The organism is Pseudomonas abieticivorans, assembly GCF_023509015.1.
Taxonomy (GTDB): domain Bacteria; phylum Pseudomonadota; class Gammaproteobacteria; order Pseudomonadales; family Pseudomonadaceae; genus Aquipseudomonas; species Aquipseudomonas abieticivorans.
Genome location: NZ_CP094975.1, coordinates 2,150,099 through 2,265,441, shown reverse-complemented (window position 1 = coordinate 2,265,441; position 115,343 = coordinate 2,150,099). Strand labels below are relative to the sequence as shown.

The window sequence follows — 115,343 nt, the reverse complement described above, 5'->3', positions numbered from 1 at the left end:
CTTTCAAACGCGTGCTGCGTGTCGCGATTGCTTCCATCAGCGTGTTTCGCGCCTGGGAGTACCTTCGTGACCGCTTCGACGACCTGTAAGGGTTGAAGAAGAAAGGCTCCGCCTTCGGGTGGGGCCTTTTTTGCGCGCGTGTGCGGCCTGTCAACCGGCTCCGCGCGTACTGGCCATGCAAACTGATCCGCTTTTTTCTCTAGTTTCTGAGTCTGTTACGGATCAGCCTGGAAGGCGCACAGTAACCCCATCGCAATACCCGTGTTTACCCAACAGGAGTCAACGCCATGGAAGAGTTCGGGGTAAAAGAGCTGATCAAATTCTCAAGTTACGTACTCGTCGCCTGCGGTGTGTTCTTTGCCATCTCCATGACGGTCTGAGCCGCCTTGGCAACACTTTGTGTGCAATTCTACGGCGGCGCGCTGCTGACATAATGCCAGTACCGTCTATGCTCACCTCCATACGAAACCGATTGGTAGTAATGGCAGGAAGCAGATGAGAATTTTGGTGACCGGGGCCACAGGCTTTCTCGGCAAGGCGGTAGTAGAGGCCCTGGCCCTGCAACCGGAGTATCAAGTGCAGGGCGCCACCCGGGCGGCGAAAGCCGCCAGTACCCTGAGCGTGCCATTGATCGCAGTCGGGGAATTTGCCGCCAGTACCGATTGGTCGCAGGCCCTGCAGGGGGTGGACGTGGTTATCCACACGGCTGCCCGCCTGAATGTCGCTGTGAATAAGGGGCAGGACCCACTTCCCGAGTTCCGCCGGGTCAACACCCAAGGCACGCTCACCTTGGCACGCCAAGCCATCGCGGCGGGCGTAAAACGCTTTATCTTCATTAGCACGGTGGGGGTGAACGGCGGCTACACCACTGGCAGCCCTTTTAGCGAGTTATCCACAGCCGCACCCGATGGTGACTACGCCCGCTCCAAATTCGAAGCTGAACTTGGCCTGCATGAAATCAGCCAAGGCACCGCCATGGACATCGTTGTCATCCGCCCACCGATGATCTACGCCGCCAACGCTCACAAAAGCTTCCCGCGCCTGCTCAAGCTGATCGCTTCCGGCATGCCATTGCCTTTCGCATCCATCGACAACCGCCGCAGCATGGTCGCGGTGGAAAACATGGTCAGCTTCATCCAGCAATGCATCAGCCACCCGGCGGCGGCGAACGAGCTGTTTCTGATATCAGATGGCGAAGATATTTCAACCGGCGAAATGATCCGCCAACTCGCCGCAGCCCTTGGCCGCAAAGCCAACCTGGTACCCTTCCCGGACACCCTGATGCGCATCGGCGCAAGGCTGGTGGGCAAAGAAAACTACTACCTCACCCTATGTGCGTCGTTGGAAGTGGACTCCAGCAAATCCCGCACCCTGCTCAACTGGGCACCCCCACTCACCGTGGCGCAGGCCATGCAAAAAGCCGGCGCAGACTATCGGCGCCTCAGCTGATTGGGTTGCTCACGCCTTCGATCTGCCGCTTCACCTGCATCGGGTCATCAATGCCCTGGAACACCAGGTCGCTGATGCCACGCCCGGTGATCCGCACCGTGCCGTAACCCAACAGGCGGCCCATCACCGTCTGCTCCAGGTCCACGGTCTCGATCGACGACAGCTTCATCTCATCGGTGGTACGGCTGATAATCCCGCGCTTGTGGATAACGCGCTTGTTGGTCACGCCGTTCTCTTGGCAGCGCAACGCCAGCCACTTGTAGATCGCCACCGGCGAGAGGATGCCCACGGTGATGATCGCCAAAAACACCCAGAACCACACGCCAACCCAGGCAAGCCAGTGGAGCTTGAAGATGGCTTCGATCTGCTCGCCGGCAGAGAGGGAGGATTGGATGTAGGTGGGTTTGGACACGGGGGCGGTTTCCTGTGGAATATTAGGCCGCACTTTAGCATTTGATCGCCTTGACGGGAGCGCCCGGAAAAAAGGAGCGGCTCAAGGCTTGGCTTGTATACCTACCATTTGCAGAGAAGACGAGCCATGGCCGATAGGGCATGGCTCAATTGGTTAAGCTTTGCCGTTGAGAGCTCGAATCGCCAAGGTTTTTAGCGATTCGAATTCCTCTACTTCATGGGCATCAGAATCCATGCTTTTGATACAGGCAATGATTTCGTCAGTATTTTCACTATTCAGGCGAGCATTTTTGATAAGCGCCTTTGCGCCATCTTTTTGAGTTTCGCGCGCGTTGCCGAAATCCAGCGAGTCCAAATCCAACATATTTACCTTCCATTTCAATGGCATTTATCCGCGCTGGCATTATGCCATTTATTTGGTGTTTTTTTGTGGTTGGCGGCGCAGGTGCTGAGTAAAAGGTGCGGTTCATCCATCAGGCTGAAGCTCCCGGTGACGTAGGTTCTAGCCTGATGGGTGGCTTCGTCATTGGGTTTGGTTGGCTGATTCCACGGAGCACAGTTGGATTGCGCCGTGCGCTTTGTGGGAGCAGGGCTTGCCTGCGATGAGGGCCGCGTTGGCGCATTGCCGGCGTGCCCTGCGCAATAGCGTTGCCGCCTCAGTTAAGTGCTTGAGCAATGGCTGAACTGGCTAGTGCCAGCCGCTCGGTCAACGGGTCTAGCAGGCATTTCATCTGGTCAGCGTCGAGCTTGTCGGTGTGGGCGGCGTCTAGCAGTTGGGAGACCAGTGTGAAGGCGGCGTTCAGATCGGAGAGTTGCTGGATGGCGGGGGTGATTTCTTGGAGTTCTGTTCCCAGGAAATTGAGGGCTTCGATAGAGGTTTCGATTTCTAATGTGGCGTCGGGGTCGGCGAGGTATTGGGAGAGGTGGGTAACCACTGCGGTTACTCGGGATTCTGCGGTCATTTTTTTGCGGCTCCAATGAGATGGCGATGACGGTGGGTCGTCGGGGTCATTTGCCGTGGAGTGTAAAAGGGCGGGGTGGAACGGATGCTAAGGAGTACTTAGTCTGGAGGGGCGCTTTGCCAATGCCTCACGTTTAAGGCGCAAAGTCAGATCAGAAATCTCTGGTGTATGGCCGTAGAGGATTTGGGAAAGGGCTCTGCGAGCGAAACCGAGTCGACGGGCGAATTATGGGATGTTTGTATTCAGTGCAGGTAGCACGTCTTCAAGCGGAACTTCGCCAGAAAGAAACGGGTAGAAAAGCTCCATGTGAATGCTCTTAAAAGTCCGCTTCAACTAATGTACTAATTGAAGCGAACTAACGACTTATTTACAGCAGTTCGTCAATGCTGTCCCGCAGGAACTCCCATGCATATAACGCACGAGAAGCTGCCCACAGAAAGCTCAGTATGCGCAGAATAATTTTCCACATACCTTGGCCTCCGATCAGGGTGGCCAAGCCTCCAGCGTGCTTACCGGAACACGTACGCCTTCGGACGGCTTGCAGGCACGTTCGGTGAGGTGGCCGGGCGGAGGGCCCGCTACGTTGAATCCGGCACGGATTACTAGCCCGTGTTAGCAGGGCAGAAATCAATGCGTGGACCAGGCCAAATCACCGTTCGATCAGCAAGGGAGCGGGCACATATTAGCGTGATTGCTATTAATGGCCAGATTAAATAGGCGAATAAATCATAACTAAGTATTTCGATGCTGTTTCTTGGGTTTGTATATTTGTGCACATTTGTTCAAGTATGTATTACTCAGTGGGGCAGAGTCTCCGGATATATACCGCAATGGTTGACATGTTTTCCAGTTTTCCCTATCTTGGCATTGCTTGCAGGCGCGTTCGATGTGCCGTGACAGCAGTGACTACTAACCGCTGTTGTCGAAAAATCCGTCTCTTCCCAAGGCGGATTTTTTTTGCTTAGGATTTGGGGATGAAGCAGGGCGTGGCGTTGACGGGGCGGGGCTCTATGCGGTTAAGCGATGCTCCCGTAGGGGCTTGGTAAGGGTCAAGGCGATACCGCTGGGGGCAAACACCCGCGCCCGGGCACGGTTCTCCAGCTATGGTCAGTGGCCATAACCCACTCGAAGCCGACGCTCGCGACCGGTGGGAGGGCCAATGCGCTGTCGGCGATCTTACATGGGAGGATTTTTGGAGTTCACCGCGCCCACAGAGTCGTGCTCGTTGCTCGCCCAACGCAATACTGGCCGAAGTGCCCGGCTTCCATCTTTGTTCGAGTATTTAAAAAGCATACGTGGAGGCGATCACCGGAGCGTTTTATCGAGTAGTCGTAACCAACGCGAAAAAAACCACGATCAGCCCCAATAGATGTATTGAGTGCGATCTCGACCACGCGGCTGTTTAACGGATCGTAGTGGACAATTCCTTCAAGGTCTGGGAGCCATACGCACACAATCTCCGTTGCGTCTGGGGCTGCAAAACTTTCAAAGTATCTGCATCGCAGCGCGTCAACGTCTTCCAAAGTTAGCCCATTCGCCTCAAGACAGGACGAGTCTACTGTTATAAATTTCGCAGGGTGCTCGTCGCGAGCAGATTGAAAACGCTTTCTCAATGCCACATTTTTTATCACGCCACTAAGCCAGGTCCGCCGAATATCCACGGCAAAGTGCCTGACGTTCGAAGAAGGAGGGGTTTCGCCGTTGGGTAGGCCAAGTTCGTAGAGCTCAAATGACAAAGAAATTGCGTAATCCATTGCCGTAGGTACGGGGCGGTCAGACTTGAATGTGTTGATCCTTAGCCGTTCCAAAGCAGGGGACTTAGCTAAAGCAAGGGCTAGCGTAGGCTCTATGTTGGCGCTCATGGCCGCAGCTCGAAAACAGCTATTCCATAGGAATCTCGGAGCGAAATACCCTACCAGGCTTCGCCAGATCGGTCCCAATAGTGCAGTGATTACTGGACTTAGAAGTTTCACCCAAACCATTTGCATGTCGCGTTCTCTGTGGTTTTGTACTGAAGCTAGTGAAAGTGGTGTTATTTAGCAATCCAATTATGATACGTCGATCTTGGCGTCATGGCCCATCTTGCTCTGGTGTTCTGTAAGTCCGTTACGGCGATATACCCCGCGCCGAGTTATCGCGGGAGGCTGCGTTCCAATCCAGGGTTCCATGGCCAGCGTGGACCGTGGACAGCCTCAAACGCATCCGCGACTGCATTTCGGACTACGACCTCGCAGATATGCAGTGGAGGCAGCATGGCGCCACATATTCGCGCGTTCCATGCGTACAGCTGCAGCGCTTCCTCTGCGGCGAACCCGGCAGAGTGGGCGGACTTTTCGTAAGTTGTCATTCGCAGAGGGGATAAGGCGGATCGGAGCCTGTCGACAACCTGCATTGACATCGCTTGCTCACGACCTTAAAGTTTTCCCACTAGCCACGGGAACGCGGGCGAAAGCCTTCCCCCGAGGACACTCGAAACAGCAAAGAAACCTGCCATTTTTGGCGGGTTTTTTTGTTTCTGGCCGTCCGATTGCGTGCTGGAGCCCGGCCCGCATGGCTCGTCTTGGGGCAGCATGATAAATACCCTTGAATGCGGGTCAACGAAGGGAATGTAGGCAAATATTCCTGAGCACGACACTGCGGGTTGCGTCATAAGCGATTTGGGGCCGATTTGGGGCCAGTTCAGCACAGCGGCTTTTTCGCTTGAGATTTTGGGGGAGTTCGGGTTTCGTATTGTGGGCAAGCCCGGCTCCCGCATCGAAGGGGCCTAGTAAAATGTGAGCATGTGCTGTGCTCGGTACGTAGAGTTGCGAGCGACACACGTAAACTCTGAGTTGTGTAAAAACCAACCGTTTGTAGGCTTGCCCAAATGAGGTTTTTACTTCATTGTAAAGACTAATGTCATTACAATGAGGGTCATCCCATGGCGTCAATCAATGTCCGTATCGACGACGACCTCAAGGCGCGTGCTTACCACGAGCTGGAAAAGCTCGGCGTCACCCCTTCTGAGCTGATGCGCCAAGCCTTGCAGTACGTAGCAGAGCGCGGTCAGCTACCCTTCAAGCCCGTCCTGATGACCGAGGACGATGAAGCGTTGGTCGCAACAGTGCGCGAGCGGCTGGCTAATCCCCAGCGGGTTAAGGTTTCACTAGATGACTTATAGCCTCGAATTCGATGCGCGGGCGTTAAAGGAGTGGCACAAATTGGGGGATACCGTGCGCCAGCAACTCAAGAAGAAGCTGGCCACGATTCTGGTCAATCCGCGCATTGAAGCCAACCGTCTGCATGCCTTGCCCGACTGCTACAAGATCAAGCTTCGCAGCAGCGGCTATCGGCTGGTTTATCAAGTGATCGACCAGGAGGTCATGGTGTTCGTGGTGGCCGTCGATAAGCGGGAGCGTGAGCAGGTTTATCGCAAAGCGGCTGAGCGGTTAAGTTAGCGAGTACGCAACGTATAGGGGGAAGCCCGCCGAGTCAGGCTGTGTGGAAATGCGAGCATGATTACGGGAGTGGGGCTCCGTAGCATTCAGTGGAACGCGATTGCGGCACCAGGAATCGAAAAATTTTCTAAGTATTTGATTTATATATTTTTTATTTATATGTTATGAGCAGTCTATCTCTAAAACTATCCCGGTACTCGGGGATGGCTAAGCATTGATAGAGGGGGAAAACCAGAGTGGGAGCGATTGCCCTCAGTGCATGGCTGCCTCTCATGCCTTTCTGAATCTGTGGCTCGTTCTCCAACTACCGTAAGCGACAGCCAACTACGAAAGGCTGCCACTGCTAGAAGGCCGCTATCGGCCGATTGTATTGAAAAAGTCGGTTCTTCCAGGCTGCGCATCTACGCGAAATCTGAGCCCGGGAACCCTCTGATCATCGCAAAGATTTCAAGCTCAGACGCGTACTTTTCTGCCGTGGAAACCATGGCCGACTTTTTCAACACAATCGGCCACAAGCGGTCAGCCAGCGTCCGAGTTCAGGTTGGGTTCGATGCGCGCTATTGAGTGCGTTCGTCATTACATGATGGCATGATTGAAATATGCCGTTTCGTGTTGCTGCAGACGGGGAGCGAGTAGGTTAATGGATGAGTTCAATAGGATAGTTGGATGAAGATCAAGCAGATCAAAATTACCTGTGTCGGTGGTATCGATGAACTTGTTTTAACGTTCGATGATCACATGAATATTATAAGCGGGCCTAACGGAATCGGAAAAACAACCATTCTTGAGAGCGTCGCTCAGGCATTTGCTGGCTATGAAAGCAACCTCTTGAAGCGAATGGTAGGCTCTGAGTGCGGGAGCGTTACCACTTTCGTTGATCCTGGTAATGGCGAAATCGAAGAGCGAACTTATAAAATATCCCAATTCAGTCCAAGAAAAAATGAAAATACACACCCTGTCGAACACTATATAAAACAGCATATTTCTTTGAAAGTTGCTCGAACATTTACGTACGTAGCACTGGACTCCGTTTCTCGGGATGCGGACAGAGACCCTTACACCACATCAAGCAGCAACAAATACGGCGTAAATCTGACCGAAGTTAAAAGCTGGTTTGTTAATCGATATCTTTACTCAGCTCATCCGGGCGCCCTTTCAGATGTGCGAATGCACAATTTCGAAAAGGCGAAGAATTTTTTTTCATTACTGCATAAGGATTATCTATTCAGTAAAGTAGATGCCGGAACTAACGAAATAATGGTAAGCACTCCCGCTGGAGAAATTTACTACGAGTATCTCTCTTCCGGCTTCAAATCGTGCCTATCTATATTGTTCGGGATAGTTAAGGAAATAGAATACCGCTTTGCAGAATCAGGCATAAGACTGGATGAGTTTGAGGGTGTGATTCTGATAGATGAGTTGGAGCTTCATCTTCATCCTGAATGGCAGGCAAAAATCTCTACGATCCTAGTCCAAGCATTTCCAAATGCGCAATTCATAACTACGACTCATAGCCCGCATATTATACAGGCAGCAATGCCAAATCAGGTCGTGGCTTTACATTACACAAATGGGAAGATTGAGAGAAAATCGCTCCCATCGAGTGAGTATGGCTACCAAGGGTGGACGGTGGAGGAGGTTTTAACGGATGTTATGGGGCTTGGTGATACCCGTACAGCGGTATACCAAAACGCTATCCAAAGCTTTCAGCGAGCCGTAGATGAAGATAACTATAAAGCTGGGACTTTAGCGTTCGAGGAACTTGAGAAGCTTCTGCATCCAGAAAACAGTCTTAGAAAGCTTCTGTCGTTTCAGCTTGGCGCTATCAAGGGGTGAAGTAATTGATAAAATTGGAGCGTCAACCTAAGCCTGAATATTTATCTGCATCAACCGTCACAGAGCTTACTGAAAAATTTAAAAGCGATGGCAGTGGCGTATGGAATCACCCACAGATAAAAGCCCCATTACTAGCCTCAAGCCACGAAAAATGCGCATTTTGCGAGTGTTCTATATCAGACGAGAGCAAGTACATGGAAGTTGAGCACTTCAAGTACAAAAATTTATACAAAGATCATGTTGTGGATTGGGATAACTTGCTTCCCTCCTGTAAAAGGTGCAATATTTCCAAAGGAATTCATGATGTGGGCAGCGATCCGATAGTTAACCCTTATGATGTTGATCCAAGGCATCATATTTCCTTTAAACTCTACCAGTTCAAAGGCAAAGACAAAGTGGGGAATACGACTATTGAAGCGCTGGATCTTAATAATTCAGATCGATTGGTATTCAAGCGTTTTGAGGTTGGAGAACAGGTTTTTAGGTCTGTACGGGTTGCCGTTGACAGGCTGGACGCGTACAACCAGTCCAATACAGCGATAAGGAAGAGCAAGCTACTCAACATAGTGGAAACCATCCTTAACGAGTGTCAGCCTAAAGCAATTTACGCAGCCACTACCGCAACAGTAGCTTTAAATGATGAGGATTTCATGGGGGTCATATCTCAACTACAAGCACTTAATTTGTGGGAAGACTATCTTGAGGCCAAACTATCGGCTGCACAAGATATTGCATTTCAACAGCCTTAGTTATTGACTGCATCAATCAACCCGGCCTACACCTCCATACTTATATAAGGCCTCACTTCTGAGGCTTTATATAAGCAAAGCACCGATAAAGTTTATTTTCTCCAGATATCCTGGCTAGCTTCGTAAGATATCTCGCCAGCGCTAACTAATGGTTATGGCTAGACCGCCGCGCTCGGCGGCAGGCAGCTATGGGGTCGAAAGAAACCATTCTGCGGCTGAGGATTAAGTTGACTGACAGCAAGACTAGTGATGGTCTATATTAATTTTTTATGAAGGACTGCTTTCGGCCAAAAGCAGCCATTTAAACTGCCTTCAGAAATGTGGGCCGTTCATACCGCCATTCGAACCGGGCTCGTAAATCACTTGAGAAGCTCATTTCTTTGATTTCTTCTCACTTACGCGCGGTCTAACATCAACAAAAACCTCATAGATAGTTTTTGAGGAGTCAGTCATATTCGGAATAAGTGGCTCTTTGTTTTTGTCCAATCGGGCATCAAACACTAAAAGATAACCAAGATGAGAATCCCTGTTGCCCATGTAATGCTGAATCTGTCCTTCACCCGCGGCTGCATAGTTACTAGGGTAGCCAAAACCACACATCTTCAACTCCACGATAACGGATAGACCGCCATCCACTTTTAGGTAAATATCCAACCGACCAGCACCGGTGTCCAGTTCTTCATAAACTGAAATCCTATGAAGAAAACGAGCTTTCAAAAAAGTGTGAAACAAATCCTGAGCACGCTTTTCAGGGTGGGACACCCATTTATAGTCTTCTTGGGGCTGAGGGCGGGACCAAAAAACCATCCGCTTTTCGCCAGATATAAAATTTGAAAATTCGTGAAACGCATCAATAAGCTCCTCACGAAAAATTGGCCTTGCAACATCGACATTCGACGCAACAACTGAAACAACCCCACCTAGCTCAAGAGCTCTTTCACGAAACTCCAAAATAGTGGTTCGGAGTGGATTACCTACTTCAACTTTCTTCAGCGCCTGCATAAAAATGGATAAAGCTCCACTTGAATCGCCAGCTTCGAGGAGAGACTTTCCATGCGCAAATAATATCCCTGGAAGATTGCCATGCAAAGCAATTTGTTCTTTAGTGAAAATTGCTGCATCGCCCCATGCTTCAGAGTCCCAGAGCACCTGTAAAAGCTGGTCCCGCGCATCTAAATTAAGCGGCTGGCCAGCTAATATCTTTCTAAGCCAAATGCCAGCACGGTCAAGCTTTCCATCTCTTCTCAACACCGTAACTATCGCAGACATAGCAGGATACTTCGCTTCGGGGCTAGCCTTCTCGCGATTTAGGCGAATAACTACCGACTCCAGCCTACGAAGCCTCGTTGTAGAGTCAAGACTCGGATCTGATATCGCAATGGCAACTTCTGATGCTGCAATGAGATTTGAATTTCCGGACTCATTCGCTCTGGCGCGAATATCTTCAGCAGAAGCAGAATCGAATTCACCGAATAATGCGTGAATTTGCCGAACGAGAGCGTATTTTTCTGAGGAGATATCTCCCTCCAAGCTTATAGCTTCAGAATTTAAACGCTGAGAAAGCTCTATATCTGAACACTTTTCCGCCAGAATCGAAGCAAGACTTAATGAGGCAATCAGGTCTCTTTTTGCTCCGACAACCCCCTTTAATAGTGATGCAGCCTGCATCGCGGCCTCCAACGCAGGATTGAAAGAGCGCAAGTTATAAAGTTGAGTAGCTAAGGAATGGTATATTGATGAGCGCAGGGCATCCGCCATCAATCCATTAGCCGCGATAACATCCAGCATCTTATTTAATTGTTCTACTGCCGCAACCGGCCCATCGAACTCGAGAAGTTTGGATAGAAGCAAAATACTAGTAGCAGCCTCGCGTTTGTCTCCTGCCTCAAGAAACGAATCAATAGACATATGCGCAGCTCTGATTGCATCAGCTCCAGGCGTCGGCAATGCATTAGCTAAATTTCGCCAGATCCAAGCTCGATCAGAGGAAGAAAAAGAATCAGCCGATTTTAGTAGCTCTGTCCACATTGCGATAGCAGTTTCGATCTCGCCTCTTTTGAAGCAAGCGAAAGCAATAGTATTCGTGAATTTTACACTTTCCGCCGGGTCTTCAATCCCCCCATCCAAAATTGCCTGAGCATCAACTTCAGCGTCATCAAATTTATTTAAAGAAGCCGCAACAGCCATACGACTAATACGAACTTCTTTCTCAGACTCTGCAGACAAAACAAGAACATCGATACGCTGAAGCGCTTCAAGGAGCTCTAACGGCAATACCCCAAAGAATCCCAGACCGCTTCTTCCTTCAAGGATAGCAGCAGCGCCTAAGTTGTCCCCTAAATCAATAAGTCGATGAATCTCAGTTGCCAAATCGAGAGGCCCCTTTTTAAGGGCCCCATGTATTGAAAGGTTAATTCGCTCCGCGAACTTGGTATCAACTGATGTGAAATCGTGCAACGTCTCTTGTCGCCCAATCAACCGTCCGGTACGCAGATCAAATACAGCAGTGACTTTTACGTCTGCCGAAGGTAATTCTTGAACCAAATAGCCTTCAGCTTCCAATCTTGTACGAATTGAATTCGCCACCAAGACCAAACGCTCTCCTAAAGTGAGATCGATGGGCGTCACCCTTTCGGCGGCCTCAGCTGCAGACTTCGCAATGGCGGGAGTGGATACTGAATCCCCCGTTACCGCGCATTTAACTGAACCATCTAACTGCTCGGTGAGCGTCAGCTTCGCAGGTGGGAGAGGCTCTCCTACCGAGCTAACTGCAAATCGGATAAAAGGGAGCGCTGGTTCGTCCGATACGGTAAGGGTCGACATCGTTGAGGCCCGCAAGAATTTTTCCGACTGTAGCGCTCATACCGAAATTAGTTAAGCAAATTCGTGTCAGTCGTCCTTGATTTTATAGATATACCCCACCATTTGAATCCACAGCCGATTGCCCATTGCCGCCACCGGCAGCTATGAGTCGGTTGCTGCCCCTCAACATGCAGCTTTCGGCCCAGGCTGTGTAAAAACGTAGGCACCGTTTTGAAGTCTGCGTTGCTACGTAAAATCTGCCGGTGCTTGGTTAATCAGCAGACCTTAAATTTGCGTAGGAACGCGATTTCTGTTCTGGTTCTGACCGTCAAACCTGCTCTAGAACGTTTTTACACAGCCTAGACCCAAAGCTGCCGGTGGTGATAGGCAGAAACCGGCCAGGAGCGGACGCTCGTCGCTACGCAGCTTTCAATTCAAATTGGCCAGTCGACGCAGTCAGGAAATCAGGGGCAGTTCGGTAATGGGGCCTTAGCCAGGACCATGAAGAACATTGTCGGCATTGTTGCCACTCCGCCGTCTACGTAAGTCTGGACTGGATGCAGAAAAATACTAATAGCTTCAATTGAAAGAAGGCAGATAGACATCATCGCACCGGGATTGGTAGCCTCTGCCCCCCTTCTCATGATGACTGATGATGGACAATCCACTCATGGACTTGAAAATTTCTGAACAGAGCGCCACCACCAGAGGTAAGCGCCATGCGGAAATATTACTCGGAACCAAAGAAGCACGACCTTTGCTAACGGCGCTGAGGCAAGGGATGCTGTTGGAGATAACCTTCGGTGAAAAGCGCGTAGCGACCAATGAAGAAATCGTTACGTGGGCACTAAAAAAATATCAGGATAACGCCTTATTAGGAGATATTTGCCAGGCGATAATGTATCTGAGAGAAGACTACGTGACTTCCTCCGACCAGTTGCCGACGGGTAAAGCTGCGTTCGAACAGATGTATGCGCTTGAGCACTACCCGATTCCCGAGTTCTTTTTTGTGTCTACCGACTATGAAGATGAATCCGTAGGTTTTCTGTTTCAAAGAGAGGCCCTGAAAGGTGGGGGGCGAGTTTACTCTGTAACTGGGTTTAATTTGCGCGACCTTGGTGAAAAAGTGACGAGATTTGAGTTCAGGGTTAATGCAGTGAATCCGGAACCCTTTGTGTCGCGAATGAGCAGTAACGGCTGGACTCGGGTCGGCAAAGATGTATTTAGTGAGGATAGCTATCTTGACTTGGCGTTTAAATGTCTGACTGCATACTGCAATTACAAATATCCGCGAATTGACACGGATTGTATTATTGACGATCGAGTTTCAAAGCAAAAGGATAATGATTACCTAGTCAACCTGATCTCGGAGGGGTTCAAAGGGTCAGCTCAATGCACACGCATCAGTCTTCCGATCAGTCGTATTCGACCACGTGACATTGATTACACACTCAGCATCCCTGAAATTGAAATAAAGAGCTTTATGCGTAGAGTCGCCGAATGGGGAGCCCCACTCGCTGAAATTCTACTGTATGAGGAGAACGGCCAGCTAATAATGGACGATGACTACGTAGTTTACTGCGCTTATAGGGCCTTGGAAGTCAAGTCTATCAAGGCAGTAGTTATCGGGAATTTCGACGAGTCTGACATAAAGGTCCTTGATAGGGGGTACGGCGAGTTAATTCCACCAATAATAGTGAATAGAAAAACTAAAGATGCACCAAGGCAAATCCTCTCCAAAGAGGATAAGTTAAACCAGAAATTATTGTCGCTGGTTCCGGACGGTAGTTCAAAAAGTGCAATGAAGCGGAAATTTACGGATTTTTGCCGCCTTTTAGGTCGAGATTCCACACTCGAAAAAGACCTTCACAAATTCATTGGGGATAATCCGCAAATATTTGACTGTCACTTCGGGCGAATGCACATGGAGGTGCCCATTGGCGACTTCAGGGCAGATATGGTCTTGGAGTACGAGCAGTCACATAGGCGAATATTATTGGTTGAATTAGAAAGGCATGTGGATCAAATATTCACGAAAGATAACCGTTTGCGTAGCAAGGTCACCCATGCGGGCCAGCAGGTCGAAGATTGGATAGGCGAAATTAGAGCTGGGAAAAATAACGTACCCGACTGGCTTACAAGAGAGTATGTCGTTGAAGGTGCAGTAGTGATCGGTCGTTCAAAAAACCTAACTCTTAAGCAAAAAGAAACGCTCCGAGTAATCAACACCAATCGCACCATTAAAATTATGACTTACGATGACCTTTTAGAACAGATGATGAGATTAATATCGATGCTCTGACAGGGGCGAATACTGCAGAGCGCTCTGCTGGCGTCTAGCCAAGACCCGCTTGCGCCTACAGGTGCCCGCGTCACCGCCTCCTTGCAACCTTTGCGCGCAACTCACCTCCGTTCACGAGGGGCAGCTTTGGGTCGGAAGCTGCCGGTGACAACCGACCGCTATCGGCCGAGGCTGTGTAAAAACGTTTTTGAGCGCGACAGGTACTCAAAACCGGACTGAAAATCGCGCGTCTACGCGAAATCCACATCTGCTGACGTGCCGATAAATTTCAGATTTAACGTAGACGCGCACACTTCAATTTTGGCGAAGCGTTTTTACACACTCTGGACCAAATGCGGAAGTTTAGGGTAGAGAAATAAATCCACACCCTTTACTCTAAAGCTTCAGAAGCTATCGGGCAGGAACTCCCTGAGACCGAGGACCACACTGCAGCTATCGATAGCTTGGTTTCGATTTAGCCAGCCGCTAGGCTGCTTGGAGAAAATTTGGAAAATTATGAGGATATGATCGTTATTTTCCTAGACATTTTAGGATCTAGGGAGATGAGTTCCTTTGAAGAAAAATACAAGATTCACCGGATATTCCATGAGTCAGTGAAGCAGAGCCAGGATCTTCAAGACACCAAAGAAAAAGAGCATGTCGCCTATACTCGAAAGCTATTTAGTTTTTCTGACTGCGCTTACGTATTTTATAAATACAAGCCTGACGTGGAAGATTCAAGGAAGGACTTAAGCAAGCTATTTCAGGTCGCATTATTTAATACTTCATTAATGACGCTACGCCTACTGAATGAAGGGTATCTTGTCAGAGGCGGAGTTACATATGGAAGTGCTTATTTTGATGAGCTAAGTTTCTTCGGACCTGCTGTAGAGGAGGCCTATCTTATTGAGTCAAAAAAAGCAGTGACACCAAGAATTTTAATCGATCAACGTTTTGGCGAAAAAATTTTTCTACATGAGAAGAGGATTTATGGGGAGGTTTTTGGCCCATCTTCTCCGCACTACAATTTTTTACCCAAAAGATCGTATATCCCTACGATAGTTTCCCCAGATCAATCTGAGTATATTCTGAATGTACTTTATATTTTGGAAATGGAAGGCAGCATTCAACTTGGCAATGCGTTAATTGCGCATTGCGAATTGAAGGATAATGTTACGTCCAATCTTTTAATCAAGATAGAAAAGCATAAGGAAGACCCTAACATTACCAGAAAACTTCTATGGAAGAAAAACTACATCGAGTCCTCTATGTTGAGTCTTGAATCTGAAAGAAATAGTTTTACCCGGCTAGTCTAACAAGTCGCCCAGCTGGACGCTTTTGGCACGGATGAAAGCCCAATTTTTACAAAGGGGTAGCAAATTTGTTCTCTCTACTCTAAACGTCCGCTAAGGGTCGAGGCTGTGTGAAAACGCATGAATCGTTTTGCAGTCTGCTCTGCTATGTAAAATCTGCCAGCGCTTGGTTAGTCAGCAGACCTAAGATTTACGTAGGAGCGCGGTTTTCGTTCCGGTTCTGACTGCCGAACGCACTCTAAAACGTTTTCACACAGCCTGGGTCGTTAGCTGTCCTCCACGTAGAGCAGCTATGGTCCGTCATCGTTTACTCGTCCCCTCGTCAGCAGGGCGTAGGCCTGCACATCCAAATGCGTGTCGGCCGGGCTGCGCAGGCACGACTCTGCGCAGCCTTTCATCGATTCACTTGTTGTGCCGAGAAATGTAGATTTTCGGCGTTAGCCCTAGCCCGCTTACAAGTTTTTGCCAAGACTCTACTGCAAGAAGAAACTGGATTGAGTTGAATTCGGTGATCCTCTGAACTTCCTCTTCAAACACGAACCACAAAGCAGCCGTATCAAATTCTTGATCAAAATCGATCTCTCCTCGCTTGATAAGTTCAACCGAGTCCTTTGATTGCTCGATATTATAAATAAGATCAGGCCCCGTCTCAGAAATTTTTACAGATATAATCTCCCTATCCTTGTACAAGTCGGCCACTTCAACCTTGTAGTTTTTTTTGCCAGCCTCAAGTGACCGTATTAGCGTCAACTGACGATCAAGCAGTAGATAGCCATTTTCATCACGCTGCTTCTTATTAAAATAAGACTCACGGTATGTGATATTGTCGTCAACAGGTTCGCCAGCTTCAATTTTACGTTGCTTCTCTTCTTTCCATACGATGTAGTCAGCCTCCTCAAGCGGCTCTTTCACAACAGTAACTATTTTATCCAGGGAGCGTTTTAGATAATTCATGAACGTGTCATTGAATTTATACCAATCACCATTTCTTAAAAAATACTGATACCCTTCAAAGGCTACGGGGAGGTCTATCAGCTCCTTCAGATCTTTTGTAAATAGACCTTGTTCATCACTTTTGAATTGCACACTGAGCGAGCTAACACTCTCGACATCCTCATGTTCCGCTAAAAAATCACTGATGTTCTCAACCGTCAGCGAGTTACCAATGTCTTTTCTGTAGTAGCCAGATCCACCAGGCCTCTTAGCGGACAAACGATAATCGTAATTATAAAAGTTAAAGCAAATCGCAACACCATAAACATGAAACTCTTCTATCGCAACATTGCCTAGGCGATTTTTAAGCGAAATGAATAGAAGTTTATCCAACTCCTCCGAAAGCTCATCATTGACAGCCTCTAACTTTGGTAGTCTAATTACTTCATCGCCCATCAGACCTTCTTTGATTTGATCGAATATCTGAGCTAGATCGATTGGATCGCGATTCATCTCCAACTGGATCGAATCAGCAAAAATTATATTCTTTTCACCCCACAGCTCCTTATCAGAAGCTCTTAACTTCAAATGATCGACGGACTCTCCTGGATCATAGCTGTTCGGCTGAAATTTTTGATACGACGAGACATCTTGCCTTTTGGTTCCGGTGAAGTATCGACTTTTCTTCAGCAGAATCGTATGTTCGTCGGCCATTCGCACTGCTAGGTCGATGCCGAAATCATATTGTATGAATCGCGAAAGGTAGAAATGAGCCTTCCCCAAGCTCACTGCATATATCTGGCTTGGATCATCCAACTGTATACACAGTAGAAGTCCGAAGTGAAAAATATTTTTGGGCTTAGCAACCTCATCGTTAAAAAAATTTTGATAGGTTTCCCACCACCAAATGTCGTTCCCTTTTATTTTCTCCGAAAAATAAAAGGTCATGGAGTAGTTGTCGGTCTGATGAGTTTTCTGTTCGACCAATCCGACCCCGGCAAGCTTCTCTTTAAGCTGGTCTAATTTAGACGGTTTAACTTTATAAATATTATAAGGATTATTCATGGCACATTCCCTTTGAGCGCCAAGCGTTGGCGAATTAAAAAATGCCACATTAGAGAATTGTTAGCAACAGTCGAGCGTATACCCGGCTATCTAAATATCACATAAAAAACCCTGATCAACCCAGAGCCGTTAGCTATTATGCGATGCTCTGAACCGGCAATAGAGCTATTTCGATACTATCTGCCGTACCGCACGAGATCTTGGATTCGACAGAGTGCTGATCGCCGATGCTCATACCTGCACCGACACTCCGCATTGAAGGCTGAAAGTATCGTCGATCATCAAAATGCGGCACTGGCGCGCGCATTCTGTCGCGTCGTTCAGGCTGAGGACTGGCGTTTCTAACCGGAATTGACAGATCGACTCAGAGTCTGGGTCGATCGATCTGCTTCGCGTGACTGCTGCCCTTACGGCAGGCAGCAATCGGCTAATACACTCAGCTTTGGCCGCTTTTGACTGTGGATTCAACCGGTCCTGATATCAGGAACAGGTCCCCTTCAGAGCTTAAAAACCCATGACGTTTCTAAACGTCGAGTTAGCAGTCGGACCGTCAGCACGTAGTAATACTGCGTTGCCTGACTGTGTTCGCTCAAGCGATTCTCAAGAAACCACACCAAATGCTTCTTTTGCCAAGTCCAAGGGTTTTCTCGCTTCCAGCGCTCTGCGATTGCGACCTGAATGATCTTCGCCTGGCGCACATGACGTTGCCGCGTTGCGCGCGACCCGGTCAGCACGCCAGCCAAGAACAGTTCCATATCGAACGACTTACTCATATCCGTCCTCCGATGTAGGCAGCGACCACATCGATCCGACGGTGCCCCAGCTCATAGCTGACTTGCTTCCGCGCCTCACGATCAAGGCGCTGATTCAGCTGGCAACATTCACCACCGTTGATAGGTGCGCGATGTTGGGTGATCTGCTCGTAGCGCTCACACGCGTATGCGGCTCGTAGCTCATGGAAGCCTTTGAGGTTGTGTGCATGAATGGTGTCGCGTGCAGGACGGACGATTTCCTGCAGAATGGTCGCGTAGCTTTCGTTCGGAGCAATCAGGTTGCGGCTACCAGCAGGCGACACTAGCCTCGCAAACTCAAGTGCGCCACGAATATGGTCGTCCACCGTTATCCAGCGATGTGCTGATGCACCGGCGCGACCGCCTTTGGTGCCATCCTGAATGTTGATCTTGGCTAAGTTTTCAGCCTCGCGGCTCAACCGTGGCAGGTCAGCCAAGATGGCCTCACGCAAACGCATACCGGTGGCTCGTGCCAGCTGCACCATCGCCGCGGCCCTTAGATGATGACGGCTGCAAAGCGCTTCGACTATTCGCTGTATGTGTTCGCGATCTTGGCCCTGCACTACCGATTGACGAACCCCGGTGCGCTGCATACCCAACGCCTTGCTCGGACTTGGCACTTTCACATACTGATCACCGCGAAGCGCTGCCATTGTCCTATTAACGCTGGATAGCCGGTTTTGCGCGGTGCTGATAGCTAGGTCGCCGTGCTCAACCAGGCCGCGAAGGTATGCGGCATAGTTCGACAACACCTCGCGATTAATCTGCCGCGCATCGTTGACCCCGGGCCCCGCTTCAGACCGGCACCACTTCACAAATGCCCGCCACCGGTCATTGTGCGCCTTGACCGTGCCGTAGTGGCCACTGCCAAACATGTCTTTCAGCGCCTGTGGCCCCGCGTAGCTCAACTGCCTGCCGTAGCCGAAATTACGACCATCGCGTCTACCCACTAATGCCATGTCGTACACCTCCTACCCGTTTCTCCAATCCTCGCCCCACGTCATCCCGCCAAGAATGTTGAGTGTTATCAGGGATCAAGGCCCCTGCGACCTGTGGGGAGTGTCCTCTACGCCGGACTGGCGACTCCTTACGACCGGGAGCAAGGGCATCTCATGATCTGGCCTCCTGATCACCGATACCGGTGGGCGGGTGGAGGCTGCGATGGCTGACGAAACCATCGCCGCGAGATCCTGAGTCGGGTGAAGGCAGTGATGCGATGACCGGGGCATACCTGACTGTCAGTCAGGTGCAGTCCAATCCATGGTCTGCGGCACCGTCATCTACATCGCTGTTGCTGGTGACTTCGGTGTTTGTCACGCCGATTGTCACGAGGGGGATTGCGGCAAAGCCACGTTTTATATGGGCTGCAGCGGTGGTTTGAGCGCCTGTCTCTTTCCTGGAGAAAGAGACGGGCAAAGGATTGGCGCACACGAAATGGCCAAGCGGGTAGGTTGCTGCTGGGCAGAAGGGTAGGGTGGATGCCGCAGTGGCAACGATGTTGAGTAAGCATCCATCACATGGGTAGTGACCGTACGAGCTACCGGACGCGAATCGTACTTGGGATGAACCGCCTCACGAGGGGCGTGACCTTTCAGGTTTCTGGCCACATTTTGCTGCCTCGGCAGCGCTTGCAATTTCTGGTTTACGCCTGTGGATAAAAGTCGTCAAGCGGCCTGACTTCAGATAATTAGCGCCTGTGGATAAAACTATCCCCCGGTGGACAACGTTGGTTTTCCACAGACGCTAAGCTGTGCCAGCTGTTTTTCTCTAAGGTTCGGTCCTTTTAAATGGGGCGGCTTTGCAGCCCCGTTTAAAAGGACCCGCGCGGAGGAGCTTCATGCAGCGCGGCGTGTAACTTCACAGCGGGTTTGTAGCGGTGGGGCGGCGGGCTACTCGGCCCACCTGGCACTGCGAATGCGCGTAACGTTCTCACCCGCCTGCTTGGCAAATTCATGCGGCGTCACATGATCCTCGCGGTTTGCCTCCAGAAACCGGCTCCACCAAGTCATGATCATCCGGCGCTCCTCAAGGAACTCGGCCTTGTGGATATACGCGGCGCGCACGTTGTTGCGTTCCTTGTGGCTCATCTGCCGCTCTATGGCCGTCTCTGACCACAACCCGGACTCGATCAGTGCGCTACACGCCATGGCGCGAAAACCGTGGCCGCAGATGTCCACTTTGGTGTCGTAGCCCATTGTCCTCAGCGCAGCGTTCACCGTGTTCTCGGACATCGGTTTCCACGGTTTGGCATCTCCGGCAAACACCAGGTCGAATTTGCCGGTGATCTTGTGGATCTGCTCCAGTAAAGTCACCGCTTGCGGGGATAAGGGTACAAGGTGAATGTCTCCGGCCATTTTTGTACCCCGTGTGGAAAAGGGTACGCCGTCCAGCGCTGGGCGGGTGTCGGGGATTTCCCAGATGCCGCGCTTGAGGTCGAACTCGTTCCAGCGTGCGAAGCGCAATTCGCTGGAGCGCACGAAAACGTGCAAGGAGAGCATGACCGTCAGCCGTGTGAGGGCTCTGCCGCGATAGGTATCTATGAGTTCCAGGAGTTCTGGCAGGCGAGCCAGTGGCAGTGCTGGCCTATGTTTTACGCGGGGGGCCTTTATTGACCCTTCGAGATCGTGCGCTGGGTTCTGGCTGATCAGCCGGAGCCGTTTGGCTTCCCGCATGATGCTCTGGAGGTAGTTTTGTACCCTTAAGGCAACGTCGATCGTGCCGCGCTTCTTGATGGCCTCAAGCGGCATCATCAAGTCGTGGGTATCCAGATCGACGATGGCTCGGGCGCCAATCAAGGGGAAGACGTGAGTCTTGAGCCTGCTCAGTACGGTTTTGGAGTGGCCGGGGGCCCACTTGGCAGACATTTCCCTGTGCCAGTCCAACGCTACGTCTTCGAATGTTCGGCCGTTAATAGCTGCCGTAGTCTTGGCGTCACGCTTTGACTCAATGGGATCAACGCCATTCGCCAGCTGCCTTTTCGCCTCGAGCCGTTTCCGTCGTGCATCGGCGAGGGTTATCACCGGGTAGTTGCCGAAAGAGGTCAGGCCCTCTCGCCCGTCTGGCTTCACATAGCGCAAACGCCAGCCCTTGCGGCCATTCGGTTGAACGAGGAGGTAGAGCCCGTCGCCATCGAAGAGCTTGTACGCGCGGTCTGTAGGCTTTGCCGAGCGGCAAGCGGTATCGGTAAGAGGTGCGGTTGTACGCGACATAAGGGTACTCCTTATTATCGAATTGAAACCTACCCTAATCTTTACCCTTAAAAGCGCTGGCTGCCACCGGAATCCGACAGAACGCCAAAACGAAAAAACCCGCCAGAAGGCGGGTTTTTCAAGGGTTCCAGAGATTTTGAAAGCCTTCTGTGGAACCTCAAATGGTGCCGGCACCAGGAATCGAACCCGGGACCTACTGATTACAAGTCAGTTGCTCTACCATCTGAGCTATACCGGCAAGTGAGGGCGCTGATTATAGCGACTCGTCGCCCTGAGTAAAGCCCCCCGCAGCACTATTTTCCAACCGTTATGCACTTTAGCTTCATCGCTTATGCACAAGCGCGGTGCCAAGTGGGCTGACCGTGCGGCTGAAGTTTCATTTTTGAGCAGTGGTTCGCAAGCTACTGTTTTTTCGTCCAATTAAAAGATGAACAAAAAATGACCAGGCCTGTGGATGCGATTTACTCCTGATAAAACGGGCGCTGCGCAAACCGTCATCCACAGAGTTATCCACAGGCTGGCGTTATCTTTGGTCACTCAATAGCGCGCTGCGCAACGATCATCAGGTTGCGTGGCGTGAGCTGGCTTGGGCAGAACAGGCCCAGGTGCACGTTGTATTGTCGCTCCTGTAGATACAGCGCTCTGTCCAGCACCAGCCACAGCTCCAGGGGCCGGCGGAATAGGTTGCGCAGGCTTTCCAGGTTGCGTACTTGTGCCAAGCGTTCCCAGCCGCGGGCTTCAAGGGCTGCCCAGTCCTGTGCGCCCACGGTTAAGCCCTTTAGGGCTGCCAGGTCGTGGCAGTAGCCGGCGAAGGGCTTTTCTAGCCAGGCGCTGGGCAGTGAGGGGGTGGGCAGGTAGTCGTCCATGCCGCGCAGTTGCCGTTGCAGCAGGTCGAAGGCCAGGCGGCGGGCCATGGAGTGGTCGCGTTGGCGGCGTACGCGGGCGCCGGCGGTGACGGTTTCGCTGAGGGGCAGGCCCAGGTCGTCGCGGCTTAGTAGAAGGCTGGAAGCTTGTGCGGTGCTGGAAAGCGCCGCGTACTGGTGGCCGGCGATGCGGTTGTAGCAGCACGGGGCGATGGCCAGTTGTTGGCAGCCGGTGTGGCTGGCCAGTTGCAGCAGGCGTACGTGCAGGTCGCCGCAGGCGTGCAGGGCCACGGGGGTGTGGTGGGGTTGCAGGGCCAGGGCGGCGGCTTGGGCCATCACGTCTTGCAGGCGGTGGTTGGCGTTGTGCAGGCGGTGGTGCAGGCTGAGTTGCTGGCCGGCGTCGACCAGGGTGGGGTCGTATTCCAGGCAGGTCAGGGTCTGGTTGGGTTGTAGCAGGCGCCGGCCCAGGTGGCCTTTGCCGGCGCACCAATCCAGCCAGTGCTCTACCGGCCGGGTGAACGACAAGGCGCTGCCAAAGGCTTCTATCTGTTGCCATTTGCGGCCCGGTACATCGACGTTCAGGCGCGATGGCGGGGCGGACAGGGCAGTCACCGGCAAGGCGCCCAGCTCGCTCAGCCGCAGGGCGTGGGAAGCCAGCTCGCAATATACCGAAGGCGCACCGCTGAAGTCCCCCGCCTCGGCATCAGCCAATGTGCGACCGCGTAGCCATGCAGCCAATTGCGGGTGCGTGCTTTCCCAGGCCAATGTCAGATGGTTGAACGGCCGTGGCCGCCATAGCCCCTGATGCTGGCGCAGAAACGAATCGAGCGCTAAAAAGCGCTCGATCAGTTGCGGGCCGTGTAGCAACTCAGCGGCCCTGGCAGGCGTCGACGCGCAGCCATTTTTCCAGCAGCTTGAAGCCTTGCACCAGCACGAACGACATCACCAGGTAGAACACCCCGGCGGCGAAGAAGATGTCTACCGTGAGGTAGTTGCGGGCGATGATGGTGCGGGCCATGCCGGTGAGTTCCAGCAGGGTCACGGTGCTGGCCAGGGAGCTGGCCTTGAGCATCAGGATCACTTCGTTGCTGTAGGCCGGTAGGCCGATGCGTGCGGCGCGGGGCAGCAGGATGTGGATCATGGCCTTGGTGCGGGACATGCCCAGGGCGCGGGCTGCTTCGATTTCGCCGCGCGGGATGGCTTGCAGGGCGCCGCGCAAAATTTCAGCGATGTAGGCGGCGGTGTGCAGGGTCATGGTGAGCACGGCGCACCAGAACGGGTCGCGCAGGTAGGGCCACAGGAAGCTGGTGCGCACGGCGTCGAACTGCGACAGGCCGTAGTACACCAGAAACAGTTGCACCAGCAGCGGGGTGCCGCGAAAGAAGAAGATGTAGGCGTACGGCAGGCCGTTCACGTACCACTTCTTGGAGGTGCGGGCGATGCCCAGCGGGATGGCCAGGATCAAGCCGGCGACCACGGCAATGGCCACCAGCTCCAGGGTCAGTTCGGCGCCGTGCAGCAGTTTTGGCAGGGCTTTGTAGATGGCTTCCCAATTCATGCGTCAGCCCTCGTGAAGCCGCGGGCGGCGCGTTGTTCCATGAAGTGCATGGCTACCATGGCAACGATGGTCAGGCCCAGGTACATCAAGGCCGCCACCAGGTAGAAGGTGAACGGGTGCTGGTGGGCGAGCACGGCGCTTTGGGTCTGGCGCATGATTTCTTCCAGGCTGACCACGGATACCAGGGCGGTGTCCTTCATCAAGATCAGAAACAGGTTGCCAAGGCCGGGCAGGGCCAGGCGCCACATTTGCGGCAGTATCAGGCGTATGAAGATGCGTGGCGTGGACATGCCCAGGGCCATGCCGGCTTCGCGGTGGCCTTTGGGGATGGCGATGATGGCGCCACGGAACACTTCGGTGGCGTAGGCACCAAAGCACATGCCGAGCGCGGTAACGCCGGCGGCAAAGGGGCTGAGGGCCAGGTCCGGCACGCCTATCAGGTTGCCCAGTTGGTGCATCAGCGTGGTGGTGCCGTAGTACATCAGCAACACCCACAGCAGTTCGGGCACGCCGCGCACCAGGGTGGAGTAGGTGCCACCCAGATATTGCAGGGCTTTGTAGGGCGAGGTCTTGGCCAGGGCGCCGAGCAGGCCGAGCACCAGCCCCAGGCACAGGGCGCTGAGGGCGAGTTTCACCGTCATCACGGCGCCAGTGGCCATGGCCGGGCCAAATCCGTAGAGATCAATCATCAGGGGCAGGCTTTTTCAAGGACAGCGCGGCCCTGCGGTGCAGGGCCGGTTTGTCAGGCGGATCATTGGATGCTGAAAGGGAAATACTTGTCGTTGATCTTTTTGTAGGTGCCGTCAGCGAAGATTTCTTTCAGGGCAGCGTTAAGGCGCTCGCGCAGTGGGTCGCCTTTGCGTACGGCGATACCGATCTTGTCGCTTTCTTCCACCGGTGCGCCTTTGAATTCGTAGTCGGCGCCGTCCTTGGATTTCAGCCACTCGTAGTTGGCATACTTGTCGGCCAGGATGCCGTCCAGGCGGCCGGACTTCAGGTCAAGGTAGGCGTTGTCCTGGGTGTCGTAGAGCTTGGTGGTTACTTCGTCGCCCAGGTTGTCTTCCAGCCAGGTGCCGGACAGGGTGGCGCGCTGGGCACCGATGATCTTGCCCTTGAGCGATTCCTTGTCGGTTTTGAAGTCGACGTTTTTCGGCGCGATGAACTGCAGCTTGTTGGAGTAGTAGGGGTCGGTGAAGTCGACGGCCTGCTTGCGTTCGTCAGTGATCGACATGGACGAGATCAGGAAGTCGAACTTGTTGGCGTTCAGGGCCGGGATGATGCCGTCCCAGTCGGAGGTGACGATTTCGCATTCCACCTTCATCTTGGCGCACAGGGCCTTGCCGATGTCGGCGTCAAAGCCCACCACCTGGCCGCTGGCGTCTTTATTGTTGAACGGCGGGTAGGCCGCTTCGATGCCCATTTTAAGTGTCTCGGCCATCGCGTTGGCGCTCAACACCAGGCTGGCCGCAGCGGCCAGGATCAACTTCTTGTAAGTTTGCATGCGTGCTGCTCCGTTAGCGATTGCTGGACATGAATTGTTTGCAGCGCGCCGACTGCGGGTTTTCGAACACTTGCTCGGGCGTGCCTTGTTCTTCGATCAAGCCTTCGTGCAAAAAGATCACTTCGCTGGACACCTGGCGGGCGAAATTCATTTCGTGGGTGACCAGCAGCATCGTACGGCCTTCTTCGGCCAGTGCGCGGATCACGCTGAGCACTTCCTGGACCATTTCTGGGTCCAGCGCCGAGGTGGGCTCGTCGAACAGGATGACTTTAGGCTGCATTGCCAGGGTTCGCGCGATGGCGGCGCGTTGTTGTTGGCCGCCCGAGAGCTGGTTGGGGTACACGTGGCGCTTGTCGGCGATGCCGACCTTGGCCAGCAGCGCCTCGGCCACCTCGATGGCCTCGGCCTTGCTTTGGCCCAGCACGCGGCGTGGCGCCTCGATGATGTTGTCGAGCACGGTCATGTGTGGCCAGAGGTTGAAGTTCTGGAACACAAAGCCGATTTCGCTGCGCATGCGGTTGATTTGCCGGCTGTCGGCGGCAATCAGCTCGCCCTTGCGCGTGGCTTTGAGCTTGAGCGCCTCGCCGGCCACCAGGATCTCGCCCTGGTGCGGGTTTTCCAGCAGGTTGATGCAGCGCAGCAGGGTCGATTTGCCAGACCCGGACGAGCCGAGGATGGAGATCACATCACCATCGCGTGCGGTCAACGAAATGCCCTTGAGCACTTCAAGCTGGCCATAGCGTTTGTGCAGGTCGCGGATTTCCAGCGCGGGCGTGGCCTGGGCCATGTGCGTGTTCCTCATCTATACGGGTGCGCTCCCGCCGTGCAGGCAAGTGGGAGCGGCTGAAAAAAGGCGCGATGGTGCCAGTTTTGGCGGGGCCAGGGAAGCGACTTTTCATTAAACCGACCGATGCGCGGTTCGTTCAATACCCTACTTTGGTTGCACGATTTTACGACTTATGTCGAGGCCGGTTGCACCTGACGGTTGCACTTAAAGTGTGCGAAGGTGTTACCGAAGGGAGCTTTTGGTGCGACATTTCGCCCTGTTATCGTGTAGCGCGGTAATCCCTTGTTACATCGCTAGCAAAAAGCGATTCGATTCAAGGCCTTGCTGTTCGGGCTCTAAGCCCCGTGCCAGAGGTGGTCGACGAAAAGCGACTCACGTTGGCGCAGTTATTGCGTAAAAAAATCCGAACGGAATGTAGCATTCTCCCAACAGGGTGGATGCGCAACCAGTAGCTGGAACAGAACGCTATTCTTACAAAGGTAGTTTTATGAGCGGTACGCACAGTTCTAACGACCTCGGTTCAGGCCTCAAACAGCGCCACGTAACCATGCTGTCGATTGCCGGTGTTATTGGCGCCGGTTTGTTCGTAGGTTCCGGCCACGCGATCGCCGCTGCCGGCCCTGCCGTGATGCTGGCCTACGCCGCCGCCGGTACCCTGGTGGTGCTGGTGATGCGCATGTTGGGTGAAATGGCGGTTGCTTCGCCAGACACCGGTTCCTTTTCCACCTACGCCGACAAAGCCATTGGCCACTGGGCCGGCTTCACCATCGGCTGGCTGTACTGGTGGTTCTGGGTATTGGTGATCCCGCTGGAGGCCAATGCCGCCGCCACTATTTTGCACGCCTGGTTCCCTGGCATCGCGGTGTGGGTGTTCACCTTGCTGATCACGGCGCTGTTGACCGTTACCAACCTGTTCAGCGTGAAGAACTACGGCGAGTTCGAGTTCTGGTTCGCCCTGATCAAGGTGGTTGCGATCGTGGCCTTCATCGCCCTGGGCGCCGCCGCTATCTTCGGCCTGCTGCCGGGTAGCGAAGTCAGTGGCGTCAGCCACCTGGTCGACACCATCGGGTTCATGCCCAACGGTATTGGCGCCGTGGTCGCGGCCATGCTGACCACCATGTTCTCTTTCATGGGCACCGAGATCGTCACCATCGCTGCCGCCGAGTCGAGCAACCCGGCCAAGCAAATCACCAAGGCCACCAACTCGGTGATCTGGCGGATCTTCCTGTTCTACCTCGTGTCGATCTTCATGATCGTCGCCCTGGTGCCTTGGAACGACCCACGCCTGGCCGAGATCGGTTCGTACCAGACCGTGCTCAACCTGATGGGCATCCCCAACGCCAAGATGATCGTTGACGTGGTGGTACTGGTTGCCGTGACCAGTTGCCTGAACTCGGCGCTGTACACCTCCTCGCGCATGCTGTTCTCCCTGAGCAGGCGTGGCGATGCCCCGGCCATGGCGCGCCGCACCGACAAAAGCGGCACCCCGTACTGGGCCGTGCTGTTGTCCACCGCTGCAGCCTTCCTGGCCGTGTTCGCCAACTACGTGGCACCCGCTGCCGTGTTCGACTTCCTGCTGGCCAGCTCCGGCGCCATCGCGTTGCTGGTGTACCTGGTGATCGCCTTCTCGCAACTGCGCATGCGCAAGCAGCGCGTTGCCAAGGGTGAGAAGATCGAGTTCAAGATGTGGCTGTTCCCAGGCCTGACCTGGGCGGTGATCGTGTTCATCGTCGGCGTGCTGACCATCATGGCCATCCGCCCGGACCACCGCATCGAGATCGTTGCGACCGGCCTGCTGACCGCTGCCGTGGTGGCTACAGGCCTGCTGGTGGCGCGTCGCCGCAAAGCCGAGAACAACGGCCGAGTTGCGCTGAGCAATTGATTGCATGAGCCCTGAAGGGCTTTGAAGTGAGAAAGGCCGCGGTCAGTGATGATCGCGGCCTTTTTGTTGTGCGCCAAAGCGTTCAGCAAATTTTCAACAACCCTTTGCCATACTCCCTGCTCATCTTTTTTTGCCGGGCCCGCCTCATGAAAAAAATCACCCCTGCCGCCATCAGCGCCTTGGCTGCCAAGGCGCAGCAGTCGCCACGATTGCGTGCCAACCTGAACCTGCATGAACAGCTGCCAGACCCGATCCAGCGCCTGGCGATTGCCATGGAGCCGGGTACTTACGTGCGCATGCACCGCCACCCGCATACCTGGGAGTTGCTGCATTCGCTGGCGGGGCGCTTTGTGGTGCTCAATTTCGACGAGGCGGGCGTGGTCACCGAGCGGGTGGTGCTGGGCGAGGAGTGCGCCATGGTCGAGATCCCGGCGGGGGTGTGGCATGCGGTGTTGTCGCTGGATGCGGGTGGGGTGATCTTCGAGGTCAAGCACGGGCCGTATACGCCCATTGCCGAGCAGGATTATTTCCCGGGGTCGCCGGCTGAAGGTGATCAGGGCGTGGGTGGGATGCTGGATTGGTATGGCACCGTTCGGCTGGGCGAGAACGTGCCTGCATAAAGCGAGTAGGCGCGGCGGTTCGGGTTGCCCGCGAAACGCGCGCCGCAGTGCCTCAGGGCAGCGTGGTGGGTTTTCGCGGGTTACACCTGCTTTAGGCGGCTTGTGGTTGCACGTGTAGCTTGCCGTCGATGTCTTTCGCCAGCCCGCTGGCGAGCACCAGCGGCACCAGGCGGTTGTGCAGGCCTGGCTCGACGAAGCCCTTGATGGCGTCCAGGTCCAGGATCGCACCATTGCTCAGTTCGGCCTTGGTGTACGACAGCCAGGCTTTTTTCAGTGCCAGCAGTACGTCACTGCCAGCCGTCAGCGCGAAGCGACGGTTGAGCGCCTGGCCACCGATGTCGAAGGTGTGCTGGAACTCATAGCCGGTCTCATCCCAAGCGCTGGTTGTGCAGCGCACGCAGGTGCATTTGCCGGTGCCAAAGGCTTCGCGCAGGTAGTTGTTGAAATCCACCACGGGTTTGAGTGACAGGCGCTTGTCGACTTCGAACAGGTCCCCAGTCATTTTCTCTTGCGTGCTCAATGGCGATCCCCTAGCGGTTGGGCAGTCAAATGTTCAGGGGTGAACGATAACAGCCAGTCGGGTGAGGGTGGCAGTTTATCGCACCCAATAAAAAACCCCTGAATCTTTCAATTCAGGGGTTTCTCGGTATTAGTGGTGCCCAGAGACGGAATCGAACCGCCGACACGGGGATTTTCAATCCCCTGCTCTACCGACTGAGCTATCTGGGCAACGGGGCGCATTAAAAGGCTTTTTCGAGCATGCGTCAAGCACGTTTTCAAAAAAATTTTAATCAATACCGGCGCTTACGCGCTGAAGCCTTATTCTGCGGGCGGCACGTAACCATCGGCCTTGGCGTAGTCTTCGCCCGAGAAGAACTTGTCCATCTCGCCCTGCAGGTATTTGCGATCTTCGGCGTTCATCATGTTCAGGCGTTTTTCGTTGATCAGCAGGGTCTGGTGCTTTTGCCAGTCGGCCCAGGCCTTCTGCGAAACGTGATCAAAGATGTCCTGGCCCTTGGCGCCTGGGAACGGGGCGCGGTCCAGGGCGGGCAATTGTTCTTTGTACTTGCGGCACATTATGGTGCGGGTCATTGCAACTCTCCTGCGTTCAAGGCATCGGCCGCGCGTTTGAGCAGCTTTTTCACCGGGGCGGCAAGGCCCAGGCGCGGCGGGGTGGCGAGGTTATACCAGAGCCAGTCGGCCTCGGCCACGTGGTGGGCCGACTCCTGCACGGGCACCAGCCAAGGCTCGATGGCCAACTGGAAGTGGCTGAAGGTGTGGACCAGGCCGTCCATCGGCTGTGGCGCACTTATTTCGAGCGAGTGCTGCGCGGCCAGGTGTTCCAGGTCGCTCAGGTCGTCCAGCTCCGGCAGGCTCCACAAACCGCCCCACAGGCCGCTGGACGGCCGCCGGTAAAGTAAAATGGCACCTTCGCGGTTGGCCAGCATGGGCATCAGCGTGTGCCTGAGCGGCACACTCTTGCGCGGCTTGGGGATCGGGTAGCGGATCTCCAGGCCCAGCAGGTGCGCCTGGCAGCCCTTTTCCAGTGGGCACAACAGGCAGCTGGGCTTGCTGCGGGTGCACAGCGTGGCGCCCAGGTCCATCATCGCCTGGGTGTAGTTGTTCACTCGGGCGTGCGGGGTATATAGCTCGGCGTTGGCCCACAGTTGCTTGGCCACCTTCGGCTCGCCGGGGTAGCCCTCTTGCGCGGTGTAGCGGGCCAGCACGCGCTTGACGTTGCCGTCCAGGATCGGCGCGCGCAGGCCCATGCTGATACTGGCGATGGCGCCGGCCGTGGACAAGCCAATGCCCGGCAGCTCGACCAGTTTCTCGACGTCATGCGGGAACTGGCCGCCATATTCGGCGACGACGATCTTCGCCGTCTTCTGCAGGTTGCGGGCGCGGGTGTAGTAACCCAGGCCCGTCCACAGGTGCAGCACTTCGTCTTCGGGGGCTTGGGCCAATGCCTGGACCGTGGGCAGCGCGGCCATGAAGCGGTCGAAGTAGTTGAGCACGGTGCTCACCTGCGTCTGCTGCAGCATGATCTCCGAGACCCATACCCGATAGGGGTTGATGCCCTGTTGCCAGGGCAGGTCATGCCTTCCGTTGCGGTCGAACCATTCCAGTACGGCGGTGGAAAATTGCTCTGGGTTCATCGTTTGAACAGACCTTTCAGCGCGTCTTTCAGCTGGGGGCTGACCTTGTCGCCGAATTTTTCTTCAAGTTTCTGGTTGATTTTGTCGCCAGCCATTTTGCCGGCGATCTTGCCCAGACCGTCCTTGTCCAGGCGGCAAGCCTTGGCGCCCAGTTCCAGCGGGCCACGGCAGCGCAGCGGCCATTCTATGCCAACGAAGCGGTCGCCCACCTGGCAAGCCGGGTCGGGCATGGCGCTGGTGTCGCCTTCGATCACCACGCCCACGTTGTAGTCCATACCCAGCACGCGCAGGTCGATATCACCGTTGCCGTTCACCGTCAGGCCCGGGATGCTGACTTTGAGGTCCTGGTTGCTGGCCACGCCGTTACGGATGACCACGCTGCCCTTGAGTTCCTTGAAGGGCGTGTCCTTGCCGCGCGGTTCGCCGCTGAGCGACTTGCGGTTGAGGGTGGCGATGCCGGTGCACAGTTGTTGTTCCAGGTTGGCGTTAACCAACACGCCGTCGTTGAGGACGAAATTGGCCGTGCCGTTCAGGCTGTCGATCAGTGCTTTCTGGCTGTTGCCGGCGCCGCTGAGGTTGCTGTCCAGGGTCAGCAGGCCACGAACCGGTGGCGGGTTGTCGCCGCGACCTTTGACGAAGTGCTCCACCGGCACGCGGTTGACCTTGGTCTGCAGTTTCAGCACCGGCAGGTCCGGGCGTACGTCCAGGGTGCCTTGGCTGGCGAACGTGCCGTTGTACATGCCGCCGGACAGCTCTTGCAAGGTCAGCAGGCCGCCCTGGCCCTGGGCCTTGAGGGCGGCGTTGTCGATCGGCCATTTGTTCAGGATCAGTTGGCCGAAGCTCAGGTCGGCTTGCAGGTCGATCTGGCGCAGGCGCTCGATCGGCAGCAGGCGGTCGTTGCTCCAGGCGCCCTGGGTCGGCTTGTCAGGCAGCGGGCTGTTGCCGGCACCGGCGGCAACGGCGGTGTCTTCGCTGGTTTTCACTTCGGCCTGGCGAGCAGCGCCGGCGCTGGCGGCGTCCGCGCTTTTTGGTGGCTGATAGCGGTCGGCGTCGAACTTGTCGGCCTTGAGCTGCACGCGCAGGGCCTGTTTGGCGAAGTCTTCGACGGCCAGGCGGCCGGCGATGCTGCTGCCGTCCAACTTCAGCGCCAGGCCGTCGAGTACCAGGCTGTTTTGCGTGGCGTCCAGGTGCGAGACCATTTCGAACTGGCTCAAGCTGCCATCGGCCATGGCCGGCAACGGCTGGTTGATGCTGTCCATGAACGTGCGCAGGTTCATTTGGGCAATCGACAGCGTGCCGTTGACCTTGGGCTCGGTGCTCAGGTCGCGGGCATTCAGTTCGCCCAGGGCGCGCAGTTGGTTGATCGACAGCTTCAACCCGCTCCAGCCGGCGACGTTGGCGGCCAGGTCGGCCATCAGTTGGCCCTGGGCGGAATAAGTGACGGTCTTGCCTTGCAGCGGGTCGCCGGAAGCTTCACCCGACAGGCGCATGTCTTCGAACTGGTAGCGCTTGAGGGCACGGTCCATGCGCAACTCGCCGCTCAATTCGGTGCGCGCGCGCATCGCAGGCTGGTTGGTGCCCAGGAAGGCGGTGACCTTGACCGGGATGTCGATGCCGTCGTGGATGGCGCCGGCACTCAATTGGATACTGTCGGCGGTCAGCTCGCGCCCGGTCTTGACGTCGGTGAACTGCACCTTGGCGTTGTTCACGGTCAGGCTGTCGATGTCCAGTTTCACTGGGCGATCGTTAGCGTCCGGTTTGCTCACGGGGGCGGGCGTCGCAGCGTTCGGGTCGGTGGCCGGGGTGGTCGACGGCAGCGGTTGGCCGATGTCCTGCCAATTGCCGTGGCCGTTCTCGTCGCGCACCAGGGTCAGGTTCAGGCCTTCCACGCGCACGTCGCTCATTTGCACTTCGCGGCGCAGCAGCGGCAGCACGCGTACGGATAGGCCAAGCATCTGCAGGTCGGCAAACGGTGTTTTCGGGTTGTTCAGGGTCGCGATGCTGGCGTCGTGCAGTTCCAGGCCCAGCCAGGGGAACAGGCTCCAGCCGATGTCGCCATTGAGGGTCAATTCGACATGCGCCTTGTCGCGCGCCAATTTGCGAATCTCGTCTTTGTAATCGTTGGGATCGAAGAGGTGGGTCAGGGCGAAGCCCGCGGCCACAATGATCAGCAACAGCCCGAGAACACAAAGCCCCAGGATTTTGCCGAACGCTTTCATAGGCGAGTCCTTGTAGTCCGATTTCAAAATTTAGCCCGCAAGTATAGCGCTGCGCAGTAGCAGGCGGTTCGAAGTGCGTCGCGACCCCGGTGTATCGGGATATTTCTACCCTCGTTGGCGAGCCATTTTCGACAACGGTCGGCTTCAAGGTTCCTTATGGGGCGCAAGCAGTGCACAAAACGTGAAAAAGACGATATCAGATTGCAACTACTGTAATGAGCAAATGGTAACCTTTCGCGCTTCGTCACACCTGCTGCGGCTTTTTGTCGCGAAAAACGAGTCGCTGCCGATAAAACAATCGATTGCCTGCGTGCGTGAAGGTTGTGGGCACGGGCTCGAGTGGCGAGTCATTGATCAAGGGGGAAACAATAATGAGTACGAGCATTACTGCGCACGGGGTGGCGGATCAGCCGTCGTTCCTGTCCAAAGAGCGAATCATCGCCAAGGCCGGCTTCAACCGCTGGCTGGTACCGCCGGCGGCACTGGCCATTCACCTGTGCATCGGCATGGCGTATGGCTTCTCGGTGTTCTGGCTGCCGTTGTCCAAGGCCGTCGGTATTACCCAAGTGGCCGCTTGCGCGCCGGACATGGGCTTTTTCGAGCAAGTGTTTTCGTCGTCCTGTGACTGGCCAATCTCCATGCTTGGCTGGATCTACACGCTGTTCTTCATCTTCCTGGGTTGCTCGGCGGCCATCTGGGGTGGCTGGCTGGAACGCGCGGGCCCGCGCAAGGCTGGCGTGGTATCGGCTTTGTGCTGGTGCGGCGGCCTGCTGATTTCGGCGCTGGGTGTGTACACGCACCAGATCGCGTTGATGTGGCTGGGCTCCGGCGTGATCGGCGGCATCGGCCTGGGGCTGGGTTATATCTCGCCCGTGTCGACCCTGATCAAGTGGTTTCCGGACAAGCGCGGCATGGCTACCGGCATGGCGATCATGGGTTTTGGTGGTGGCGCGATGGTGGGTGCACCGCTGGCTGCAGCGCTGATGAGCCACTTTGCCTCGCCTGAAGGCGTGGGCGTGTGGCAGAGCTTCGTGGCCATGGCCGCGATCTACTTCGTGTTCATGATCGGTGGTGCGCTGGCCTACCGCGTGCCGCCTACCGGCTGGAAGCCCGAGGGCTGGACCGCACCTGCGAAAAAAGCCAGCAACGCGATGATCACCCACCGCCACGTGCACGTCAGCGTGGCCTGGAAAACCCCGCAGTTTGCCTTGGTGTGGCTGGTGCTGTGCCTGAACGTATCGGCCGGCATCGGCATCCTGGGCATGGCATCGCCGCTGCTGCAGGAAGTGTTCGCCGGCAAGTTGCTGGGCAATGACCTGACCTTTGGCCAGCTCAATGCCGCGCAACTGGGCCAGATTGCCGCGATCGCCGCGGGCTTCACCGGTTTGCTGAGCCTGTTCAACATTGGTGGGCGCTTCTTCTGGGCCACCTTCTCGGACTACATCGGCCGCAAAAACACGTACTTCGTGTTCTTTGCCCTGGGCTTTGCCCTGTACGGCCTGGTGCCGAACCTCGGCCACCTGGGCAATATCGCCTTGTTCGTGGCGGCGTTCTGCGTAGTGCTGTCGATGTACGGCGGTGGTTTCGCCACGGTGCCGGCCTACCTGGCCGACCTGTTCGGCACGCAAATGGTCGGTGCCATTCACGGCCGCCTGCTGACCGCCTGGGCTGCTGCTGGGGTGCTGGGCCCGGTGCTGGTGAACTACCTGCGTGAGTATCAGTTGAGCATCGGCGTCGAACGTGCCGCTGCCTATGACATCACGCTGTACATCTTGGCGGGCCTGTTGGTGGTGGGGTTCTTCTGCAACGCGCTGGTGCGCCCGGTGGCCGACAAGTACTTCATGACCGATGCGCAACTGGCGGCCGAACAGGCGCTGGGCCACGACAAGGGTGCTGACGCCAGCACCGTGCTGGAGTGGAAGGCCGACGCGGGCAGCAAGCCGCTGGCGATGCTTGCCTGGCTGGCGGTGGGTATTCCGTTGGCGTGGGGCGTTTGGATCACGCTGCAAAAAACTGCGGTGCTGTTTCACTGATATTGGTCACGGCGCTTGCCCTCACCTCGGCCCTCTCCCGGTGGGAGAGAGTTGGGGTGAGGGCTGCAACGCCCTCACTGGTCAGTTCATATCAGCCTTTTTGTTCCCGTTTGCCGCCCGCGTGCCTATAATGTCTGCCTTTTTCGCCCAATGATTTTGCGGAGCTGGTGATGGCCGAACGTAAGGCGTCCGTCGAGCGCAACACCCTGGAAACCCAGGTCAAAGCCTCGATCAACCTGGATGGCACCGGAAAGGCCCGATTTGATATCGGTGTTCCCTTCCTTGAGCACATGCTTGACCAGATCGCCCGGCACGGGCTGATCGACCTGGATATCGAGTGCAAGGGCGACCTGCATATCGACGATCACCACACCGTGGAAGATGTCGGTATCACCCTCGGCCAGGCCTTCTCGCAAGCAATCGGCGACAAGAAAGGCATCTTCCGCTACGGCCATGCCTATGTGCCGCTCGATGAAGCGCTGTCTCGCGTGGTCATCGACTTCTCTGGCCGCCCAGGCCTGCAGATGCACGTGCCGTATACCCGCGCCAGTGTCGGCGGCTTTGATGTGGACCTGTTCCAGGAGTTCTTCCAGGGCTTCGTCAACCACGCCAACGTCACCCTGCACATCGACAACCTGCGTGGGCACAACACCCATCACCAGATCGAGACCGTGTTCAAGGCTTTCGGCCGCGCGCTGCGCATGGCCGTGACGCTGGATGAGCGCATGGCCGGGCAAATGCCTTCCACCAAGGGTTGCCTCTGATGCAGACGGTAGCGGTTATCGACTACGGCATGGGTAACCTGCACTCGGTGGCCAAGGCCCTCGAGCACGTGGGTGCCGGCAAAGTGCTGATCACCAGCGACGCCGCGGTCATCCGTGAAGCCGACCGCGTGGTGTTCCCTGGCGTGGGCGCGATTCGCGACTGCATGGCCGAGATCAAGCGCCTGGGCTTCGACGCCCTGGTGCGCGAAGTCAGCCAAGACCGTCCGTTCCTGGGCATTTGCGTGGGCATGCAGGCATTGATGGACCACAGCGAAGAGAACAACGGCGTCGACTGCATCGGCCTGTTCCCAGGCAACGTGAATTTCTTTGGCAAGGACCTGCATGAAGACGGCGAGCACCTCAAGGTGCCGCACATGGGCTGGAACGAAGTGCACCAGGTGGTCAACCACCCGCTGTGGCACGACATTCCCGACCAGGCGCGTTTCTACTTCGTGCACAGCTACTACATCGCCGCGGCCAAGGCTGCGCAGGTGGTCGGGCGCGGGCACTATGGCGTCGATTTTGGCGCGGTGCTGGCCGAAGGTTCGCGTTTCGCCGTGCAGTTCCACCCCGAGAAGAGCCACACCCATGGCCTGCAGTTGCTGCAGAACTTCGCCCAGTGGGATGGCCGCTGGTAAAAATTGAAAGGGGGCTTCGGGCGTGAGGCGCGAAGCCCTTTTTAAAGGAAAAAACCGATGCTGATTATCCCCGCAATCGATCTTAAAGACGGTGCCTGCGTACGCCTGCGCCAGGGCCGCATGGAGGACTCCACGGTGTTCTCCGATGACCCGGTGAGCATGGCTGCCAAGTGGGTAGAGGGCGGTTGCCGCCGCCTGCACCTGGTAGACCTGAACGGCGCCTTCGAAGGCCAGCCGGTCAACGGTGAAGTGGTTACCGCGATCGCCAAGCGCTACCCGCACCTGCCGATCCAGATCGGTGGCGGCATTCGTTCGCTGGAAACCATCGAACACTACGTCAAGGCGGGCGTGAGCTACGTGATCATCGGCACCAAGGCGGTGAAAGACCCGGCCTTCGTCGCCCAAGCCTGCCGTGCGTTCCCAGGCAAAGTGATTGTCGGCCTGGACGCCAAGGATGGTTTCGTCGCCACCGACGGCTGGGCAGAAATCAGCACCGTGCAAGTCATTGACCTGGCCAAGCAGTTCGAAGCCGACGGCGTCAGCGCCATCGTCTACACCGACATCGCCAAAGACGGCATGATGCAGGGCTGCAACGTACCGTTCACCGCTGCGCTGGCTGCTGCCACCAAGATCCCGGTCATCGCTTCCGGCGGCATCCACAACCTGGGTGATATCAAGGCCCTGCTGGACGCCAAGGCTCCGGGCATCATTGGTGCAATCACCGGCCGTGCCATCTACGAAGGCACCCTCGACGTAGCAGAAGCCCAGGCTTACTGCGACGCCTACAACGGCTGAGGAACAGAACATGGCGCTGGCCAAACGCATCATCCCTTGCCTGGACGTGGACAACGGCCGGGTAGTGAAGGGCGTGAAGTTCGAGAACATCCGCGACGCCGGTGACCCGGTGGAAATCGCTCGGCGCTACGACGAGCAGGGCGCGGACGAAATCACTTTCCTGGACATCACTGCCAGCGTCGATGGCCGTGATACCACGCTGCACACCGTGGAGCGCATGGCCAGCCAGGTGTTTATCCCGCTGACCGTGGGCGGCGGCGTGCGTACCGTGCAAGACATCCGCAACCTGCTCAATGCCGGTGCCGACAAGGTTTCGATCAACACGGCCGCGGTGTTCAACCCAGAGTTTGTGGGCGAGGCGGCGCAGCACTTTGGTTCGCAGTGCATCGTTGTTGCCATCGATGCCAAGAAGGTCTCTTTGCCGGGCGAAACCCCGCGCTGGGAAATCTTCACCCACGGCGGCCGCAAGCCTACGGGCCTGGACGCGGTGCAGTGGGCGATGAAGATGGAAGGCCTGGGGGCCGGCGAGATTCTGCTGACCAGCATGGACCAGGACGGCATGAAAAACGGTTTCGACCTGGGCGTTACACGCGCCATCAGCGACGCGCTGGGCATCCCGGTGATTGCTTCGGGCGGCGTCGGCAACCTGCAGCATTTGGCCGACGGCGTTATCCAGGGCCATGCCAGCGCGGTGCTGGCTGCCAGTATTTTCCACTTCGGCGAATACACCGTGCCGGAAGCCAAGGCGTTCATGGCCGCGCAAGGTATCGTCGTGCGCTGAAAATGCCACCCCTCTGTAGGCGCGGATTCATCCGCGAAAAGAACACCGCGGTATGTCAGTTGAATCGTGGCGTTCTTTTCGCGGATGAATCCGCTCCTACAAAAAAGAGGGGTGAATGATGGCTTTTTGCTACACAGTTTTACTGGACAGTTGATATCGCGCCCTGCACTCTGGGCGCACGCCATGGAATTGGGGGCTCGTCTATCATGAAGCGCATTTTGCTTGCCTGTTTGACCAGTGTCTGCCTGCTGCTGGCCTGCACCGTTCGCGCCGAAATACCGGCGGGCTACTCGATGGTGTTGCTCACCGAAAACTTCCCGCCCTACAACATGGCCGCCGACGGCAAAAACTTCGCCCAGCAAGATAATATCAAAGGCATTGCCGCCGATATCGTGCGCGAAATGTTCAAGCGCGCCGCCATCCCCTACAGCATGACCCTGCGCTTCCCCTGGGACCGTATCTACAAATTGGCCCTGCAAAACCCAGGTTACGGTGTATTCGTCACGGCCAAGCTGCCCGAACGTGAATCGTCCTTCAAATGGGTAGGCCCGATCGGTCCGGATGACTGGATCATGCTGGCCAAGGCCGACAGCCCGATCAAGCTGAGCAACCTGGCCCAGGCGCGCAAATACAAGATTGGCGCCTATAAGGGCGACGCCATTGCCGAGACCTTGGGCCGCGAAGGCATGAACCCGGTGGTGGCCCTGCGGGACCAGGACAACGCGAAAAAATTGCTGAGCGGGGAAATCGACCTGTGGGCAACGGGCGATCCGGCCGGGCGTTACCTGGCCAAGCTTGAGGGGGTGAATAACCTCAAGACCGTGCTGCGCTTCAACAGCGCCGTGCTGTACCTGGCGTTGAACAAAGACACCCCCGACGCGGTGGTGAACCAGTTGCAACACGCCTTGGACCAGATGCGCGCCGAAGGCCTGGTGGACGAGATACTCAACAGCTACCTCTAGCATGGGGGTAGATAGATACCGCTGTTGGGGGCAGGGCGGGTGATTTGATGCGGCGGGTGAAAACCCTCCGACCATCACCAAGGTACCCCCCATGACTGCTACCACCCCCGATGCGCTGAACAGGGCCCTATGCGCGCAGTTTGCCGGCCGGCCTACCATGGCGGCTGTCAGCCGTGAGTTGCTCTGCAGCGAACTGCGCCAACTGCTGCCAGGCCTGGCCGAGCCCTTTGACGACCTCAGTGTCGCCCTGCCCTTGGCCGAAGGCCGCCCCGGCTGGAACTCGCAACCTTTGTTGAAGTTTGCCCAAGGTTGCATCGCCCAGTACTGGGTGCCAGACCTGTCCCCCCGCCAAGGGCTGAGCGCCTACCTGACCCGGCAGCTGCCCCACCCGGAAAGTAACGGCGGCAAGGCCATCGACATGAACGAGGTGCGGGCGATGCTGGCCGGCCTTGCCGACGACCTGCCAGGTGCCTGCCAGCAAGCGCTGTTGAGTTTTTGGCAGGGCAAGTCAGACGCCGGGGTTACACGCATTGCCTGGCTGAGCCAGGCATTGCGCCAAGCCTTTTGCCTGGGGCGCGACCAAGCAGGTGGGTATGTGGACCTGGCAAATGCGCTGATTGTGGGCGACGCCACCACGCTCAAGACTTGGTGCGTGCAAGCCTGCCTCACGGTCGACGGCCAGGCGCTTTATTCGTTGCTTCCCGATTTGCTACTGCAACAGGGCGAGCGTTGGTTGTGGTGTTCGCCGAATGCGCCTTGGCTGGGTTACAGCTCACAGCAGGGGCTACTCGGCGCGCTCCACGATTCGCTACAAATGCGCTACAGGCCCCAGCACATTACCTACACCTGGTTCGAAACCTCACAGGACCCTTTTGCCGTGCAGGCGGAATTGCTGCTCAACCAGCAACTCGATGCGATACAGGCACTGGACATGCGCGCTGCCGGCACGTTCGCGTTGCTTGAGCGTCAATTCGCTGAGTTGAGCGAAATACGCCTGGGTGGCCACGAGTCCCCCGATGACTATGGCTTAGCCAGTGCACTGCCGGGCTGGATGAGCGCCTTGGCGCCCACCGACCGTTTCCGCCTGCGCCGCCACCTGCTGGACCTGGCGGTAGTGCAGCAGCGAGCCAACGGCAAGGGCTTCCTGGACGGGTTGCCAAGCCTGCGTGAGTATTGCAACCAGGCCTTGAATAGCGCGATGCAGCAGGATCATCCGCAGGCGCAGGCCTATGACCCCGAAGGCGTGATACTGGAATTTGCGGTGCCTTATGGTCAGGGCGGCTTCGGATTCGTCGAAAAAGTCCGCATGCCACTGTCCGAGTTGGCGCTGCGCAACCTGCAGGCCTTGCCTGGCGGCGACGTGGTTATCAGTCATGCCGACGGCAGCGGCGTGCCCACCTGGTTGACGCTTGATTACCTGGGCAAGCTGGTCCAGCGCGTGGATGTGGGGCAGCACTACCCCGAACTGCTGCAACGCGAGCTATTGGCAGACCTGCCGGCGGTTAAGGCGCGCCGGCAGTTGTTTCGTGAGCAACTGGCCGTGCAGTTGCCGATACTGGCGTTGCAGCAGAAGATCGAAGGCCAGGGCGCCCTCAGCGAACAGGGCTATACCCTGGTTGCAAACCTCATGGCCGCGGACATCAAAGGTGGGCGTCGCTATGGCGCCCGCTTGCGGGCGCTGACGTTCTTGAGCGGGCCGGGCGCCAGCGGCGATGTGGCCGCCAATATGTTCGTGTTCAGCGGTGCCCAGGTAAACAAAGGCCCACTGGTGCTTTATCGCCCCGGCCTTGAGGGCGCCTTGCGGGAGTTTGCCAATGCCCAGGCGTTTTTCGCCGCCTTGCAAAGCGACGCCGGGTTGGCGCAAAGCATACTGGCGGCGCTCCCTGCCCCGGCCCGGCCGCTCTATGATAACGGCGGTTTCGCGCAAGCCCATGTCCCCGTGCTGGTCGATGACCCTTTCGCCATCGTCCCGCCAGGCAATGTGCCGACGTTGGGGGGCGCAGTGTTCCCCAGTGACGTGTTGACGCGCCTGTACACCTGCAATGCCGAGTTCTTGCTGGCCCAAGCCCGTGAGCATTCAGTGAGCAACCAGCAAAGCCGTATCGATCTTGGCTTGCGCCTGGGTGGCCTGCTGTTCTCGACGTTCCTGCCGTTTCTCACGGGGCCTGCGGCAGTGGCTGGCTGGTTGCTGCAACTGATCGGCAGCATCAAGGGCGACGTGGAGCAACTGCGCCAAGGTGACCCCCAGCAGAAAGCGGCCGCGTTGGTCGACCTGTTGTTCAACCTGGTAACCGTCATTACCCATGGCCCCACGGCTACCGATGCCGACAGCCATGGCCCTGGCGTTGAACTTGCGATGCCTTTGCTGGACCAGCAGTCGCCGGTGTCCCGGTGGCTGGCGATCCCCATTGCCCCGGAAAAGCCCGGTACCAAGCCGGCCAGGCTGCAGCAGGCCCATAGCCGCCTGGACCTCAGTTGGGCGGGGCTGGGCAGCGGTGAAACCCGCGAGTTGCTGGCGTTTCTGGAGCGCGTCGCGCTACCGGTGCCCGCAGTGTTGCCCGCACCGGTGCCAGGTGGTTTGGGGCGAGGCTTGTTTTCAATCGACGGCCATCTGCATGCGTTGATCCAGGGCCGGCTGTTCCGGGTGCTCTTGGTACGTGGCACGTTTCATATCATTGACCCGGCCGACCCCGCCGATGAGGGGGTGGGCAGGCCGATGATTACCTGGAGCGGTGATAAACAATGGCAGTTGGACCTGCGTCTGCGCTTGCGTGGCGGGGCTCCCGAACGGGCTGTGCGTATGACCCGGCAGCGCGCCGAAGTGCAGTTTAAGGCAAAGCTGCGCGAACTGGATCAAGCCTCGGATGCCATCGGCCAGGCGCGGGCCAGGGTGCTGCCTTTGGAAGATAAGGTCAGTGATCAAATGGACATCGTGCATGAATGCCATGATGCTTTCGAACAAGACCGCTCGGCTGCAAGCCTGGCCCGCGCACTCCAGGCCCGGGAGACGGCACGGGGGTTGGTTGCCGACCTTTCGCCGGTGCGCGCCGAATATGCACAAGCATTGCACGCATTTATCGATCTCTCTGCCGATGGTACCCGGGCCTTGACGGTGGCCGAGCGTTTTGACCTGCTCAAATGGACGGATGAGCTGGCGATCGATTTCTACTACGACCAAGCCGAATGCCTTCTGCTGTTGCAGAAACTGGCCACGGACGAGCGTCAGGAAGCGCTGCTCAATGGTCACTGGTTCAAGAGCTGGTACGGGGTTCGTGATGACCGCGCACCATCGGATGAATTGGAATACATGGCCCTTGTCATGCATATCGAAGCGCTCTCGGCGCGGGCTCTGCAGCACCTATCGGCGTTGGACGGGTTGTTGCTGCAAGTCGAGAAACTGCCAGCGTATCCGTCGGCCCTGATCAAGGGCAAAGTGCAGGGCACGCGTAGGCGCCTGGATACCATGACCACGATACAGGCGCGAGTGGATGCGATGAGGGTGCAGAGCGAACTTAGCCTGGACTTGCGCATCCCGACCATGGATGAACGGCTTTACTACGAGGAGTTTTTGGGTGGTTCGGATTTGTTCGCTTCTGCCTTTTCCCACGCCCAACTGGGGGTTGCCCCTGAAGAAATCACCGCCGAAGAAAAAATGAAAGTGCTGCAGGGCGCACTGCAATCCTATGCCAAGGCCCGCGAGGCGGCGGAGTTCGTGCGCGCCAGCTTCCCGGTGGGGGAACAGCACGACTACCTTGCCGACTACGTCGCCGGCATTGCCACGCTGCAGATGAATGCACAAACCGAACTTGCCGGCATTATTCGCACGCTCAATGACGACTTCAACCAGCCCCAGCCAGCTTCGCCGGCCGTGCGCGAGCGTAAGCGCAAGGTGTTCAAGACCCGCACTCGCAATGCCTTGGTCGGCGTGGCGCGCGAGCCCAGCGCGGCCGAACCCTTTTTGATCTATGACGTACTGGACCCGGTGAGTCATACCGTGGTGGCCAGTTACCGTGAGCATCAGGATGAACAGTTGTTCGTCGAGATCGTGACCGCCAAGAAGCCGCCCCCCATGCCCGCCGCAGGCAAGACCGCGCTCAAGGCGCTACGCAAGCAGGCCCATGGGCAATTGGAGCGCAGCGAGCAAGAGCAATTGAGTGCCGGCCTGGCGCCGCTGGACCGTTGGGACCCTTGGGAGATCGAGTTCCCGTTGCTTGCCTTGGCCCGGGATATCGAGGGCACTGTGGCCAAGCTCGATCAGCACGCCCCGCTGGCAGAGCCTTACGTGGGGGTGAGGGCGCGGCTCAGTGCGGCTGTCCAGGCATTGAAAGCCACGGGCACACGGGTGCGCGTGGCGATGTGCAAGGCGCAGTTACCCACTGGCGAGAACCTGCAGTATCTCTACCGCCAGGGTGCGGTCGCCATTGCCCGGATAGGCAAGCGCACGTCAGCCAGCCGAACGCACGGTGGTTTTTTTGATGAGTACAGTATCCGCGACAAACAGGGGGAGCTGCTCTGGTACGCACACCTGCACTATGCGACCGAGCAAGCGCCGCGCGGCGAATTCAGCGTGGCCCATTTAAAACTGCCCGCCCAACGGCGCCTGGGCCTGGAGGCCCAATTGAAGCAGGCCCGCAACGACCAGCAAGTGATACGTATCTGGCGCGGGCACATCACAGATCGGCAAGTGCTTGGCTGGTTCCCCCTGGCCTAGCGGTACACGCCATCCTTGCCGTGGCCGCCCATGGCACGGTTACCGCGCTCACTGATCATCTGCCGGATCGGTATCCAGGTAATGCCCTGGGCCTTGAGGTTCGGCAGTTCACGCTCAAGCACTTCAAGTGTTTGCGGGTAGGGGTGCCCGATCATCACCACCGAGCCCTGCTTTTTGGCCAGGGCAATGGCGCTACGCAGTTGGCCAGCGATGGCATCGGTGGTGCGCGTGTCATCCAGAAACACATCCCGCGACACGCTGGCCAGGCCAATGGCCTGCGCCTTGGCCGCCGCCACGGTGGCTGCGCTGGTGCGGCTGTCGACGAAAAACAGATACCGCTGCTGCAACTCTTCCATCAACATCGCCATGGCCTCCGGTTGGGAAGTCATGCGGCTGCCTTCGTGGTTGTTCATGCCGCTGGCGTAGGGCACGGCCTTGAGGGCCGCCAGCAAGCGCGTACGCAACTCGTCCATCGACAGGTCCGGGTGCCAGGCAAACGGGCCGGTGGCCGGGTCCATGGGCATGTGTACCATCACCGTCTTGCCGGCCTTGTGGGCTTCGCGGGCAAATTGCGCGGCGTGGGGCGTGTCGGGCATCACCGCCAGGGTGACGGGGCCGGGCAGGGCCAGGGCGCGACGATCCCGGGGCAGGTTTTGCCCCAGGTCATCGATGATCAGGCTCAGGTAGGCGTGCCGTGGCTTGTCGCCTGGGCTGGCCGGCGCTGCGTGGGCAGCGCCGGCCAGCAGGCACAGCATAAGGGCGAAGGCGGCGCGCAAACCCATCACTTGTTGCGGGTGACGCTCAGGCCCTTGAGCAACGACAGTGCCTGGCTCAACTGGAAGTCGCTGTCTTGCGGGCGTGCCGATTTGGAAGTGGCCGCTGGCACCTTGTTGCTGGACGGCCGGTCTGCACCGCCGTTGCCGTTGCCCAGGTGACCTTGCAGGTCGGCTTCCTTGAAGTTCTCGCTGTCCTGGTCACTGGTGACCTTGCCCTGGCGCACTTCAACGTCCGGCACGATGCCCTGGGCCTGGATCGAACGGCCATTGGGCGTGTAGTACAGCGCCGTGGTGATCTTCAGCGCGCGGTCGTTGTTGAGCGGCAGCACGGTTTGCACCGAGCCCTTGCCGAAGCTGTCGGTGCCCATCAACACGCCGCGCTTGTGGTCTTGCAGGGCGCCGGCGACGATTTCCGATGCCGAGGCGCTGCCGCCGTTGATCAGCACCACCAACGGCACGCCGTCGCTTTCGTCGTGGCCGGTGGCCGAGAAGCGCAGTTCGGAGTTGGCGATACGGCCCTTGGTGTACACGATCAGGCCGCTGGTGATGAAGTGGTCAACCACTTCCACGGCTGCCTGCAGCACGCCACCGGGGTTGTTGCGCAAGTCCAGGATCAGGCCGTTGAGCTTCTTGTTGCCGTTGTCCTTGCGCAGCTTGGCCAAGGCTTTGGAGACCTCTTCGCCGGTCTTGATCTGGAACTGGGTGATGCGGATATAGCCGTAGCCGTTTTCCAGGGTTTGCGCTTTCACGCTTTTGACCTGGATGGTGGCACGGGCCAGGGTCACGTCGAACGGGTTGCCGCTGCCGCGCACCAGGGTCAGGGTGATCTTCTCGCCGATCTTGCCGCGCATCTTGTCCACGGCTTCGGTCATGGTCTGGCCGCGCGTAGGCTGGCCATTGATCTTGACGATGATATCGCCTGCCTCGATGCCGGCACGCGAAGCCGGGGTATCGTCGATGGGCGAGACCACCTTGATGAAGCCATCTTCGGCACCGACTTCGATGCCCAGGCCGCCGAACTCGCCGCTGGTGCTTTCCTGCAGTTCCTGGAAGTCTTCCGGGCCCAGGTAGGCGGAGTGCGGGTCAAGGTTGCTGAGCATGCCCTTGATGGCGTTCTCCAGCAGCGTCTTGTCATCCACTGGCTCCACGTAGGCGGCCTTGATGCGGTCCATGACCTCGGCGAAAGTGCGCAGCTCTTCGAGCGGCAGCGGCGCCTTGGAGGTGTCCACGGCGCTGGCCGGCGCCGTGGCGGTGGTGGTCGTTGCACCGATTTTGGTCGGTTCTGCGGCACGAGCCAGGGGAGCGCCAATGACCACGGCGATCGTCAGGGCCAGCGAGGTAAGGCGGGACAAGTGCAGCATGTCGAACGAACTCCTAATCCTGGTTTTGCGCCTTTCGGGGCATTGGCGTGACCGTCACCGACGGCCAGAACGCCCTTGTTAAAGGTGTTTCAGGCTGATCCTCAGCCCCTGCACCATTGTGCCGGATCGGTTGCCCGACCCTGCTGGCGAATTGCGAAATACAAGGCTGACGCGTCTTGCCCACCGCTGTTGCCGACCGTCGAGATCGTCTCGCCGGCTTTTACAATGTCGCCCGCGCCCTTGAGCAGGGTCTGGTTGTGGCCGTAAAGGCTGAGGTAGCCGTCGCCATGGTCGAGAATGACCAGAAGTCCGGCGCCGCGCAACCAGTCGGCAAACACCACGCGCCCGCCATGTACCGCGTGCACGGCGCTGCCGGCCGAGGCACTGATCATAACCCCGTCCCACTTGGTGCGGGCGTCGTCGCCGCGAGTTTCACCAAAGCGCGCCAGCAGTCGACCATCAACCGGCCATGGAAGTTTGCCGCGGGCCTGGGCAAAGGGCCCGCCATACGATGCCCCGCTGCTGGAAACCAGCGCGCCAGGGGTTGGCTTGGCCTTTTTCGGCGCGTCCGAATCCTTCGAGGTGCTGGCGGCCAGTTCGCGTTGGCGCTGCTTCTCGGCTTCCTGCTGGGCCAGCAAGGCTTTCTGGCGTGCCTCCTCAGCCTCGCGGGCCTGGCGGGCCAGGGTTTCCTCGATGGTCTTGAGCACCTTGGCAAGGTCGGCCTGGTCTTGCTGGCGGGCCTGCAGTTTCTGGTCTTGCTGCTTGGCGCTGTCGTTCAGTTTGGCCAGGGCCACCTGGCGGTCCTTGCGGACCTTTTCCAGGTCGGCCTTCTGCTGGTCCAGGCTGCTTTGCTGCACCAGTAGCTGAGCTTGCTGCATCGAGCTTTCTTTCTCGACGTTGGCCAACTGGCGCAGGGTTTCGTTGAAGCTCTTGAGTTGTTCGAGCCGCGCGTTGCTGAGGTAATCGTAATACGTCAGGGTGCGGGCGAACTTCTCCGGGTTCTGCTGGTTGAGCAAAAGCTTGAGGTATTCCTGACGACCGCTCTGGTAGGCCGCGCGGGCCTGGATGGCGATCAGTCGTTGTTGTTCGGTACGGGCGCTTTGGAGTTTGTCTTTTTCAAGGTTTAGGCGCTCCAACTCGCCTTGGGTCTTTTTTAGTTCTTTTTGCAGGGCCTCCACCTGCTTCTCCAGCGTGCCGATTTCGGTTTCTGTTCCGCGCAGGTCTTTCTGCACGCCGGCTTTTTCTGCCTGGACCTGGTTCAACGCCTTCTGCAGTTCGGCAATGTCTTGCTTGGTCTGCTGGAGCTGTTGCTGGGTCTGCGCGCGTTCGTCGGCAAAGGCCGGGCTCAGCGCGCTGGTTAAGGCTAGGGCTATCAGGAAGCGGAGCATGGGGGTGGGCGATACCAGAGTGGAGACGGGCCTAGTATGCCCGCCGCGAGCCGCAAAAAAAACGTCCTGTCGTTTACTGCCACAGGGCGCCCTGTTCGAAAGCACGGCAAGCGTCGGGCGCTTGCCGGCCTCCCATGACTTTAGCCGTCAATCAGGATCGAGTGGCCAGTCATTTCCTCGGGCTTTTCCAGGCCCATGAGGAACAGCATAGTGGGAGCCACGTCGGCCAGCACGCCACCTTCGCGAACTTTCACGTTGCGCTTGCCTACGTAAATGAAGGGCACAGGCTCGGTGGTGTGGGCGGTGTGCGCCTGGCCGGTGCTTTCGTCTTCCATCTGCTCGACGTTGCCGTGGTCGGCAGTGATCAAGGCTTCGCCGCCGACCTTTTCCAGCGCGCCAGTGATGCGGCCCACGCAGGTGTCCAGGCATTCGACGGCCTTGATCGCCGCCGCCATCACGCCGCTGTGGCCAACCATGTCGCCATTGGCGTAGTTCACCACGATCACGTCAAAGCGCTGGTTTTCGATGGCATCGACGATCTTGTCGGTGACTTCGGGTGCGCTCATTTCGGGCTGCAGGTCGTAGGTGGCAACCTTGGGCGATGGGATCAGGATGCGCTCTTCGCCTTCGAAGGGCTCTTCGCGGCCGCCGGAGAAAAAGAACGTCACGTGGGCGTATTTCTCGGTTTCGGCGATGCGCAGCTGGGTCTTGCCGTTCTTGGCCAGGTATTCGCCCAGCACGTTTTTCAAGCTGCTGGCGCCGAATGCGGCCGGGGCCGGGATCTTCGCCGAATACTGGGTCAGGCCGATGAAGCCGGCCAGTTTTGGCTGGCGCGCACGTTCGAAGTCCTTGAAGTCATCTTCGACGAACACCCGGGTCAGCTCGCGAGCACGGTCGGCACGGAAGTTCATGAACACCACCGCGTCGCCGTCTTCCACGCGCACCTTGTCGCCAATGGTGGTGGCCTTGACGAATTCGTCGCTTTCGCCACGCTCGTAGGCCGCTTCCAGGCCCTGCGCGGCAGTGGCCGCGGTGAACTCGCCGGTACCGTCGACGATCAGGTTGTAGGCCTGGGCCACGCGGTCCCAGCGGTTGTCACGGTCCATGGCGAAATAGCGGCCGATGATGGTCGCGGTGCGGCCCTTGCCCAGTTTGGCGAAGGTGGCGTCCATCAGCGCCAGCGGCGCCTGGGCGCTTTTGGGCGGGGTGTCGCGGCCGTCGAGAAAGGCGTGCAGGTAGATTTTTTCTGCACCCTGTTGGGCGGCCAGCTCGGCCATGGCCACCAGGTGGTCCTGGTGGCTGTGTACGCCGCCGTCAGACAGCAGGCCGAGGATGTGCACCGCCTTGCCAGCCTTGACGGCTTTGTCCACTGCGCCGCAAATGGTCGGGTTCTTGAAGAACTCGCCGTCGCGGATGGCCTTGGTCACCCGGGTGAAGTCCTGATACACCACGCGCCCGGCGCCCAGGTTCATGTGGCCGACCTCGGAGTTGCCCATCTGGCCGTCGGGCAGGCCCACGTCCATGCCGGAGCCAGAGATCAAGCCATTGGGCTGCTCGGCGCACAAGCGGTCCAGGACAGGCTTGTTGGCAGAGTACACGGCGTTGTATTCGTGGCTTTCACTGTGACCGAAACCATCCAGGATGATCAGGACCAAAGGTTTAGGCGTGGTTGTCATAGATCCCACTCGCGGCTGTTCAGATGAATTCGAAGATGAAGATTGAGGCTGCGCATTTTAGGCCAAATCGGCCAGCAATGACGAATAAGCTTCATTTCGCGGGGTGCATCGACTACAGACAAGCCCAAAAGGGTGCCGGTTCCGTCATGATGACTGCCCGGCGGGCTTTGGCCCACTTTGACTGCTGTGTATACTGGCCGACATTTTAACGCCCTGGAACCCGCTGATGGTTGACCACCTGATCCAATTTGCAACTAATCACTATCTGCTGGTCGGTATCTTTGCCGTCCTGCTGATCATGCTGCTCGTTCTGGAAGCAAGCCGTGGCGGCAAGAGCCTCAGCCCGCGCGAACTGACTGCACTGGTCAACGCCGAGCAGGCCGTGGTGATCGATATCCGCGCCAAGAAGGATTATGCCGCAGGCCATATCGTCGGCGCGTTGAACATCCCTCAAGAGAAGCTGGCCGAACGCATGGGCGAGCTGGAAAAACACAAGGCCAAGACCCTGATCCTGGTCGACAGCGTCGGCCAGCACGCCGGCACCAGCTGCCGCGAACTGTTGAAAGCCGGTTTTACCGCTGCAAAATTGTCAGGTGGTGTTTCCAGCTGGCGTGCCGACAACCTGCCACTGGTCAAGTGATATGAGCCACGTCGTCGTTTATTCCAGTGATTGGTGCCCGTACTGCATGCGGGCCAAGGCCCTGCTGGAAGGCAAGGGCGTCGCCTTTGAAGAAATCAAGGTCGACGGCCAGCCGCAGGTACGTGCCGACATGGTTAAAAAAGCCGGTCGCACTTCGGTACCGCAAATCTGGATCGGCGACCGGCATGTTGGTGGTTGTGACGATCTTTATGCCCTTGAGCGCGCCGGTAAACTGGACGCCTTGCTCAAGGCTTGAATCAAACCCTACAAGACCTTAAAAGTAAGAAGGATCTGAGATGACTGATCAAGCGAACACCGCTGCGGCGAACGAAACAGACACCGCACCGCAATTCTCCCTGCAGCGCATCTACGTGCGCGACCTGTCGTTCGAAGCGCCGAAAAGCCCGGCCATCTTCCGTCAGGCCTGGGAGCCAAGCGTTGCGCTGGACCTGAACACCCGTCAAAAAGGCCTGGAAGGCGACTTCCACGAGGTCGTGCTGACCCTGTCGGTTACCGTCAAGAACGGCGACGAAGTGGCGTTCATCGCTGAAGTACAGCAGGCTGGCATCTTTCTGATCGCCAACCTGGACGACGCTTCGATGAGCCACACACTGGGCGCGTTCTGCCCGAACATCCTGTTCCCGTACGCGCGTGAAGCGCTGGACAGCCTGGTGACCCGTGGTTCGTTCCCGGCACTGATGCTGGCCCCGGTGAACTTCGATGCCCTGTACGCACAAGAGCTGCAGCGCATGCAGGACTCGGGCGAAACCCCGGCTCCATCGCTGCAATAAGCTTGATGCAGTACTGAAAAAGCGCCCTTTGGGGCGCTTTTTTTTGGGGCATCGCCGCTCCTACGCGAAGCCCAGTTGCCGCCAACCTTCGTACACGGCCACGGCCACGGTGTTCGAAAGGTTCAGGCTGCGACAGCCCTCGCGCATGGGCAGGCGCAGGCGGTGGTCGCCGTCCAGGCTGTCGAGCACCTCGGGCGGCAAACCACGGCTTTCGGGGCCGAACAAAAACGCGTCGCCTTTCTCGAAGGCCACGTCGTGGAACGGCCGCGAGCCCTTGGTGGTGAACCCGAACAGGCGCGGCTGGCCCAGGCTTTCCAGGCAACTGGCCAAGTCTGCGTGGCGCTTGAGGGGCGCATACTCGTGGTAATCAAGGCCAGCACGGCGCAGGCGCTTGTCATCCAGCTCGAAGCCGATGGGCTCGATCAGGTGCAAGTGGCAGCCACTGTTGGCACACAGCCGTATAATGTTGCCAGTATTCGGCGGAATTTCTGGTTGAAAAAGGATGACGTGAAACATGCACGGCTCCGAGCTTAAAGACGGACAGCATTCTACTCCCGAACCGGACCCGCGTTCGAAACTATGGCCGCGTTTCCTCGGCTCGTTGGTAATTTTCGGCCTGATGGTGGGGCTAATGATCGGCCGCGTGACGGAACCGGACCCGCGTGCCCTGGAAAACATCGAGCCGGCGGCCGATGGGCTGGTGCTGTGGTTCAACGAGCAGCCCCGCATGCGAGAGCAGCAAGTCGATGGCGCCCTGGTGTATGCCTTCGACGCGCAGGGCCCCACGCGTGAGGGCCAGTTGCAGTTGGACGGCAAATTGGTGAACTGGCGCACGCGGCCTGGCGAAAGTGGTTTGCTGCTGAACGTAATCGCGGCGCGACCCTTGCACGGTGAGTGGTCGGGGGCTGCTGAAGAAGGGCGCTGGAGGCTGAAGCTCAGCCTCCGGGAGGAATAAAAGAGGGAATCCCCGGCCTGCCTGTACCAAGGTCCCCAAAAGGGTTTGAGCATGCCCGGCGGGCGCCGGGTGTCTCGGTGTAAAGAAGGGAAGCCCCAGCCTGCCTGTACCAAGGTTCCCAAAACGGTTTTGGAACACACCGCGCTGTGCGCTGGCGGTCCCGGTGTAAAGAGGGGAATCCCCGGCCTGCCTGTACCAAGGTCCCCGAAACTGGGTTGTGCTTAGTACATTGCAGGGCGCGTGCCAGTTTTATAAAGATGGCCACTCGGCGTTCGTTTTTTCTCTGTAATGCCCGGTCTACGGGGCTTGCAGTGGATTTGTACAAAAAATAGAAGCGTGCCAAGTGAGGGTAAAATCGTTTCAGCACGCCTTTTAGCGGTGCACCCGAATGGTCCAGTGCACGCGGTAGGAGCGGATTCCCGTGTCCCTGTAGGAGCGGATTCATCCGCGAAAAGAGCGATGCATAACATCAGGTACACCGCGGCGCGTTCTTCGCGGATAAATCCGCTCCTACAGACATTCCCGTGTCCCTGTAGGAGCGGATTAATCCGCGAAAAGAGCGACGCATAACATCAGGTACACCGCAGCGCGTTCTTCGCGGATAAATCCGCTCCTACAGACATTCCCGTGTCCCTGTAGGAGCGGATTCATCCGCGAAAAGAGCGCCGCATAACATCAGGTACACCGCAGCGCGTTCTTCGCGGATAAATCCTACAGACATTCCCGTGTCCCTGTAGCGGATTCATCCGCGAAAAGAGCGACGCATAACATCAGGTACACCGCGGCGCGTTCTTCGCGGATAAATCCGCTCCTACAGACATTCCCGTGTCCCTGTAGGAGCGGATTCATCCGCGAAAAGAGCGACGCATAGCATCAGGTACACCGCAGTGCGTTCTTCGCGGATAAATCCGCTCCTACAGACATTCCCGTGTCCCTGTAGGAGCGGATTCATCCGCGAAAAGAGCGCCGCGCAACATCAGGTACACCGCGGCGCGTTCTCCGCGGATAAACCCGCAAAAAAAAACGCCGCGGTAGGCCCTGGGGCGCCGCGGCGTTTTTTGCTACAGAGGGGATTAGGCGTCGTCGCCTTCGTCGTCATCCCCGCCGTCGACCTTCATGCCTAGCTCCTTGATTTTGCGGGTCAAGGTGTTGCGGCCCCAGCCCAGCAGCACGGCGGCATCGCGGCGGCGGCCAGCGGTGTGTTTCAGGGCGGTTTCGATCATGATCCGCTCGAAGCTCGGCACGGCGCTGTCCAGCAGGCTGGACTGGCCGCGTGCCAGGGCCTGGTCGGCCCATTGGCGCAGGGCCTGCTCCCAGTTGGTGACCGGTGCCGAATCCTGCGGCAGGCTCAACAGCTCGGGTGGCAGGTCGCCGATGTGCACTTCACGACCCGACGCCATCACGGTGATCCAGCGGCAGGTGTTTTCCAACTGGCGCACGTTGCCTGGCCACGGCAGGTTTTTCAGGTACTCCTCGGTTTCGGTTTTCAGCAGCTTGGGTTCGACCGCCAGTTCTTGCGCGGCGCGGCTGAGGAAGTGCTTGGCCAGGGTCGGGATGTCTTCGCGACGATCCGACAGGCGCGGGATATGAATGCGGATCACGTTCAGGCGGTGGAACAAGTCCTCGCGGAACTTGCCGGCATGTACCAAGGTTTCCAGGTTCTGGTGGGTGGCGGCGATGATGCGCACGTCCACCTTGACCGGGGTATGGCCGCCCACTCGGTAGAACTCGCCGTCAGCCAGCACGCGCAACAGGCGGGTCTGGGTGTCGGCCGGCATGTCGCCGATTTCGTCGAGGAACAGGGTGCCGCCGTCGGCTTGCTCGAAGCGGCCGCGACGCAGGTTGGCCGCGCCCGTGAAGGCGCCTTTTTCATGGCCGAACAGCTCCGACTCCATCAGGTCCTTTGGGATCGCTGCCATGTTCAGGGCGATGAACGGCGAAGCGGCCCGTGGGCTGTGGCGGTGCAGGGCGTGGGCAACCAGTTCTTTGCCGGTACCCGACTCGCCGTTGATCAGCACGGTGATGTTGGAGTGGCTCAGGCGACCGATCGCGCGAAACACTTCCTGCATGGCCGGGGCTTCACCGATGATTTCCGGCGTGCGGGTCAGGGCCGGCACTTCGGCCATGCCTTGCTGTTCCTGGGCGTGCTGGTTGGCGCGCTTGACCAGCGACACCGCCTCATCCACGTCAAACGGCTTGGGCAAGTACTCGAAGGCCCCGCCTTGGTAGGAGGCCACCGCGCTGTCCAAATCCGAATGCGCGGTCATGATGATCACTGGCAGGCGTGGGTGCTGTTCGCGAATACGCGCCAGCAGGTCCAGGCCGCTTGCACCGGGCATGCGGATGTCGGAAATGATTACGTCAGGTTGCTGGCGGGCCAGGCGGCTCATGACGCCATCGGCACTGTCGAAGCTTTGGGTGGTCATGCCTTCCTGTTGCAAGGCTTTTTCCAGGACCCAACGGATGGAACGGTCGTCATCGACGATCCAGACAGTTTCACTACGGCTCATGGCGAAGCGGCTCCTTGTTCCAGCGGAAGGAAGATCGAGAACGTGGTGTGGCCGGGGTGGCTTTCACACTCGATCAGGCCCTGGTGCTGACTGATGATGTTCTGGGTAATGGCCAGGCCCAACCCGGTGCCGTCGGGGCGACCACTGACCATTGGATAAAAAATTGTTTCTTGTAGTTCGGCCGGTATGCCCGGGCCGTTGTCGATAATTTCGATCTTGGTCACCAGGCGGTGGCGCACGTGGCCGATGGTGAACTGGCGCATGGCCCGCGAGCGCAAACTGATGCGGCCCAGGCGCAGCTCGTTCTGGCCGCTGATGGCCTGCATCGCGTTGCGCACGATGTTCAGCACGGCCTGGATCATCTGCTCGCGATCAATCAACACGTCCGGGATGCTCGGATCGTAGTCGCGCACCAAAGTGATGCAGCCTTGGCTTTCAGCCTCGACCAGTTGGCAGACGCGCTCCAATACTTCGTGGATATTGGTCATGGCCAACGACGGCAGCTTGTTGGAGCCCAGCATGCGGTCGACCAGGTTGCGCAGGCGGTCGGCCTCTTCGATGATGACGTTAGTGTAGTCCTTGAGATTTTCCTCGGGCAGTTCACGGGCCAGTAACTGCGCGGCGCCGCGGATGCCACCCAGGGGGTTCTTGATCTCGTGCGCCAGGCCACGCACCAGCATCTTGGTGGTTTCCTGCTTGGACAGTTGGGCCTCTTCCTTGGTGATGCGCAGCAAGCGGTCACGCGGGTGCACTTCCAACAGCAGCAAGGTGTTGCCATTGCTGAGGATAGGCGTCACGGCGTAGTCGACGGTCAGGGTCTGCCCGGTCAGGGCCGTCAGCATCGCTTCGCGCTTGGTGAAGGGATGGGCCTGCTCCACTGCCTGGCGCAGCGAGTTCAAGGCTTCTGCCGATTCGGTGAACAACTCACTGATGAACTGCCCATGGCTGCGTTGGCCGCTGATCGCCAGCAGCATCTCGGCGGCCGGGTTCATGTACTCCAGGCGCAGTTCGGCATTGAGCAGAATGGTGGCAGTGGTCAGGTTGTCCAGTAACAGTCGGTGCAGGGCATCACTTATGGTCATTAGCTGTCGTTGACCTCTTTTGGCACATGGCCGCTCATTCCATGAACTGGGCGGTGCGCGAGTAATCTGCGGATACAACATAAACTGCAAGAACCAAACCAAGGCTCCGAAAAGAAGCGGTCGCCTCGAAAAATAGCGCTTTCTCTGCTCATTTAGTGACCGGCTAGCAGTCGTCGATACCAGAATTGACCCAAAATGGGGATGAAAGCCTTTGCCTGAGTGCTTTTGCGCACCAATATGAAGCGTAGCGTCTGTGCCGACGCTCGGGAAGGGGGCCTTACTCGTCTGCGTCCGCTGGCTTGTCCGCGATCGGGCATTCGGGGCGCACACCGTAGTCTGCGGTTTTGCAGGGGCGGGCCTTGCGCTTCTGGGCAAGGGAGGTGCGTTGCATTTGGAAGGGTTGCGGCGGGGTCCGCTCGATGACGTTCTCTTGTGCATCGATAATCTCGGCAGACAGCTGGTGGCGGCCGCGATCTACATTTTTCAGTTGGAACACCGGGCTCACGCCAGGGCCGGCGACCACGTTGCCATCGAGCAGCAAGCGGTAGCCATGGCCGGGCTGCAGGCCGGGGTCGCTGGTGACAGTGACGATAAAGTCGCCGCTCATGGCTTGCACCGTGGCATCCGGTTCCGGAATCAGGATGCGTAGCATCTGGTAATGCTGCAATGGCAGGGTGACCGGCTTTCTTTTCGGCTTTGGCAGCACCTTTTGCGGCAACTGGGCCGGGCTCATGCTGTTGCTTTCGGCGATCTGCACTTTTTTGGCGTTGCTGTGGGGCTGGTCGGTGAATACCCGATTGCCGTTGGCGTCCACGTAAGTGAATACCTCGGCGCCATTGGCGGGCAGGCTCAGCGACAGCCAGGTGATGCAGGCGGCCAGCAATAGGCGGGTCAAGGTACGTGCACTCGCTGAACGGTGAAGGTCACCGTCGGGCTTTGCTGCACCAGTTCACCGTTGCTCAACACCTGCACCGCCAGGCTGTGCTCGCCCCGGTCGACGTTGACCAATTGCAGGCGCGGCACGTTGCTGGGTTGCCCGTAAGGCTTGCCATCGAGTTGCAGGCGCAGCACGTGCCCAGGTTGCAGGCGTGGCGCAAGGTCGACCCCAACGGTAAAGGTGCCGTTGTTGGCGCGCAGGGCTTCTGCGGTCGGGATGTCGGTCAACTGCAGGGTGTCGTAGGCCGGCGCCGCCACGCCCTTGTTTCTGGGGACGTGGGCTTGGGGCAAGGTTTGCGGCTGTGGCTGCACACTGTTGAGTGGCGGCAGTTCGACCGTCTCGCTGGCGGTGCCATTGGGCGGCTCGTTGGAGTAGGCGGTGTTGCCATCAGCGTCGGTGTATTTGTAGATCTGCGCGAAGGCTGGCAGTGATACCAGCAACAACAGGCAGACAAGGCATGAACGCATGAAGGCTTCCCTTGGCCATTGAGCGAGAACCAGGGCCTGATACCGCGCTTGGCCCTGGCTGCCAGCATAGAGCAGTTTCATGCCCTTGGGTTTATCGGTTTGGATACACGCACAGCTCGGCGGTGGCGCGTACCAGGGCCAGGTGGTGCAACGCGTCCTTGGCTGCGGCCTTGTTGGCTTGGGCCAGCCACTGCGGGCATTGCGGGTCTTGGCGGTAGGGGCTGAAGTCCGCAAGCTGTTGCAGCAAGTGTTTCTGCAGCTCGTCCAGGCGTGGGCGGATCTGCCCTACCAGGTCGGGGCGCGGGCTGTCGGGGGCCTTGCCTTGCAGGTGCCAGTCGGACAGGTGGGCGTATTGCACCAGCTTGTTGGCCTCGATCTGCGCCGAGAAGAATTGCTCCACCGCGCCGGGTTCAAGCTTGTAGGTGGGGGCCAAGGCAATGGCGCCGTTGATCACGTCTTTTTCCCGCGGGCGGTCTTCCACGGCCTTGTGGCTGTCCCATTTGCTCAAGGCGACCTGGTCGGCGATGGCCAAACGTTCCTGGACGCTGGCCAGCAGCGGCGTGAGGCTGGCCGGTGGGGCGGCGAAGGCGGGGGTGGCGAGCAAGGTGGCGGTGATCAGCAGTAGGATTTTGTGCATAAAGTTTCCATTGTTTTTATGGGGTATCGACGGCACCCCGGTTCATCCGCGAACCAGGCGCTAGCATTCTAACAGGCATAAAAAAGGCCTCCCAAGGGAGGCCTTTTTCACATCACGGGATTAGCAGCTGTAGTACAGCTCGTATTCCAGTGGGTGTACGAAGGTACGAACCTTGATTTCTTCTTCGCTTTTCAGGGCGATGTAAGCGTCGATGAAGTCGTCGCTGAAAACGCCGCCTTTGGTCAGGAACGCACGACCTTTGTCCAGCTCTTCCAGGGCTTCTTTCAGGCTGCCGCAAACTTGTGGGATCTCTTTGGCCTCTTCAGGCGGCAGGTCATACAGGTTTTTGTCAGCTGCGTCGCCAGGGTGGATCTTGTTCTGGATGCCGTCCAGGCCAGCCATCAACAGAGCAGCGAATGCCAGGTACGGGTTGGCTGCTGGATCCGGGAAGCGTGCTTCGATACGACGGCCTTTAGGGCTGTTGACGTAAGGAATACGGATCGAGGCGGAACGGTTGCGAGCCGAGTAGGCCAGCATGACCGGAGCTTCGAAGCCTGGCACCAGACGCTTGTAGGAGTTGGTGGCCGGGTTGGTGAAGCCGTTCAGGGCCTTACCGTGCTTGATGATACCGCCGATGAAGTACAGGGCGGTGTCGGACAGGCCGGCATAGCCTTCGCCAGCGAAGGTGTTCTTGCCATCTTTGGAGATGGACATGTGAACGTGCATACCCGAACCGTTATCGCCGTACAGTGGCTTAGGCATGAAGGTAGCGGTGCGGCCGTAGGCGTCGGCAACGTTGTGTACGACGTATTTCAGGGTCTGAACTTCGTCAGCCTTTTTAACCAGCGTGTTGAATTTCACGCCGATTTCGTTCTGGCCAGCGGTCGCCACTTCGTGGTGGTGAACTTCCACGGTCTGGCCCATTTCTTCCAGGGCGTTGCACATTGCGGTGCGGATTTCGTGGTCGTGGTCGAACGGCGGAACTGGGAAGTAACCACCTTTGATGCCTGGACGGTGGCCTTTGTTGCCGCCTTCGATGTCCTGGTCGGACATCCACGAACCTTGTTCAGAGTAGATTTTGAACATGGAGCCGGAGATGTCGGACTTGAACTTCACTTCGTCGAAGATGAAGAATTCTGGCTCTGGGCCTGCGAACACAGTGTCACCGATACCGGTGGACTTCAGGTATTCCTCGGCGCGGTGAGCGATGGCGCGTGGGTCGCGATCGTAACCTTGCATGGTCGAAGGTTCGATGATGTCGCAGATCAGGATCAGCGTCGGCTCTTCGGTGAACGGGTCCAGCACGGCGGTTTCGTCGTCTGGCAGCAGGATCATGTCGGAGGCTTCGATGCCTTTCCAGCCAGAGATGGAGGAACCGTCGAACATTTTGCCGACTTCAAAGAAGTCGTCTTCCAGCGCATCGCGAGCAGGCATGGTCACATGGTGCTGGGTGCCTTTGGTGTCCGTGAAGCGCAGATCAATCCATTTAACGTCATGATCTTTGATGAGTTGAACCGACTTCGACATGGTGTCCTCCGGGTGGATTAGGGCTTGATAGTGGAGAGCCCTTCAATTTGGGTGATGCCGGCGCAGATACTCTGCCAAGGCAACCTGCCTCACAAGGGAGCAATTTGCATGCCAGTGCCCTCATATGGGTTTTTTGCCCCAAACACAGGCGTTCAGGGCTTATTTAAAGGTTTTGCGGCGATTTGACGCACCATAGTGACGCACGTTTAAATCAAAACGACCTTTTTTAGTGCGCTGAAAACCTTCTGTACGATAACTGGTCAAACCTTGAGCAATTTCCGCTATAATCCGCCCCCCTCTTTTTTAGCTGGCATCTCGCGCGCAGTTTTCATGAAACTAATCGTAAAAGTCTTTCCAGAGATCACCATCAAGAGCCGGCCGGTGCGCAAGCGCTTCATCCGCCAGCTCGCCAAGAACATCCGCACAGTGCTCCGCGACCTGGACCCTGCGCTGGTGGTCGACGGCGTGTGGGACAACCTCACGGTCACGACCAAAATCGCCGACCCGAAAGTGCTGCACGAGATGACCGAGCGCCTGAGCTGCACGCCGGGTATTACCCACTTCCTGCAAGTGGACGAGTACCCGCTGGGCGACTTCGACGATATCGTTGCCAAATGCAAAGAGCATTTCGGGCCGCTGCTGGCCGGCAAGATCTTTTCGGTGCGCTGCAAGCGCGCCGGCCGTCACACCTTCACCTCCATGGACGTGGATCGGTATGTTGGCAGCCAATTGCGTCAGCAGTGTGGCGCCGCCGGTATCGACCTCAAGCAGCCGCAGGTGAAGGTGCGCATTGAAATCCGCGACCAGCGCCTCTATGTAATCCATGGTCAGCACGAAGGCATCGGCGGTTACCCGCTGGGCGCCTTGGAGCAGACCCTGGTGCTGATGTCCGGTGGTTTCGACTCCACCGTGGCCGCCTACCAGATGATGCGTCGCGGCCTGATGACCCATTTCTGCTTCTTCAACCTGGGCGGCCGTGCCCACGAATTGGGCGTGATGGAAGTCGCGCACTTCCTCTGGAAGAAGTACGGCAGTTCGCAGCGCGTGCTGTTCGTCAGCGTGCCGTTTGAAGAAGTGCTGGGCGAAATTCTCGGCAAGGTCGACAACAGTCACATGGGCGTCGTGCTCAAGCGTATGATGTTGCGCGCCGCCACCCGCATTGCCGATCGTCTGCAAATCGACGCGCTGGTAACCGGCGAGGCGATCTCGCAAGTGTCGAGCCAGACGCTTCCGAACCTCTCGGTGATCGATTCTGCTACAGAAAAGCTGGTGCTGCGTCCATTGCTTGCCAGCCATAAGCAGGACATCATTGACCAGGCGACTGAAATCGGCACTGCCGACTTCGCCAAACACATGCCAGAATACTGTGGTGTGATTTCCGTAAGCCCCACCACAAATGCCAAGCGCAACCGTGTCGTCTACGAAGAACAGCAGTTCGACATGGCCATACTTGAGCGCGCGCTGGAACGCGCCAAACTGGTGTCGATCGACAATGTGATCGATGAGCTGGGCCAGGATATCGAGATCGAGGAAGTCAGCGAAGCGCTGGCCGGCCAGGTCATTGTCGATATCCGCCACCCGGACGCCCAGGAAGACGAGCCACTCGAGCTCGACGGCATTGAGGTCAAGGCCCTGCCGTTTTATGCACTGAACAGCCGTTTCAAGGAACTGGACCCTACTCGCCAGTACCTGCTGTATTGCGACAAAGGCGTGATGAGTCGCCTGCATGCCCACCATTTGCTCAGTGAGGGGCATGCCAATGTGCGCGTTTATCGACCGAGCTAAGTGCCCGGGGCTGTTTGCCTGTGGCCTGCGTCACCGGCCCCCCGACGCCGCCGTTAAGTTGTAATGGCTTTAACGGACTCTACTGTTAATCGCTGCCACCAGTTGTTGTCAGCACACCGAATCCTCTGATCGAGATACACAAGTGATCGAAAATCTACGTAACATCGCCATCATTGCTCACGTTGACCATGGTAAAACCACCCTGGTAGACAAACTCTTGCGTCAATCCGGCACCCTGGAGCGCAACGAGCTCAACGACGAGCGCGTGATGGACTCCAACGACCAGGAGAAAGAGCGCGGTATTACCATCCTGGCGAAAAACACCGCCATCAACTGGAACGGCTACCACATCAACATCGTGGACACCCCGGGCCACGCCGACTTCGGCGGCGAAGTTGAACGTGTAATGTCGATGGTTGACTCCGTTCTGCTGCTGGTTGACGCTCAAGACGGCCCTATGCCGCAAACTCGTTTCGTGACCAAGAAGGCTTTCGAAGCCGGCCTGCGTCCAATCGTGTGCATCAACAAGGTTGACCGTCCAGGCGCGCGTCCGGACTGGGTTCTGGACCAGATCTTCGACCTGTTCGACAACCTGGGTGCCACCGAAGAACAGCTGGACTTCAAAGTCGTCTACGCCTCGGCCCTGAACGGTATTGCCGGTCTGGACCACACCGACATGGCTGAAGACATGACCCCGCTGTACCAGTCGATCGTCGACAACGTACCAGCACCGGCTGTTGACCGTGAAGGCCCGTTCCAGATGCAAATCTCCGCACTGGACTACAACAGCTTCCTGGGTGTCATCGGCGTTGGCCGTATCGCTCGTGGTAGCGTCAAGCCGAACACCCCTGTCGTGGCCATCGGTGCCGACGGCAAGAAGCGTAACGGCCGTATCCTGAAGCTGATGGGTCACCACGGTCTGCACCGCATCGACGTTGAAGAAGCGTTCGCAGGCGACATCGTGTGCGTCAGCGGTATGGAGTCGCTGTTCATCTCCGACACCCTGTGCCAGCCGGACACTGTCGAGGCGATGAAGCCTCTGACCGTCGACGAGCCAACCGTTTCCATGACTTTCCAGGTAAACGACTCGCCTTTCTGCGGTAAAGAAGGCAAGTTCGTGACTTCCCGTAACATCAAGGAACGTCTGGACAAAGAGCTGCTGTACAACGTTGCTCTGCGCGTTGAAGAAGGCGACTCGGCTGACAAGTTCAAGGTTTCCGGCCGTGGTGAGCTGCACCTCTCGGTACTGATCGAAACCATGCGTCGCGAAGGCTTCGAAATGGGCGTTGGTCGCCCGGAAGTGATCATCCGTCAGGTTGACGGCGTGAAGCAGGAACCGTTCGAAAACGTCACCATCGACACCCCTGAAGAATCCCAGGGCAAGGTCATGGAAGAGATGGGCCTGCGTAAGGGCGACCTGACCAACATGGTGCCGGATGGCAAGGGCCGTGTTCGTCTGGAATACAACATCCCTGCTCGCGGTCTGATCGGTTTCCGTAACCAGTTCCTGACCCTGACCAACGGTGCTGGCATCCTGACCTCGATCTTCGATCGTTACGACGCGATGAAGTCCGGCCACATGTCCGGCCGCCAGAACGGCGTTCTGGTTTCGGTTGAAACCGGCAAGGCGCTGACCTACTCCCTGGAAACTCTGCAGGCGCGTGGCAAGCTGTTCGTTGAGCACGGTCAAGAGATCTACAACGGTCAGATCGTTGGCTTGAACAGCCGTGACACCGACATGGGCGTCAACCCAACCAAAGGCAAGAAGCTCGACAACATGCGTGCTTCGGGTAAAGACGAAACCATCGCCCTGGTTCCACCTGTTCGCTTCACCCTGGAACAGGCTCTGGAATTCATCCAGGACGACGAGCTGTGCGAAGTGACTCCTAAGTCGATCCGCCTGCGCAAGAAGATCCTGGACGAAGGCGAGCGTACCCGCGCTGCCAAGAAAGCCAAGAACTGATTGTTCTAGCTACGGCTGAATAAAAACGCCCCCGGTCGAAAGGCCGGGGGCGTTTTTGTTTGCCTGCGATTTACCGAATCCCCCTGTAGCGGATTGATCCGCGAAAAGAGCACTGCGGTGCTCCAATAACACCGAGTCGCATTTTTCGCGGATCAATCCGCTCCTACAGAGTGGGCGCGTGAATCAGCGGGTGACGGCTTTTGGCTTGTAGGCGCAGTAACCAGGGCGCGGTCCGATCTTGGGGTGGTTGCGGCAGGTATCCGGGCGCTTGTCGTACACGGTGCACAGGCGGCTCTTGCGGTCCAGGTACAGGCAATCGTTGTTGCTCATGCGCTGCAGGGTAAAGATCCCCGACTTCTGATTGAAACGCTCGACGATGCCGTCCTTTTGCAGGCGCTTGGCAATGTTCTTCGGCGGTTCGCCCATCTCGAATTCATCGACCACGCCGATGCGGATCAAGTCCTTGATTTTCACTTCCACCGGCAGCGTGCAGCAGCTCGAGATGCACGCTCCGCACATGGGGGCGGAGTATTTCTGCCAAGTGTCGAGACGGTCGATCTCGGCGGCGGCAATCAGGCTAGTCTTCATCATCAGCTTTGGGTTTCGGGGTGATCGGGCGCGCGATCATACCGGCATTGGTGAAAAAGTGAACAACCATTTGCCGGTTTCTCCAGGCTTTCTTTTACATTAAATACGCATAAAAGCGCGAACCAGGGCTTTCGCCTTGTGTCGAACCGTCTAGGCTGAAACAACCCCGCTTGTAAAAATCCGTCAACTTCCCCCGAGGACGTCTCAATGTCTCAGGAACCGCTCGTTCGTGAAGCCGAGGTAGCCGACTTCAAGGCTGCTGTACTCGCCAAACTGACCTACGCGGTGGGCAAGGACCCTGATCATGCATTTGATCACGACTGGTTCGAAGCCATTGCACTGGCTGCACGGGATCACATGGTCGAACACTGGATGGACCATACCCGGCAGATTTATCGCAAGGGACAAAAACGTGTCTACTACCTTTCCCTGGAGTTTCTGATCGGCAGGCTGCTGTACGACAGCCTGAGCAACCTGGGCTTGCTGGACATCGCCCGCGAAGCCCTGACCGACCTTGGCGTGGATCTGGAGCGCATTCGCCTGCTGGAACCGGATGCGGCGCTGGGCAACGGTGGCCTGGGCCGTTTGGCGGCCTGCTTCATGGAAAGCATGTCCACCTTGGGGATCGCCGCCCATGGCTACGGCATCCGCTACGAGCACGGTCTGTTTCGCCAGGCCATCGTCGACGGCTGGCAGCAGGAACAAACCGAGAACTGGCTGGATTTTGGCAACCCCTGGGAGTTCGAGCGCCCCGAGGTGATCTACCCGATCAGCTTTGGCGGCCATGTGGAGACCGTGCACGATGCCGTCGGGCAGCCCAAGCAGGTCTGGTGGCCGGCTGAAACGGTACGGGCGGTGGCTTACGACACGCCAGTGGTGGGGTGGCGCGGCTCCAGCGTGAACACCTTGCGCCTGTGGCGGGCCCGTGCGTTGGAAGAACTGCACCTGGAGCGCTTCAACGCCGGTGACCACTTGGGCGCCGTGGCGGAGGTGGCCCGGGCCGAGAGCATCTCGCGCGTGCTGTACCCGGCCGACAGTACCGAGGCCGGCCAGGAACTGCGCCTGCGCCAGGAGTACTTTTTCGTGTCGGCGTCGTTGCAGGACTTGCTGCGCCGGCACCTGAACATGCACCCCACGGTGCTCAACCTGAATGACTCGGCGGCTATTCAGCTCAACGACACGCACCCCTCCATCGCCGTGGCCGAGTTGATGCGCCTGCTGGTGGACACCCATGCCGTCGCATGGGAAACCGCCTGGGACATCACCGTCAAGACCCTGGCCTACACCAACCACACCCTGCTGCCCGAAGCCCTGGAAACCTGGCCGGTGGGCCTGATGGAGCGCATGCTGCCGCGGCACATGCAGATCATCTACCTGATCAACGCCTACCATATCGATTCGCTGCGGGCCAAAGGCGTGCACGACTTCGACGTGTTGCGCGCGGTGTCGCTGATCGAGGAAGACAACGGCCGTCGCGTGCGCATGGGCAACCTGGCGTTCCTGGGCTCGCACAGCGTGAACGGCGTATCGGGCCTGCACACCACGCTGATGCGCAGCACCGTGTTCTCGGAAATGCACAAGTTGTACCCGGACCGGATCAACAACAAGACCAACGGCATCACCTTCCGCCGCTGGTTGTTCCAGTCCAACGCCGAGTTGACCGGCATGATCGTCGACGCGCTGGGGCCAGACGTGCTCGACCATCCCGAGCAGCGCCTGATAGAGCTGGAGCCTTTTGCCGAGAAACCGGCGTTTCGCAAGGCATTCGCCGCCCAGCGGCTCAACAGCAAAAAGGCCTTGGCGCGGATTATCCAGGAGCGGCTGGGGGTGGTGGTCAACCCCGAGGCAATGTTCGACGTGCAGGTCAAGCGGATCCACGAGTACAAGCGCCAACTGCTCAACCTGATGCACACCGTGGCGCTGTACCAGGCCATTCGCGCCGAGCCTGGCACCAACTGGGTGCCCAGGGTGAAGATCTTTGCCGGCAAGGCGGCGGCCAGTTATCACCAGGCCAAGTTGATCATCAAGCTTGCCAACGACATCGCCCGTACCATCAACAACGACCCCACCGTGCGTGGCTTGCTCAAAGTGGTGTTCCTGCCCAACTACAACGTCAGCCTGGCGGAAAGCATTATCCCGGCGGCCGATTTGTCCGAGCAGATCTCTACCGCCGGCTACGAGGCCTCGGGCACCAGTAACATGAAGTTCGGCCTCAACGGCGCATTGACCATCGGCACCCTGGACGGTGCCAACGTGGAAATGTGCGACCAGGTGGGTGCCGAGCACATGTTTATCTTTGGCCTGACCTCGCATGAGGTAGAGGCCCGCAAGCATGGTGGTGAGTTCAATGCCAACGCCGAGGTCGCGGCCTCGCACCGTTTGAATGACGTGTTGCAGGCGATCCGTGGCGGTACCTTCTCGCCAGACGATCCGTCGCGCTATGCGGGGCTGATCGACGGCCTGGTGGGGTATGACCGCTTCCTGCTGTGCGCCGATTTCGATGCCTACTGGGATGCGCAGAAGCGCGTCGAGGACCTTTGGCACGATCCGGCCAAGTGGTGGCGCTCGGCAGTGCTTAACACCGCGCGCATGGGTTGGTTCTCGTCTGACCGGACCATTCGCGAGTACGCCGAGCAAATCTGGGACGCCTTGGAATGATCTTCTGAGCGCGTGGTAGGGCAAGGCCCTCGCTAGCCGAGGGCCATGGCTGCATCAATTCGCGGGCCGGGCGTGCTTTCGTCCGGCCCGTTTGCGTCCAAAGGATCTGTAACGCCGATTAGGGAAATCGACATGCAATGGCTTTTCATGTTGCTGGGGCTGGTGCTGGGCGGCGCTTTCGATGAGTCCATCGAAGGGGCGCTGGTGGGCGCAGTGCTGGGCCTGGCGCTGGGCTTGAGTATTCGCCTGGGCGCCTTGGCGCGTACCAGCCGCGAACATGCCCGCCAATTGGCGCAAACGCGCGAGGCTCTGGCAGCGTTGCAGGCTCGGGTTGCATTGCTCGATCCGGCCATTGTTGCCCCTACGGTGGCCACGCGACCGCCTGTCGAAACCCAGCCAGACCTTGTTTGGGAGCTGCCTGACACAGAGCCACCCCAGCCCGACGCCTGGTCACGCGAACCCATTACCCCTGGCGAACCCAACTTCATCGAGAAAGCTGTAGCGGGCGCCCGCGCCTGGCTGCTGGGCGGCAACACGGTACTGCGCATTGGCGTGGTGCTGCTGTTCTTGGGCCTGGCCTTCTTGCTGCGCTATGCCACTGAAAACGTCGTGGTGCCGATCGAACTGCGCTACGCCGGGGTGGCGGCTTGCGCACTGCTATTGCTGGGGCTGGGTTGGCGGTTGCGCGAGCGCAAACGTCAATATGGGCTATTGCTGCAAGGCGCCGGGGTGGCGGTGCTGTACCTCACGGTATTTGCCGCGATGCGCCTGCATTCATTGATCGATCCCGGCCCGGCCATGGCTCTGCTGGTGGCAGTGACGGTGTTTTCGGCAATGCTTGCCGTCATGCAGGACGCCTTGGGGCTGGCCGCGGCGGCGGCGTTGGGCGGCTTTGCCGCGCCCATCCTGGCTTCCACCGGCGCAGGCAGCCACGTGGCGTTGTTCAGTTACTTCGCGCTGCTCAATGCCGGGATCCTTTCGATTGCCTGGTTCAAGGCCTGGCGCCTGCTCAACCTGATCGGTTTTGTCGGCACCTTTGGCATCGGCTTCACTTGGGGCCTGCGTTCCTATACCCCGGAGCTGTTTGCCAGCACCGAGCCATTCCTGCTGCTGTTTTTCTTCATGTACCTGGCGATCGGCCTGCTGTTTGCCCGCCGTTCCTTGCTCGATACACCAGAACCGTCGGCGCAACCGGCGTGGCGCAACCGCGCCAATTACGTGCATGGCAGCATCCTGTTCGGCCCGCCGCTGGTGGGGTTTGGCCTGCAATATGCGCTGGTTCGGCATTTGGAGTTCGGCCCGGCGTTCAGTGCGCTTGGGCTGGGCGTGATCTACATGGGCGTGGCTTGGTTGCTGGCACGCCGGGTACCGGAGCGTGCCGCACTGCTGCTGGAAGCCTGCCTGGCCCTGGGGGTGATTTTTGCAAGCCTGGCCATCCCGCTGGGGCTTGGTGCGCACTGGACCACGGCAGCCTGGGCGGTGGAGGGAGCCGGGCTGGTGTGGCTGGGTGTGCGCCAGGGGCGACGATTGGCGTGCGCGTTTGCCTTATTGCTGCAGGCCGGTGCCGCCGTGTGCTTCTTCCAGGGGGCGGCCCCGTTGCAGGGTGAACCGCTGACGGCGCTGTTGGTAGGCCTGGCTGCGCTGTTCAGCGCCTGGCAGTTGCATGTGGGGCGTGACCAAGGGTTTGCCGGCTGGGCGCGGTTGAGCATCGCGTTGCTGGTGTGGGGCGCGTTGTGGTGGTTGTTTGCCTGGCAGAGCGTGCTGGTGCGCTGGGTGCCATACCCGCTGCACGTGGCCAGGCAATTGAGTATTTTGGCGGTGAGTGCCGCGCTGGCGGCCTGGCTGGCACCGCGCTTGCGCTGGTCGGCGCTGGCGCATTTGAGCCTGGCATTGATTCCTTTGGCGGGGTTGGCGCTGTTGCTGGAATGGGATGACCACGCGCATCCCCTGGGCCAATTCGGCTGGCTGGCCTGGGCTTTGGTGTTCGTTGCGCACTTCTGGTCGCTGCGACGGCTGCCTGCCTGGCTTTACGCCAAGGCGTTGAGTGGCGCCCATGTGGTGGGCTGTTGGTTGCTGATCGGCGTGCTGGCCTTGGAGTTGCGTTATGCACTGCTGCAACTGGCCGATGTTTACAACGCTTGGCGCTGGTTGGGCTGGGCGCTGCTGCCAAGCCTGTATCTGCTGGCCATGGCCAGCCCGCGTGCCTGGCCATGGCCCGTCAGCGAGCAGCCCCAGGCCTATCGCTGGTGGGCGGCGTTACCGTTGGCAGTGGCCATGCTGGGGTGGTACTGGCTGGCGAACGTATTCAGTGACGGCGACGCGCAGCCTTTGCCCTATGTGCCACTGATCAATCCGTTGGAGCTGGGTTTGCTGTTCGTGCTGTTTGGCATCCACAGTTGGTCACGCAGTACGGCGGCCGATGCCGTGCTCCACGCGGCGCACCTTCGTGGCCCGGTGCAATGGTTGCTGGGCGCTTCGCTGTTCGCCCTGATCACCGCCACGGTGATGCGTACCGCGCACCACTGGGCGGGCGTACCGTACGCGCTGGACTGGCTGCTGGGCTCCATGCTGGTGCAGGCCGCCTTGTCGCTGGTGTGGACCCTGATTGCCCTGGGCCTGATGATTGGTGGTCACCTGCGCCACCGCCGCGAAGTATGGCTGGTGGGCGCGGTATTGATTGCAGTGGTGGTGGCCAAGCTGGTTTTCGTCGAATTAAGCAACCACGGTGGCTTGTCGAGGATTGTCTCGTTCATCGGGGTGGGTGTATTACTGCTGGTAGTCGGCTATTTTGCACCGCTGCCGCCACGGCGCAATGAATCAGGAGTGCACAGTTGAAACGAACGTTGAACCTTGGCTTGCTGGCCGTGGGGCTGTGCGCCGCTTTCTCGGCAATGGCCCGCGAGCAGCTCGCCGATTTTGCTAGCCAATTGCCTCTGACGGTCACCGGCCAGGGGCCGTGGTATCGCCTGGAGTTGCCGCTGGCCGTGCAACTGAGTGCCCACCAGAGTGACTTGGGCGATGTGCGTGTGTTCAACGCCGCCGGTGAGCCACTGGCTTATTCGCTGTTGCACGAACTGCCGCAACATATCGACAACCAGGTGCAAACCTCGGTGAAGTGGTTTCCGTTGTACGAAGCTGCCGACGCCGTCGATGCCGCGCCCGCCGTGCGTGTGCAGCTAGGCGCCCACGGTAGCCTGATCGAGGTGCAGCCTGAGCAAGACCTGGAAGCGGGCGAGGAAATACTGCGTGGCTGGCTGTTGGACACCAGCGCCATCAATGGCCCGCTGACCCAGTTGAGCATCGACTGGAACAGCGAGCGCGAAGGTATTCAGCGTTTCAGTATCCAAGGCAGTGATGACCTGCAGCACTGGCGCTCGCTGGGTGACGGGCAGGTGGCCCGGCTGTCATTTGCCGACGAACGGATCGAGCAACACGACGTGACCTTGCCCGCCCAACCCGCGCGCTACCTGCGCTTGCTGTGGCAGAGCCCTCGCTCGGCCCCGGTACTGAGTGCCGTGCAAGTGCTTAGCAGCAACTCGACAGTGGTGCCGCCGGCATTGGTGTGGTCCGAGCCGCTCAAGGGGGTTGCCTTGAAGAACAGCGAATACAGTTGGCAATTGCCCGGCCCGCTGGCCGTCGAGCGCTTGAAAGTCACCCTGGATCAGCCCAACAGCTTGGCCCCGGTGGATGTGTTCGGGCGTAACGACAGCAAGAACGGCTGGGAGCCACTGGAGGGCGGCCTGTTGTATCGCCTGACCCAGAACGGCGAGGACGACTTGCAGGATGAACTGCCGATGCGCGGCGAAACCCTGCGCCAAGTGATGATGCACGTGGATGACCGCGGCGGAGGCCTGGGCAGCGAGGCGCCGACCCTGCGCGTGGCAGTACGCCCGGTGCAGTTGGTATTCCTGGCGCGCGGTGAGCCGCCCTATCGGCTGGCGGTGGGCAGTGCCACGGTCACCGGTGCGCAATTGCCCCTGGCCACGTTGATTCCCGACGCCAGCGTGCCGGGCGGCCGCGCTACATTGGCGGTCGCAGCCCCGGTGATCGCCGCCTTGCCTGTGGCCGCACCGCCGGCAAGTATCGACTGGAAGCGCATAGCCCTTTGGGCGGTACTGGTGGTCGGCGTGCTTGTGCTGGGGGCCATGGCCTACAGCCTGACCCGGGCCCGTGCAACCCGACATTAAATCCCATGGGGGGGTGTTTCGTCGTTTTGCGGCTACGCTTGAGCCGGGCGCTTGAACTCTTTGGGCCTGCAATCGGTCTCAAAGCTGGAACCGCGCCCCTATCGCTCGCTAGGTTTTCAATGAGCCTGTAAACTGCGCGGGTTTTTCTCCCCCCAAGTACCGGAGTTATCCATGTCCCGCGTTACCCTGAGTCGCTATTTGATTGAGCAGACCCGCAGCAATAATACGCCTGCCGATCTGCGTTTCCTGATCGAAGTGGTGGCGCGTGCCTGCAAAGAGATCAGCCATGCCGTCTCCAAGGGCGCGCTGGGCGGTGTACTGGGCAGCATGGGCACCGAGAACGTACAAGGCGAAGTGCAGAAGAAATTGGACGTGCTGTCCAACGACATCCTGCTTGAAGCCAACGAATGGGGTGGTCACCTGGCCGGCATGGCGTCCGAAGAGATGGACAATGCCTACCAGATCCCCGGCAAATACCCGAAGGGCGCATACCTGCTGGTATTCGACCCATTGGACGGCTCGTCCAACATCGACATCAATGCGCCAGTCGGCACTATCTTCTCGGTGCTGCGTTGCCCCAACGAATACCTGAGCCAGAACGAGCCGCTGAACGAAAAGGCCTTCCTGCAGCCAGGTACCGAGCAAGTCGCTGCCGGTTATGCCATCTACGGCCCGCAAACCATGCTGGTGCTGACCATGGGGCACGGCGTCAAGGGCTTCACCCTGGACCGCGAAATGGGCAGCTTCGCACTGACCCACGAAGACATCACCATCCCGGAAACCACCGCGGAATTCGCCATCAACATGTCCAACCAGCGCCACTGGGAAGCCCCGGTACAGCGCTACGTAGGCGAATTGCTGGCAGGTGAAGACGGTCCGTTGGAAAAGAACTACAACATGCGTTGGGTAGCCGCGATGGTCGCGGACGTGCACCGTATCCTCACCCGTGGCGGCCTGTTCATGTACCCGCGCGATTCCCGTGAGCCGTCCAAGCCAGGCAAGCTGCGCCTGATGTACGAAGCCAACCCGATGTCGTTCCTGGTAGAACAAGCTGGCGGCGCCTCCACCGACGGCCATCAGCGCATCCTCGACATTCAGCCTGAAGGCCTGCACCAGCGTGTGGCGGTGTACCTGGGTTCCAAAGAAGAAGTTGAGCGCGTGACCGCGTACCACGCCGAATAAAATCACGCCCTCTGCTGCAGGAGCGGATTTATCCGCGAAAGGCACAACGCGGTGCATCCTATGCACCGTGTTGCCCGGTTCGCGGATAAACCCGCTGCTACAGGTGGGGTGCGTTAGATGCGGAAGCTACCCACCAACCCTTTCAAACGGGTTACCTGCTGTTCCAGATCACTGCACGCACGCAACGTCGATTGCAGGTTTTCCACCCCTTCCTGATTCAGCGTATTGATCTCGGTGATATCCATGTTGATGGCCTCCACCACGGCCGTCTGTTCCTCGGTCGCCGTGGCCACCGATTGGTTCATGCCGTCGATCTCGCCAATACGCACGGTCACGCTGCTCAGGCGCTCGCCGGCCTGGTTGGCGATGCCCACGCTGTGCTCGCTCTGGCTCTGGCTTTCAGTCATGGTGCCGACCGCTTCGCGGGCGCCTACCTGCAGCTCCTCGATGATTTTTTGCACCTGTTGCGCCGAGTCCTGGGTACGGTGGGCCAGGTTGCGGACTTCGTCGGCCACCACGGCAAAACCACGGCCAGCGTCGCCGGCACGGGCCGCTTCAATGGCCGCGTTCAGCGCCAGCAGGTTGGTTTGCTGAGAAATGCTGGTGATGACTTCGAGGATCTGCCCGATGTTTACCGTATTGGCGTTCAGGGTCTCGATATTGCCGCACGAGTCGCTGATTTTCGCCGACAACTGGCTCATCACTGAGATGGTTTGGTCGACCACTTTTTGACCATCTTCGGCCAGGCTGCGTGCATCGCTGGAATGCTGGGAAGCGAGGGCGGCGTTCTGGGCGATTTCCTGGGCGGCCGCGCCCAGCTCGTTGATCGCTGCGGCGACGCTGCTGGTGCGGCTGGCTTGCTGGTCGGAATTGATCATCGAGGAGTTCGAGGCGGCGACCACCTGCAAGGCCACTTCGTTGACCCGACCTGTTGCCGACGACACCTCGCGGATCGACTCGTGGATGCGCTCCACAAAGCGGTTGAACGAGTTGCCCAGGGCGCCGAATTCATCCTGCGCATGGATAGTCAGGCGCTTGGTCAGATCGCCTTCGCCCTCGGCGATGTCGTGCATGGCGCGGCCCATGATGTGCAGGGGCTCCATCAGCACGCGAATCAACAGGCCCAGCAGGGCGATGATGATCACCACGGCAATCACCGTGGCCACCATGGCCGAGGTGCGGAACTCGCCGAGCATGGCAAATGCCGCGTCCTGGTCCAATACCAGGCCCACGTACCAGTCAGCCGACGGTACGCCATTGATGTGGGTGAAGGACACGAACTGCTTCTTGCCGTTGACTTCGACTTCCTTCATGCCGGCGCTGATGGCCGGGGCACCCTGCGGGTAGGCTTCGGCCAAGGTCTTGAGCACCAGCTTGGGGTCTGGGTGGATCAGGATCTTGCCTTCGCCACTGACGATGAACGCCTGGCCGTGGCCGCCGAAATTCAGCGAGTTGATGATGTTGCTGACACTGGTGAGGTCGATGTCGGCACCGGCCACGCCAATGAACTGGTTTTCGTGGCGCACGGGGGTGGCGACGGTAATGACCAGCTTGCCGGAGGAGGCCGCGATATACGGCTCGGTCACGATCGTGGCCTGGGCGCTGTTGGCGGCCTTGAACCAGCCACGGGCGCGTGGGTCGTAGTCGGCCGGGCGGTTGCCGACGGGCACCGAAGTCATCACGCCGTTCTGGCCGCCAAAATAGGTCAGCTGGAAATTACTGCCGTAGGCCGGCAGGCCCACGCTGCGGGCGAGGCTGGCGCTGGAGTCGCCGTCCACGGCAACTTGCTGGCCCAGGGATTGAAGCAACTGGATGCGGCTGTCCAGCCACGTCTGGATGTTGCTGGTAGTCAGGGCGCCGAGCTCCTTCATCGACGATTCGGTGCTGCCACGCAAGGTCTCGCGCTGCCGGTAGTCGTTGAACAGCATAAAGCAGGTAAAGGCCAATGCGACAACGAGGGCGGCGGCGATCAGGATCTTGTGGCTGAACTTCAGGTTTTTTGTCATGTACGTGATCTGTCCGCGAGGGGGCTGGTCAAACTGTGGGCGCGCGCCTGCGAGAAGGCGCAGGTAGCGCTGTCTTTATGTCGACCAAAGCGCTGCGAAGATTAATGTCCGAAAGGGTTACTTGACCAAAGGTCTTACGCGCAATTACCCATTGCCCTACAAAAGCCCCGGCAGCGCGGGAACCAGATCCCGGTTTTCTCTTCTAAGCTGGTGGCAGGCAGCCTTGCCCGCCGAATAAGTCCAGGAGTGACCTTCATGTCTTTGCGTTCAATCGCCTTGTTGTCGCTGTGCGTTTTGCTGACTGCGTGTAACAAGATCAACCAGGAAAATTATTCACAGCTCAAGGCGGGCATGACCAAGCCGGAAGTGGAAAAGCTGCTGGGCAGCCCCACTGATTGTTCGGGCGCACTGGGCATGTCCAGTTGCACGTGGGGGGACAAGAACAGTTTCATCAGCGTGCAGTACGCAGGCGAGAAAGTGGTGATGTACTCGGGGCAGGGGTTGAAATGAGTCGTTTGAAAGGATTGATGTTATTGGCCAGTGTGGCCGGGGCTTTACTGCTGGCCGGTTGCGCGAGCAAGCCGGACGAAAGCATGGCGCCGCATACGGCGGGGCAGGTTGACCTCAAGCGCTACAAGGGCACTTGGTATGAGCTGGCGCGTTTGCCGATGTTCTTCCAGCGCAACTGCGCGCAATCCGAAGCCCATTACAGCTTGCAGCCGGACGGCAATGTGGGTGTGCTGAACCGCTGCCGTACCGCCGAGGGCGAGTGGGAAGAGGCCAAGGGCACCGCCACGCCACAGGTAGCCGGCAAGACAGACAAACTGTGGGTGGAGTTCGACAATTGGTTTTCCAAGGCGTTGCCAGGCGTAGCCAAAGGCGACTACTGGATTTTGTACGTGGGCGATGGTTACAAGACCGCCCTGGTTGGCAACCCTAACCGCAAGTACCTGTGGCTGCTGTCACGCACCCCGACGGTTTCCGAGGAAGTGCGCGAAGAGCTGCTGGCCAAGGCCCGCCAGCAGGGGTATGACACCACCCGGCTGATCTGGCGCACTGCCGATCGCGATATTCAAAAATAGGCGGTAACCGGTTCGCGGATAAATCCACCCCTACCTGTAGGAGTGGATTTATCCGCGAAAGGGCTGCCAGGTCAGCCCAACAACTCGCGCAACACCCGGGTGAAGGCTGTCCGGCTCTGCTGTTCGCCAGCATGGCGCCCATCACGCACCACCCACTTGCCATTCACCAGTACGTCGCGCACTTGGCGATCACCGCCGGCAAACAACCAACGGTTCAAGATGCCGTCGCCACTGGCGGTGGCCAGGTACGGGTCGTTGCCGTCGAGCACCAGCCAGTCGGCGCGCTGCCCCACCGCCAATGCGCCAATCGGCTGGCCCAGCGCCTGGGCGCCACCCTGCAAGGCTGCATCGAACAGCGTGCGGCCTACCATCGGCTGGTCTTGCCCATACAGGCGGTTGCGGCGCTGGTCGCGCAGGCGCTGCCCGTATTCCAGCCAACGCAGTTCTTCCACCACGCTTAGCGACACATGGCTGTCGGAGCCGATGCCCATGCGCCCGCCCTGGGCCAGGTAATCCACGGCCGGGAAGATCCCGTCACCCAAGTTGGCCTCCGTAGTCAGGCACAAGCCGGCGATGGCGCCGCTCTTGGCCATCAGGCTGACTTCCTCGGGATTGGCGTGGGTGGCGTGCACCAGGCACCAGCGCTGATCTACTGCGGTGTTTTCGTACAACCATTGCAGCGGCCGGCGACCGCTCCAGGCGATGCAGTCGTCCACTTCCTTTTGTTGCTCGGCGATGTGGATATGCACCGGGCAGGCTTTGTCGCTGGCGGCCAGCACCTGCTCGATCTGTTGCGGGGTCACGGCGCGCAGGGAGTGGAAGCACAGGCCCAGTTGCTGCGCCGGCTCTTTGGCCAGGATCGGCGCCAGGCGCGCTTGCAGGTCCAGGTAGTTTTCGGTGCTGTTGATGAAGCGCCGTTGGCCGTCGTTGGGTGCCTGCCCACCAAAGCCGGAATGGCTGTACAGCACCGGCAGCAAGGTCAAGCCGATCCCTGCGGCACTGGCCGCCTGGCTGACCTGGCGCGACAGCTCGGTAGGGTCGGCGTAGGCCTGGCCCGAGGTGTCGTGGTGCACGTAGTGGAATTCGGCCACCGAGGTGTAGCCGGCCTTGAGCATCTCGATGTACAACTGGCGGGCGATCACCCCCAACTGCTCGGGGCTGATCTTGCCGACCAGGCGGTACATCAGGTCGCGCCAGGTCCAAAAACTGTCGTTGGGGTTGCCGGCTACTTCCGCCAGGCCCGCCATGGCGCGCTGAAAGGCGTGGGAGTGTAGGTTGGGCATGCCCGGTAGCACTGGCCCGCTGATCCGCTCGGCGTTATCACCGCTGGCATTCACTTCAACTTTGCTGATCAGGCCGTTGGCGTCGACCTCCAGCCGTACATTTTCAGCCCATCCAGCAGGGAGCAACGCGCGTTCGGCGAAGAAAGCGGACATCGATCGGCACCTCATCAGGTTTATTTGTATATACATATACAGACGTTTGCCTGCTGGGTAAACTCCGGCAAGCTATCCATCCATCGTTTCGATTTTCACTTTGAACAAGGATTTCCCGTGCCGACTCCGCCTCCTGCAGTTGCTTCGCTGGTTGCTCAAATGGGCGAAAGTCCGGCGCCCTTGTATGCCCGCGTCAAACAGATGATCAACCTGCAGATCGCCAACGGCACGTGGCCGCCGCACCACCGCGTGCCGTCCGAGAGCGAGCTGGTGGCGCAACTGGGCTTCAGCCGCATGACCATCAACCGCGCCCTGCGCGAGATGACCGCCGAAGGCCTGCTGGTGCGCATGCAAGGGGTGGGCACCTTCGTGGCCGAGCCCAAGAGCCAGTCCGCGCTGTTTGCCGTGCACAACATCGCCGATGAAATCGAGTCCCGTGGCCACCGCCACAGCTGCAAAGTCATCTCCGTGAGCGAAGAGGCTGCAGGTTCCGAACGCGCCTTGGCCCTGGACATGCGCGAAGGCCAGCGGGTGTTCCATTCGGTGATCGTGCACTACGAAAACGATATTGCCGTGCAAATCGAAGACCGCTTCGTGAATGCACTGGTGGCGCCGGATTACCTCAAGCAGGATTTCACCCAAGAAACGCCATACGCCTACCTCACCAAGGTCGCACCCTTGACCGAAGGCGAGCACGTGGTCGAGGCGATCTTGGCCGACGCCGAAGAATGCAAATTGCTGCAGATTGAAGCGGGCGAGCCCTGCCTGCTGATCCGCCGCCGCACCTGGTCCGGCCGCCAGCCAGTGACCGCCGCACGGCTGATCCACCCCGGTTCCCGTCATCGCCTGGAAGGTCGTTTCAGCAAATGAGCCAAGTCAACGTACTACGCGCTGCCCACTACCCACGCATGCCCTGGAAGAACGGCGGCGGCAGCACCGAAGAAATCACCCGCGACACCGGCACCGGCCTGGACGGTTTCGGCTGGCGCGTGTCGATCGCCGACATTGCCGAGTCCGGCGGCTTCTCAAGCTTTGCCGGCTATCAGCGGATCATCACCGTGCTGCAAGGCGATGGCATGATCCTCAAGGTCGACGGCCACGACAGCCGGCCGTTGAAGCCATTCGATGCGTTTGATTTTGCCGGTGAAGCTGCCGTGTCCTCTGAATTGCTGGGCGGGGCGATCCGTGATTTCAACCTGATTTACTCGCCCGCGCGGTACAAGGCTCGGTTGCAGTGGCTCGAAGGTGAGCAACGATTGTTCAGCTCGGCCGACACAGTATTGGTGTTCAGTGCCAGCGAGTCGTTGCAGGTGAACGTGGCGGGCGCCTCGCAAATGCTGGGGCGCTATGACAGCCTGCAGATCGAGGAGGGTGGCGGCGCGCTGGCGGAAATCGCCCTGGCGGGTGGGCGATTCTGTTTGATTGAGTTGATTCGAATCGCTTGATGGCTGCAAGCGCCTTTCGACCGCAAAACTCTGAAACACAAATCAGATGCTGTAGGACGGTACAAAAAAGTGGGCCGTTCTCGGGAGTGCAACTGCTATGTAAACCCAGGCGGCCTCTTTAGAGTTTCCCTAGATAGCTGCGCTGGAAGGCGGTCAACAGGTAGACTTACGTTTTACACGCCGATCAGGAGTTTCGTATGGTCAAGCAGGAAAACATGGCGAGTGCTGGAAAAGATTCGCTACGGCTTTCCCGGTTGCGACTGCGTGATTTCCGCTGTTTTGAAGCGATCGATATCGACTTTCACCCGCAGATGACGGTTTTGGTCGCTCCCAATGGAGCGGGTAAAACGTCCATTCTCGATGCTATTGCCGTCGCTTTTGGTCCATATGTGGGGGCATTCGACGAGGCAGTGGGTAAGCACCTTGAGCCTAGCGATATCCGCCAGTTTCGTGCCAGGCGCACGGCTACTAATGAAATGGAATATGCACCCCAAGGAGCTCGGGTGGAGGCGCAAGGTACTATCCCCGGAAGCCTACTTGACCAATTGCTCGATGAACCGCTGCCCACTACTTGGCGCCGTCATCTTTCCAGCACCACCAAGACCAAGACTTCGGTCAAGGACGCCAAGGAGCTGGTGAACTATGGCAAGCGCATGCAGGAGGCCGCGCGCACGCCGGGTGCGGAGGTTGTTCTGCCTTTGATCGCCTACTACGGTACTGGGCGATTGTGGCAACAGAAAAAACTGACAGATGCGAAGAACATCCAGCGCACCTCAAGAACCGTGGGCTATACCGACTGCCTCGATCCGGCATCCAGCTATAAATCGTTCGTGCAGTGGTTTCGATACTGGAGCCTGAATGCCAAGGAAGCCCAGCTTAAGGCGCTTGAGGCTGAGGTCCGTGTTGCCAGGACTGAGTTCGATGATTACATCCAATCCGTGAGCGGTGCGGTGAACGCTTGCATCCAGCCGGCAGGTTGGAGCGGTGTCGAGTACTCGTTCACTCGTGACGCGCTGGTTGCCCGCCATGAGCAGTTTGGCGAACTGCCAGTCGAGTGGCTCAGCGATGGTATTCGTAACATGATCGGCATGGTCGCGGATATTGCGTTTCGCGCGACCAAGCTTAACGGTCACCTTGGCGCTCTGGCAGCACAACAGACACCGGGATTGCTGTTGATCGACGAAGTCGACATGCATCTGCATCCGGAATGGCAGCAAGTGGTGTTGCTCAAATTATCCCAGGCATTTCCAGCCATGCAGCTTATTGTGACCACTCACAGCCCCCAGGTTTTGAGTACGGTACCTTCTGACTGCGTCCGAATTTTGCACTCTGAAATCGATCCTGAAACTACCAGCCGGCTCGTCACTGTTGGCCAGCCGCAATGGCAGACCCGCGGAGTTGCCAGCTCCGATCTGCTGGCTCGCATAATGGGTGTCGACCCGGTGCCTCATGTGCCCGAGGCCATTTGGCTCTCCGATTACCAAGCGCTGATTCAGCAAAATCTTCACGGGCAGTCTGATGGGCGGGAATTGAAACGCAAACTGGAGGCTCATTTCGGGGTTGAGCATCCAGTTATGCTGGAGTGTGATCGGCTGGTTCGTTTGCAGGGAATCAAGCAGCGTCTCCCGCGTGATCTCGGCAACCGGGAGCGTTGAGATGCGACGTCTGGATCGGCAAAACGAGTCACCAGCCGGGTTGATGCGTTACAGACACGGCCAGAACACTTGGAGCGCGACTTGCCCGACCCCCCAGGAACGCAGGGATATCTGGCAGTCGCTGGAATTTATGCAGAGGGGTCGATGCGCATACTGCGAGGGGGCGATGGGCGATGGGAATCGTCATATCGAGCACTTCCGCCAGCGCCGGAATTACCCTCGGGGTACATTCGATTGGAGTAATTTGTTTGGCTCCTGCAACCGTGCAGAAACTTGCGGCAGAGCCAAGGACCAATGCGGGATTTACCCGCCAGAAGTACTCATCAAACCTGATATCGAAGACCCCGACACCTTTCTTGTGTTCACTCCTTTGGGGAATGTGAAACCGCGAGCAGGCCTCAGTGCGCAAGACCATCTCCGTGCCAGCGAAACCATCCGGATTCTTGTTCTGGATGGTGCCTTGAATCAGATTCGTCGTGCGGTACTCTGCGGCTACATCCAGACCATGGATTATTTTGTTGAGTGCGCTGAAGTATATGGCGACGACGACAGTTGGGTTGAGGAACTGGAGCGTGAAGTGCGCAATACTGCGGATTTGCCGTACGCGACGGCGATCAGGCATGTGTTGACCCGTCAAAGCGAGTGAATGTCGTAACGCCCGAAGCCACCGTGTAGGAGCGGATTCATCCGCGAAAAGCTCCCCCGGAGGTGTGTTCCCACCCCGCACCATCTTGTTACCTAAAGCCCCAAAACAGCGCAAAACCTCATCGCAGTAACAGCCCGCCCCCCAGCGGCTATCCTCTACCCAAATAATTTTCATAAAGCGCCAAGCCGCAATCCAGAAGCCCTGCACGCCTGCATCCTGCCCTCGAAAACGCACCGCCTGAAAACTTGGCAACTCAATTGCATATGCTTGTATGTACAAGTAAAGACGTGACCATGAGAGTGCACGGGCTTTGCTCTTTATTCGATCGCTGAGGAGTTTCGTTCGTGGCTGACAACAAATTTCGTGACGTTGAGATCCGTGCCGCACGCGGTAACACGCTGACCGCCAAGAGCTGGCTGACCGAAGCGCCGCTGCGCATGTTGATGAACAACCTTGACCCGGAAGTGGCCGAGAACCCGAAAGAGCTGGTGGTGTACGGCGGCATCGGCCGTGCCGCGCGTAACTGGGAGTGCTACGACAAGATCGTCGAGAGCCTGACCAACCTGAACGACGACGAGACCCTGCTGGTGCAATCCGGCAAGCCGGTCGGCGTGTTCAAGACCCACAGCAATGCCCCGCGTGTACTGATCGCCAACTCCAACCTGGTGCCGCACTGGGCCACTTGGGAGCACTTCAACGAACTGGACGCCAAGGGCCTGGCCATGTACGGCCAGATGACCGCCGGCAGCTGGATCTACATCGGCAGCCAAGGCATCGTGCAAGGCACCTACGAAACCTTCGTCGAAGCCGGTCGCCAGCACTACAACGGCAGCCTGCAAGGTAAGTGGGTACTGACCGCAGGCCTGGGCGGCATGGGCGGCGCGCAGCCACTGGCCGCCACCTTGGCCGGTGCGTGTTCGCTGAACATCGAGTGCCAGCAGAGCCGCATCGACTTCCGCCTGGCCAGCCGTTATGTCGACGAGCAGGCCACCGACCTGGACGACGCCCTGGCGCGAATCGCCAAATACACCGCCGAAGGCAAGGCCATCTCCATCGCCCTGCTGGGCAACGCCGCCGAAATCCTGCCGGAACTGGTGAAGCGTGGCGTGCGCCCGGACATGGTCACCGACCAGACCAGCGCCCACGACCCGTTGAACGGCTACCTGCCGGCCGGCTGGACTTGGGAGCAGTATCGCGACCGCGCCCAAACCGAGCCGGCTGCCGTGGTGAAAGCCGCCAAGCAATCGATGGCCGTGCACGTGCAGGCCATGCTGGACTTCCAGAAACAAGGCATCCCGACCTTCGACTACGGCAACAACATCCGCCAGATGGCCAAGGAAGAGGGCGTTACCAATGCTTTCGACTTCCCGGGCTTTGTGCCGGCCTACATCCGCCCACTGTTTTGCCGTGGCGTGGGGCCGTTCCGCTGGGCCGCGCTGTCGGGTAATGCCGAAGACATCTACAAGACCGACGCCAAGGTCAAGGAACTGATCCCGGACGACGCCCACCTGCACAACTGGCTGGACATGGCCCGCGAGCGCATCAGCTTCCAGGGCCTGCCGGCACGCATCTGCTGGGTCGGCCTGGGCCAGCGCGCCAAGCTGGGCCTGGCGTTCAACGAAATGGTGCGCCGCGGCGAGCTGTCGGCTCCGGTAGTGATCGGCCGCGACCACCTGGACTCCGGTTCTGTTTCCAGCCCTAACCGCGAAACCGAATCCATGCAGGACGGCAGCGATGCGGTGTCTGACTGGCCGCTGCTGAACGCCCTGCTGAACACCGCCAGCGGCGCCACCTGGGTGTCGCTGCACCATGGCGGTGGCGTGGGCATGGGCTTCAGCCAGCATTCAGGGATGGTCATCGTGTGTGACGGTTCTGACGAAGCGGCCGAGCGTATCGCCCGCGTGTTGCACAACGACCCGGCCACCGGCGTGATGCGCCATGCCGATGCCGGCTACCAGATCGCCATCGACTGCGCCAAGGAACAAGGCCTGAACCTGCCGATGATCAAATGATCTACCGCCCGGTCGGTTGCCGTACGGCCGCGGACCGGGCCGCGTTGGCTTCGTAATTGCTTGTGGTTGTATGTACAAGCATAGGTGATTGCTTGTAACTCTCTCTCATTTGACTTGGCAGGAAGGATCACGATGTCGCAGAAAATCGGCTTGTTTGGATCTTTGGCTTTGACCGTGGCCATGCTGGCAGCGATGCCCGCTGCACAGGCCAAGGACTGGACCAGCGTCAACATCGCTACCGAGGGCGCCTACGAGCCCTGGAACCTGACCTTGCCAGGTGGCAAGATCGGCGGCTTCGAGCCTGAGCTAATGGAAATCCTCTGCCAGCGCATGAACCTCAAATGCAACATCGCGGTGCAGAATTGGGACGGCATGATCGCCAGCCTCAACACCGGCAAGTTCGATGTGCTGATGGACGCCGTGGTCATCACCGAAGACCGCAAGAAGGTCATGGCCTTCTCGATCCCTTACGCACGCACCCCGGCCAGCTTCGTCGCCCTGGATGCCAACATCCTGCCGGGCAAGCCTGGCCCGGCCAATGAAATTACCCTGGGCACCGACGAGAAGCAGATCGGCGACGCCATTGCCGAGTTGCGCAAGGCGCTCAAGGGCAAGACCATCGGTATCGCCTCGGGCACCATCTACACCCCGTTCATCGATGACCACTTCAAGGACATCGCCACCATCCGCGAATACAGCAACTCGGCCGACACTATCCTCGACTTGCAGGCAGGGCGGATCGACGTGGCGTTCGACGACACCACTTTCCTCGACTCGCTGAAAGCCAAGCCGGAAAACGCCAACCTGGCCTACACCGGCCCGCAGATTGGTGGCCCGATCTGGGGCGAGGGCGAAGCGTTCGGTTTCCGCTTGAAAGACGAAGACCTGAAAGCCAAGTTCGACGCCGCGCTCAAAGAGGCCCTGGCCGACGGTACGGTCAAGAAGCTCAGCGAGAAGTGGTTCAAGCTGGACCTCACGCCCAAGTCCTGATGTCGCGGGTCCGGCGCTGGCAGCAGCGCCGGGTTTTCAACGTGTAAGTGGTAGGAACAACTCATGAATCTCTTGCAGATGCTCAGTTTCGGTGAGACCGGTTGGGGGATGGCCTTGCTCAAGGCCGCCGCCACGACGTTGCTGTTGACCCTGGCGGCGTTGCTGGTGGGCGCCGTGGTTGGCAGCGTGATTGCCGCGGCCAAGTTGTCGAAGCGCCGGGCCCTGCGCTACTTGGGCGATGCGTACTCGATTCTGTTCAGAGGGATTCCTGAACTGCTGGTGATCTACCTGTTTTATTTCGGTGGCGCCACCGTGGTCTCGGCGGTTGCCCATTGGTTTGGAGGCGAAGGCTACATCGACGTGCCGCCGTTTTTGGTCGGCGCCATCGCCGTGGGCTTGATCTCGGCGTCTTACCAGGCCGAAGTCTACCGCGGTGCTTTCATCGCCGTGTCCAAGGGTGAACTGGAGGCTGCGCTGGCCATCGGCATGAGCCGTGGCATGCGCATCCGCCGCGTACTGATCCCGCAGATCTGGCGTTTCGCCCTGCCGGGCCTGGGCAACGTATGGCAGATGAGCCTGAAAGACTCGGCACTGATTTCGGTGATCGGCCTGGTGGAGTTGATGCGTGCCAGCCAAGTGGCAGCCGGTTCGACCCGCCAGTACTTCACCTTCTACATCGTTGGCGGGATTTGCTACCTGATCCTCACTGGGCTCTCGGGCCGCTTTTTCAACATTGCCGAAGCTCGCGTGCAGCGCACGCAGCGGCGCAATCCCACTAACTCCTGAGACGGGAAAGCACCCATGATCGATTTCGCCTTTCTCGCCGACACCATGCTCAAACTGCTGGCGGCGCTGCCGACTACCCTGGCGCTGTTTTTCTCGTCGCTGTTGCTGGGCTTGATCCTGTCCCTGGGCGTGGTTTCGATGCGCGTCAGCCGCTGGGCCATCCTCAGTTACCCGGCGCGCTTCTACATCATGCTGTTTCGCGGCACGCCGCTGCTGATCCAGATGTTCCTGATCTACTACGGCCTGGGCCAGTTCCCGGCGGTACGCGAGAGCATTTTCTGGGTCGTACTGAAATCACCGTACGGCTGCGCCGTGGTGTCTTTGGCCATGTGCACCGCCGGCTACACCGCCGAGATCATCCGTGGCGGCCTGCTGAGCGTGCCCCATGGCCAGATCGAGGCCGGCCAGGCCGTGGGCATGAACCGCTGGACCCTGCTGTACCGCGTAATCGGCCCGGTTACCCTGCGCCAGGCTTTGCCTGCCTACTCCACCGAGGCCATTTTGCTGGTCAAGTCTACCGCCCTGGCCAGCCTGGTCACCGTGTGGGACGTGACCGGCGTGGCGCAGCAGATCATCCAGCGCACCTACCGCACCATGGAAGTGTTCATCTGCGCCGCGCTGATCTACCTGGTCCTCAACTTTTTGGTAGTCCGCGCCGTGGCGTGGATCGAGCATCGCCTGTCGCCGCACCTGCGTGAACGCCCGCAGGATGCCATCGCCAAGCCTGCCGCCAAAGTCTCTACCCCTTCCTGAACCGGAGCCCTGTCATGAGCACTCAAAACCAGACCGCGCTGTCGGTCGCCAACATCCAGAAGTCCTTCGGTTCGGCGCAGGTCCTCAAGGGCATCTCCCTTGATGCGCACAAGGGCGACGTGATCTCCATTCTCGGCGCCAGCGGCTCGGGCAAAAGTACCTTTTTGCGCTGCATCAACCTGCTGGAAACCCCCGACGAAGGCCAAATCGTGCTCGACGGCGAAACCATCGAGATGAAGCGCCACCGCGACGGTCGCCTGCTGCCCAGCAACAGCCGCCAGGTTGAAGCCATGCGCAGCAAGCTGGGCATGGTGTTCCAGAGCTTCAACCTGTGGTCGCACATGACCGTTTTGCAAAATGTTATCGAGGGCCCGATGCGCGTGCTCAAGCGTTCGCGCGCCGAGTGTGTGGAAGAGGCCGAGCAACTGCTGCACAAGGTCGGCCTGTACGACCGCCGCGACTACTACCCGGCGCACCTGTCCGGCGGCCAGCAACAGCGCGTGGCCATTGCCCGGGCGCTGGCGATGAACCCCCAGGTAATGCTGTTCGACGAACCCACCTCGGCACTGGACCCGGAACTGGTCGGCGAAGTGTTGCGCGTGATGCGCTCGCTGGCCGAAGAGGGCCGCACCATGCTGGTGGTGACCCACGAGATGGGCTTTGCCCGCCACGTCTCCAACCGCGTGGTGTACATGCACGGTGGCCTGATCGACGCACAAGGCACACCGGCTGAACTGTTCGAAGGCCTGCCTACCGAGCGCTTCCGCCAGTTCGTGTCCAGCCATCAGCAACGCAACGCTGAATAAAAATAACCATTGCCGTCACTTTTGCAGGAAGGTCGCAGTATGACTGGTTCAAAGCCCCTGATCGAAAAACGTTCGATAGATTACATTCCGGAAAGCGAACGTCATGGCCGACTGTTTAGCCAATTCACCTTGTGGCTGGGAGCCAACCTGCAAATCACCGCCATCGTCACCGGGGCCCTGGCCGTGGTGTTGGGCGGCGACGTGTTCTGGTCGTTGATCGGCCTGCTGCTGGGGCAATTGCTCGGTGGCGGGGTGATGGCCTTGCATGCCGCCCAGGGCCCGCGCCTGGGCCTGCCGCAGATGATCTCCAGCCGCGTGCAGTTTGGTGTGTACGGCGCGGTGATCCCGTTGGTGCTGGTGTGCCTGATGTACATCGGCTTTTCTGCCAGCGGCTCGTTGCTGGCCGGCCAGGCCATCGCCCAGTTGATCCAGGTGGACGACTGGAAAGGCATCGTGATCTTTGCCGGCTTGATCGTGCTGCTGACCATTTTAGGCTATCGGGTGATCCACATGATTGGCCGCGTGGCCAGCGTGCTCGGCGTGATCGCGTTCATGTACCTGTTCTATAAATTGCTGGCCGGCAACGACATTGGCGCGCTGCTGGGTAACAAACATTTCTCGCTGAGCAGCTTTTTGCTGGCGATCTCGCTGTCGGCCTCCTGGCAGATCGCCTTTGGCCCCTACGTGGCGGACTACTCGCGCTACCTGCCGAGCAAAACCTCAGTGCCCGGCACCTTCTGGGCCGTGGGCCTGGGTTCGGTGCTCGGCGCGCAGGCGGCCATGGTGTTCGGCGTATTCGCCGCGGCTTTGGCCGGCTCGCAGTTCGCCCACCACGAGGTGTCGTTCATCGTAAGCCTGGGCGGTACTGGCCTGGTCGCGGCGCTGCTGTACTTCGCCGTGGCCTTCGGCAAAGTTACCATCACCACACTCAACGCCTACGGCAGCTTCATGTCGATCGCCACCATTATCAGCGGCTTCCGTGGCAACCGGCACATCTCCGGTGCGGTTCGCTTGTTGTACATACTGGCGATGGTCGGCATGGCCACCGTGCTGGCGCTGCTGGGCAAGGACTCGTTCCTGAAGGACTTCTCGGCGTTCATCCTGTTCCTGCTGGCGTTTTTCACGCCTTGGAGCGCGATCAACCTGGTGGACTTCTACTGCATCACCAAAGAGCGTTATGACATCCCGGCGCTGTCCAACCCCAAAGGCCGTTACGGGCGTTGGAACGTGGCGGGCATCAGCATCTACCTCTTCGGCGTGCTGGTGCAGATGCCGTTCATTTCCACGCACTTCTACACCGGCCCCCTGGTGGCGAGCCTGGGCGATACCGACATCTCCTGGATCATTGGCCTGGTGGTGCCTGCGGCCTTGTATTACGGGGTTGCCAAGCGCTGGCACAGCGAAATTCCAGAGCGGCTGATCCTGCCCGTCGAAGACGCCGTGGTCCAGCAACCGGCAGGGCAGGCTATACCTCAAGGGTCCTTCTGACGTTGAGAGCCGCTTATGTTTCCCGACAACCTGACTTTTTCCATCGCTGACACGGTGAACACCTGGGTCGATGCCCTGGTGACACACTATGGAGACCTGTTCCGCCAGGTCTCGGACTCACTGCTGTGGGTCATCGTCAGCCTGGAAACCCTGTTGCGGGCCACGCCCTGGTGGCTGGTGCTGCTGATCGTCGGCGCAATTGCCTGGCACGCCACGCGCAAGGTGTTCACGAGCCTGGTGATCGTCGGTCTGCTGTTTCTGGTGGGCGCGGTGGGGTTGTGGGAAAAACTGATGCAAACACTGGCATTGATGCTGGTGGCCACGTTGATTTCGGTGCTCATCGCCATCCCGCTGGGCATGCTGGCCGCACGCAGCACACGCCTGCGGGCGGTGCTGATGCCGCTGCTGGACATCATGCAAACGCTGCCCAGCTTCGTGTACCTGATCCCGGTGCTGATGCTGTTCGGCCTGGGCAAGGTGCCGGCGATCTTCGCCACGGTGATCTACGCCGCCCCGCCGTTGATCCGCCTCACCGACCTGGGCATTCGCCAGGTCGACCGCGAAGTGATGGAAGCCGCCAACGCGTTTGGCGCCAGCCGCTGGCAGCAGCTGTTTGGCGTGCAGTTGCCGTTGGCGATGCCGAGCATCATGGCCGGGGTCAACCAGACCACCATGATGGCGCTGTCGATGGTGGTGATCGCCTCGATGATTGGCGCGCGCGGGCTGGGCGAGGATGTGCTGGTGGGCATCCAGACACTCAACGTCGGCCTGGGGCTGGAGGCAGGGTTGGCCATCGTGATCCTGGCGGTGGTCATCGACCGCATCACCCAAGCTTACGGTCGCCCGCGCCACGAGGTGGGCAAATGACCGCCAAAATCGAAGTGAGGAACGTCTTCAAGATTTTCGGGCCGCACCCGGACAAGGCCTTGGCGTTGATCAGCCAGGGCCAGGGCAAGGATCAGGTACTGGCCGCCACGGGTTGCGTGGTGGGGGTCAATGACCTGTCGTTGAGTATCGAGGCCGGCGAGATTTTCGTGGTGATGGGCCTGTCCGGCTCGGGCAAGTCAACCCTGGTGCGCCATATCAACCGGTTGATCGACCCCACCGGCGGGCAGATCCTGGTGGATGGCCAAGACATCCTCAAGCTCGACCTGCCGGCCTTGCGCGAATTTCGCCGTACCCGCATCAGCATGGTGTTCCAGAGCTTCGGCCTGATGCCCCACCGCACGGTATTGGAAAACGTCGCCTACGGGCTGAAGGTGCGTGGTGAAAGCAAGGCCACCTGCCAGGCACGGGCGGCGCATTGGATCGGCATCGTCGGCCTGCAAGGCTACGAGCAGTCCTGGCCGCACCAGCTGTCGGGCGGCATGCGCCAACGGGTGGGCTTGGCGCGAGCATTGGCGGCCGATACCGAAATCATTTTGATGGACGAGGCATTCAGCGCCCTCGACCCGCTGATCCGCGCCGAGATGCAGGACCAGTTGTTGGAACTGCAGCAAAGCCTGCACAAAACCATCGTGTTCATTACCCATGACCTGGACGAAGCGATTCGCCTGGGCAACCGCATTGCCATCCTCAAGGACGGCCGCCTGATCCAGGTGGGCACGCCCAGGGAAATTCTCTACCAGCCTGCCGACGACTACGTTGATCGTTTCGTGCAGCGCCGGGTAGCCAACCTATAAGTGATTTGGTGAGGAGCGTTGTAGATGTTGCAGGCCCGGAAAGTCGTAATCGCCGATGCCCCGTTGCGTTGGCAGGATGTGGTGGCCGTAGCCCGCCATGGTTTTTTTCTGGAACTGTCGGAACAGGCCTGGGCGCGCATCGACAATGCCCAGGCCATTGTGCAGCGCATCGTCGCCAGCGGTGAGCGCGCCTATGGCGTGAACACTGGCCTGGGGGCGCTGTGCAACGTCTCGCTGCAAGACGAGCAGCTTGGCCAGTTGTCGCGCAACACCTTGCTCAGCCATGCCTGCGGCGTGGGCAAGCCGCTCACCGACGAGCAAACCCGGGCGATCATCTGCGCGGCCATCATCAACTTCTGCCAGGGCAAGTCCGGCTTGCATCGGCGGGTGGTCCAGGGGCTGCTGGCGCTGCTGAATCGGGGCATTACCCCACAGGTGCCCTCCCAGGGCTCGGTGGGTTACCTGACCCACATGGCGCATATCGGCATCAGCTTGCTGGGCGTGGGCCCGGTCAGTTATCGCGGCGAAATCGTGCCGGCCAGCCAGGCCTTGGCCGCCGAGGACCTTGAGCCCGTGCACCTGGGCGCCAAGGATGGCCTGTGCCTGGTCAACGGCACGCCCTGCATGACCGGCCTCAGTTGCCTGGCCCTGGACGACGCCTACCGCTTGAGCGGCTGGGCCGACGTGATCGGTGCCATGAGCTTTGAAGCCCTGCGCGGCCAGATCGACGCCTTCGACCCCGAGATCATCGCCCTCAAGCCGCACCCCGGCATGCAGGTGGTGGGGCAAAACCTGCGGGCACTGCTGGACGGCAGCGAAGTGATTGCCAGCAGCCGTGGCATTCGCACCCAGGACGCCCTGAGCATCCGCTCCATCCCCCAGGTGCACGGCGCTGCCCGCGACCAGTTGAACCATGCGGCGCGGCAGATCGAGATCGAGCTGAACTCGGCCACCGACAACCCGCTGCTGCTCGGTACCCCGGATGATTACCGGGTGATGTCCCAGGCCAACCCCCATGGCCAGTCGGTGGCCATGGCCGCGGACATGCTGGCGATTACCGTGGCCGAGATCGGTGCCATCGCCGAGCGCCGCCTGGACCGCATGATCAACCCGTTGGTCAGCGGCCTGCCGGCGTTCCTGGTCAGCCAGCCGGGGGTCAACTCGGGGATGATGATCGTGCAGTATGTCGCCGCTTCCCTGTGTGCCGAAAACCGCCAACTGGCGCAACCGGCGGTTGTGGATAACTTCGTGACCTCGGGCCTGCAGGAGGACCACCTGAGCATGGGCACAAACGCCTCGCTCAAGCTGCACCGGGCCCTGGAAAACGTCACCCAGATCCTTGCCATCGAATACCTGCTGGCAGCGCAGGCCTTTGAATTCTTGAAAAACCAACGCTTCGGCGCAGGTACCGACATCGCCTGGCGCTTGCTGCGCGAACAGATTCCGCCTTATGACCAGGACCGCTGGCTGGCCCCCGACATCGCCAGCAGCGCCGCCCTGTTAAAGAATCCGAGCCTGCTGGTTCAAACCTTTCCAGATTTGCTTTAAGGAGGCACCCCGATGAAAACCCTTTGGCAGAACTGCCACGTCGCCAGCATGGCCGGCGGCACGTATTCGATCATCGAAGATGCGGCCATCCTCACCCACGACGGCCACATCCACTGGATTGGCCCGCGGGTAGATGCACTGGTGGGCGAGGGCGTCGAATTCGTCGACTTGAATGGCGCCTGGGTAACCCCGGGCCTGATCGACTGCCACACCCACGCCGTATTTGGCGGCAACCGCAGCAATGAATTCGAGCAGCGCCTGCAGGGCGTGAGCTATGCCGAGATCGCCGCAGCCGGCGGTGGCATCGCCAGCACCGTGCGCGCCACGCGGGCTGCCAGTGAAGAAGAGCTGTTGGCCAGCGCCCGTCGCCGGCTGGTCAGCCTGTTGCGTGATGGCGTGACCACCGTAGAGATCAAGTCCGGCTACGGCCTGGACCTGGCCAGCGAGCGCAAATTGCTCAGCGTGATCCGCCGCCTGGGCCACGAGCTGCCGGTCACCGTGCGTGCCACCTGCCTGGCGGCCCACGCGTTGCCCCCGGAGTACAAGGACCGCGCCGACGACTACATTGCGCACATCTGCGACGAGATGCTCCCGGCCCTGGCGGCCGAAGGGCTGGTGGACGCGGTGGATGCGTTCTGCGAGTACCTGGCGTTCTCCCCGGCACAGGTCGAGCGGGTGTTTATCAAGGCTCATGAATTGGGCCTGCCGGTAAAACTGCACGCCGAGCAGTTGTCGTCCCTGGCGGGTTCCAGCCTGGCGGCGCGATACCAGGCGTTGTCGGCAGACCACCTGGAGTTCATGACCGAGGACGACGCCATCGCCATGGGCCAGGCGGGTACCGTGGCGGTATTGTTGCCGGGGGCCTATTACTTTTTGCGCGAAACCCAATTGCCACCGATGGACGCCCTGCGCAAGCACGGCGTGGCCATTGCGCTTGCCAGCGACCTGAACCCCGGTACGTCCCCTGCATTGTCGGTGCGCCTGATGCTGAACATGGGCTGCACGCTGTTTCGCATGACCCCTGAAGAGGCCCTGGCCGGCGTCACCTTGAACGCCGCCAAGGCGTTGGGCATGGGCGCCACCCATGGCTCGCTGGAGGTTGGCAAGGTGGCCGACTTCATCGCCTGGGACATCGAACGCCCGGCGGACCTGGCCTATTGGCTGGGCGGTGAATTGAACAAGCGCGTCGTGCGTCACGGCGCCGAAGTCACGATCTAGGAGTTTGCCTGTGGATAACGTACTGACCTTTAAAAAGGGCCGCGTGCCGCTGCTGATCAGCATGCCCCACGCCGGCCTGCGTCTGACGCCTGCGGTCCAAGCGGGCTTGATCGATGAGGCCAAAAGCCTGCCAGACACTGACTGGCATATCCCGCAGCTGTACGATTTTGCCGATGAACTGGGCGCCAGTATCGTCAGCGCCGAGTACTCGCGCTTTGTCATCGACCTGAACCGGCCTTCGGACAACAAACCGCTGTACGCCGGCGCCACCACCGGGCTGTACCCGGAAACCCTGTTCGACGGTGTGCCGCTGTTTGGCGAGGGCCTCACGCCCACGCAGGCCGAGCGCGACAGCTACCTGCAACAGATCTGGGTGCCTTACCACCGCACCATCGAGCAAGAACTGGCGCGCCTTCGCGACGAGTTCGGCTATGCGCTGCTGTGGGACGCCCACTCGATCCGCTCCCACGTGCCGCACCTGTTCGACGGTAAGTTGCCAGACTTCAACCTAGGCACGTTCAATGGCGCCAGTTGCGACCCGCAGTTGGCCGGTTTGCTGGAAAACGTATGCGCAGGTTTCGGTGACTACAGCCATGTGCTCAACGGGCGCTTCAAGGGTGGGCACATCACCCGCCACTTTGGTGACCCTGCGCGCAATATTCACGCAGTGCAGTTGGAGCTTGCGCAAAGCACCTACATGGAAGAGTTCGAGCCATTCAAGTACCGCGAGGACCTGGCGGCGCCGACACAAAAAGTGTTGAAGGCGTTGTTGGGCGAGGTGTTGGCCTGGGGGCAAAAGAAGTACGGGTAACCGCAGCCCGTAGGAGCGGATTCATCCGCGAAGAGGCCCTCTAGGGCAACCCCATAAACCACAGGGGCATGCTCAAACTTCGATTCGGGTTTATGATGCCCCACAGCAGAATAATCCCGACGGAGTGCGCAATGCTGACTTTGTACCCACAGATCAAACCCTACGCCCGGCACGATCTGGCCGTGCAAGAACCGCATGTGCTGTATGTCGATGAGAGCGGTTCCCCTGAAGGTTTGCCGGTGGTGTTCATTCACGGTGGCCCGGGGGCTGGCTGCGATGCGCAGAGCCGCTGCTATTTCGATCCGAATTTGTATCGGATCGTTACTTTCGACCAGCGCGGTTGTGGGCGCTCGACGCCGCACGCGAACCTGGAAAACAACACCACCTGGGACCTGGTGGCCGACATGGAGCGAATCCGTGAGCACCTGGGCATCGAAAAATGGGTGCTGTTCGGTGGCTCATGGGGTTCGACCCTGGCTTTGGCCTACGCGCAAACCCACCCGGAGCGCGTGATGGGGCTGATCCTGCGCGGGGTGTTCCTGTGCCGGCCGCAAGAAATCGACTGGTTCTACCAGGCTGGTGCCAGCCGCATGTTCCCGGACTACTGGCAGGACTACATCGCGCCGATCCCGGCGGATGAGCGCGGCAACCTGTTGCACGCTTTCCACAAGCGCCTGACCGGCAACGACCAGATCGCCCAGATGCACGCCGCCAAGGCCTGGTCCACCTGGGAAGGCCGCACCGCCACGCTGCGCCCCAACCCGTTGGTGGTCGATCGCTTCTCCGAGCCGCAACGCGCGCTGTCCATTGCCCGCATCGAATGCCACTACTTCATGAACAACGCGTTCCTGGAGCCGGACCAATTGATCCGCGACGTACCGAAGATCGCCCACCTGCCGGCGGTCATCGTGCACGGTCGCTACGATGTCATCTGCCCGCTGGACAATGCCTGGGAGCTGCATCAGGCCTGGCCCAACAGCGAGCTGCAGGTGATCCGCGACGCTGGCCACGCGGCCTCCGAACCGGGCATTACCGACGCCTTGGTGCGTGCCGCCGACCAGATGGCACGACGCCTGCTTGATCTGCCTCTGGAGGAGGCGTGAGGGGGCTGCTGCAACGGGTCAGCAGTGCGCGGGTCGAGGTAGCGGGTGAGGTGGTCGGCGCCGTCGATCAAGGCCTGCTGGTGCTGGTGGCGGTGGAGCCCGGGGATACCCGGGCCAACGCCGACAAACTTTTGCACAAGCTGCTTAACTATCGGGTGTTCAGCGACGATCAAGGCAAGATGAACCTGTCGCTGAAGGACATCGGCGGTGGCCTGTTGCTGGTTTCGCAGTTCACCCTGGCCGCCGATACCAAGAGCGGCATGCGCCCCAGCTTCTCGACGGCGGCGCCGCCAGCCTTGGGCATCGAGTTGTACGAGTACTTGCTGGAGCAGGCAAGGGCGGCCCATGAAACGGTCGCCGCGGGTATTTTTGGTGCCGACATGCAGGTCCATCTGGTCAACGATGGGCCAGTTACCTTCATGTTGGAAACGTAAAGACTCAAAAAACCTTCATTTGTACGAGAAACAGGGGGTTTGTAGCATAAATACTTCATCTACCCTGATGCGTTGTAACGCGCCCTGCTAGATAATCGCGCGCTACCGGGATCTGCGTTCGTTGGTCCATTTTGCTTGAGTTCGAGCATGCTCTGACACTGATTGGGGAATCATTAGGCCCTTTCGGAGTCGGAACATTGCTCGCCAACCCGGCGCATGAAGCTGGCCGTTGGTTCTTTGATATGTTTTTCGGCGAGGGTTGCTCGTGATTGTTAGTCCCTGTAATGCACCAAGAGTCCCAGGCAAGCGCCTTCGTAGCGCGCTAATGGCCGGGTCTGCACTGCTCTGTCTGTTGGGCACCAGCCACGTCTGGGCGTTCGGTCTGGATGACGTTGCAGCCAAGGCGAAGGATCTTGCCGGGCAGAAATTCGAAGCACCCAAAAGCAATCTGCCGGGTGAATTCCGTGACATGAAGTTCGCGGACTACCAGAAAATCCGCTTCCTGCCGGAAAAAGCCGAGTGGGCGGCCGACAAAACCCCCTTCAAGATTTCCTTCTATCACCAGGGCATGCATTTCGACACCCCGGTCAAGATCAATGAAGTCACCGCCGACCAGGTCCAAGAGATCAAATACGACCCGAGCCGGTTCGAATTTGGTGACCTGAAGTTCGACCCCAAGTCCACCGAAAAGCTCGGCTATGCCGGTTTCAAGGTCACTTACCCGATCAACAAGCCGGATAAACAGGACGAGATCATGACCGTCCTGGGCGCGAGCTATTTCCGCGTCATCGGCGCCGGCCAAACCTACGGCCTTTCGGCCCGTGGCCTGGCCATCGACACCGCCCTGCCGTCGGGCGAAGAGTTCCCGCGCTTCACCGAGTTCTGGATCGAGAAGCCCAAGCCGACCGACAAGCACCTGGTGATCTACGCCCTGCTGGACTCGCCGCGTTCCACCGGCGCCTACAAGCTGATCCTGCGCCCTGGCAGCGATTCGGTGGTCGACGTGCGCTCCAAGGTGTTCCTGCGTGACCACGTCAGCCGCCTGGGTATCGCGCCGCTGACCAGCATGTACCTGTTCGGTGCCAACCAGCCGTCGCGCGTGCTCAACTACCGCCACGAACTGCATGACTCCAGCGGCCTGTCCATCCACGCCGGCAATGGCGAGTGGATCTGGCGCCCGCTGAACAACCCGAAACACCTGGCGGTGAGCAACTTCTCGGTAGAGAACCCGAAAGGTTTCGGCTTGCTGCAACGTAACCGCGACTTCAGCCAGTACGAAGACCTCGACGACCGCTACGACAAGCGCCCAAGCGCCTGGGTAGAGCCTAAGGGTGACTGGGGCAAGGGCACCGTCGACCTGGTCGAGATCCCGACTGCCGATGAAACCAACGACAACATCGTTGCGTTCTGGAGCCCGGAAAAAATGCCGGAGCCGGGCGTTGCGCTAGAGCACAACTACCGTATTCGCTTCACCAACAACGAAGAGCAGTTGCACTCGCCAGACATCGCCTGGGTCAAGCAGACCCTGCGTTCGACCGGTGACGTGAAACAGTCCAACCTGATCCGCCAGCCAGACGGCAGCGTGGCCTTCCTGGTTGACTTCACCGGCCCGGTGCTCGCGGCACTGCCCGAAGACGCCCAGGTGCGTAGCCAGGTCAGCACCGGCGACAACGCCGAACTGGTCGAAAACAGCCTGCGCTACAATCCTGAAACCAAAGGCTGGCGCCTGACCCTGCGGTTGAAGGTCACCGACCCGAAAAAATCCGTGGAAATGCGCGCCGCCCTGGTCAAGGACATGCCGTTGCCAGAGCCTGCCAAGCCAGCAGCCCCGGTTAAGGAAGAGAAGCCTGCCGCCAAGCATGCCAAGGCCGACGCCAAGCATGACAAGGCCGCCAAGGTCGAGAAGCAGCCAGAACCTGCGGCTGCGCCCACCCCTGAGGAACCGGTCAAGACTGAACAAGTGCTGACCGAGACCTGGAGCTATCAGTTGCCTGCCGATGAGTAATTCCCCAGCACGGCCAGAGTCTCTGAGCGAGTACCTGGCACATCTGCCCCTGAGCGAGGAGCAACGCGCGGAACTGGCGCGTTGCACATCCTTTGGCGAGCTGCATGAGCGTCTGTCCCAGAAGCCAGTGGGCGAAACGGCCGAAGCGGTACAAGCTTCGGTCGGCCGCCGGCTGACACTCGACAGTGCGGCCGAGTTGGAAGAGGCCGAGATGCTCGTCCTCGACGCAGACGGCCGCGTGTGCCTGAAGGCCACGCCGCCGATCAAGCGTACCCGGGTGGTACCAGAGCCTTGGAAAACCAATATTCTGATCCGCGGCTGGCGGCGCCTGACCGGGCGCACCAACCCGCCAGAGCCCAAGAGCGACAAGCGGGAGCTACCCAAGGCCCGCTGGCGCTGGGTAGGGTCGTTGCGCCGCTACATTCTGCTGGTGCTGATGCTTGGCCAGACGATTGTCGCCGGCTACTACATGAAAGGCATCATGCCGTACCAGGGCTGGTCGTTCGTCGATCTGGACGAAGTGCTGCACCAGCCGTTGCTGCTCACCGCGCAACAAGTACTTCCGTATGCGCTGCAAACCAGCATCCTGATCTTGTTCGGGATCCTGTTTTGCTGGGTATCGGCCGGTTTCTGGACCGCCTTGATGGGCTTCCTGGAACTGCTGACCGGGCGCGACAAGTACCGCATCTCGGGTGCCAGCGCCGGTAACGAGCCGATCGAGGCCGGTGCGCGTACCGCACTGGTAATGCCGATTTGCAACGAAGACGTGCCTCGGGTGTTCGCCGGTTTGCGCGCCACCTTCGAATCGGTGGCCGCCACGGGCGACCTGGACCGCTTCGACTTCTTTATTCTCTCCGACACCAACGACACCGACATTGCCGTGGCCGAGCAACAGGCCTGGCTGGACGTTTGCCGTGAGGCCAAGGGCTTCGGCAAGATCTTCTACCGTCGCCGTCGCCGTCGGGTAAAACGTAAAAGCGGCAACCTCGACGACTTCTGCCGTCGCTGGGGCGGCGACTACCGCTACATGGTGGTGCTGGATGCCGACAGCGTGATGAGCGGTGAATGCCTGACCAGCCTGGTGCGCTTGATGGAAGCCACGCCAGACGCCGGCATCATCCAGACGGCGCCCAAAGCCTCGGGCATGGACACCCTGTATGCCCGCATGCAGCAGTTCGCCACCCGCGTCTACGGCCCGCTGTTTACCGCCGGCCTGCACTTCTGGCAGTTGGGTGAATCCCACTACTGGGGCCACAATGCGATCATCCGCATGAAGCCGTTCATCGAGCATTGCGCCCTGGCGCCGTTGCCCGGCAAGGGCGCCTTCGCCGGTGCGATCCTGTCCCACGACTTCGTTGAAGCTGCGCTGATGCGCCGTGCCGGCTGGGGCGTGTGGATCGCCTACGACTTGCCGGGCAGCTATGAAGAACTGCCGCCCAACTTGCTCGACGAACTCAAGCGCGACCGTCGCTGGTGCCACGGCAACCTGATGAACTTCCGGTTGTTCCTGGTAAAAGGCATGCACCCGGTGCACCGCGCGGTGTTCCTGACCGGCGTGATGTCTTACCTGTCGGCGCCGTTGTGGTTCTTCTTCCTGGTGCTGTCCACCGCCTTGCTGGCCGTGAACACGCTGATGGAGCCGGCCTACTTCCTGGAACCACGGCAGCTTTACCCGCTATGGCCACAGTGGCACCCGGACAAGGCCATCGCGCTGTTCTCCACCACCATCGTGCTGTTGTTCCTGCCCAAATTGCTCAGCATCATTCTGATCTGGGCCAAGGGCGCGAAGGAATACGGCGGTCGTATCAAGGTCACGATGTCGATGCTGATGGAGATGCTGTTCTCCATGCTGCTGGCGCCGGTGCGCATGCTGTTCCACACCCGGTTCGTGCTGGCTGCGTTCCTGGGTTGGGCCGCGACCTGGAACTCGCCGCAGCGTGACGATGACTCCACCCCCTGGAGCGAGGCGATTCGTCGCCACGGCCCGCAAACCCTGCTGGGCTTCCTGTGGGCGCTGTTGGTGTGCTGGCTGAACCCAAGCTTCCTGTGGTGGCTGACGCCAATCGTCGGTTCGTTGATGCTGTCGATCCCGGTGTCGGTGATTTCCAGCCGCACCAACCTGGGCCTGAGTGCTCGCGACGAGAAGCTGTTCCTGATCCCCGAGGAATACGACACGCCGCAAGAGCTGATCTCGACCGACCAGTACACCCACGAAAACCGCTGGCATGCATTGAAAGACGGTTTTGTGCGCGCCGTGGTCGACCCGCAGCAAAACGCCCTGGCCTGTGGCCTGGCCACCGCCCGTCACCGTTCCGGTGCCGTGCCTGTGGAAAACATGCGTGAAGCGCGTATCCGCAAGGCATTGGAAGCGGGGCCGGCGAGCCTTGATGGCAACACCCGCCTGCAGTTGCTGAGCGATCCTGTGGCGTTGTCACGGTTGCATGCACTGGTTTGGAGCGAGGGCAATTCGGCCTGGCTCGATGCCTGGCGCAAGTCGATCGATGCCGACCCGCATTCACCGTTGTTACCGCTTGTTCCCCAGTCGCTAACCCCGACTACCCTGGCAAACGCCTGAAAACACGGGCCCTTGAGTGAACAGCTCAAGGGCCCGTTTCAGTTCGTTGAAGCTATTTCTTACACTCTTGGCCGCATTTTTCATGTGCCATTGAGTAACAAAGTCGTCCCCAGCCCTTGTACTAGCTCACGAACACGTTAGGATCGCACCCCGAAATGGTGCGTCGCCGATGCGTTGCGCCTGAATCTGCCTGGCGGCAACGTGAACGCCGGTGGCGATATCCGTAAGTGAGGGGAGTGGGTGATGAAAAAGTTTCTGTCGATGGTGCTGCTCGGCGTCATGGCGTGGGGCGGGATCGGTGCGGCCCAAGCCGGTGCCATCGATGAGGCGGTCAAGCGCGGCACCCTGCGGGTGGGCATGGACCCGACCTACATGCCGTTCGAAATGACCAACAAGCGCGGCGAGATCATCGGTTTTGAAGTGGACCTGCTCAAGGCCATGGCCAAGACCATGGGCGTCAAGCTGGAACTGGTGTCCACCAGCTTGGACGGGATCATCCCGGCGTTGATGACCGACAAGTTCGACCTGATCGGCAGCGGCCTGACCGTGACCCAGGAGCGTAACCTGCGCATCAACTTCAGCGACCCCTTCATCGTGGTCGGCCAAACGCTGCTGATTCGCAAGGAGTTGGCCGACAAGGTCAAAACCTATAAAGACCTGAACACTGCCGACTACCGCATCACTTCCAAGGTGGGTACCACCGGTGAGTTCGTCGCCCGCAAGTTGATCGCCAAGGCCCAGTACCACGGCTACGACAACGAGCAGGAAGCGGTGATGGACGTGGTCAATGGCAAGGCGGATGCCTTTATCTACGACTCGCCCTACAACGTAGTGGCCGTGGATAAAGCCGGCAACGGCAAGTTGCTGTTCCTCGACCAGCCGTTCACCTACGAGCCGCTGGCCTTTGGCCTGAAGAAGGGCGATTACGACAGCCTGAACTTCATCAACAACTACCTGCGCCAGGCTCATGAAGACGGTTCCTACGATCGTATTCATGACAAGTGGTTCAAGAATAAGACCTGGCTCAAAGAGATGGAATAAGCCTCAAGCTTCCTTAGCTTGAGACCTAGCGCGCAGCCTTGGCTGCGCGTTCGCTTTTAGGAATGCAGCAGTGATCAAACACAAGAAAGCCCAGTGGCCCTGGCATGGGTTGACGGCGCTGGTCCTTGTCGGGCTGGCGGTTTGCCTGTTTTACGCGACGTCGATGATTTCTTACGAATGGCGCTGGAACCGCGTGCCCCAGTACTTTGCCTACAAGGCCGAGGACACCCAGCGCGCGGCCAGCAACGGCATCCTTGAGTCCATCGTGGTGCAGGGCGACATGGCCCGGGTCACTATCAAGGGCGAGGACGGTGACGACCAAGTGCTCGACGTGGCGCAAGACAGCGTGCACATGAGCGAAGGCGATGACGTGTCCGAAGGCGACGCCGTTGGCGTGACCCGCCACTGGGCGGCCGGGCCGTTGGCCTGGGGCTTGTGGACCACCATCTGGATTTCGTTGGTGTCTGGCGTCATGGGCTTGGTGATCGGTTTGTTCGCCGGCCTGTGTCGGCTGTCCAACAACCCGACCCTGCGTGACCTGTCGACGGTATACGTGGAACTTGTGCGCGGTACGCCGCTGTTGGTGCAGATCTTCATTTTCTACTTTTTCATCGGTACCGTGCTCAACCTGTCCCGCGAGTTCGCAGGGGTTGCCGCATTGGCACTGTTCACCGGTGCCTACGTGGCCGAGATCGTGCGTGCCGGCGTGCAGTCGATTGCCCGTGGCCAAGGTGAAGCGGCGCGTTCGCTGGGCTTGAGTGCCAACCAGTCGATGCGCCACGTGATACTGCCGCAGGCGTTCAAGCGCGTGCTGCCACCGTTGGCCGGGCAGTTCATCAGCTTGGTGAAAGACACCTCACTGGTGTCGGTGATCTCCATCACCGAGCTGACCAAGAGCGGCCGCGAGGCGATCACCACATCGTTCTCCACCTTCGAGATCTGGTTCTGCGTGGCTGCCCTGTATTTGCTGATCAACCTGCCGCTGTCGCACTTCGCCAGCCGGCTTGAGCGGAGGCTTGCGCAAAGTGATTGAAGTTCGTGACCTGGTAAAAGTCTTCGATACCCGCGGCCACGTGGTGCGTGCGGTAGATCACGTCAGCACCCACGTCGCCAGGGGCGAGGTGCTAGTGGTGGTCGGCCCTTCGGGGTCGGGCAAGTCGACCTTTTTGCGCTGCCTGAATGGCCTGGAAAGCTTTGACGAAGGCTCGGTGAGCATCGACGGCCTGCAACTGGCCGACCCCAAGACCGACGTGAATGCCTATCGCCGCGAAGTGGGCATGGTGTTCCAGCACTTCAACCTGTTCCCGCACATGACCGTGCTGGAAAACCTGTGCCTGGCGCAGAAAGTGGTGCGCAAGCGCAACAAGAAGGAACGCGAGGAAAAGGCCCGGGCCCTGTTGGAAAAGGTCGGCATCGGCCAGAAAGCCAACGAGTTCCCGTCACGCCTTTCGGGCGGTCAGCAACAGCGCGTGGCCATTGCCCGGGCGTTGGCCATGGACCCCAAGGTGATGCTGTTCGACGAGCCCACCTCGGCGCTGGACCCGGAAATGGTCGGCGAAGTGCTGGATGTGATGAAGACCCTGGCACTGGAAGGCATGACCATGATCTGCGTGACCCACGAGATGGGTTTTGCCCGGGAAGTGGCTGATCGGGTGTTGTTTTTCGACCATGGCAAGCTGCTGGAAGATTCGACGCCAGAAGCCTTCTTTGATGCGCCGAAAGATGCACGGGCTCAGGCATTCTTGCGCCAGGTGTTGTAAAAATTAACGTTTGCTGCACGCCGCGCTTCGACACTTTGGTGGCGATCAAAAGTGCGGCGTGCAGACGGAAGAATGTTAATGCAGTGCAGCATGAAAATATAAAATCCAGATGCGCACTTTTGATAGTTATTATTTTGCGACGTCTGGTCGTGAATGTAAATAATAGAAGTACTTTAATTATGGGGGCGACACGGTGTCGTCATCAATATAATTGAGGTGTGCAAAATGAATGATAAAGACGATAGTGCTGTAATGATGCTGTACACGCCTAACCTAGATGGTGTGGCTGCGGGAGGTGGCTTTCCGGGCTATGCCAGTGGGGGCACCGTATGGGTACCGCTTGATCCCGGTTTTAGAGCGGGTGATCAGATCGAGTTGATCGCAAAGGTAGGCACTTATCAAAAGTCACTTTCAACCTACACTATTGCTACACTTGAAGCCAAAGCAGTCTGGGTCACAGGTGCTACGTTCATTGAGCTGAAACAGCACGGAAGTCGATGTGAGATATTTTACAAGTTGTTCCGCTCTGGCGCGTTGCTTGACACCTCTACTTCCTTTGTTTGTTACTTGGGCAGTGGCCCGTTGTAATGACCGTGTAGCCGATGCCGTAGACTGCGTGTTTTAAAATACCCACGCAGCCTGCGGCAGCGATTATGGATCAAACCCGAAACTTGCCCACCAACGCCTGCAAGTGCGTCCCCAATCGCGCCAGCTCAACACTGGAGGCCGCCGTCTCTTCACTGGCTGCCGAGGTTTGGTCCGACACGTCACGCACGTTCAGCACGCTCCGGTTGATCTCCTCGGCCACCGCGCTCTGTTGCTCGGCAGCAGCGGCAATCTGCTGGTTCATCGCCTGGATGGCCGACACCGTGCGGGTGATGTTTTCCAGTGAACCGCCAGCCTTGCGGGTCAGTTCCACGCTGCTGTCGGTGAGCGTGCGGCTGTTGTCCATTACCATCGCCACTTGCTGGGTGCCGCTTTGCAGGCCGGCGATCAGTTCTTCGATTTCTTCCGTGGATTTCTGCGTGCGCTGGGCCAGGCTGCGCACTTCGTCGGCGACCACGGCAAAGCCGCGGCCGGCCTCGCCCGCACGGGCCGCCTCGATGGCGGCGTTCAGGGCCAGCAGGTTGGTTTGCTGGGCCACGGACTTGATCACGTCTAGCACGCCGCCGATCTTGTCGCTTTCGCGCTTGAGCTGGCCCATGGCTTCGGTGGAGTTGCCCACCTCCTTGGCCAGGCGCTCGATCTGGGCGATGGCCTCGTTCACCACCTTGTCGCCTTCACGGGCCTGCTGGTCAGCAGCCATTGCTGCTTCAGAGGCTTGCTCGGCGTTACGCGCCACTTCCTGCACCGTGGCAGCCATTTCGTTCATGGCGGTGGCCACCTGATCGGTCTCCACCTTCTGGCTGTTAACCCCGGTGCGGGTTTGCTCGGTAACGGCTGACAGCTCTTCGGCGGCGCTGGCGATTTGCGTAGCGCCTTCGTTGATACCACTGACCAGCTCGCGCAGGCCGCTGATCATGCGTTGCACGCCGCGCATCAACTGGCCCAGTTCGTCGCGGCGCTTGGAGTCGATGTTTTGCGTCAAGTCGCCGGCTGCCACCTGGTCCACGACACGGCCGACGTGGGTCAGCGGGATCATGATCTGCCGGGTGATCGCCCAGCCGGCCAATACGCTGAAGAATACCGCCAGCGCGGTGGCAATCATCAGCATCGACTTGGCGTGCGAAGCGTCGCTGTCGCGCATGTCGTTCTGCCCGGTGGTCAATTGCTGGCTCAGGTCGAGCAAGCGCAGGCCCTGCTCATCCATCACCTTGAGTGCCTGGGCACTGGCCACTTGAGAGTCGCGGTATTGGCCGACGGCCGCGCGGTAGCCCTTGATTGACTCGGTGGCCTGCTGCAAATTGCGCATGTATTCGATGCTCAGGCTGCCGGCCAGGGTGGCCGTGGCTGTTTCGGCCTGCTCGATGGCATCCAGTGCCGGTTGCTCAGCCTCGGGGCGGCCGCTGTAGGTGTAGCCGCGCACCTGGAAGCGTGCCTGCTGGATCAGTTTGCTCAGGGTCACCACGCTATTGAAGCGCTGCAGGTTTTCCCCTTGCAGCAGCCCCTTTTCGACGTTGCCGATCAGCTCGACGGCCTTGTCGGCGGTTCCGCCCAAGGCGCTACGGGCGTTCTCGCGGTTCTGCAGGGCTTGGTCGAGTTGGCCCAGTGCGCGTTGGTATTCGCTGGTCGCGCTCAGTTGCTGGTCTAGGCGGGTGAGGTCCTGGGGTCGAGTCAGTTGCTGCTTTGCCGCCTCAATCGCCCGTGGCAACTCGCCAAGGGTGCGTTTGAGCGCATCCCCGGTGTTATTGCCGCCCTGCACCGCGATGCCCTGCTGGTTGATCCGCAGGTCGCGGGTCAATTCGCTGATGTGCGCGATGGTGCCGATCTTGTTGCCACGATCGATCAGGCTGTTCAGGCCACTCCAGCCGGTGAACATGATGAGCAGCGTGCACAGCAGGACCAGGCCGAAGCCGATCATGAGTTTACGGCTCACACCAATATGTCCCAGTTTCAGGGAGATCCAAGCGTACATGTGGGGTGCACTCCATAGCGGGCAGGCTAAGCAAATTGCTACTAGCGTGCCACTATATCGGCCCCCAACACAGGAAGTTGACTACCGTGAATCGGACTTTTTAGAAGAGTCTGGCGAGCAGCGCAGTTACCGCTGTCTCCACCCGCAGGATCCGTTCGCCAAGCTGTACCGGCTGTAATCCCGATTTACCCAGCAGTTCGATTTCGTAGGGTATCCAGCCACCTTCCGGCCCAATGGCCAGGGTCACCGGTTCAGCCAGCCCGCGCGGGCAGGATGGATGGTTGCCGGGGTGGCCAACCAGCCCCAGGGTGCCTTCGCTAATGGCCGGCAGGCGGTCTTCGACGAAGGGCTTGAAGCGCTTTTCTATGACCACTTCCGGCAACACGCTGTCGCGAGCCTGCTCCAGGCCCAGGATCAGTTGTTCGCGAATGGCCTCGGGCTCCAGGAAGGGGGTTTGCCAGAAGCTTTTTTCGACCCGGTAGCTGTTCACCAGGATCAGCTTGGGTACGCCCATGGTCGCAACCGTCTGGAACACCCGGCGCAGCATCTTCGGTCGGGGCAGGGCCAGTACCAGGGTCAGTGGCAGTTTGGCGGGTGGCGGCAGGTCAAGGCGTACCACCAGCTCTGCTTCGCCCGCCTCCAGGCGCACCACCTCGGCCGTGCCCATCAGGCCGCCGATGCGGCCCACGCGCATGCTGTCGCCGACCTCGCAGCGGTGTACTTCCTGCATGTGCGTCAGGCGCCGATCACGCAGCACCACCCGGTCGGCCGCGATAAAGTCGGCCTCTTCCAGTAGCAGCAGGTTCACGGCTGGGTCGCTGGCGGTTGGTCGTTGCCGTCGTTGTCGGCTGACTCTTCATGGTCGCCGCGCTTCTTGATCAGGCCGCCAAACAGCAGGCCGATTTCAAAGAGCATCCACATGGGCACGGCCAACAGCGTCTGCGAGAAGATGTCGGGCGGGGTCAGGATCATGCCCACCACGAAGCAACCAATGATCACGTAGGGGCGCATTTTTTTCAGCGCCTTCACGTCGACCACGCCGATCCACACCAGCAGCACCACGGCCACCGGAATTTCGAACGCCACGCCAAAGGCGAAGAACAGCGTCATTACGAAGTCGAGGTAGCTGGTGATGTCGGTCATCATCTCCACGCCGGCCGGGGTGGCGGCAGCGAAGAACTTGAAGATCAGCGGGAACACCAGGAAGTAGGCAAAGGCCATGCCGCAGTAGAACAGCAGGATGCTGGACACCAGCAACGGCACCGCGATGCGCTTTTCATGTTTGTACAGGCCGGGCGCGATGAAGCCCCAGATCTGATGCAGGATCACTGGGATCGCCAAAAACAGCGAAACCATCATGGTGAGTTTCAGCGGCGTGAGGAACGGCGAGGACACGTCCGTGGCGATCATCGTCGCGCCCACTGGCAGGTACTGGCGCAGCGGGGTAGAGACGAAGGTGTAGATTTGTTGGGTAAACGAAAACAGCCCGGCGAAGATGATGAAAATGGCCGCTACACAACGCAGCAGGCGAGTACGCAACTCGGTGAGGTGCGAAACCAGCGGCATCGGCTGGTCGTTTTCGGGGATCTTGCTCATGGGGCTCGCGGTGGCAATGTTGGGTCGTGGGGCATCGGCGCTTCAACGGCCGGGCTCGGGGCCGCAGGGGGCGTGTGTGGCTCGATCACCGACTGCGGTGAAGTAGGCGCGTCAACTGCCGCGGCCACCGGTGGTGGCGTCACCGGAGGCTGGGTGGCCACGGGTTCGCTCAGCGGGTTGAGAAATTTTTTCGCCTCCTGCTCCAGCGACAGGATGTGCTCGTTGTGCAGTTGCCGGCGGATTTCGTCCGCGCCGATCTCGCGCTCCACTTCGGCCTTGATGGCATTGAAGCTGCGCTTCAAGCGGCCAATCCACAGGCCAGCCGTGCGCGCGGCACCGGGCAGGCGCTCGGGGCCGAGCACCAACAGGGCGACGAGGCCCACGAGCAGCAGTTCACTGAAGCTGATCCCGAACATTTATCAGTCTTTCCTGATCGGTTCTTCGACTTTCTGAGCCTGGGCATCGATGGTGTGCGGCTGGTTCAGAGGCGAAGTGGAGGCCTGTGGGTGAACCGGCTGGGCAGGTGGCACCGGCTCGGAAGGTTTTTCTTCGTCATTCATGGCTTTGCGAAAGCCTTTGATCGATTCGCCCACGTCGGTGCCCAGGTTTTTCAGCTTTTTGGTGCCGAAAACCAGTACCACGACTATCAGGATGACGATCCAGTGTTTCCAGTCAAAAAGACCCATGATGCAGCTCCTCGTAATAAAGCGTTAGGCGGACGGCTGACGTGCAGCCTTCTCGTCGTGGCCGGACAGGCCGAAGCGGCGGTCCAGTTCGTCCAGGACAGCCTGGGGATGCTGGCCGAGGGCGGCGAGCATGACCATGCTATGGAACCACAGATCGGCGGTTTCGTAGATGACATCGCTGCAATCTCCGCTCACGGCGGCGTCCTTGGCAGCGATGATGGTCTCGACCGACTCTTCGCCGACCTTTTCCAGAATCTTGTTCAAGCCCTTGTGGTACAGGCTGGCGACGTAAGAGCTGTCGGCGTCGGCGCCCTTGCGCGACTCCAGCACTTGGGCCAGGCGGGTCAGGGTGTCACTCATGGCTGTGTCCTGGCGAGTAGATGGCGTGCGGGTCCTTGAGCACCGGGTCGACGGTTTTCCAGTCGCCGTTCTCGTAGACGCGGTAGAAGCAGCTTTCGCGGCCGGTGTGGCAGGCGATATGACCGACCTGCTCAACCATCAGGATCACCACGTCGGCGTCGCAGTCCAGGCGCATTTCGTGCAGATGCTGCACGTGGCCGGACTCTTCACCCTTGCGCCACAGCTTGTTGCGCGAACGGGAGAAATAGATCGCACGGTTTTCGCTGGCTGTCAGGCTCAGCGCTTCGCGGTTCATCCAGGCCATCATCAACACGCGCCCGGTTTTGTGATCCTGGGCGATGGCCGGTACCAGGCCGTCGCTGTTCCAGTTGATCTCGTCCAGCCAGTCTTTCATGTTCCACTCCGACAACCGGGTTCGCTCACGCGGCGAACCCATCACTAGTGTGCCAGCCCCAGGGTGGGCTGGCTATCGGCGCACGACCAGGTAAAGGCCTGCCGCCAGCATGATCCACGCGGGCCAGGCGGCCAGGGTGTCGATGGCCGCGCCACTGGCTGCCAGTGTCGCACCACCGGCCAGCAACGCGCCACCCAACAAGCGCAATGCCCAGCCATCGTTGCGGCGCTGCCAGGGCGGCGCAGGGTCTTTGGCGTGCGGTTGCGACATGCGTTCAAGCAGGTCGCGGGTCATGTTGGCCAGGTGCGGCAGTTGCTCCACCTGCGATTGCAGGTTGCCCAACAGCGTCTTGGGGCTCACGCGTTCGCGCATCCAGCGCTCCAGGAACGGCTGTGCAGTGCTCCACAGGTCCAGGTCCGGATAAAGCTGGCGGCCCAGGCCTTCGATATTCAACAGGGTTTTTTGCAGCAATACCAACTGCGGCTGCACTTCCATGTTGAAGCGCCGGGCCGTTTGGAATAAGCGCATCAGCACCTGGCCGAAGGAAATATCCTTCAACGGTTTTTCGAAGATCGGCTCGCACACGGTACGGATAGCCGCTTCGAATTCGTTGAGCTTGGTTTCCGCCGGTACCCAGCCCGAGTCGATGTGCAGTTGGGCGACGCGGCGGTAGTCACGCTTGAAGAAGGCAAACAGGTTGCGCGCCAGGTAGTCCTGGTCTTCAGGTGTCAGGCTGCCGACGATGCCGCAGTCGATGGCGATGTACTTCGGGCTCCAGGGCGCCACGGTGCTGATGAAAATGTTGCCCGGGTGCATGTCGGCATGGAAGAAGCTGTCGCGGAACACCTGGGTGAAGAAGATCTCCACGCCGCGTTCGGCCAGCAGTTTCATGTCGGTGCGCTGGTCGGCCAGGGTGGCAAGGTCGGTGACCTGGATGCCATAGATGCGCTCCATCACCAGCACTTTGGGCCGGCACCAGTCCCAGTAGACCTGAGGCACGTAGAGCATGTCCGAGCCTTCGAAGTTGCGCCGCAACTGGCTGGAGTTGGCGGCCTCGCGCAGCAGGTCGAGTTCGTCGTAGATGGTTTTTTCGTAGTCGGCCACCACGTCCACCGGGTGCAGCAGGCGCGCGTCGGCCGAAAAGTGCTCGGCCCAGCGTGCCAGCAGGAACAGCCACGCCAGGTCTTGGCCGATCACAGGCTTGAGGCCCGGGCGCACCACCTTGACCACCACCTCTTCACCGCTTTTGAGCCGCGCGGCATGCACCTGCGCAACCGACGCGGAGGCCAGCGGCTCGACATCGAAGCGGCTGAACACCTGGGCGATGGTCGCGCCCAGTTGCTCTTCGATCAGCTTGATCGCCAGTTGCGGGTCGAAGGGCGGCACGCGGTCCTGCAGCAGCATCAGTTCATCGGCGATGTCTTCTGGCAGCAGGTCGCGGCGAGTGGACAACAGTTGCCCGAACTTGATGAAAATCGGCCCCAGGTCCTGCAGGGCCAGGCGCAGGCGTGCGCCACGGCTCAGCTCCAGGGCCTTGCGTGGCAGCCAGCGCCAAGGCATGGCAAAGCGCAGCGCACGCAGGAACCACGGCAGTGGCAGGGCGAACAGCAGGTCATCGAGGCGGTAGCGAATCACGACGCGCTGGATGCGCAACAAACGGCGGACGGCAAGCAGCTTCATGCATTATCGCTGGAGTTGAGGGATCGGGTGAGGCGCTCGATACGCGCCTCCAGGCGTTCTAGATCGGTTTTCAGCTCATCGAGTTCAGAAAATCGTGCTTCGGCTTCGTGTTTGCCGACCAGTGTACGGCTTTCTTCGCTCAGGTATTCGGCCAGGTTCTGATTAAGGCTGCCCAGGCCCTGGCGGGTCCAGCGGGCACGGCTGCGCACATGGCCGCCGATCAGGTGGCTGGCCACCGGGCCGAGCCAGCGTTGCAGCTCGTATTCCCAGTCCAGTTCCAGGTCTTGCAGTACCGCGGTCAGCTCCAGCAGTACCGAACTGTCACCGGCAAGGTCCACCTGCGGGCTATGCAGCACCGCCGACTTGTCCTTGCTGGTGGCCAGTTGCAGCAGGCTGCTGGCCGGCGCGCGCAACGTGCAGTCCGGCTCGGCCGCCCATTGGCTGGCCAGCAGTAGGCCCTCGCCGCTGGGCAGGATGAATAGGCTCATGGCCGGGTTTTGGCAATCGACTTCGATCACCTTGCCTTCCAGGCGGGCCAGGCGCGGCAATGCCGTGCTGTCCAGGCGCAACACACGGTTTATGCCGTGTTCGACGCTGGCGAGCAGGCCGCGGTAAAGCATCAGGGCTTGATACCGCGGTGCAGGGCGACGATGCCAGAGGTCATGTTGTGGTAGGTCACGCGGTCGAAGCCGGCCTGTACCATCATGGCCTTCAGGGTTTCCTGGTCTGGGTGCATGCGGATCGACTCGGCGAGGTAGCGGTAGCTCTCGGAGTCATTGGTGATCAGCTTGCCGGCCAACGGCATGAAGGCGAACGAGTAGGCGTCGTAGACCTTGGACATGAACTTGTTGGTGGGCTTGGAGAACTCCAGCACCAGCAGACGGCCGCCCGGTTTGAGCACGCGCAGCATCGAGGCGATGGCGTCGTCCTTGTGGGTGACGTTGCGCAGGCCGAAGGCGATGGTCACGCAGTCGAAGTAGTTGTCGGGGAACGGCAGCTTTTCAGCGTCGGCCTGGACGAACTTGACGTTGCCGGCCACGCCCAAGTCCAGCAGGCGATCGCGGCCGACCTTGAGCATCGATTCGTTGATGTCGGCCAGCACCACTTCGCCGGTGCTGCCCACCAGTTGCGAGAACTTGCGGGTCAGGTCGCCCGTGCCGCCGGCGATGTCCAACACCCGGTTGCCGCTGCGCACGCCCGACAGTTCGATGGCAAAGCGTTTCCACAACCGGTGCATGCCGCCCGAGAGCACGTCATTCATCAGGTCGTACTTGGCCGCTACCGAGTGGAATACCTCGGCGACCTTGTCGGCCTTTTGGCTTTCCGGCACGTTTTTGTAGCCGAAATGGGTGGTGGGTTCGGCATCGCTGCCTTTGCGCTGATCATTCATATCGCTGTCACCGGGAAAAATTACTGGCCATTCTAATCCCCATGGCCTGCTTTGTCTTGGCAAGGCTGGCAGCAGATGGATATCGACGCCATCCGGGATACTATAGGCAGCTAAATCAATGATTCGAGAACGGTTGAATGACGCAGATCAGCGTAGAGCGCCAACATAGCCTGGGCCGCGAGGCCGCCCGCCAGAAAGCCGAAGCACTGGTGGACAAACTGGCCCGCGAATATGACCTGCAGGCCCGCTGGGAAGGCGACACCGTGGAGATCAAACGCAGCGGCGCCAACGGCACCATCCGCATTGGCGACGACAACATCCGCGTCGACATCAAGCTTGGGATGATGCTGTCGATGATGGGCGGCACCATCAAGGGCGAGATCGAGAAGGCCTTGGATAAAGCCTTGGCCTGACTGTGGGAGCAAGCTTGCTTGCGAAGAAGCCGTGCGATCTGACGCCAGACCGCTTGGCTCCCTGCCGCAAGCAAGCTTTGCACCCACCGGTTATTGCTTGACCACCGCCTTGTCGCCACTCACCTTCTTGTCTTCGATGGTCGCGAAATCGATCAACCCGTTGCTCTTGTACGGGTCGCCGATCCAGCGGGTGTGCTCGCTGAACTTGGCATTGATCAGGCTCTTGCTTGGGTCCAGCTCGTCGAAGCTCAGGCCCGCCATGTCGGCGAAGGTGTGGATCAGGTTGGCGCTGCTGTAGGGGCGGTTGACGTCGCCGGCAAAAGCCCAGGCGTGGTCATTGCGCCACTTGGGCGAGGCCCAGGTCATGAACGGAATGGTGTACATGGGCGCCGTCGGTGCGCCTTCGTTGCGGCCCAGGGTGGTGTGGTCGCCCGAGTCGTACACGTCTTCGCCGTGGTCCGACAGGTACAGCAAGAAGCCGTTCGGGTCGGTGGCCGAGTAGGTCTTGATCAGGCTCGAAATGACGTAGTCGTTGTACAGCACGGCATTGTCATAGTCGTTGTAGGTCTGCAGTTTTTCGCCAGTGAACCCTTGCGGTGCGCCTTGGGTGTCGCTGAACTTCGCGTACTCGGGCGGGAAGCGGTACTGGTAGGCCACGTGGGTGCCCAGCAGGTGAATCACGATCAGTTTGCGCGGGGCGCTGTCGGTCAGAGCCTTGGCGAATGGTTCGATCACGTCGCCGTCGTACTGGCGGGCATTCTGGTTGCGGTTGTTGTTCAGGTACGACTGCTCGTCTGCCTGTTCGGAGAAGGTGGTGAGCATGGTGTTGCGCTTGGTCAGCGTCTGCTGGTTGGTGATCCAGAAGGTCTTGTAGCCTGCCTGTTTCATCATGCTGACGATCGACGGGGTCTTCAGGAACAGGTCCGGGTGCTCTTCGTCGGCAAAGGTCAGCACCTGTTGCAGCGCTTCAATGGTGTAGGGGCGCGGGGTCACGACATTGTTGAAAATATCCAACTGGTCGCGCATTTTTTCGAGGTTGGGGTTGGTATCCCGGCCATAGCCGTAAAGGCTCATGTGCCCGCGGTTAGTCGACTCGCCTATCACCAGCACCAAGGTCGACGGTTGGCCGGCCATGGTGTCTTTCATGTTCTTGAGCGGCAGGATTTTCGCACCCTGGGCCATCATCTCCTGCATGCCATCGAGCTGCTTGAGGTAATTGCTGTAGCCGATCACCAACTGCCACGGCACCGCAGGCTCCAGGCGGTCCTGGAACTTCTCCATGCCGGCGTCGAAATCCTGCTGGCGCTTGACCTGCTTGACCAGCGGCCACACCAGCAGCGACAGGAACAGCGCCAGGCTGACCACCAGCGCCTTGGTCTTGGAAATGTACACCGGGCGCAGGCGGGTCCAGAGGAACACTGCCACGGCGGCGTAGGCCAGGAACGCCGGGACCATCCACCAGGCAAAATACTGCCCCAGGTATTCACCAGCCTCGGCGTTGTTGGACTCGAACATAATAAAGATCACGCTCTGCGAGAATTCCTGTTTGTAGATCAGGAAATAGCCAAAGCTACCCAGCGAGCAGAGGAACAGGATGACCCCCAGCACTGCGCTGATGGCGCGGGTGCGCGAGGGGAACAACAGCACCGGGATCAACCACAGCGCGCTGAGCAGGAAGGCCTGGCGGAAGCCCTCGAAACCGGTAGTGCCGGTCATCAGGATCAAGCCCTGGGTCACGCCGGAGAAGTACCAGAAGAACAGAAAAAGCCAGCCAATACCCGCCCAGTCGGTACGGTTGCGGGCGGCGGGGGCCTGTTGTGCTGTGGTCATAGAATTCAACTCTAGGTGAGCGGGTTCACGCCGTTCGGCCTTTGAAGGGGCTCAGGCAAGCTGCTCAGAAAAATGCGTGCCGCATCCTAACGCTTGAAATGTGAGATTTTCGTCAAAAATCTTACACAAGGTTTTATGGGCTGGGATCACTTAGGGTGAGCATTCTAAAAATTGTCACTAATGTGTGCTCAAGCCCCGAGTTCGTCGGGCCGTCCTCGAACCTTTCAAAGCGTGAGGTGCACCATGGCAAAAGTTACCCTGAAGAAAAAAGTCGAAGTGCCTGCCGAGCAGGCCATCGGCGAAGTGCGCTCTTATGCGCGCAAGATCTGGTTGGCGGGCCTGGGCGCCTACGCCAAGGCTGGCAAGGAAAGCGTCAGCTACATCAAAGACCTGATCAAGACCGGCGAAACGGTGGAGAAGGACGGCAAGAAGCTCATCAACAAGGAGCTCAAGGCCGCCAACACTCAGATCGATGAAGCCAAAAGCGACATCAAGACCGAACTCACCAGCGTTAAGGGCAAGGTCGAGTTGCAACTGGACAAGATCGAAAGCGCGTTCGACACCCGAGTGGCCAGTGCCTTGAATCGCATTGGCATTCCGTCTAAACATGACGTTGAGACACTCTCTGCTAAGCTCGATGAGCTGACGGCATTGCTCGAACGTGTCGCGCGTAAACAATAAGGAGAGCGGGATGGCTGGCAAAAAGAAGGTTGAGAAAGAAGGCAGCTCGTGGGTCGGCGAAGTAGAAAAATACTCCCGTCAGATCTGGCTTGCCGGTTTGGGCGCTTACTCGAAGATCAGCAATGACGGCAGTAAGCTTTTCGAAACGCTGGTCAAGGACGGTGAGAAAGCCGAAACCCAGGCCAAGGCCGAGGTCGACAAGGGTGTCGATTCGGTAAAATCCTCCGCCAAGTCGGCGAAATCACGGGTCAGCGATGTGAAAGATCGTGCGCTGGGCAAATGGGGCGAGCTGGAGGAGGCATTCGACAAGCGCCTCAACAGCGCGATCTCGCGGCTGGGTGTGCCCAGCCGCCAAGAAGTGAAGGCGCTGCATGGCAAGGTGGACACCTTGACCAAGCAGATCGAGAAGCTGACGGGTGCGTCGGTCACGCCGATCTCCAGCAAAACGGCAGCGGCCAAGCCTGCGGCTAAACCAGCTGCCAAGCCATTGGCCAAGGCAGCGGCAAAACCTGCCGCCAAACCTGCCGCTAAGCCGGCTGCCAAAACTGCAGCGGCAAAACCAGCTGCCAAGGCAGCGGCCAAACCGGTAGCGGCAGCGAAGGCAGTGGCAAAAACCGTTGCCAAGCCGGCCGCCAAACCTGCGGCTAAAACCGCAGCGGCCAAGCCAGCAGCCAAACCCGCTGCCAAGCCTGCCGCGGCGAAAAAGCCGGCCGTGAAAAAGCCAGCCGCCGCCAAGCCCGTCGCGGCCAAACCGGCCGCTGCGGCACCCGCCGCCGCACCGAGCACCGCCAACAGCGCGGCCCCTGCAGCACCGGCCAGCACCCCGGCCGCCACAACGGCACCGGCTAGCCAGTCCTGATTTTAAAGGGCTGACCCGAACGCCCGGCCCTTGAAACGGCCGGGCGTTTTTGTGTGTGCCCGTTGCCCCGGTGCACGCACTGGGAGAGGGCTAGGGTGAGGGCTTGCGGTCAAGTTTCCAAATACCTCAACGCCAACTGCTCCGCCTCCTGCCTGGGCTCGCTTTGCAAGTGCGGCGCTACCAGCATCATTACCTGGTACACCACCACCCCAACCTCGCCCGGGCGGCCGATGATGCGTTGGTAATCCAGCGAAAACACCAGGGTCATGGTGATCTGCTCCACCAGTTGCCCCAGGGCACGGGTGTCGCTGATCACTTGGCCCTGGGCCTTGAGGCTGGCCAACAGCGCGGCCAGGGTGCGTTTCAGTGCATTGAGCAGGCTGCGCACGCCGCGGGCGAGCTTGGGCAGGCGACCGGCCAGGTTCGACAGGTCCTGGAACAGAAAGCGGTATTGCGCCATGCGCTCGACGATCAGGTGCAGGAACAGCCAGTAGTCCTCGGCGCTCAGTTGCACGTCCTCGGGTGGGTCGAGCAGGGGCGTGAGTTCTTCTTCGAAGCGCTCGAACAAGCCCAGTATCAAGGGCTCCTTGCCGTGGAAGTGGTAATACAGGTTGCCTGGGCTGATCCCCATTTCATTGGCGATTTCCATGGTCGAGACATTGGGCTCGCCCTGCTGGTTGAACAGTTGCAGGGCGCATTCCAGAATGCGGTCACGAGTTTTCATGCGGTCTGTTCATCGTTCCTTGAAATACAGGCTCAACGCACCCGCACGTAGGTGCCGGGCGCCGGGTCCATGGGCGGGTAGTTGGCGTTGCCCAGGGTCATCAGCGTGGGATGCTGGGCGCCGGAACGCTCCTGCACCCAGGCGAGCCATTCGGGCCACCAACTGCCTTCGGTGTTTTTCGCGTCGTAGTACCAGGCCCGGGGGTCGCTGCTCATCTTCGGGTTCTGGGCGTAAGTGGCCTTGGGGTGGCCGGGCGGGTTGAGGATGCTTTGCACGTGCCCGGCGTTGGCCAGCACGAAGCGGCGTTCACCGCCCAGCAGCAGCGTGGAGCGATACACCGCGTCCCACGGCGTGATGTGGTCGTTGATGCCGGCCACGTTGAAGCTGTCCACCGTGACCTTTTGCAGGTCGATCGGCGTGCCGCACACCTCCAGGCCCCCGGCGTGCTTGAGCGGGTTGTGCTTGAAAAAATCCAGCATGTCGCCGTGCAGGGCGGCTGGCAGGCGGGTGTTGTCATTGTTCCAGTAGAGGATGTCGAAGGGCGGCGGCTCCTTGCCCATCAGGTAGTTGTTGACGAAGTAGTTCCAGATCAGGTCGTTGGGGCGCATCCAGGCGAACACTTTGGCCATGTCGCGGCCGTCCAGCACGCCGTGCTGGTAGGAGCGCCGCTTGGCCGCCTCCAGTGTTTGCTCGTCGACAAACAGCGTGGCCGGGCTTTCGATCTCGCTGTCCAGCAAGCTGACCAGGTAGGTGGCGCTGGACACTCGACGCAACTGGCGCTTGGCCTGCAGGTGCCCCTGCAGCGCTGCCATGGTCAAGCCGCCGGCGCAGGCGCCCATCAGGTTGACCTCGCGTGCGCCGGTAATGGCGCGGCAGATGTTCAACGCCTGTTCCAGGGCCTCTACGTAGCTCGACAGCCCCCACTCGCGGTGCCGCGCATCGGGGTTGCGCCAGCTGACCATGAACACCTGCAGGCCGTTTTTCAGGGCGTACTGCACGAAGCTGTTAGTGGGGCTGAGGTCAAAGATGTAGTACTTGTTGATCTGTGGGGGCACCACCAAAAGCGGCTTGGAGTACTGCTTCTCGCTCATCGGCTTGTACTGGATCAGCTCCAGTACCTCGTTGCGAAACACCACCGCACCGGGCGTGGTGGCCACCGTCTTGCCGATTTCAAACGCTTCGCGGCCCACCTGGCGGGGTAGGCCATTGTTGTTGCGCAAATCGTCGATCAGGTGGTTGATGCCCTTGAACAGGCTCAGGCCGCCGGAATTGAACAGCTCCTTGAGCGCCAATGGGTTGAGCAGCGAGTTGGTCGGCGACATCGCGTCATTGAGTAGCGAAAAAACAAAGTGCGCCCGGGCTCGGTCGTCCTCGGGCATCTGGCTCTCATCAATCCAACTGCGCACCTCTTTCTGCCAGCTGAGGTAGGCCTGCAGGCCGCGCCGATAAAACGGGTTGAGGCTCCAAGCCGGGTCGTTGAAGCGCGAGTCGCGAGGGTTGGGCTGATGCAGGGTGTCGCCGATCAAGACCCGACTCAATTGCCCGCCCAGTGCCAAGGCATGCTTGGCGCTGTGCAGCGGGTGCTTGAGGCTATGCCGGGCGACGCTGCGCAGGGTGGCCATCAGGTCGCGACCGCGCAGGCCGGTGATGGCGCTTTGCGCGTTGATGTACGTTGCGGGCGCAGGCGGGGAGCCTTTCGCGGGTTTGTCTTTCATGATTCAACACTCCTTCGTCAAGCCACCATCAGACACTGCGGACCTACGGCCCGCTGAAGGGCGCCGGTTGCGGGTGCATCACTGCACGCTGGCGCTCTTCTTCGAGGAATTTCATGATGATCGGTGCCACTGCTTCGGCGCGGGTGATCAGGAACAGATGACCATCGTCGATTATGTGTAGCTGGGCATTGGGGATGCGCCAGGCCAGCAGGCGCATGTTGATCAAGGGGATCAGCGGGTCATCGTCGCCGGCCAGCACCAAGGTCGGCTGGTTGATCTTGTGCAGCCAGTGGATGCTGGTCCAGCCAAGGCCGGCGAACAGCTGCCAGTAGTAGCCCAGCTTGCCCGAGGAGCGCACCTTGCTCGCATGGTTCATGGCCAGGTCCGGGTTGCGCCGGAACGCGCCGCCATAGATCTCCGGCGCGATACGCACTACGTGGGAGGGCTGGATGTAGCGCCGGGGGCTGGCCATCATCCACAGCACCTTAGGCTTGCCCGGCACCATCACCGCACCTGCGGCTGTCGCGGCCAGCACCAATT

100 protein-coding genes, 2 tRNA genes and 2 pseudogenes (1 of these 104 cut by a window edge) are annotated in these 115,343 nt (G+C 59.2%); 55 read left to right on the top strand and 49 right to left on the bottom strand.

Annotated features, from left to right (window positions below; translation table 11 throughout):
- The first annotated feature begins 495 nt into the window (after positions 1 to 495).
- Positions 496 to 1,449 (top strand): NAD-dependent epimerase/dehydratase family protein, encoded by a 954-nt coding sequence (locus tag L9B60_RS10120; protein WP_249678351.1) that lies wholly within the window; start codon positions 496 to 498, stop codon positions 1,447 to 1,449.
- On the opposite strand, the gene L9B60_RS10115 is transcribed toward L9B60_RS10120, so the two are convergent.
- The 4 genes from L9B60_RS10115 to L9B60_RS10100 form a co-directional block, all read right to left on the bottom strand.
- Entirely contained in the window at positions 1,442 to 1,861 is a 420-nt protein-coding gene (locus L9B60_RS10115; protein ID WP_249678350.1) for a PH domain-containing protein, read from the bottom strand. The two genes, L9B60_RS10120 and L9B60_RS10115, sit on opposite strands and share 8 nt — an antisense overlap.
- Before the next feature lie 153 nt (positions 1,862 to 2,014).
- Positions 2,015 to 2,224, bottom strand: coding sequence for a hypothetical protein (locus L9B60_RS10110; protein WP_249678349.1), 210 nt, complete (start codon positions 2,222 to 2,224; stop codon positions 2,015 to 2,017).
- 292 nt (positions 2,225 to 2,516) lie between these two features.
- Positions 2,517 to 2,822 (bottom strand): hypothetical protein, encoded by a 306-nt coding sequence (locus L9B60_RS10105; protein WP_249678348.1) that lies wholly within the window; start codon positions 2,820 to 2,822, stop codon positions 2,517 to 2,519.
- 1,199 nt (positions 2,823 to 4,021) lie between these two features.
- On the bottom strand, positions 4,022 to 4,684 hold the full coding sequence (locus L9B60_RS10100) for a hypothetical protein (protein ID WP_249678347.1): 663 nt from the start codon (positions 4,682 to 4,684) through the stop codon (positions 4,022 to 4,024).
- 1,058 nt (positions 4,685 to 5,742) lie between these two features.
- Here L9B60_RS10100 and L9B60_RS10095 point away from each other — a divergent pair.
- From L9B60_RS10095 to L9B60_RS10080, 4 genes are all read left to right on the top strand, one after another.
- On the top strand, positions 5,743 to 5,982 hold the full coding sequence (locus tag L9B60_RS10095) for a type II toxin-antitoxin system RelB/DinJ family antitoxin (RefSeq protein WP_093425410.1): 240 nt from the start codon (positions 5,743 to 5,745) through the stop codon (positions 5,980 to 5,982).
- Positions 5,972 to 6,259 (top strand): type II toxin-antitoxin system RelE family toxin, encoded by a 288-nt coding sequence (locus L9B60_RS10090; protein ID WP_093425407.1) that lies wholly within the window; start codon positions 5,972 to 5,974, stop codon positions 6,257 to 6,259. Before L9B60_RS10095 ends, L9B60_RS10090 begins: the two co-directional genes overlap by 11 nt.
- Positions 6,260 to 6,925: 666 nt before the next feature.
- Positions 6,926 to 8,095, top strand: a complete 1,170-nt coding sequence (locus L9B60_RS10085; RefSeq protein ID WP_249678346.1) for an AAA family ATPase — start codon at positions 6,926 to 6,928, stop codon at positions 8,093 to 8,095.
- Positions 8,096 to 8,100: 5 nt separating this feature from the next.
- A complete protein-coding gene (locus tag L9B60_RS10080; RefSeq protein ID WP_249678345.1) occupies positions 8,101 to 8,844 on the top strand; it encodes an HNH endonuclease family protein in 744 nt (247 codons plus the stop codon).
- A 372-nt stretch (positions 8,845 to 9,216) separates the two neighbouring features.
- Here L9B60_RS10080 and L9B60_RS10075 read toward each other — a convergent pair whose 3' ends face one another.
- Positions 9,217 to 11,667, bottom strand: coding sequence for a tetratricopeptide repeat protein (locus tag L9B60_RS10075; RefSeq protein ID WP_249678344.1), 2,451 nt, complete (start codon positions 11,665 to 11,667; stop codon positions 9,217 to 9,219).
- Between the two features lie 649 nt (positions 11,668 to 12,316).
- Here L9B60_RS10075 and L9B60_RS10070 point away from each other — a divergent pair.
- Both L9B60_RS10070 and L9B60_RS10065 read left to right on the top strand, forming a co-directional pair.
- On the top strand, positions 12,317 to 13,948 hold the full coding sequence (locus tag L9B60_RS10070; protein WP_249678343.1) for a Shedu anti-phage system protein SduA domain-containing protein: 1,632 nt from the start codon (positions 12,317 to 12,319) through the stop codon (positions 13,946 to 13,948).
- A 542-nt stretch (positions 13,949 to 14,490) separates the two neighbouring features.
- Positions 14,491 to 15,243: a hypothetical protein gene (locus L9B60_RS10065; RefSeq protein WP_249678342.1), complete on the top strand. Its 753-nt coding sequence runs from the start codon at positions 14,491 to 14,493 to the stop codon at positions 15,241 to 15,243.
- 399 nt (positions 15,244 to 15,642) lie between these two features.
- On the opposite strand, the gene L9B60_RS10060 is transcribed toward L9B60_RS10065, so the two are convergent.
- Complete coding sequence (locus L9B60_RS10060; RefSeq protein ID WP_249678341.1) at positions 15,643 to 17,238, bottom strand: DUF6119 family protein; 1,596 nt, start codon at positions 17,236 to 17,238, stop codon at positions 15,643 to 15,645.
- A 172-nt stretch (positions 17,239 to 17,410) separates the two neighbouring features.
- Here L9B60_RS10060 and L9B60_RS10055 point away from each other — a divergent pair.
- Positions 17,411 to 17,583, top strand: a pseudogene (locus L9B60_RS10055) (cysteine hydrolase); the annotation flags it as partial.
- 152 nt (positions 17,584 to 17,735) lie between these two features.
- Here the strand turns inward: L9B60_RS10055 and L9B60_RS10050 are convergent.
- From L9B60_RS10050 to L9B60_RS10010, 9 genes are all read right to left on the bottom strand, one after another.
- The gene (locus L9B60_RS10050) at positions 17,736 to 18,011 is read right to left on the bottom strand and encodes a hypothetical protein (RefSeq protein WP_249678340.1); all 276 of its coding nucleotides are present in this window, start codon (positions 18,009 to 18,011) and stop codon (positions 17,736 to 17,738) included.
- Positions 18,008 to 18,988 carry an integrase domain-containing protein gene (locus L9B60_RS10045; protein ID WP_249678339.1) on the bottom strand — a complete coding sequence of 327 codons (981 nt, stop codon included), beginning with the start codon at positions 18,986 to 18,988 and terminating at the stop codon, positions 18,008 to 18,010. Before L9B60_RS10045 ends, L9B60_RS10050 begins: the two co-directional genes overlap by 4 nt.
- Positions 18,989 to 19,918: 930 nt before the next feature.
- Entirely contained in the window at positions 19,919 to 21,238 is a 1,320-nt protein-coding gene (locus tag L9B60_RS10040; protein ID WP_249678338.1) for a tyrosine-type recombinase/integrase, read from the bottom strand.
- 162 nt (positions 21,239 to 21,400) lie between these two features.
- Positions 21,401 to 21,476 (bottom strand) — tRNA-Thr (locus L9B60_RS10035).
- 295 nt (positions 21,477 to 21,771) lie between these two features.
- The gene (locus L9B60_RS10030; protein WP_249678337.1) at positions 21,772 to 22,968 is read right to left on the bottom strand and encodes a methyltransferase; all 1,197 of its coding nucleotides are present in this window, start codon (positions 22,966 to 22,968) and stop codon (positions 21,772 to 21,774) included.
- Position 22,969: 1 nt separating this feature from the next.
- A complete protein-coding gene (locus L9B60_RS10025) occupies positions 22,970 to 23,659 on the bottom strand; it encodes an ABC transporter permease (RefSeq protein ID WP_249678336.1) in 690 nt (229 codons plus the stop codon).
- A complete protein-coding gene (locus L9B60_RS10020) occupies positions 23,656 to 24,351 on the bottom strand; it encodes an ABC transporter permease (protein ID WP_249679700.1) in 696 nt (231 codons plus the stop codon). The genes L9B60_RS10025 and L9B60_RS10020 overlap by 4 nt, the downstream gene beginning before the upstream one ends.
- 59 nt (positions 24,352 to 24,410) lie before the next feature.
- Positions 24,411 to 25,160 (bottom strand): ABC transporter substrate-binding protein, encoded by a 750-nt coding sequence (locus tag L9B60_RS10015; protein ID WP_249678335.1) that lies wholly within the window; start codon positions 25,158 to 25,160, stop codon positions 24,411 to 24,413.
- 13 nt (positions 25,161 to 25,173) lie between these two features.
- On the bottom strand, positions 25,174 to 25,947 hold the full coding sequence (locus L9B60_RS10010; protein ID WP_249678334.1) for an ABC transporter ATP-binding protein: 774 nt from the start codon (positions 25,945 to 25,947) through the stop codon (positions 25,174 to 25,176).
- 487 nt (positions 25,948 to 26,434) lie between these two features.
- Between L9B60_RS10010 and gabP the strand changes: the two genes are divergently transcribed.
- Positions 26,435 to 27,829: a GABA permease gene (gabP, locus tag L9B60_RS10005; protein WP_249678333.1), complete on the top strand. Its 1,395-nt coding sequence runs from the start codon at positions 26,435 to 26,437 to the stop codon at positions 27,827 to 27,829.
- A 146-nt stretch (positions 27,830 to 27,975) separates the two neighbouring features.
- Positions 27,976 to 28,449: a WbuC family cupin fold metalloprotein gene (locus L9B60_RS10000; protein WP_249678332.1), complete on the top strand. Its 474-nt coding sequence runs from the start codon at positions 27,976 to 27,978 to the stop codon at positions 28,447 to 28,449.
- Between the two features lie 91 nt (positions 28,450 to 28,540).
- On the opposite strand, the gene L9B60_RS09995 is transcribed toward L9B60_RS10000, so the two are convergent.
- From L9B60_RS09995 to L9B60_RS09975, 5 genes are all read right to left on the bottom strand, one after another.
- The gene (locus L9B60_RS09995) at positions 28,541 to 28,969 is read right to left on the bottom strand and encodes a hypothetical protein (RefSeq protein WP_249678331.1); all 429 of its coding nucleotides are present in this window, start codon (positions 28,967 to 28,969) and stop codon (positions 28,541 to 28,543) included.
- Positions 28,970 to 29,102: 133 nt separating this feature from the next.
- Positions 29,103 to 29,178: transfer RNA gene (locus L9B60_RS09990), tRNA-Phe, on the bottom strand.
- A gap of 90 nt (positions 29,179 to 29,268) precedes the next feature.
- Positions 29,269 to 29,541, bottom strand: a complete 273-nt coding sequence (locus tag L9B60_RS09985) for an oxidative damage protection protein (RefSeq protein WP_249678330.1) — start codon at positions 29,539 to 29,541, stop codon at positions 29,269 to 29,271.
- Positions 29,538 to 30,605 carry an A/G-specific adenine glycosylase gene (gene mutY / locus L9B60_RS09980; protein ID WP_249678329.1) on the bottom strand — a complete coding sequence of 356 codons (1,068 nt, stop codon included), beginning with the start codon at positions 30,603 to 30,605 and terminating at the stop codon, positions 29,538 to 29,540. The genes L9B60_RS09985 and mutY overlap by 4 nt, the downstream gene beginning before the upstream one ends.
- Entirely contained in the window at positions 30,602 to 32,824 is a 2,223-nt protein-coding gene (locus L9B60_RS09975; RefSeq protein ID WP_249678328.1) for an AsmA family protein, read from the bottom strand. Before L9B60_RS09975 ends, mutY begins: the two co-directional genes overlap by 4 nt.
- 371 nt (positions 32,825 to 33,195) lie before the next feature.
- On the opposite strand from L9B60_RS09975, the gene L9B60_RS09970 reads away from it, so the two are divergent.
- The 7 genes from L9B60_RS09970 to L9B60_RS09940 all read left to right on the top strand — a co-directional run bounded on the left by L9B60_RS09970 (position 33,196) and on the right by L9B60_RS09940 (position 43,508).
- Positions 33,196 to 34,857, top strand: coding sequence for an OFA family MFS transporter (locus tag L9B60_RS09970; RefSeq protein ID WP_249678327.1), 1,662 nt, complete (start codon positions 33,196 to 33,198; stop codon positions 34,855 to 34,857).
- Between the two features lie 170 nt (positions 34,858 to 35,027).
- Complete coding sequence (gene hisB / locus L9B60_RS09965) at positions 35,028 to 35,621, top strand: imidazoleglycerol-phosphate dehydratase HisB (RefSeq protein WP_249678326.1); 594 nt, start codon at positions 35,028 to 35,030, stop codon at positions 35,619 to 35,621.
- On the top strand, positions 35,621 to 36,259 hold the full coding sequence (gene hisH / locus L9B60_RS09960) for an imidazole glycerol phosphate synthase subunit HisH (RefSeq protein ID WP_249678325.1): 639 nt from the start codon (positions 35,621 to 35,623) through the stop codon (positions 36,257 to 36,259). Before hisB ends, hisH begins: the two co-directional genes overlap by 1 nt.
- 57 nt (positions 36,260 to 36,316) lie before the next feature.
- Positions 36,317 to 37,054, top strand: a complete 738-nt coding sequence (hisA, locus tag L9B60_RS09955; RefSeq protein WP_249678324.1) for a 1-(5-phosphoribosyl)-5-[(5-phosphoribosylamino)methylideneamino]imidazole-4-carboxamide isomerase — start codon at positions 36,317 to 36,319, stop codon at positions 37,052 to 37,054.
- A 10-nt stretch (positions 37,055 to 37,064) separates the two neighbouring features.
- Entirely contained in the window at positions 37,065 to 37,835 is a 771-nt protein-coding gene (gene hisF / locus L9B60_RS09950) for an imidazole glycerol phosphate synthase subunit HisF (RefSeq protein WP_249678323.1), read from the top strand.
- Between the two features lie 203 nt (positions 37,836 to 38,038).
- Positions 38,039 to 38,797 carry a substrate-binding periplasmic protein gene (locus tag L9B60_RS09945; protein ID WP_249679699.1) on the top strand — a complete coding sequence of 253 codons (759 nt, stop codon included), beginning with the start codon at positions 38,039 to 38,041 and terminating at the stop codon, positions 38,795 to 38,797.
- Positions 38,798 to 38,888: 91 nt separating this feature from the next.
- Positions 38,889 to 43,508: a dermonecrotic toxin domain-containing protein gene (locus tag L9B60_RS09940; RefSeq protein ID WP_249678322.1), complete on the top strand. Its 4,620-nt coding sequence runs from the start codon at positions 38,889 to 38,891 to the stop codon at positions 43,506 to 43,508.
- Here the strand turns inward: L9B60_RS09940 and L9B60_RS09935 are convergent.
- The 4 genes from L9B60_RS09935 to gpmI all read right to left on the bottom strand — a co-directional run bounded on the left by L9B60_RS09935 (position 43,505) and on the right by gpmI (position 48,709).
- Positions 43,505 to 44,290, bottom strand: a complete 786-nt coding sequence (locus L9B60_RS09935) for a divergent polysaccharide deacetylase family protein (RefSeq protein WP_249678321.1) — start codon at positions 44,288 to 44,290, stop codon at positions 43,505 to 43,507. The two genes, L9B60_RS09940 and L9B60_RS09935, sit on opposite strands and share 4 nt — an antisense overlap.
- Positions 44,290 to 45,645: a S41 family peptidase gene (locus L9B60_RS09930; RefSeq protein WP_249678320.1), complete on the bottom strand. Its 1,356-nt coding sequence runs from the start codon at positions 45,643 to 45,645 to the stop codon at positions 44,290 to 44,292. The genes L9B60_RS09935 and L9B60_RS09930 overlap by 1 nt, the downstream gene beginning before the upstream one ends.
- Positions 45,646 to 45,746: 101 nt before the next feature.
- Positions 45,747 to 47,033, bottom strand: coding sequence for a murein hydrolase activator EnvC family protein (locus L9B60_RS09925; RefSeq protein ID WP_249678319.1), 1,287 nt, complete (start codon positions 47,031 to 47,033; stop codon positions 45,747 to 45,749).
- 140 nt (positions 47,034 to 47,173) lie between these two features.
- Entirely contained in the window at positions 47,174 to 48,709 is a 1,536-nt protein-coding gene (gpmI, locus tag L9B60_RS09920) for a 2,3-bisphosphoglycerate-independent phosphoglycerate mutase (RefSeq protein ID WP_249678318.1), read from the bottom strand.
- 226 nt (positions 48,710 to 48,935) lie between these two features.
- On the opposite strand from gpmI, the gene L9B60_RS09915 reads away from it, so the two are divergent.
- The 3 genes from L9B60_RS09915 to secB are packed head-to-tail and all read left to right on the top strand — an operon-like array spanning position 48,936 to position 50,140.
- On the top strand, positions 48,936 to 49,349 hold the full coding sequence (locus L9B60_RS09915; protein WP_249678317.1) for a rhodanese-like domain-containing protein: 414 nt from the start codon (positions 48,936 to 48,938) through the stop codon (positions 49,347 to 49,349).
- Between the two features lies 1 nt (position 49,350).
- Positions 49,351 to 49,605, top strand: coding sequence for a glutaredoxin 3 (grxC, locus tag L9B60_RS09910; protein WP_249678316.1), 255 nt, complete (start codon positions 49,351 to 49,353; stop codon positions 49,603 to 49,605).
- Between the two features lie 40 nt (positions 49,606 to 49,645).
- Positions 49,646 to 50,140 (top strand): protein-export chaperone SecB, encoded by a 495-nt coding sequence (gene secB / locus L9B60_RS09905; protein WP_249678315.1) that lies wholly within the window; start codon positions 49,646 to 49,648, stop codon positions 50,138 to 50,140.
- A 60-nt stretch (positions 50,141 to 50,200) separates the two neighbouring features.
- Here the strand turns inward: secB and L9B60_RS09900 are convergent, their stop codons facing one another.
- Positions 50,201 to 50,656, bottom strand: coding sequence for a tRNA (cytidine(34)-2'-O)-methyltransferase (locus L9B60_RS09900; protein WP_249678314.1), 456 nt, complete (start codon positions 50,654 to 50,656; stop codon positions 50,201 to 50,203).
- Between L9B60_RS09900 and L9B60_RS09895 the strand changes: the two genes are divergently transcribed.
- Entirely contained in the window at positions 50,655 to 51,095 is a 441-nt protein-coding gene (locus L9B60_RS09895; RefSeq protein ID WP_249678313.1) for a hypothetical protein, read from the top strand. The two genes, L9B60_RS09900 and L9B60_RS09895, sit on opposite strands and share 2 nt — an antisense overlap.
- A gap of 1,073 nt (positions 51,096 to 52,168) precedes the next feature.
- Here L9B60_RS09895 and ntrC read toward each other — a convergent pair.
- The 6 genes from ntrC to glnA form a co-directional block, all read right to left on the bottom strand.
- Positions 52,169 to 53,605, bottom strand: a complete 1,437-nt coding sequence (gene ntrC / locus L9B60_RS09890; protein WP_249678312.1) for a nitrogen regulation protein NR(I) — start codon at positions 53,603 to 53,605, stop codon at positions 52,169 to 52,171.
- Positions 53,602 to 54,687 (bottom strand): nitrogen regulation protein NR(II), encoded by a 1,086-nt coding sequence (glnL, locus tag L9B60_RS09885; protein ID WP_249678311.1) that lies wholly within the window; start codon positions 54,685 to 54,687, stop codon positions 53,602 to 53,604. The genes ntrC and glnL overlap by 4 nt, the downstream gene beginning before the upstream one ends.
- Positions 54,688 to 54,964: 277 nt before the next feature.
- A complete protein-coding gene (locus L9B60_RS09880) occupies positions 54,965 to 55,582 on the bottom strand; it encodes a DUF4124 domain-containing protein (protein WP_249678310.1) in 618 nt (205 codons plus the stop codon).
- Entirely contained in the window at positions 55,579 to 56,091 is a 513-nt protein-coding gene (locus tag L9B60_RS09875) for a DUF4124 domain-containing protein (protein WP_249678309.1), read from the bottom strand. Before L9B60_RS09875 ends, L9B60_RS09880 begins: the two co-directional genes overlap by 4 nt.
- Before the next feature lie 91 nt (positions 56,092 to 56,182).
- Complete coding sequence (locus tag L9B60_RS09870; RefSeq protein ID WP_249678308.1) at positions 56,183 to 56,728, bottom strand: chorismate mutase; 546 nt, start codon at positions 56,726 to 56,728, stop codon at positions 56,183 to 56,185.
- 120 nt (positions 56,729 to 56,848) lie between these two features.
- Entirely contained in the window at positions 56,849 to 58,255 is a 1,407-nt protein-coding gene (gene glnA / locus L9B60_RS09865) for a glutamate--ammonia ligase (RefSeq protein ID WP_249678307.1), read from the bottom strand.
- A gap of 330 nt (positions 58,256 to 58,585) precedes the next feature.
- On the opposite strand from glnA, the gene thiI reads away from it, so the two are divergent.
- Positions 58,586 to 60,040, top strand: coding sequence for a tRNA uracil 4-sulfurtransferase ThiI (gene thiI, locus L9B60_RS09860; RefSeq protein WP_249678306.1), 1,455 nt, complete (start codon positions 58,586 to 58,588; stop codon positions 60,038 to 60,040).
- Positions 60,041 to 60,182: 142 nt separating this feature from the next.
- A complete protein-coding gene (gene typA, locus L9B60_RS09855; RefSeq protein WP_249678305.1) occupies positions 60,183 to 62,003 on the top strand; it encodes a translational GTPase TypA in 1,821 nt (606 codons plus the stop codon).
- Between the two features lie 183 nt (positions 62,004 to 62,186).
- Here typA and L9B60_RS09850 read toward each other — a convergent pair whose 3' ends face one another.
- Positions 62,187 to 62,594 (bottom strand): YkgJ family cysteine cluster protein, encoded by a 408-nt coding sequence (locus L9B60_RS09850; protein WP_249678304.1) that lies wholly within the window; start codon positions 62,592 to 62,594, stop codon positions 62,187 to 62,189.
- 204 nt (positions 62,595 to 62,798) lie between these two features.
- On the opposite strand from L9B60_RS09850, the gene L9B60_RS09845 reads away from it, so the two are divergent.
- The 4 genes from L9B60_RS09845 (at position 62,799) to L9B60_RS09830 (ending at position 70,618) form a co-directional block, all read left to right on the top strand.
- Positions 62,799 to 65,249: a glycogen/starch/alpha-glucan phosphorylase gene (locus tag L9B60_RS09845; protein WP_249678303.1), complete on the top strand. Its 2,451-nt coding sequence runs from the start codon at positions 62,799 to 62,801 to the stop codon at positions 65,247 to 65,249.
- A 132-nt stretch (positions 65,250 to 65,381) separates the two neighbouring features.
- Positions 65,382 to 68,084 carry a DUF2339 domain-containing protein gene (locus tag L9B60_RS09840; RefSeq protein WP_249678302.1) on the top strand — a complete coding sequence of 901 codons (2,703 nt, stop codon included), beginning with the start codon at positions 65,382 to 65,384 and terminating at the stop codon, positions 68,082 to 68,084.
- Positions 68,081 to 69,436, top strand: coding sequence for a DUF3999 domain-containing protein (locus L9B60_RS09835; protein WP_249678301.1), 1,356 nt, complete (start codon positions 68,081 to 68,083; stop codon positions 69,434 to 69,436). Before L9B60_RS09840 ends, L9B60_RS09835 begins: the two co-directional genes overlap by 4 nt.
- 171 nt (positions 69,437 to 69,607) lie before the next feature.
- Entirely contained in the window at positions 69,608 to 70,618 is a 1,011-nt protein-coding gene (locus L9B60_RS09830) for a class 1 fructose-bisphosphatase (protein ID WP_249678300.1), read from the top strand.
- Positions 70,619 to 70,731: 113 nt separating this feature from the next.
- Here the strand turns inward: L9B60_RS09830 and L9B60_RS30695 are convergent, their stop codons facing one another.
- Both L9B60_RS30695 and L9B60_RS30690 read right to left on the bottom strand, forming a co-directional pair.
- Positions 70,732 to 71,496: a methyl-accepting chemotaxis protein gene (locus tag L9B60_RS30695; RefSeq protein WP_438866136.1), complete on the bottom strand. Its 765-nt coding sequence runs from the start codon at positions 71,494 to 71,496 to the stop codon at positions 70,732 to 70,734.
- A gap of 90 nt (positions 71,497 to 71,586) precedes the next feature.
- A pseudogene (locus L9B60_RS30690) lies at positions 71,587 to 72,546 on the bottom strand (HAMP domain-containing protein); the annotation flags it as partial.
- Positions 72,547 to 72,879: 333 nt separating this feature from the next.
- On the opposite strand from L9B60_RS30690, the gene bamE reads away from it, so the two are divergent.
- Both bamE and L9B60_RS09815 read left to right on the top strand, forming a co-directional pair.
- On the top strand, positions 72,880 to 73,134 hold the full coding sequence (gene bamE, locus L9B60_RS09820) for an outer membrane protein assembly factor BamE domain-containing protein (RefSeq protein ID WP_249678298.1): 255 nt from the start codon (positions 72,880 to 72,882) through the stop codon (positions 73,132 to 73,134).
- Positions 73,131 to 73,706, top strand: a complete 576-nt coding sequence (locus L9B60_RS09815; RefSeq protein ID WP_249678297.1) for a lipocalin family protein — start codon at positions 73,131 to 73,133, stop codon at positions 73,704 to 73,706. The genes bamE and L9B60_RS09815 overlap by 4 nt, the downstream gene beginning before the upstream one ends.
- Positions 73,707 to 73,777: 71 nt before the next feature.
- Here L9B60_RS09815 and L9B60_RS09810 read toward each other — a convergent pair whose 3' ends face one another.
- Complete coding sequence (locus tag L9B60_RS09810) at positions 73,778 to 75,142, bottom strand: formimidoylglutamate deiminase (protein WP_249678296.1); 1,365 nt, start codon at positions 75,140 to 75,142, stop codon at positions 73,778 to 73,780.
- Positions 75,143 to 75,301: 159 nt separating this feature from the next.
- On the opposite strand from L9B60_RS09810, the gene hutC reads away from it, so the two are divergent.
- From hutC to L9B60_RS09695, 23 genes are all read left to right on the top strand, one after another.
- Entirely contained in the window at positions 75,302 to 76,012 is a 711-nt protein-coding gene (gene hutC, locus L9B60_RS09805) for a histidine utilization transcriptional repressor HutC (RefSeq protein ID WP_249678295.1), read from the top strand.
- On the top strand, positions 76,009 to 76,587 hold the full coding sequence (locus tag L9B60_RS09800) for a HutD/Ves family protein (RefSeq protein ID WP_249678294.1): 579 nt from the start codon (positions 76,009 to 76,011) through the stop codon (positions 76,585 to 76,587). Before hutC ends, L9B60_RS09800 begins: the two co-directional genes overlap by 4 nt.
- A 197-nt stretch (positions 76,588 to 76,784) precedes the next feature.
- Positions 76,785 to 78,242, top strand: a complete 1,458-nt coding sequence (locus tag L9B60_RS09795) for an AAA family ATPase (RefSeq protein ID WP_249678293.1) — start codon at positions 76,785 to 76,787, stop codon at positions 78,240 to 78,242.
- Position 78,243: 1 nt separating this feature from the next.
- Positions 78,244 to 78,888, top strand: a complete 645-nt coding sequence (ptuB, locus tag L9B60_RS09790; protein ID WP_249678292.1) for a retron Ec78 anti-phage system effector HNH endonuclease PtuB — start codon at positions 78,244 to 78,246, stop codon at positions 78,886 to 78,888.
- A 344-nt stretch (positions 78,889 to 79,232) separates the two neighbouring features.
- Positions 79,233 to 80,900: a urocanate hydratase gene (gene hutU / locus L9B60_RS09785; protein WP_249678291.1), complete on the top strand. Its 1,668-nt coding sequence runs from the start codon at positions 79,233 to 79,235 to the stop codon at positions 80,898 to 80,900.
- 132 nt (positions 80,901 to 81,032) lie between these two features.
- Complete coding sequence (locus L9B60_RS09780) at positions 81,033 to 81,890, top strand: transporter substrate-binding domain-containing protein (protein ID WP_249678290.1); 858 nt, start codon at positions 81,033 to 81,035, stop codon at positions 81,888 to 81,890.
- A 63-nt stretch (positions 81,891 to 81,953) separates the two neighbouring features.
- Positions 81,954 to 82,676 (top strand): ABC transporter permease, encoded by a 723-nt coding sequence (locus tag L9B60_RS09775; RefSeq protein ID WP_249678289.1) that lies wholly within the window; start codon positions 81,954 to 81,956, stop codon positions 82,674 to 82,676.
- Positions 82,677 to 82,691: 15 nt separating this feature from the next.
- Positions 82,692 to 83,429 carry an ABC transporter permease gene (locus L9B60_RS09770; RefSeq protein ID WP_249678288.1) on the top strand — a complete coding sequence of 246 codons (738 nt, stop codon included), beginning with the start codon at positions 82,692 to 82,694 and terminating at the stop codon, positions 83,427 to 83,429.
- 14 nt (positions 83,430 to 83,443) lie between these two features.
- Complete coding sequence (locus L9B60_RS09765) at positions 83,444 to 84,235, top strand: ABC transporter ATP-binding protein (RefSeq protein WP_249678287.1); 792 nt, start codon at positions 83,444 to 83,446, stop codon at positions 84,233 to 84,235.
- 39 nt (positions 84,236 to 84,274) lie between these two features.
- Positions 84,275 to 85,723 (top strand): purine-cytosine permease family protein, encoded by a 1,449-nt coding sequence (locus tag L9B60_RS09760; RefSeq protein ID WP_249678286.1) that lies wholly within the window; start codon positions 84,275 to 84,277, stop codon positions 85,721 to 85,723.
- Positions 85,724 to 85,738: 15 nt separating this feature from the next.
- Entirely contained in the window at positions 85,739 to 86,590 is an 852-nt protein-coding gene (locus L9B60_RS09755; RefSeq protein WP_249678284.1) for an ABC transporter permease, read from the top strand.
- Positions 86,587 to 87,405: a quaternary amine ABC transporter ATP-binding protein gene (locus L9B60_RS09750; RefSeq protein ID WP_249678283.1), complete on the top strand. Its 819-nt coding sequence runs from the start codon at positions 86,587 to 86,589 to the stop codon at positions 87,403 to 87,405. The genes L9B60_RS09755 and L9B60_RS09750 overlap by 4 nt, the downstream gene beginning before the upstream one ends.
- Positions 87,406 to 87,429: 24 nt before the next feature.
- A complete protein-coding gene (gene hutH, locus L9B60_RS09745) occupies positions 87,430 to 88,953 on the top strand; it encodes a histidine ammonia-lyase (RefSeq protein WP_249678282.1) in 1,524 nt (507 codons plus the stop codon).
- A 12-nt stretch (positions 88,954 to 88,965) separates the two neighbouring features.
- Entirely contained in the window at positions 88,966 to 90,171 is a 1,206-nt protein-coding gene (gene hutI / locus L9B60_RS09740) for an imidazolonepropionase (RefSeq protein ID WP_249678281.1), read from the top strand.
- 10 nt (positions 90,172 to 90,181) lie between these two features.
- Positions 90,182 to 90,982 carry an N-formylglutamate deformylase gene (gene hutG / locus L9B60_RS09735; protein ID WP_249678279.1) on the top strand — a complete coding sequence of 267 codons (801 nt, stop codon included), beginning with the start codon at positions 90,182 to 90,184 and terminating at the stop codon, positions 90,980 to 90,982.
- 131 nt (positions 90,983 to 91,113) lie between these two features.
- Entirely contained in the window at positions 91,114 to 92,085 is a 972-nt protein-coding gene (gene pip / locus L9B60_RS09730) for a prolyl aminopeptidase (protein ID WP_249678278.1), read from the top strand.
- Entirely contained in the window at positions 92,082 to 92,519 is a 438-nt protein-coding gene (gene dtd, locus L9B60_RS09725; protein WP_249678277.1) for a D-aminoacyl-tRNA deacylase, read from the top strand. Before pip ends, dtd begins: the two co-directional genes overlap by 4 nt.
- 265 nt (positions 92,520 to 92,784) lie before the next feature.
- Positions 92,785 to 94,524: a glucan biosynthesis protein G gene (locus tag L9B60_RS09720; protein WP_283780589.1), complete on the top strand. Its 1,740-nt coding sequence runs from the start codon at positions 92,785 to 92,787 to the stop codon at positions 94,522 to 94,524.
- Positions 94,517 to 97,099 (top strand): glucans biosynthesis glucosyltransferase MdoH, encoded by a 2,583-nt coding sequence (gene mdoH, locus L9B60_RS09715; RefSeq protein ID WP_249678275.1) that lies wholly within the window; start codon positions 94,517 to 94,519, stop codon positions 97,097 to 97,099. The genes L9B60_RS09720 and mdoH overlap by 8 nt, the downstream gene beginning before the upstream one ends.
- Before the next feature lie 243 nt (positions 97,100 to 97,342).
- Positions 97,343 to 98,140: a transporter substrate-binding domain-containing protein gene (locus L9B60_RS09710; protein WP_249678274.1), complete on the top strand. Its 798-nt coding sequence runs from the start codon at positions 97,343 to 97,345 to the stop codon at positions 98,138 to 98,140.
- A 70-nt stretch (positions 98,141 to 98,210) separates the two neighbouring features.
- Complete coding sequence (locus L9B60_RS09705) at positions 98,211 to 99,173, top strand: amino acid ABC transporter permease (RefSeq protein ID WP_249678273.1); 963 nt, start codon at positions 98,211 to 98,213, stop codon at positions 99,171 to 99,173.
- Positions 99,166 to 99,900 carry an amino acid ABC transporter ATP-binding protein gene (locus L9B60_RS09700; protein ID WP_249679698.1) on the top strand — a complete coding sequence of 245 codons (735 nt, stop codon included), beginning with the start codon at positions 99,166 to 99,168 and terminating at the stop codon, positions 99,898 to 99,900. The genes L9B60_RS09705 and L9B60_RS09700 overlap by 8 nt, the downstream gene beginning before the upstream one ends.
- A 225-nt stretch (positions 99,901 to 100,125) precedes the next feature.
- Complete coding sequence (locus L9B60_RS09695) at positions 100,126 to 100,488, top strand: hypothetical protein (protein ID WP_249678272.1); 363 nt, start codon at positions 100,126 to 100,128, stop codon at positions 100,486 to 100,488.
- A gap of 70 nt (positions 100,489 to 100,558) precedes the next feature.
- Here L9B60_RS09695 and L9B60_RS09690 read toward each other — a convergent pair whose 3' ends face one another.
- The 10 genes from L9B60_RS09690 to ubiE all read right to left on the bottom strand — a co-directional run bounded on the left by L9B60_RS09690 (position 100,559) and on the right by ubiE (position 108,581).
- Positions 100,559 to 102,475, bottom strand: coding sequence for a methyl-accepting chemotaxis protein (locus L9B60_RS09690; protein WP_249678271.1), 1,917 nt, complete (start codon positions 102,473 to 102,475; stop codon positions 100,559 to 100,561).
- A gap of 100 nt (positions 102,476 to 102,575) precedes the next feature.
- A complete protein-coding gene (locus tag L9B60_RS09685) occupies positions 102,576 to 103,283 on the bottom strand; it encodes a 16S rRNA (uracil(1498)-N(3))-methyltransferase (RefSeq protein ID WP_249678270.1) in 708 nt (235 codons plus the stop codon).
- Entirely contained in the window at positions 103,280 to 104,071 is a 792-nt protein-coding gene (gene tatC, locus L9B60_RS09680) for a twin-arginine translocase subunit TatC (RefSeq protein ID WP_249678269.1), read from the bottom strand. The genes L9B60_RS09685 and tatC overlap by 4 nt, the downstream gene beginning before the upstream one ends.
- Positions 104,068 to 104,487 (bottom strand): Sec-independent protein translocase protein TatB, encoded by a 420-nt coding sequence (tatB, locus tag L9B60_RS09675; protein WP_249678268.1) that lies wholly within the window; start codon positions 104,485 to 104,487, stop codon positions 104,068 to 104,070. Before tatB ends, tatC begins: the two co-directional genes overlap by 4 nt.
- 3 nt (positions 104,488 to 104,490) lie before the next feature.
- Positions 104,491 to 104,757, bottom strand: a complete 267-nt coding sequence (locus tag L9B60_RS09670; protein WP_249678267.1) for a twin-arginine translocase TatA/TatE family subunit — start codon at positions 104,755 to 104,757, stop codon at positions 104,491 to 104,493.
- A 24-nt stretch (positions 104,758 to 104,781) separates the two neighbouring features.
- Positions 104,782 to 105,117 carry a phosphoribosyl-ATP diphosphatase gene (locus tag L9B60_RS09665; protein ID WP_249678266.1) on the bottom strand — a complete coding sequence of 112 codons (336 nt, stop codon included), beginning with the start codon at positions 105,115 to 105,117 and terminating at the stop codon, positions 104,782 to 104,784.
- Complete coding sequence (gene hisI, locus L9B60_RS09660; protein WP_249678265.1) at positions 105,110 to 105,511, bottom strand: phosphoribosyl-AMP cyclohydrolase; 402 nt, start codon at positions 105,509 to 105,511, stop codon at positions 105,110 to 105,112. The genes L9B60_RS09665 and hisI overlap by 8 nt, the downstream gene beginning before the upstream one ends.
- A gap of 72 nt (positions 105,512 to 105,583) precedes the next feature.
- Positions 105,584 to 107,191: a ubiquinone biosynthesis regulatory protein kinase UbiB gene (ubiB, locus tag L9B60_RS09655; protein ID WP_249678264.1), complete on the bottom strand. Its 1,608-nt coding sequence runs from the start codon at positions 107,189 to 107,191 to the stop codon at positions 105,584 to 105,586.
- Positions 107,188 to 107,811, bottom strand: a complete 624-nt coding sequence (locus tag L9B60_RS09650) for a ubiquinone biosynthesis accessory factor UbiJ (RefSeq protein WP_249678263.1) — start codon at positions 107,809 to 107,811, stop codon at positions 107,188 to 107,190. Before L9B60_RS09650 ends, ubiB begins: the two co-directional genes overlap by 4 nt.
- Positions 107,811 to 108,581 carry a bifunctional demethylmenaquinone methyltransferase/2-methoxy-6-polyprenyl-1,4-benzoquinol methylase UbiE gene (gene ubiE / locus L9B60_RS09645; protein WP_249678262.1) on the bottom strand — a complete coding sequence of 257 codons (771 nt, stop codon included), beginning with the start codon at positions 108,579 to 108,581 and terminating at the stop codon, positions 107,811 to 107,813. Before ubiE ends, L9B60_RS09650 begins: the two co-directional genes overlap by 1 nt.
- 137 nt (positions 108,582 to 108,718) lie before the next feature.
- Between ubiE and L9B60_RS09640 the strand changes: the two genes are divergently transcribed.
- Positions 108,719 to 108,994: a polyhydroxyalkanoic acid system family protein gene (locus L9B60_RS09640; RefSeq protein WP_249678261.1), complete on the top strand. Its 276-nt coding sequence runs from the start codon at positions 108,719 to 108,721 to the stop codon at positions 108,992 to 108,994.
- 90 nt (positions 108,995 to 109,084) lie between these two features.
- Here the strand turns inward: L9B60_RS09640 and cptA are convergent, their stop codons facing one another.
- Positions 109,085 to 110,824 (bottom strand): phosphoethanolamine transferase CptA, encoded by a 1,740-nt coding sequence (gene cptA / locus L9B60_RS09635; RefSeq protein WP_249678260.1) that lies wholly within the window; start codon positions 110,822 to 110,824, stop codon positions 109,085 to 109,087.
- 243 nt (positions 110,825 to 111,067) lie between these two features.
- On the opposite strand from cptA, the gene L9B60_RS09630 reads away from it, so the two are divergent.
- Entirely contained in the window at positions 111,068 to 111,505 is a 438-nt protein-coding gene (locus L9B60_RS09630) for a phasin family protein (protein WP_249678259.1), read from the top strand.
- Between the two features lie 10 nt (positions 111,506 to 111,515).
- On the top strand, positions 111,516 to 112,364 hold the full coding sequence (locus L9B60_RS09625) for a phasin family protein (protein WP_249678258.1): 849 nt from the start codon (positions 111,516 to 111,518) through the stop codon (positions 112,362 to 112,364).
- Positions 112,365 to 112,473: 109 nt separating this feature from the next.
- Here L9B60_RS09625 and L9B60_RS09620 read toward each other — a convergent pair whose 3' ends face one another.
- The 3 genes in view from L9B60_RS09620 to phaZ are tightly spaced (at most 43 nt apart) and all read right to left on the bottom strand, a layout consistent with a single transcriptional unit that may run on beyond the window.
- Positions 112,474 to 113,088: a TetR/AcrR family transcriptional regulator gene (locus L9B60_RS09620; protein ID WP_249678257.1), complete on the bottom strand. Its 615-nt coding sequence runs from the start codon at positions 113,086 to 113,088 to the stop codon at positions 112,474 to 112,476.
- Between the two features lie 32 nt (positions 113,089 to 113,120).
- Positions 113,121 to 114,803 carry a class II poly(R)-hydroxyalkanoic acid synthase gene (phaC, locus tag L9B60_RS09615; protein WP_249678256.1) on the bottom strand — a complete coding sequence of 561 codons (1,683 nt, stop codon included), beginning with the start codon at positions 114,801 to 114,803 and terminating at the stop codon, positions 113,121 to 113,123.
- A gap of 43 nt (positions 114,804 to 114,846) precedes the next feature.
- Positions 114,847 to 115,343, bottom strand: the 3' portion of a protein-coding gene (gene phaZ / locus L9B60_RS09610; protein WP_249678255.1) for a poly(3-hydroxyalkanoate) depolymerase. It continues 361 nt past the right edge of the window; only the last 497 of its 858 coding nucleotides appear in the window; the start codon falls outside the window, past its right edge — the gene reads right to left on this strand; the stop codon is at positions 114,847 to 114,849.

Bases quoted from the DNA above. Each gene is read 5' to 3' on its own strand.
- L9B60_RS10120 (WP_249678351.1), top strand. From the start codon at position 496: ATGAGAATTTTGGTGACCGGGGCCACAGGCTTTCTCGGCAAGGCGGTA.
- L9B60_RS10110 (WP_249678349.1), bottom strand. From the start codon at position 2,224: ATGTTGGATTTGGACTCGCTGGATTTCGGCAACGCGCGCGAAACTCAA.
- L9B60_RS10105 (WP_249678348.1), bottom strand. From the start codon at position 2,822: ATGACCGCAGAATCCCGAGTAACCGCAGTGGTTACCCACCTCTCCCAA.
- L9B60_RS10100 (WP_249678347.1), bottom strand. From the start codon at position 4,684: ATGAGCGCCAACATAGAGCCTACGCTAGCCCTTGCTTTAGCTAAGTCC.
- L9B60_RS10095 (WP_093425410.1), top strand. From the start codon at position 5,743: ATGGCGTCAATCAATGTCCGTATCGACGACGACCTCAAGGCGCGTGCT.
- L9B60_RS10090 (WP_093425407.1), top strand. From the start codon at position 5,972: ATGACTTATAGCCTCGAATTCGATGCGCGGGCGTTAAAGGAGTGGCAC.
- L9B60_RS10085 (WP_249678346.1), top strand. From the start codon at position 6,926: ATGAAGATCAAGCAGATCAAAATTACCTGTGTCGGTGGTATCGATGAA.
- L9B60_RS10075 (WP_249678344.1), bottom strand. From the start codon at position 11,667: ATGTCGACCCTTACCGTATCGGACGAACCAGCGCTCCCTTTTATCCGA.
- L9B60_RS10070 (WP_249678343.1), top strand. From the start codon at position 12,317: ATGGACTTGAAAATTTCTGAACAGAGCGCCACCACCAGAGGTAAGCGC.
- L9B60_RS10065 (WP_249678342.1), top strand. From the start codon at position 14,491: ATGAGTTCCTTTGAAGAAAAATACAAGATTCACCGGATATTCCATGAG.
- L9B60_RS10060 (WP_249678341.1), bottom strand. From the start codon at position 17,238: ATGAATAATCCTTATAATATTTATAAAGTTAAACCGTCTAAATTAGAC.
- L9B60_RS10050 (WP_249678340.1), bottom strand. From the start codon at position 18,011: ATGAGTAAGTCGTTCGATATGGAACTGTTCTTGGCTGGCGTGCTGACC.
- L9B60_RS10045 (WP_249678339.1), bottom strand. From the start codon at position 18,988: ATGGCATTAGTGGGTAGACGCGATGGTCGTAATTTCGGCTACGGCAGG.
- L9B60_RS10040 (WP_249678338.1), bottom strand. From the start codon at position 21,238: ATGTCGCGTACAACCGCACCTCTTACCGATACCGCTTGCCGCTCGGCA.
- L9B60_RS10025 (WP_249678336.1), bottom strand. From the start codon at position 23,659: ATGAATTGGGAAGCCATCTACAAAGCCCTGCCAAAACTGCTGCACGGC.
- L9B60_RS10015 (WP_249678335.1), bottom strand. From the start codon at position 25,160: ATGCAAACTTACAAGAAGTTGATCCTGGCCGCTGCGGCCAGCCTGGTG.
- L9B60_RS10010 (WP_249678334.1), bottom strand. From the start codon at position 25,947: ATGGCCCAGGCCACGCCCGCGCTGGAAATCCGCGACCTGCACAAACGC.
- gabP (WP_249678333.1), top strand. From the start codon at position 26,435: ATGAGCGGTACGCACAGTTCTAACGACCTCGGTTCAGGCCTCAAACAG.
- L9B60_RS10000 (WP_249678332.1), top strand. From the start codon at position 27,976: ATGAAAAAAATCACCCCTGCCGCCATCAGCGCCTTGGCTGCCAAGGCG.
- L9B60_RS09985 (WP_249678330.1), bottom strand. From the start codon at position 29,541: ATGACCCGCACCATAATGTGCCGCAAGTACAAAGAACAATTGCCCGCC.
- mutY (WP_249678329.1), bottom strand. From the start codon at position 30,605: ATGAACCCAGAGCAATTTTCCACCGCCGTACTGGAATGGTTCGACCGC.
- L9B60_RS09975 (WP_249678328.1), bottom strand. From the start codon at position 32,824: ATGAAAGCGTTCGGCAAAATCCTGGGGCTTTGTGTTCTCGGGCTGTTG.
- L9B60_RS09970 (WP_249678327.1), top strand. From the start codon at position 33,196: ATGAGTACGAGCATTACTGCGCACGGGGTGGCGGATCAGCCGTCGTTC.
- hisB (WP_249678326.1), top strand. From the start codon at position 35,028: ATGGCCGAACGTAAGGCGTCCGTCGAGCGCAACACCCTGGAAACCCAG.
- hisH (WP_249678325.1), top strand. From the start codon at position 35,621: ATGCAGACGGTAGCGGTTATCGACTACGGCATGGGTAACCTGCACTCG.
- hisA (WP_249678324.1), top strand. From the start codon at position 36,317: ATGCTGATTATCCCCGCAATCGATCTTAAAGACGGTGCCTGCGTACGC.
- hisF (WP_249678323.1), top strand. From the start codon at position 37,065: ATGGCGCTGGCCAAACGCATCATCCCTTGCCTGGACGTGGACAACGGC.
- L9B60_RS09940 (WP_249678322.1), top strand. From the start codon at position 38,889: ATGACTGCTACCACCCCCGATGCGCTGAACAGGGCCCTATGCGCGCAG.
- L9B60_RS09935 (WP_249678321.1), bottom strand. From the start codon at position 44,290: ATGGGTTTGCGCGCCGCCTTCGCCCTTATGCTGTGCCTGCTGGCCGGC.
- L9B60_RS09930 (WP_249678320.1), bottom strand. From the start codon at position 45,645: ATGCTGCACTTGTCCCGCCTTACCTCGCTGGCCCTGACGATCGCCGTG.
- L9B60_RS09925 (WP_249678319.1), bottom strand. From the start codon at position 47,033: ATGCTCCGCTTCCTGATAGCCCTAGCCTTAACCAGCGCGCTGAGCCCG.
- gpmI (WP_249678318.1), bottom strand. From the start codon at position 48,709: ATGACAACCACGCCTAAACCTTTGGTCCTGATCATCCTGGATGGTTTC.
- L9B60_RS09915 (WP_249678317.1), top strand. From the start codon at position 48,936: ATGGTTGACCACCTGATCCAATTTGCAACTAATCACTATCTGCTGGTC.
- grxC (WP_249678316.1), top strand. From the start codon at position 49,351: ATGAGCCACGTCGTCGTTTATTCCAGTGATTGGTGCCCGTACTGCATG.
- secB (WP_249678315.1), top strand. From the start codon at position 49,646: ATGACTGATCAAGCGAACACCGCTGCGGCGAACGAAACAGACACCGCA.
- L9B60_RS09895 (WP_249678313.1), top strand. From the start codon at position 50,655: ATGCACGGCTCCGAGCTTAAAGACGGACAGCATTCTACTCCCGAACCG.
- L9B60_RS09900 (WP_249678314.1), bottom strand. From the start codon at position 50,656: ATGTTTCACGTCATCCTTTTTCAACCAGAAATTCCGCCGAATACTGGC.
- ntrC (WP_249678312.1), bottom strand. From the start codon at position 53,605: ATGAGCCGTAGTGAAACTGTCTGGATCGTCGATGACGACCGTTCCATC.
- glnL (WP_249678311.1), bottom strand. From the start codon at position 54,687: ATGACCATAAGTGATGCCCTGCACCGACTGTTACTGGACAACCTGACC.
- L9B60_RS09875 (WP_249678309.1), bottom strand. From the start codon at position 56,091: ATGCGTTCATGCCTTGTCTGCCTGTTGTTGCTGGTATCACTGCCAGCC.
- L9B60_RS09870 (WP_249678308.1), bottom strand. From the start codon at position 56,728: ATGCACAAAATCCTACTGCTGATCACCGCCACCTTGCTCGCCACCCCC.
- glnA (WP_249678307.1), bottom strand. From the start codon at position 58,255: ATGTCGAAGTCGGTTCAACTCATCAAAGATCATGACGTTAAATGGATT.
- thiI (WP_249678306.1), top strand. From the start codon at position 58,586: ATGAAACTAATCGTAAAAGTCTTTCCAGAGATCACCATCAAGAGCCGG.
- L9B60_RS09850 (WP_249678304.1), bottom strand. From the start codon at position 62,594: ATGATGAAGACTAGCCTGATTGCCGCCGCCGAGATCGACCGTCTCGAC.
- L9B60_RS09845 (WP_249678303.1), top strand. From the start codon at position 62,799: ATGTCTCAGGAACCGCTCGTTCGTGAAGCCGAGGTAGCCGACTTCAAG.
- L9B60_RS09840 (WP_249678302.1), top strand. From the start codon at position 65,382: ATGCAATGGCTTTTCATGTTGCTGGGGCTGGTGCTGGGCGGCGCTTTC.
- L9B60_RS09830 (WP_249678300.1), top strand. From the start codon at position 69,608: ATGTCCCGCGTTACCCTGAGTCGCTATTTGATTGAGCAGACCCGCAGC.
- L9B60_RS30695 (WP_438866136.1), bottom strand. From the start codon at position 71,496: ATGATCAATTCCGACCAGCAAGCCAGCCGCACCAGCAGCGTCGCCGCA.
- bamE (WP_249678298.1), top strand. From the start codon at position 72,880: ATGTCTTTGCGTTCAATCGCCTTGTTGTCGCTGTGCGTTTTGCTGACT.
- L9B60_RS09815 (WP_249678297.1), top strand. From the start codon at position 73,131: ATGAGTCGTTTGAAAGGATTGATGTTATTGGCCAGTGTGGCCGGGGCT.
- L9B60_RS09810 (WP_249678296.1), bottom strand. From the start codon at position 75,142: ATGTCCGCTTTCTTCGCCGAACGCGCGTTGCTCCCTGCTGGATGGGCT.
- hutC (WP_249678295.1), top strand. From the start codon at position 75,302: ATGGGCGAAAGTCCGGCGCCCTTGTATGCCCGCGTCAAACAGATGATC.
- L9B60_RS09800 (WP_249678294.1), top strand. From the start codon at position 76,009: ATGAGCCAAGTCAACGTACTACGCGCTGCCCACTACCCACGCATGCCC.
- L9B60_RS09795 (WP_249678293.1), top strand. From the start codon at position 76,785: ATGGTCAAGCAGGAAAACATGGCGAGTGCTGGAAAAGATTCGCTACGG.
- ptuB (WP_249678292.1), top strand. From the start codon at position 78,244: ATGCGACGTCTGGATCGGCAAAACGAGTCACCAGCCGGGTTGATGCGT.
- L9B60_RS09780 (WP_249678290.1), top strand. From the start codon at position 81,033: ATGTCGCAGAAAATCGGCTTGTTTGGATCTTTGGCTTTGACCGTGGCC.
- L9B60_RS09775 (WP_249678289.1), top strand. From the start codon at position 81,954: ATGAATCTCTTGCAGATGCTCAGTTTCGGTGAGACCGGTTGGGGGATG.
- L9B60_RS09770 (WP_249678288.1), top strand. From the start codon at position 82,692: ATGATCGATTTCGCCTTTCTCGCCGACACCATGCTCAAACTGCTGGCG.
- L9B60_RS09765 (WP_249678287.1), top strand. From the start codon at position 83,444: ATGAGCACTCAAAACCAGACCGCGCTGTCGGTCGCCAACATCCAGAAG.
- L9B60_RS09760 (WP_249678286.1), top strand. From the start codon at position 84,275: ATGACTGGTTCAAAGCCCCTGATCGAAAAACGTTCGATAGATTACATT.
- L9B60_RS09755 (WP_249678284.1), top strand. From the start codon at position 85,739: ATGTTTCCCGACAACCTGACTTTTTCCATCGCTGACACGGTGAACACC.
- L9B60_RS09750 (WP_249678283.1), top strand. From the start codon at position 86,587: ATGACCGCCAAAATCGAAGTGAGGAACGTCTTCAAGATTTTCGGGCCG.
- hutH (WP_249678282.1), top strand. From the start codon at position 87,430: ATGTTGCAGGCCCGGAAAGTCGTAATCGCCGATGCCCCGTTGCGTTGG.
- hutI (WP_249678281.1), top strand. From the start codon at position 88,966: ATGAAAACCCTTTGGCAGAACTGCCACGTCGCCAGCATGGCCGGCGGC.
- pip (WP_249678278.1), top strand. From the start codon at position 91,114: ATGCTGACTTTGTACCCACAGATCAAACCCTACGCCCGGCACGATCTG.
- mdoH (WP_249678275.1), top strand. From the start codon at position 94,517: ATGAGTAATTCCCCAGCACGGCCAGAGTCTCTGAGCGAGTACCTGGCA.
- L9B60_RS09710 (WP_249678274.1), top strand. From the start codon at position 97,343: ATGAAAAAGTTTCTGTCGATGGTGCTGCTCGGCGTCATGGCGTGGGGC.
- L9B60_RS09695 (WP_249678272.1), top strand. From the start codon at position 100,126: ATGAATGATAAAGACGATAGTGCTGTAATGATGCTGTACACGCCTAAC.
- L9B60_RS09690 (WP_249678271.1), bottom strand. From the start codon at position 102,475: ATGTACGCTTGGATCTCCCTGAAACTGGGACATATTGGTGTGAGCCGT.
- tatC (WP_249678269.1), bottom strand. From the start codon at position 104,071: ATGAGCAAGATCCCCGAAAACGACCAGCCGATGCCGCTGGTTTCGCAC.
- tatB (WP_249678268.1), bottom strand. From the start codon at position 104,487: ATGTTCGGGATCAGCTTCAGTGAACTGCTGCTCGTGGGCCTCGTCGCC.
- L9B60_RS09670 (WP_249678267.1), bottom strand. From the start codon at position 104,757: ATGGGTCTTTTTGACTGGAAACACTGGATCGTCATCCTGATAGTCGTG.
- L9B60_RS09665 (WP_249678266.1), bottom strand. From the start codon at position 105,117: ATGAGTGACACCCTGACCCGCCTGGCCCAAGTGCTGGAGTCGCGCAAG.
- hisI (WP_249678265.1), bottom strand. From the start codon at position 105,511: ATGAAAGACTGGCTGGACGAGATCAACTGGAACAGCGACGGCCTGGTA.
- ubiB (WP_249678264.1), bottom strand. From the start codon at position 107,191: ATGAAGCTGCTTGCCGTCCGCCGTTTGTTGCGCATCCAGCGCGTCGTG.
- L9B60_RS09650 (WP_249678263.1), bottom strand. From the start codon at position 107,811: ATGCTTTACCGCGGCCTGCTCGCCAGCGTCGAACACGGCATAAACCGT.
- ubiE (WP_249678262.1), bottom strand. From the start codon at position 108,581: ATGAATGATCAGCGCAAAGGCAGCGATGCCGAACCCACCACCCATTTC.
- L9B60_RS09640 (WP_249678261.1), top strand. From the start codon at position 108,719: ATGACGCAGATCAGCGTAGAGCGCCAACATAGCCTGGGCCGCGAGGCC.
- cptA (WP_249678260.1), bottom strand. From the start codon at position 110,824: ATGACCACAGCACAACAGGCCCCCGCCGCCCGCAACCGTACCGACTGG.
- L9B60_RS09630 (WP_249678259.1), top strand. From the start codon at position 111,068: ATGGCAAAAGTTACCCTGAAGAAAAAAGTCGAAGTGCCTGCCGAGCAG.
- L9B60_RS09625 (WP_249678258.1), top strand. From the start codon at position 111,516: ATGGCTGGCAAAAAGAAGGTTGAGAAAGAAGGCAGCTCGTGGGTCGGC.
- L9B60_RS09620 (WP_249678257.1), bottom strand. From the start codon at position 113,088: ATGAAAACTCGTGACCGCATTCTGGAATGCGCCCTGCAACTGTTCAAC.
- phaC (WP_249678256.1), bottom strand. From the start codon at position 114,803: ATGAAAGACAAACCCGCGAAAGGCTCCCCGCCTGCGCCCGCAACGTAC.